Source organism: Arcticibacter sp. (assembly GCF_045629565.1).
In the GTDB taxonomy this organism is placed as follows: Bacteria; Bacteroidota; Bacteroidia; order Sphingobacteriales; family Sphingobacteriaceae; genus Arcticibacter.
This window is the reverse complement of the sequence record NZ_JAZQRL010000068.1, coordinates 1-91,260: the sequence shown is the minus strand read 5'-3', so window position 1 is coordinate 91,260 and position 91,260 is coordinate 1. Positions and strand designations below refer to the sequence as shown.

Sequence of the window (91,260 nt, the reverse complement as noted above, 5' to 3'; positions counted from 1 at the left end):
AAGAGCTGTAAGTGATATTGTGGAGGCAATCGATGGCGACCGGCTTTTCTATGGCTGTGCATTAGGATTGAAGGAGTGTTCTGCAGATAACCCATGCCCGTTACACCATCAATTTCTATCGATCAGGACCGAGATTCATGCATTGCTGAAAAATACCACAATAGGTGCATTCAATGAGGAGTTGTTTAGGGGGATAGTGTCTTTAAAAACATAAGATAAGCTGATTACAGGCACTTTGTTTTCCATATCTATACCTGCGTATTGATAATATCGGTTTTCAAGAGATGTAATATAACTACTGTCTGGCAGGTGCTGAAACTAAAGGCAGTACACTCTTAAACGAATGGATACATCTACCATGGCTTCATTATTGATACCCAATCTGGTTTAAGTCTTCAATTTTTGCATTTTTAAACCGAATTTGTTAAGACAATGATTATATTGCATTAACAATGAAAGGCGTATCGGGGATAGCGGCATATTCAGACCAGGAAATTATTAACGGCATCAGGGAAGCTAATCACCGTATTTTCACTCTCCTATATTCCAGTTACTTCCCCATGTTGCTGCTGACTTCTGAAAAATATGTTAAGGATGCCTTTCTTGCAGAGGAAATTGTGCAAGACGTGTTTATCAAGATTTGGGAAAACCCTTCATGCCTTGACTCTGTGTCGACCTTAAGGCCATACCTATATCGGAGCGTGATTAATCACTCGCTGAATCATCTGAACCGGCAAAAAAATATAGAAAGACATCATTTTATAATAGCCGGGCAGCTTACAGACGAAAAAATTGAGAATCTTTACGAAGAGCAGGAGTTGCAGGCGATAATATTCAAAGAAATTGAACGTCTGCCAGCACAATGTCGCAAGGTGTTTAAGATGAGCCGCTTCGACGGTCTAAAGTATAAAGAAATTGCATGCGCTCTACATATCTCGGAGAAAACGGTAGAGAATCATATCGTTCATGCGCTGAAGATCCTCCGTTCACGCCTGATAAATCATGAAAATGGATTGGTATTCCAACATCCCCGTTCAGGAATGTATTTAGCCATGCTTGGCATCCTGGAATTTTCAGATAATATCACCTAGCTCGTTTTTTGTTGTTTTATTTTCTTGTCGTTTCGCAGCAATCAGGACTTAAGCCAAATTTTCGGGGGTCTTTTGTGTACCTCTTTAAGGAAATTTAAAAAAAAGACAATTTAACTAGTGGGGTATGGGGTGTTTAATTGTCTATGTTTTGAAATGAGGGCATAATGGCAAAAAAAAACGGCTTCTTAGAAAAGATTGTTGCCTATTTGGGCGATCAAAATAATGAAAAGTTTCAGGAGGAAGTAGAATCTGAACGAAAGGTTTCCGAAGAAAACAATAGGTTTTATAACGAGATCTTGCAAATCTGGGATCTTTCATCGCGAGTCGGTCCACTGGACACCCTAAATCATGATAAAGCCGTAGCCAGGCTTTACAGACGAATGAACAGGCAGAACAAATCTCCTCATGCCTGGCTCAGAGCGGCAGCTGCAATCGTGGTTTTGTCTGCCGCTGCCTATTGGGTCTATACCGCGTCAACCGGCGTAACTTATCTAGTAAAGACAGCCACTATGGAAATTGATTCAATTACCTTGGCCGACAGCTCGAAGATCTACCTCTCTCAGGGTAGTACTGTTAAGTATCCCGACAAATTTAGCGGTGCAATACGTAAGATCTACATGGTCAAAGGGGAAGCATTTTTTAAGGTGAAGCGCGATACCCTGCACCCGTTTGTTGTTGGGGTCAAATCATCTACTGTAACCGTTCTGGGCACATCCTTTAATCTTAAAATTGATAAGAGCCAGGTTGGCCTGAACGTCAGCACAGGCAAAGTGAAGTTTGCATTGAATAATGGCTCTGATAGTGCTGTGCTCAGGGCCGGAGAAGCATTGATATATGACTTCAATACACGTGGACTCAAGCGATATGCAGACCGTACGGGAAGTTCTTTTGCCTGGTTGACACGTGAACTCAACTTTGTTGATGCTCCGCTATCTGAGGTCTTCCGTGCTTTAGAAGAATACTATGGTGTTCAAATAAATATAGAAGACTCGCTCTCATCCTACAGTAAGTTCAACGCCCGCTTTAAGAGCAGTGACCTAGACGAGGTGCTTAATATTTTGAAAGAGACGTATCCATTGTCGATCAGTCGTAAACAGCAAGTAATTACTATTCACAATAAAATTAACATTACAAATTAGAGCAGCGGATTATGAACGAAAAATTCTACAAGAGAACAAGACCCAGCTGGAAAGCCTTGATCTTGATGATTGCTCTCACGTGCGCAGGAATATCGGTACGCGCGGAGTCAGCCAAATCAGGAGAGAGAGCGCTTATTACGCGACTGGAAGACTTCATTAAAAGCATTGAGAAGCAATACAAAGTGAGCTTTGTTTACGATGCAACACAACTGAACAAAGAAAGGGAGATCACTGCGGATCAAAACGTATCACCTCTGGAAAAAGCTTTAAGTCAGTTACCAGCAAATGGTATCAGCTACAAAGTGGTTGCAGACAAGATCATACTCAAGGCACAGCCATTGAGAAAAGCTTCTAAGAATATTAACGTACGGGGGGTGGTCCGGACAAAAACTTCGGCAGGTTCGGAAATCACACCTGGGGTCATCGTGAAGGAAAAAGGCACCAATAATGGAACCGTTACAAGTTTGGACGGTGAATACTCGATCACTGTAAAAGACGGTGCTAGCCTCATTTTTTCCATGATCGGATATAAGACACAAGAAGTTCTGGTAGGCGGCCGGGCGAGGATTGACGTCGTACTCGAAGAAGATATTAACGCATTGAACGAGGTTGTGGTAACTGGCTACCAGAACATCGACAGAAGAAGATTTACAGGTGCAGCTACAACAATCAAAGCCTCGGAATCCAAGAGGGAGGGTATTAACGATGTCAGTCGTATGCTGGAAGGCCGCGTTTCCGGGGTGTCTGTACAAAACGTTTCCGGAACATTCGGTGCCGCACCAAAGATCCGGATCAGAGGTGCTACCTCGATTACCGGTGATAATAAACCTTTGTGGGTTGTAGATAACGTGATCATTGAGGATGTTGTGAATATTTCCAACGAGCAGCTTTCTACAGGTGACCCCAACACGCTGGTCGGATCATCGGTAGCCGGACTGAATCCGGATGACATTGAGAGCTTCCAGATCCTAAAGGACGCCGCCGCCACCGCATTGTATGGTGCCAGAGCGATGAATGGCGTAATTGTTATTACGACTAAAAGGGGTAAAATAGGTAAGCCACTGGTATCGTATACTGCCAACTTTTCGAGCTACCTGAAGCCAAGCTATAATTCGTTTGATATTATGAACTCGGCAGACCAGATGTCCGTTTACGCGGAGCTGGGCCGTAAAGGATGGTTGAATTATGCTGACGTTTCCAGGAGTGAGAACGGGGGCGTGTTTACCAAGATGTCAGACCTGATCACTCAGTACAACGAATCCAACGGAGCATTCGGTCTTCAGAATACGACTGCCGCTAAGGAAGGTTTTCTGCAACGCTACGCCACTGCCAATACTGACTGGTTTGACGTGTTGTTCAAAAATTCCTTTATGCAGGAACACTCACTGAGTGTTTCGTCAGGTACGGAGAAGTCGCAATTATATGTTTCGACGAGTTACCTTCAGGACAATGGCTGGACAATTGGTGACCGCGTTAAGCGCTTTACAGGGAATGTACGGGCAGATTTCAACCTGTCCGATAAGATATCCTTTGGTCTGATCACGCAGGGTTCGATAAGGGACCAAAGAGCACCTGGATCTGTAGGGAGGGTGAGTAATGCGGTCACAGGCCGGTATGACAGGGATTTCGATATCAATCCTTTCAGTTATGCCATCAATACCAGCCGTACACTGACTCCTTACGATGAAAACGGGAACCTGGAGTATTTCAGACGGAACTATGCGCCTTTTAATATCATCAATGAGCTCGATAATAACACGATCGATCTTTCCATGCTCGATTTGAAATTACAGGGTGATTTTACCTATAAGATCTTTAAGGGACTGAAGTACAATTTGCTTGGTGCAGTAAGGTATGCAAAGACCGAACAGGATCATCGGGTAAGGGAGAATTCGAATATGCCTATGGCTTATCGTGCTGCAGGTGATGCAACCATAAGGGAAAGAAACCGGTTTTTATACAGAAATCCCGATAATCCGGAAGATGAGCCCGTTGTGGTATTACCTTATGGCGGTTTTTATAATACCAACGAGGATAACCTCGTCAATTATCTGCTTCGCAATACTCTCGAGTGGGGCACTACCCTTAATACCCGGCATTCGCTTAAGTTTCTCGGTGTGCAGGAGCTACGTTACGCCGACAGGCAAAATAAGATGTTCCAGGGGAACGGATATCAGTTTGATAAGGGAGGAATTCCGTTCATAGACCCCAATATCATAAAAAAGGGTGTAGAGAATAGTCTATCTTATTATGGTGCGCAGCAATACTATGACCGTTTTCTAGCTTACATGGTAAACGGTTCATACTCCTATGATTCGAAGTATAACTTTAGCACAACGCTGCGGTATGACGGATCTAACCTGATGGGAGAAGACAGAGCCGCCAGGTGGCTTCCTACATGGAATGTCAGCGGATCATGGAATGTAGATACTGAGGAGTTTATGAAAAACCAGAGCACTATTGACAGGTTGACGATCCGATCGTCCTATGGTCTGACCGCGAACCTGGGCAATGCTAAAAATTCCAGCATATTGCTCAAAAACAGCATATCGCTAAGGCCTTATCTGAACGATCAGGAATCTATCATTTCCATTGATCAGCTTCAGAACTCAGAGCTGACCTGGGAGAAACAATATAAATTCAACGCAGGCTTCGATATCGGGATGTTTGACGAGAGGCTTACGCTGACAGTTGACTACTATAACCACCAGAGCTTCGACCTGATTAGCCCGATGCGGACATCCGGTATTGGCGGTCAGTATGAGAAGAGTGCCAACTATGCAGATATGGAATCTAACGGAGTCGAAATCACTTTGGGAGGAGGAATCGTCAAAAGAAAGGACTTCGACTTGCGTACCCAACTTACTTTCGGTTACAATAAGGGGACGATTACCAATCTGAAGAGCAACCCTCAGATATGGGATATGATCACCGCAGATGGTGGACCTAAGGAGGGATACCCTTACAGGGGACTTTTTTCAATCCCTTTTGCCGGCTTAAATCCTCAGGACGGATCACCGCAGTTTATCAATGAGCGTGGAGAAACAAGCAATAATGTATACCTGCAGAGCGATCAAACCCAGCATCTTATATATGAAGGAGCGATAGATCCGACAGTAAACGGGGGCTGGTTTAATTCCATACGTTTTAAAGGAGTTTCGCTCTCTGCCCTGGTAACATTTAGTGCAGGAAATAAAATCAGGTTAGCACCTGCTTTCAAAAGCAGTCTATACAACGATCTTCCGAGCTACAATGACCTGGATGCGATGCCTAAGGCGTTTTTGGACAGATGGATTATGCCAGGTGATGAAACAAGAACCAATGTTCCGTCTATTCTGGATGTAACCAACCAATACAGACTGGAGAGCGCCTACCCATATAATAATTACAATTACTCTACTGAGAGGGTGGCCGACGGAGGGTTCGTACGTATGAAACAGGTTTCGCTTTCTTATCTGTTGCCTCAAAAGCAGGTCAGCAAAATAGGCTTTACAAATGCATCACTAAGTGTAGTGGGAAATAACCTGTTCCTGATCTATTCTGACTCAAAACTAAACGGTCAGGATCCTGAGTTTTACAGTTCCGGAGGAGTCGCTTTACCGATGCCGCGTCAGTTCACACTTTCATTAAAAGTTGGGATTTAAATATTACACCATGAACAATACATTTCGATATATCGCTTTATGTATGCTGATCGTATTCTCCGGTTGTGAGAAATACCTGGAGCAGACTCCGGATCAGCGAGCGACCCTGAATACAACAGAAAAAATAGCTGAACTATTGGCTACGGCTTACCCAAAGGGGGATTATATAACCTTTGCTGAATCCATATCGGATAATGCCGCTGATAAAGGCGGAGGTACCGTAGACCCTTTGAATCAAGGGCCTTACCAATTCGCTGATGTGCAAAGTAAGGAAGAAGGCTCCCCGGATTTTTATTGGAATTCGTGCTATAGCGCTATTGCGGCCGCGAATGAGGCGCTGCATGCACTATCCAGGTTACCTGAACAGGAAGCTTCTGCTAACCTGAGAGGGGAAGCACTGGTAGCCAGAGCCTATGCTCACTTTATGTTGGTCACCTTCTTTTCTAAAGTTTACGATCCGGCGACGGCATCCACTGATCCGGGTATCCCGTATGTGACTGAGCCGGAAACGGTGGTTACTGCCCGTTATCAGCGTAAAACCGTACAGTATGTATATGATATGATTGAGAAAGACTTATTGGAAGGCTTGCCTCTGATCAAGGATTCATTCTATAAGATACCCAAGTTTCATTTTAATACCCTTGCTGCGAATGCATTTGCCTGCAGGTTCTACCTCTTCAAACATGACTATGCGAGGGCTGTAACGCACGCAAATGTTGCATTTCCGGACCAGACAATCAAATCCTATCTGAGACCCTGGAACACCACCTATGCTGCTTACACCTATTACGAGCTACAGGCGGCTTATACGCGTTCATCTGAGAACGCTAACCTCCTGCTTGTGGAAACGCCTTCAACATGGGGAAGAAGTTTTGCCGGTTATCGTTACGGGTTGAATACCGCAACCCTTTCTCAGGTGCTCGGCATAAACAATCCTGTTGGAACTGCCCTGGCTTATCAGGTGTATGGTGGAACAGAGCTGGTTTACAATATCCCCAAATTCTACGAACACTTTGTACGGGAAGATGCTAACGCTCAGATAGGCGACCCTTACAATATGGTTCCGGTGCTAACTTCGGAAGAAGTGCTTTTTAACAAAGCAGAAGCTAGTGTAGAACTTGGCAACTACGCAGATGCGGTAGATCTGATCAACATCTTTTTGAGCACGAGGATTGAGGACTACGATCCGGGAAGCGATGCGTTGACTGCGGCAAAAGCACTCAGCTTTTATAAAACTGCTGATATCAAAACAGCGCTGATCCAAACGATACTCAACTTTAAAAGAGGGGAGTTTATGCACGAAGGGTTGCGGTGGTTCGATATGCTTAGGCATGATATCCCGGTTTCGCATAATGTTCTCGGAACGACTACTCCCATCATCCTGGGTCCTAATGACCCGCGCCGGGTATTCCAGATCCCGCAGGAAGCTACACAGGCAGGAATTGAACGTAATCCAAGATAACGAACCCGATAAAACTAAAGACAATGAAAATAAAATCACTATATATCTTGCTGCTGACGCTTGTAGCCGGCTTTTCATCCTGTTCCAAAGATGAAGACCTGTCTGGCACAATTGTCGACCTTGGCGGAGAAACATGGGTAAAAGGTCCTCTTGATGACTGGTTATTTGATAACTATGTTTCGCCCTATAATATCGACGTGAAATATCGCTTCGACCGATTTGAGCTTGACCAGAATAAGAATCTGGTTCCTGTTAAAGAATCGCAGGTCATACCGTTGATGGATGCCGTGAAACAAGTATGGATCACACCTTATAATCAATTGGCAGGGGAGGCATTTATCAAGAAGTATGCTCCTAAACAGTTCGTGCTGGTTGGAAGCCCTGCTTTTAACGCCAACGGAACGATTACCCTGGGAACTGCGGAAGGAGGGCGTAAGATTGTGCTTTATACAGTGAATTCCTTCCAGACCAGTGATGTGTCGGAGGTGAAACAACAACTCCATACTATCCACCATGAATTCGCACACATCCTTCACCAAACCATTTTGTACCCTACGGAGTATAAGAGCATAACAGTAGGCAAATATACTTCTACCTGGTTCAATTACACAGATGCTGAGGCCAATCAACTGGGCTTTGTGACGAGCTATTCCAGGGCTTCGCCAGACGAGGACTTCGTGGAAATGATTTCGACCATGCTTATCGAAGGCCGGCAGGGCTTTGATGCCATTGTCGCCAGCTGTCCTCCGGCGGTGCAACCACTGCTGCGTCAAAAAGAACAGATTGTAGTAAAGTACTTTAAAGATTCATGGAAGATAGATTTCTATGCGCTGCAGACTGCGGTGCAAACAGAGCTTAATAAAGTGATCAGCAATAAATAATGAATATGAAAAAGATATATCTCTATATACTGTTTGTTCTTCTGGCGTTTGCCTCTTGCAAGAAGGACGATAGCGGGTCGGTATTCGGGGAAAAGCCCGATGAACGTTTGGACAAAGCCATGCAGACCTACAGCACACAATTGATTGGGGCGGAAAATGGTTGGAAGGCCTTCCTTTATACCAATGGCGAGGAAGCCTATAGCTTTCTGTTCAACTTCACAGCAAGCAATCGCGTAACGATGTTCGCTGATATTGACGAGGAAAGTGCTGCAGCGCCGTTCGAAAGCTCTTATAGGCTGAAGGCAGTGCAGAAACCCTCCATCCTGTTTGACACCTATTCTTACATGCACCTGCTGGCAGATCCGGATCCTACAGTAATCGGTGGCGTGGTAGGCTCGGGAAGATTCTCTGACTTTGAATTCGCGATAGATTCAGCTGGCTCGGACACGATACGGCTAACGGGGAACAACCTGGGGAGTAAGTTGATCCTGGTAAGAGCTACTAAAGCGGAAGCCGACGCATACAAGGCTGGTGCTTTGCAGCAGATGAAGGAAAATGCCGATGCATATGCTTCTGCAACGCCTTTTAGCTTTATGCAGGTGAACGATGTTAAGTATGAAACGATTATCTCACCTGGAAGTAAAATGGTTGCCCTGGCTTTTTCAGAAAACGGGGAAGACAAGATTTTGACCTCGGCCTATAGTTATACTACTTATGGAATTCATCTATCACAGCCGTTTCAGTTAGGGGTTCTTACGTTTGATGAACTTTTTTGGGATGCTGAGTCCGGTGAGTATTATACGATCTCTGGGACAAACCGAATTTCCGTTCAACCTTCTACTACCCCTTCTGCTCCGTTAAGTGCGCTTCTGGGAGTGGTTTATTCGTCAATTGATGTCCCTCAGGGAACGGGTACTAATCCTTTACCGGGTACATCTCCCTTATTTGTGGACGAGTATAATAATGCGCGTATAGGTATTTTGAATGGACCTTACAGGCTTACGATGAGGACGATGTCCTTCCAGTTTGATGCAAACACCAATTCGATGCGCATCAACCTCATCATCTCTCAGGGTACAGCTAATTTCGCCGCCACTTACGACTATTCGTATAATAAGTCTGCTGATGGAGTGTTCCGTTTCACTCGTTTGTCTTCTAACGGAAATGCGTCTCTGATTACCGCAAACATGAATTCCTTGTTAAAGTATATAGAGGGAGATGGCTTCAAGGTTGATTATTTCGACACTGGCTCAGGTTTGCTCGGCCGTTTGACGAGTCAGCAACACACTGCATTTTATTTTACGGGAACGCTTAATTAAGGTTTAGAATTGAGAAAATGAATAAGAAGATCATTGTATATATGGGTTTGCTGAGCATATTATTGGGCTCATGCAAAAAATCCGAAGATCTCGGCTTCGAAGTAGAGAAGTCGTTTGCCGACCCCGCGGAGCAGCTGACAGCATTCAAGAGCAGCCTTGCGGCTGGATCAGACGGCTGGACCACCATGCTTAAGCTGCGGGACGGTCGCCTTATCAGTGGCTATCTGAAGCTCGATACGGTGGCTAAAGACGCCGTTATGTACCTGGATCTGGATAGTAGTACACTTGCTGCGCCATCCACCAGTAAGATAAGTATCCAGACTACACAGACGACAAATCCGACGTTGGTTTTCGAAGAAGGCTCGCAGCTGGATAGCCTGGAGAAGGCAGGGGTGGATAGGGAGTATGCTTACAAATCGACAGCCGGTGACACCATCAACCTTCTGGGGAACCGGTACGGCAATGAGCTGAAGCTTGTTAAAGCCAACGCCGCTAATGCTCTGCTTTACGCTTCAGGAAAGGTATCCCAGATACGGAAGCAGGTTTCAGATTATCTTTTTTCCACTGTCTATTTGGTACTTAAGGCCGACGCCTCAACTACGGCGCAGATCTCGGTCAACCCTGTGAGTAAGGCTTTTAGCTCCAGTGCGATTAATAGCGCTTCGGGTTTGAAATATTCGGCATCCGGTTATAGCTACACAAGCAAGGGAATCTACTTTCAGAACCCTGTTCTTGTGGGCGATAAGAAGGTCTATGAATTGCTTTGGGACGAAAATGGGGAAACGCTATATGCAGAGATCGGTGGTTCAAGGATAGATCTGGAGTCCTCCGATATCCCGGTGATCGCCCCGCAATACTTACTTGGAACCTTCAATTATAATCTGTTCTCATTAGGTTCACCTTATTACATGAACATTCCCGGTTGGTCAGTATCTTTTCGAAATATATGGCTTTCAGCGGATGATGCCTTATACGCAAGGAGATATAACCTGTACGTGATGGAGTTTGATATGAATGATAAAGATAAGAGCATGAACTTGAACGTCTATTTCTGGAACCTTACTGAGACAACTCTTTACAAGGCTACCTATTCGTACACCTATACAAAATCTGCGGATGGCGTGTTTAAGTTTACACAATTGCCAACCAATACGAGTACGGTGGCGGGAGGTAATGCTGAGTTTGTTGCGCCGCAGATGAAGCCGCTAACCGATATCATTCAAACCGGCTCCTATACGCTTGACTACTACCATACAGCGAGCGCTGGTTCGCTGGGTCAGTTTAAGAGTGTAGAAACGCCATCGGTTTTCTTCGCTGGTTTCTTTGAAAGCCTGATACAGTAAAACGTCGTTTACAGACTTGAAATCTTCACTATATTCTAAAAAGCCGTTCAATGATCATTGAACGGCTTTTTAGTGGCAATTAAAGCGGAACTGTAATCCCTGCTATTCCCCGAGGATTGCCCAGCTCGTAAGGGCAAGGAAAATGGCTATGATAATAACCGAATACGTTTCTAGCTTTCGTTTTGATACAGCATGATAGATCGCGTAGATAAACAGCGCAAATTGTAATAGAATTGCCGGAATTGTAAATAGCTCCCTTACGGCTCCCACCCAAGCATATGAGTCAAAGCGTGCTAGGACCTCACTTACTATCAGAGTGAGATAGAGCCCAGAAAAGATGCTCAGGAGCAACAATCTTTTCCCCGCAATCCTTGCTGAATCTATATGCATTGTTTTTATGGTTTCTCAGTTCGAAACGTCGTCAGTCATCCAGTCAGCGCAGTAGCATTCTGTTTATGTCCCCTTCCGGATCACTAGATCTAAGATAAATATTTTGAAACAGAATCAAAACGGTATAAGTTAAGTCCAAATGCCTAATTTTGGTGGTGATTGATTACCGTAATGGTTCTCATAAATCAATATCCCGAAGGCGCAACGAATAGCTTATATTTAACCATTTCTACGCAAACTTGAAAACCATTGTATTAACTGTCTTTCTTGCACTAGCAGGGCAATTTGCTTTTTCCATTACCCATGTGGATTCTTTATATAAGCGTCTTGACAAGGTTATGGATAACAGGCAGCTTTATATGGCCAATAAGGAAGAGAAGATTCAGGCTATCAAGCAATTGCTAAGTATCGGAAATCTGTCACCTCAGCAGACCTATGATATTAATCTGAAGCTCTGCTATGAATACAAAAAGTATAAATCAGATTCGGCGGTATTCTACATACTCAAAAATGTTCAGATAGCGAAAGATCTTGGGAGCCAGTATATGCGCCATAAAGCTGAAATTGAGCTTGCATGGTTGTATTCAACGGAGGGTCTTTATATTGAATCGAAGAACTTGCTGGACAATATTAACAGGATCGCCCTGGACCCGAAGCTTCTTCCGGATTATTATGAATGCTATAACGAGTTTTGCAGTCATTACGGTCAGAGTAATAATAATAATTTGTACTATACAAAGAGTGAGCTATATCGAGATTCTTTGTTAATGGTACTTGATCCTGGTTCTCTGAAATATCAGATAACGCACGCTGAAAATATGTTCTTCAAAGGGAAGCGCAAAGATGCTGAGGTCGCCCTGTTATCTCTATTAGACAAAACAACGGACAAAGATCCTGAACGTGCTGTGATAGCCTACTTGTTGGGCCGCATGTATATGAACGATGAGAATAGTGATCTGCAAAAACAGTATTTTGCCATTTCAGCTATTACGGATGTGGAAAACTCCATTAAAGATAACGCTTCCCTGCAAAGCCTGGCACTGACTTTTTATAAGGCAGGTGATATTGACCAGGCCTTTCGGTTTATTGAGGCAGCCGTAAGCGACGCACTTTTTTGCAATGTCAGATATCGGACCGTAGAAGGCTCTTCTTTCTATCCCATTATAAATGCATCGTTCCAGGAAAAGGAGAAGAAACAGAAGATGGAATTCCGTTTGTATCTGATTTTGATAAGTATCCTGTCCCTGTTCCTTATCGCAGGGATAATTTACACCTACAAACAAATGAAGCGGGTTTCGAAAATCCGCGGAGAGCTTTTCAGAACGAATGAACAGCTGAGTAAGCTGAATAATGAGTTGCAGCAGGCTAATGACAATCTCTCCGAATCAAATCACATCAAGGAAGAGTATATCGCTCATTTCTTTGACCTGTGTTCTACCTATATCGATAAGCTGGAAAACTACCGTAAAAGCTTACATAAGAAAGCGGCGAATAATCAGCTTGATGAATTGTTTAAGACACTAAAATCAACCAGTATCGTAGAAACGGAATTGGAAGAGCTGTACAAGAATTTTGATACCATCTTTCTGAATCTTTACCCCACATTCGTACGCGATTTCAATGTGCTGCTGGTGACCGAAGAAAGGATTCATCCCCGTCACGGGGAACTGCTTAACACGGAATTGAGAATCTTTGCCCTGATTCGCCTCGGCATTACCGATAGTGTTAAGATTGCAAGTTTCCTGAGATACTCACTCCGGACGGTCTACAATTACCGGACTAAGGTTCGCAATAAGGCGGTGTCCCGTGATAGCTTCGAAGAAATGGTGAAGGAAATAGGTACTCTTAAGCGCGATTAACCCGTTTATTTCCCCCCAAATCAGTACTTTTTTTGCCTTGTTTAATTAGGTAACTAATTGTTTATTAGTTTATAGTGGTTTTTTGTAGGTACTTTTTTAGTGCAACGAAATTCAAGGGGATTTTATGTCTTTACCTTTGAGCTAACCAATAAGCCAAGCCCAGATATCTACCATCGCTTTGCGAAGAATCAATTATTTAACTAACCACTAAATCACGAATTTATGAGGCTTTTATTTACCAAAAGACTTTTGCAGCTTTTTATTTTTTTCGGCTGCGCGGTGCTGTCACCTGCTCTTGCCCAAAATTTTCGGGTAGAAGGTGTGGTGACGGATGCCGCCACCAGCGAAACGCTGATCGGAGTTTCCGTCATCATAAAGGGGACAAAAACCGGAACATCCTCAGGTGTCGATGGGCGCTATTCTTTGGCAAGTGTAGCCCCTGGTACCATACTAGTTGTCACTTATATTGGCTATGAGCCTCTTGAAATACCGGTAAACGCTGCCAGGGTCGACATCCGGCTAAAGGCGTCTGCGAACCAGCTGGAAGACGTCGTTGTGATTGGCTACGGCTCCGTGAAAAGAAAGGATGTAACTACAGCAATCTCCACTATCTCAACGAAGGATCTGGATCAGAGACCGATCGTGTCTGCTGCACAGGCCATTCAGGGGCGTGCAGCAGGAGTTTCAGTTATTCAGCCAAACGGGACGCCGGGTGCGGAAATGTCTATTCGCGTTCGGGGCACAACTTCTTTCAACGGCAGTAACGATCCGCTGTATGTGGTTGATGGTGTGCCTGTCGATAACATCAGGTTTCTTTCACCAAATGACATCGAGAGCATGCAGATCCTGAAGGATGCTTCTTCTGCTGCAATTTACGGCTCGCGTGCGGCAAATGGGGTAATACTGATCTCAACCAAGGCGGGAAAGAACGGAGATGCGAAGATTTCTTTTAACGGCCAGTTTACCCAAAACAAGGTTACCAACGAAATTGATGTTCTTAACTTTTCGCAGTATCGGGATTTGCAGAATGAAATAGGCCTTGTAACGCTTCCTGAAGGTCTGACTGATCAAACGGACTGGTTTGACGAAACGTACAAGACGGGGGAACTGCAGAACTATCAGCTCTCTATATCAGATGGTACTGAAAAGTTGAAGTATTATTTGTCTGCGGGATATCTGAATGAAACCGGGGTATTAAATACCTCCTTCTTTAAGCGCTATAACTTTAGAGCAAACATCGATAACAAAGTCCGCAATTGGTTGACTGTAGGTGCTAATATTAACTATGCAGATTATGCCAGCAACGGCGTTACGACCGGTTTGGGAGCTAATCGTGGCGGCGTAATCCTTTCAGTGGTCAATACGCCAACCTACGCGCCTGTCTGGAACCCCGACAATCCTAACCAGTATTACAACAATTTTTACGGGGTTGGCAATATTACAAGTCCCCTAGAGAATATGGCCCGCAGCAAAAACAACAAAGACAGGGAAAACAGGCTCATCGCTTCCGGTAATGCGTTAATTACGTTTGCGCCAGAGGTCACCTTCAAGTCATCGTTCACCGTTGACAGACGAAATGCCCTGATCACTACCTTTTTGGATCCCATCTCCACTACCTGGGGCCGAAATCAATACGGAGAAGCGTCTGACAACCGCAATATGAATACGGTTTTAACATTCGATAATGTATTAAATTACAATAAGACGTTTGGAAAGCACGGAATAGAAGCCATGGCCGGTTCCTCGTATACCGAATCCGACTACACCAACAGCTATATCAACGGTTCCCATTTTCGTAACGATCTGATACAAACCCTGAATGCGGCAAACAGAATTGGCTGGAGCAATACAGGGTCTGGAGCTTCAGACTGGGCGATCATGTCGTACTTCGGACGCGTGGCTTACAACTATGATAGTAAATATCTTATAACAGCCAACATACGCTCTGATGGATCGTCGAAGCTTCACCCTGATCATCGCTGGGGCTATTTTCCGTCCTTTTCTGCGGCATGGAGGCTGTCATCCGAAGAGTTTATGAGCGGAATAGAATGGCTGAATGACCTGAAAATCAGGGGAGGCTGGGGGCAAACCGGAAATCAGTCGGGTATTGGTGATTATGCGTATTTGCAACGCTACAATATTGGTCGTATCGAGTGGTTCAAGGAAGGGCAGGAAAACGCGGTTCCTACGATCAGCCAGGCAAATCTACGCACCTCTGATCTGACCTGGGAAACAACCACCCAGACCAATGTCGGCTTAGATTTTACCGCATTCAAAAATCGTGTGACAGTTAATTTGGATTATTATTTCAAGAGAACTACTGACATGTTGATGAATGTGTCCTTGCCTGCCGGAGCGGCAGCTGCAAATACCATCGCCAGAAATGAGGGAGAGATGACGAACAAAGGTTTTGAAGTTATGGTAAATACTCAAAACCTGAACGGGCCATTTACCTGGAGTACTGATTTCAATATTTCTTTCAACCGGAATAAGCTGGAAAGTCTGGAGTTGCAAAAGATTTACAGTGATGCTGTAACGAGCAATACGGTCAATGAGGCGGTTGTCCGTAATGAACCGGGACGATCATTAGGTGGATTCTTCGGATATATCAGTGATGGTGTTGATCCGGAAACCGGACAATTGATGTACAGGGATTTGAATGGAGATTCCAAAATCTCCTCAACCGACAGAACGTATATAGGAGACCCGAACGCTGACTTTATCTTCGGATTGACCAATTCATTCTCTTATAAAAATTTCAGTTTAAGTGTATTTCTTCAAGGTTCTTACGGTAATGATATCTTCAATGCCTCCAGGATGGAGACAGAAGGGATGTACGACGGAAAGAATCAATCCACCAGAGTGTTGGACAGATGGCGGGTGCCGGGTCAGATTAAAGATGTGCCCAAGGCTGGTTTTGATATAAGAAATTCCAGCTATTTCATAGAAGACGGCAGTTATCTGAGGGTAAAAAATGTATCACTCTCTTATAATATTCAGGGTGAGCTTCTTAAGCGATTAAAGATCAGTCGCTTGCAGTCATATGTCTCTGCAAGTAACCTGTTAACCTGGACCAACTACTCCGGGATGGATCCGGAGGTTAACCAATGGGGAAATAACGGAGCCGTACAAGGAATAGACTGGGGTACCTACCCGCAGAGTAAATCATTTGTCCTCGGTGTTAATGTTGAATTTTAAGATATAACCACATGAAACTTAAATATATATATCACGGCTTAGCTTGCAGTATCCTTTTAATAGCTGCTTCATGTTCCTTAGTAAAAGATCCTTTGGATACGTACTCGGACGTAACAGAAGGGGTTAATGAAGAGGGGGTTCAGGTTGTTTTCAAAGACAAAGCGGCTGTTCTGAGTCATCTTACCACGTTGTATAACCAAATGAGGGACCGCCAGGAGCATTGGTACCTCGATCTATTGCTGATTGCGGAGTCGCATGCAGATAACGCCTATGCCGGGACAACGGGAGCAGAGGTGGTTCCGTTTGAAACAAATTCCATTGAAGGGTCAAATTCAGTTATTAACAGGGATTGGAACAGGTATATGGAGGATGTTGCCCGGGCAAACCGTTTGATTAATAACGTAGACTCAGTGGTCGACAATACGTTTAGTCCTGCCGAAAGGGAACAAATTAAATCGGAGGGGAAGATTTTCAGGGCAATGGTACTGTTTGATATGGTTCGCCTCTGGGGAGACATTCCGGTAATCACCAAAGAGGCGGGGGATATAACCTCCGAAACTATTGGGGAAGTTTATGATGATTATTTTCCTGCACAAAATACAGAAGAAGAGGCTTACAAGCAGATTGAGAAAGATCTGACGGAGGCATTGGTTTCTGCCCCAGAGAATAATCCCGCAAATAAAACCCTTTTTACCAAGTCGGTTGCACGTGCCCTGCTGGCTAAGATTTATGCTGAGAAACCATTGAGAGATTACGCAAAAGTTGTACGGTACGCGGATGAGCTTGACGCAGATGGCTTTGACCTGGTGGCAGACTTTAGCGACTTGTTCGGTATGAATGCAGCCAACACAGACGCCAAGGCAAGAAATACCAAGGAGTCTATCCTCGAAGCTCAGTTTGTTTCCGGAAACGGTAACTGGGTAACCTGGATGCTGGGCCGAGATTTGACGAACTATAATAATAATTTCACATGGGCGAAATGGATCACTCCTTCACGCAATCTGATTAAGGCATTTCAGGATGAGGGTGACCAGGAACGTTTCGCGGAATCGGTGGTGTATTATCAAACATCCTGGAGTAATTATTATCCTGCAAGTAATTATCCTTTTATGTTTAAAACCCGGTCGGCATACAACAATATCATTAAGTTCAGATATGCAGATGTGCTGCTGTTGAAAGCGGAGGCTTTGATCATGGGGGGGAGCCCTAATCTTTCTGCTGCGGCCGACATCATCGACAGGATTAGGGAGCGAGCCGGGCTTGCAAAGTTGACAAACGCCGTGCGCAGCAATAAGGATGCAATGTTAACCGCCCTGTTGAAAGAGCGCCGCTTGGAATTGGCTTTTGAAGGTCAGCGCTGGTTCGATTTGGTCCGTCTTGATCAGGTTGAGGATGTAATGAATACGGTGTATGCTAAAGATTCGGGTAGAAAGGGCCTGGTCTATCCTTTTAACCAAACATCTTATCGCCTTCCGATTCCTCAGGCAGTGATCGACCAAAACCCTAAACTGATCCAAAACCCAGGTTATTAAAATAACGATAATGAAAAAATATATAAGAAATTCAAAGGGCATAGCCCTTGCCTTTTGTCTTTTAGGCTCTATTGTCACAGCCTGCGGCACTGATAAAACGGAACCGGAAAAGCCCGTTGAGCCGGAAGTTCCTGCCAGTGGTGATGTTACGGTGTATGTAACTACCAATACCCGTTCACAGGACTTTGCTAAGAAGTTTGTTGATTTCAGCAAGAAGTCTAATATGTCTCCCAATACGATAACATTGAATCCTTCTCAGAGCTATCAGTCAATGGACGGCTTTGGTGCGGCAATAACAGGCTCAACCTGTTATAATTTGCTGAAAATGGCCCAGGCTGACAGGACCAGATTTTTGAAGGAGACATTTTCGGAAACGGAAGGAATGGGACAAAGCTACGTCCGGATAGCCATCGGGTGTTCTGACTTTTCATTAAGTGAATACACCTGCTGGGACACGCCGGGCATCGAGAATTTCGGATTGCAAAATGAGGAGATCAACTATATTATTCCTGTCTTGAAAGAGATCCTGGCTATCAATCCAAACCTCAGGATTTTGGGTTCCCCGTGGACAAGTCCGCGTTGGATGAAGGTGAATAACCTGACCGACCTGCAGCCTTTCAACTCCTGGACGAGCGGTCAGCTGAACCCTGCACATTACCAGGATTACGGAACGTATTTCGTCAAATGGATTCAGGCTATGGGTGCAAACGGGATCAAAATCTATGCGATAACTCCGCAGAACGAACCTTTGAACAGAAAAAACTCCGCCTCACTTTATATGGGGTGGGAAGAACAGTTGACTTTCATCAAAACAGCTTTGGGTCCGAAACTCAAAGCAGCAGGTCTTGATACGAAGATTTATGTCTTTGACCATAATTACAATTACGATGATATCGCTTCGCAGAATGACTATCCTGCGAAAGTCTACGAAGATGCTGCAGCTGCAGCTTATATTACGGGAGCCGCTTACCATAACTATGGCGGAGACAAAGCTGAGCTTTTGGATATTCAGACAAAACGTCCTGACAAGGAGCTGATCTTCACTGAAACGTCTATCGGAACCTGGAATGATGGCCAGAACCTGGCTACCCGCTTAATGGAAGATATGAGAGAGGTGGGGCTCGGAACAGTTAATAACTGGAGCAGGGCAGTGATTGTATGGAACCTGATGCTGGACACAGAGCGGGGGCCGAACAGAGCGGGTGGATGCCAGACTTGTTATGGTGCTGTAGATCTTAATAAAGCAGATTATAAGACGATTAAGAAGAATTCACATTACTATGTGATTGGTCATTTGTCATCTGTTGTGAAGCCTGGCGCAGTCCGTATCGGTGCAAGCGGGTATTCTGTCACAGGCGTAACCTATTCCGCATTTAAGAACACTGACGGTACTTATGCGGTAGTCTTGCTCAATGACACAAATGAGATCAGGAAAATAACCTTAAGCGAAGGGGCAAAACATTTCAGTTATGACGTGCCAGCGAAATCTGTAGTTTCTTATCGTTGGCAATAACAAAGAATATGATTATGAAGACATATATAGGTATCCTATTTATTGCACTGGGGATAATGCTTTCCAGCTCCTGCAAAAAAGATGAAGCCGTTAAACAGGGCAATCCTGTTATTACTCCTACATCTGAGTTTAGCGCAGCCCATTTTGGTGATAGCTTGCAATTCCAGGTTGATGTTTCTGACACGGAGGTTCCGCTTTCAACTTTGAAAGCACAGTTATTTTACAGCGACGAGATGGTGTCGGAGACTGTTATCCGGACTAAGACCAATGGCGAGTACACAGGCAAGATCTATGTTCCGTTCTACGCGAATGTACCCGATGGTACGGCTACATTGAAGCTGGTACTGCAAAATACCAGTCTCACCATTTCAGAGAAAGAACTTGAGATACCATTGACCAGGCCCGATTTTCCTTTCCTGACTTTGGTAACCGCAACTGGCGAACACCGTATGGATCGCGTTGGTTTGCATGAATATGCCGCTACCAAGGTGTTTCCGTTCTCGGTTAAGGGTTATATCAAAGCACCTAAAGTTGGGACTTCAGGAAATGAAATGACTTTTGGCTGGGAAGACAATGCCGTTGCTATCGGTTCAACGACGGAGATCCCTTTCTCCAATTCCTCATCGGGCACGTATGCTATCACATTCAATACGTTCAGCTACCAGGCGTCTCCTTTTATCATCGCGTATGCTGTGAACGGTACGGTAATGGACAGGATTGATGATAACAGATTTAAGGTCGATGTGACAGTAAGCCAGGGGCAGGACATTACGATAGATGGTATCGAAGACCTCAGCAACTGGTTTATCGATCCCGACTATTTTAGTAAAGATGCGAACGGTATACTTACATTCCTTCCGATAAGCGGAAAGTACCGTATCACGGCAAACTTCACGCTGAAGTATTTTATAGTGGAAGCGATGAGTGGATCGGGCCTGGCAACTTTACAACCCGACGGAACCGGTGCAATCTGGATTATCGGAGAAGGTATTGGCAAGCCAGGTATCGCCACTAACCAGGTAGGCTGGAATACAGACAATGCATTGTGCATGGCGCCTATCGGTAATAAAAAATATCAGGTCACAGGTGTTGCTGGTACTACGTTTAAAGCCGATAATATCAACTTTAAATTCTTCCATCAAAAAGGATGGGGTGGTGAATACAAGCACGATAACATAAAGACCACAAGCGATGTGATTTTTATTGGTAATGGTACTAATGGCAGAGATTCGGGGAACCTGGGGATAACTGCCGGCATGAGTTTGGAGATAGGAGCGACTTATGTTCTGACAGTCGACGTTGGTGCCGGAAATGACAAAGCGGTATTGACTGTAACAAAGAAATAGAATAAGGTGTTTATCTTGCTAATGTGAGTCGGCAACGAGAACCCGGCTCACCTAGTAGATAACCTTTTAACTAAACGTATTTTGAAAAAGATCCAAATTATCCTTCTCCTGTTGTTGCTCGCAGTTACAGTCTTTGGTCAAACTGCCGGTGAGCTCCGGTATGCTACAAAGAAAGACGTGTCTTACATTGGAAATAATGAAGCAGATGCTTACAGGAAAGAGCGATGTAATCTGGACATCTACTCCATGGAAGTGTCCTGACACCAGCCTGCAGTCTTCTGTTAGAATGGATAAAACACATTAAATAATTAAAGACAAGTCATGTTCAAACCAATTAAACCGTTTTTTACTCTTTTGCTAATGGTGAGCCTCGCTGCTAATGTTTCAGCGCAGGGGAGTTTACCCGTTTACTTAAATGAAGCTAAACCTATTGAGCAGCGTATCGAAGATGCCTTGTCGCGTATGACACTGGAAGAAAAGGTGGCGATGGTTCACGCTCAATCCAAGTTCAGCTCAGCAGGCGTACCCCGGCTGGGAATTCCGGAAAACTGGATGACCGACGGGCCTCATGGGATTCGAGCTGAAGTTTTTTGGGATGAGTGGGACCAGGCAGGGTGGACCAATGATTCATGTATCGCGTTTCCGGCCCTGACCTGCCTTGCCGCTTCATGGAATAAAGATATGTCGGCCCTTTACGGAAAGGTGATTGGCGAGGAAGCCCGTTATCGTAATAAAAATGTCTTGTTGGGTCCGGGCGTGAATATCTATCGTACCCCTCTTAATGGACGTAACTTCGAATACATGGGGGAGGATCCTTTTCTTGCTTCGAAAATGGTGGTTCCTTACATTCAGGGAGTCCAGTCAAATGGAGTAGCGGCCTGTGTAAAGCATTTTGCTTTAAATAACCAGGAAATAGATCGCCACACGGTGAATGTTACGGTCGATGATCGCACTCTTTACGAAATTTACCTTCCTGCATTCAAGGCTGCCGTGCAAGAAGGTCATGCCTGGGCAATCATGGGCGCGTATAACAAATATAAGGGACAATGGGCCTGCCAGAATCAGTTTCTGCTGAATGATATCCTTCGTGGTGAATGGAATTTCGATGGTGTAGTGGTATCTGACTGGGGCGGTGTTAATGATACTAAACAGGCTATTTATCATGGGCTGGATATGGAATTCGGATCCTGGACCGACGGGCTTTCTAAAGGTGCATCCAATGCTTACGATAACTATTATCTGGCTAATCCTTTTCTCCAACTATTGAAGTCAGGAGAGGTTAAAGAGGAAGAAGTGAACAAGAAGGTACGTAATATCCTCAGATTGGTGTTCCGTACGAACATGAATACAAAGCGTCCTTACGGATCTTTTGGCACCGAAGAGCATGCTCTTGCCGGACGAAAGATTGCCCAGGAAGGTATTGTATTGTTGAAGAACAATGACAATACGCTGCCGATTAATCTGTCAAGGGCTAAGAAAATTGCCGTGATCGGTGAGAATGCTATTAAGGTAATGACTGTAGGAGGGGGAAGTTCTTCTTTGAAAGCGAAGTACGAAATTTCACCGTTGGATGGTATAAAGAACCGTATCGGCAAGGAGGCTGAAGTTGTTTTTGCGCGCGGCTATGTTGGTGAGAAACCGAAAGCTCAGGATGGACTGAAAACCGGTGATGTAGAAGAAAAACGTTCACCTGAGGAGCTAACCAGGGAGGCGCTTGAAGTAGCAAGAACCGCAGATTTTGTTGTGTTCGTAGGTGGCTTGAATAAAAATAACGGACAGGATAGTGAAGGTAACGACCGCAAGTCATTGGGTTTGCCATACAATCAGGATAAATTGATTAGCGCGCTGACTAAGGTGAACAAGAATCTGGCGGTGGTAATGATCTCTGGAAATGCAGTGGCGATGCCATGGGTTAATGAAGTTCCGTCTATTGTGCAGGGCTGGTACCTGGGAACAGAAGCTGGAAGCGCTTTGGCCTCTGTACTGGTTGGTGATGTTAACCCATCGGGAAAACTACCATTTACGTTTCCCGTTAAACTTGATGACAACGGAGCTCATAAGTTGGGCGTTTATCCCGGCAAAGGCGAGCAGACTTACAATGAAGGGATCTTTGTGGGATATCGCTGGGCGGACAAGGAAAATATTAAACCGTTGTTTAGTTTTGGTCATGGCTTAAGTTATACCAGTTTTGAATATGGCAAAGTGACTGCTGATCAGAAGGACATGACAGCAGATGATAACATCACTTTTTCTGTTACTGTGAAAAATACAGGGAAGCGTGAAGGACAGGAAGTGGTGCAGTTATACATTAATGATGTGAAGTCATCTGTTCCGCGGCCTGTTAAGGAATTGAAAGCTTTTGAAAAAGTAAGCTTGAAAGCTGGCGAAACCAAGACCGTGAAGTTTACTATAGATAAAACTGCTTTGAGTTTCTTTGATGCAGCTAAACATGATTGGGTAGCTGAGGCAGGAGATTTTAAGGCTTTAATTGGGGCGTCTTCAACGGATATCAGACAGTCTGTGGGCTTTAGGTTGAAGTAGAGGATATTGAGGAAAAGCGATATTTTCGCATGCTTCAAAAAGTTTGCTTAGATAAAGAAGAAAGGTAAAATTTAATAGGCATCGGTGCTAATGATGACGTTAATCTTAATGGACTGCCCCATAAAGTTTCTAACTTTATGGGGCAGTCCATAATCGGCCTTTTACTTTTAAAGATGTTTCTTCATGTATTTTATAAAGACCTCCCAATCTGAAGGAAGTACGGTGTGTCCGCCTTTATGCATAAAATATCCTAGCGTGTTCAATAGGCTTGAATCGCCGGCTACTGGCATAACTGATGTTCCCGGGCCATCCTTTCCAAACAACTTATAGACAGGCTCAGCAGCTAGAGCAGCAAGGAACTCTCCTTTGGGATCTGACCAGAAATCAGTGTCGCCGGTTTGAAGCAGCAGTGGCCTTGGCGCGATAAGTGAGATCAGCATGTGACCGTCGATTGGCAGATCGGACACACGGTTGCCATAGTTGTGGTAATTGTGTGCGAATTGGTAGTAGTATCGTGATGTGTCGGTGATATGTTTTACCGTCTCGCCGAAATTGCGTCTGCTTAGTGCAGCACCTCCTTCACCGGAGATACTGGCGATGATCATGGCGAATCGCGTATCTCTGGCACCGGTCCAGAGCACCGTTTTTCCTAAGCGGGAGGCGCCGGTAAGTGCAACTTTTTTAGGGTCTATTTTCTTGTCGGTTTCCAGATAGTCCATCACTTTGCTTAACCCCCATGACCAGGCTGATATGGCTCCCCAGTTGTTTGGTGCAGGTTTGCTATTGGACGATTTCTCGTAATAGGCGCGGATGCCAAACTCTGTCCCTTCTTTTGAATCGGGTTCAATGTCTGTGTAACAGACTGTTGCTACTCCGATTCCTGCAGTAATAAACTGCTCGATGTTGAGTTTGCCAAATTCTCTTGCCGGGGCCGGTATTCTCTTTCCTTCTTTTGACCATGCTAATCCGGGGCGAACTCCGGGGTCGTTGACTACATTGGAGTTGGCAGAAAAGGAAACGTTGAGCAGCAAGGGCGAAGGCTTTGCTGCATCGGCTGGCAGGTAGATCAGAAGATCCATTTTGTGGATAGAAGTATCTTCAGCAAGATAAATCCGGACTTGTTTACGAATGGCCTTACCATTGAAGGCCGGGGTACCTTTATCAAATACCTCTGCCCTTAGTTTTTGTGGTAGTGCGGGGACTCTGCCAAACTGGTACTGTTCATACAACGCGATGATCTCAGGTCTGCGTTTATTTGTCCAGGTACGACTGTCTTTTACCTTCATACCGTTCGCAAGCCTGAGCGGATCAGGCAGGCTATATGTACCCACCTTGCCTTCGTCGTAGTTCACGGGTATACCAGCTACCGTATCGGGAGGGGCTTTTTGGGCAAAGGTGGTACATACACACAGCAGCATGACGCTTAGAATCGTAGTTTTCTTGAATGGTTTCATTCGCTATAAGTTTTTGGATGGTTCAATGGCTATGAGTTTTACCGGTCCTATCAGTCCGGATTCGGTTAACGTATATGGAGCTCCAAAGGGAGCGGTATAGGCATCCAATACTTTGGTGTGGGGATTTTCTTTGTCACCAATGAGCCTGTTGGTCCACTGATTGGTGACTTTAATAATCAACTGGTTTTTGCCGGCTTTCAACTGTTTGCTTACATCGACAGTGAAAGGCGACTTCCATAAGAGTTCTACCTGTTTATCGTTAATATAAACCTCCGCAAGGTCTCTGACTGTCCCAAGATCAAGGAATAGTCTCTGACCGGGCCGCAGCCAGTTCTTTTTCACTTCGATATTTTTCGCGTATGTTGCGGTACCGGAAAAGTATTTGACGCCACTATCTGCCTGATGGGTTAAGGACCTTAGTTCATCGATTTGCAGTTTTTCGGGGGCCCCGCTATTCGGAGGGAAGCTGACCTCCCATCCGGCGCCTAGAATAGCTAATGTGACTTTGCTTTCTTGTGGTGTTTTAAACGCTGTAATATCAGTACGTTCGTTGAATACAACGAACACTGATTGACCTCCGGCAAGGTTTAGTGGTACATCCGTCAGCGAATCGTTTATCTGATATGCAGCAGGCTGCACAGATCCCGAGTCTGGATACCATAATTCTGGCTTCTTTCCACCTATTCTGAACCTGGTGCTTAAATTCAATGGAGAATCAGTTCGGTTGACGACAAAATAGATATCTGTTTCACCGTCCTTGCGATGTATCCATGATGCCTCGTCTGTTGTGCAGTTCAGGCTGAGGTCGGGATTAACGTTCAGGTCTTTCAGGACCTGCTTCAATGGCTGACCCCAAACTATCTTACCTTTTCCATAGGTGCGGATTGTTCGGCTGATTCCATCAAGATCTCCCCATATATTTGATGCCAGCTCATGGAGATCGGCATCAACTTGCGGGTATCCTGATAATCCCGATGCCACTATAGGTTTCGGTCCGATCACAGTTGCTCCACCGCTGATCAGTTGTTCTATCTTTTTTAATGTGTGAAGCGTCATTTCGCTCGTTTGGGGTAATACGAGTATGGAATAGGTCATGCCATCAGGAAGAACTAACTTTCCGGAGGGGCTTACCTGCATGCGATTCAGTAGTACATCGGTATTGATGTAATCGAAGTCGTATCCGTCAGGCATGACCGGCTGTAATCCGCTTTGCCAGAAAGGCATGGTTGAAGGTGCGCCTTCGGTTAGCAGATAGGCAACATCTGCAACAAACAAGCCTCTTTGTAACATGTAGGAGTTACGGGCGAAATGCGTCATTAAAGGCTTTGCCAGTTCGGCCCAGGTGATATTCCGGTGCAAATGGGTTCCTACCATTGTGTTACCTGGCTTGGTGTCGAGAGGCTGATGTGCAGAGGTGTGGAACACCAGCCGGTTGATACCTTGGGTGAACCAATAGTCGCCTATCTTTTTTAATGTGTTGGGTGATTCATAGTTTCCTCCCGTGAAGGCTTCAGCAGCTACCAGCTTTTTACCATAGACATGTGATGATGAAGCGGCCCCACGGACATCCTCATAATACATGGATGAAGGGTGCAGGTCCTTTACCCAGAATTCGCCCATGGGTATGTCCATGTATTTCTTGTTTAGCAGAGCATCTTCTATGGATTCGAGGGAGACTCCACCTGCTTCGCCATAGGTTTTAATGCCTTGTTTATGAAAGAATTCTGAAACTACACCATAATGGTTTTCTGCAAACATGTCCACAAGCGTCCGGCGGAAGTCCCAGAGAAAACGGTCGCTGATTTGGGAATTACCCACAACTTTACCGGCAAGTACAGGAAGATAGATGGTGGGATCGTAGCCCCGACGCTGCTCGAATTCGGTGATCATTTCCTCAGTCCAGTTCTGTATTCCTGCTTCCCAGCTGTCGAGCATGACGTAAAGGAGGCGCTTACCGTAAAGTTGTCCCAGGGCTTTCGCTATTGGCTCCGTGTATCCCTTGAGATACGATTCCGTATGCTTTCGACTGAGCTTGTCTACCTCATAACCCAGTCCGGACGGCACCGCAGGACGGTTCTTTGCTCCGGTGAGTGCGTATCCGAAGCGCATGATTGTCCACTTGCCCTGGGGTGCATTCCAGCTTAGTTTACCGTCGGTACTCATCTTTTCTGTAAGGTCAATAATATCTGACCGCTTGATTACAGCGGTAGATGGAAGCTCAGGAGTGGAGACTCCACTGTATTCAAACAGGAGGTTAAATCCGGCTTTGTCTTCCCAACGGTTGACCCTTCCTCCTGAGTGGATCTTTATATCTGCGATGGTATAGGCCGTGTCTTTCAGGGTTGTAGCCTCTGAAATTATATCCGCAGGGCGTGGAGGTGCATTGGTGAATTCAATGCGGATATATTTTGCATTCGTTTGAGGGAATGTATAAGTCCGGGTATTACCGCCCCTGTATCCTGACTTGCCCGGAAGGGACGTCAGTGTTTTGAAGTTTTTACCATCCGCACTGCCAAGCACCGTTCCGAAGGGAATGCCGCGACGGCCGGCATTGATGGTGATAGCCCGGGCGGTGATAATGACGGGATAACTGAGTTGAATCCAGGCTTTTTCACCGTTCTTCTCTGGCTTGATATTGAATACTGTGCCGATGTTATCGTCAAGCAAGAGGTCGGCTCCTGCTGTCGAACCACTGCTTGTAATTGTTGGTCTTGCTTCCTCAGCATTTATTTCGTCTTCGGGAGTGCGAAAGGCGATCACAGAGAAGTCGCGGTAAAAGTTATCCTCCATATTGGAGGCCACATTGTTCGGACCGGGCCCGAGAGGAGCGTGTGGCTTGGGTAGTTGCGTTTGGATGAGCTTGCCACCATTTGCAGATATCTCAGACCATACCAGCTTCTTCATAGCCTCTTCAGGCTTCACCCACGGACCGCCGGTTAAGCTCCAGCCGGCAGAGCTGAAGACGGCCATTTCCAGATCCAGTCTCTCCGCTTCAGTAGCGGTATGGCCGACAGCCTCCAGCCACTCTTTTGAACCAAAGACTATCTTGCTTTCTACCTCTTGTCCGCTTCCAGCCGCTACATCAGCGAGCTGGAACCCAGCGATTCCTGCTCGCTTCATCCATTCAAGATCTTTTGTAATGCCTTCTTTCGTGACGTTGCTCTTTGTCCAGTGCCACCAGGTTCTGGGCCATGCAGACTCCGGCGGATTTTTGAAGTTTTTGAGATGGTCATCGTGACCTTGGGCTTGGAGAGACATCTGTAAACCCAGGAATATAAAAACGAGTGGAGTATGAAGCCATCTTATATACATATTCTTATTGTTGCTTTGTAAGTGAAGATAAGTTGTGCAATTTGAGGTTTAGTAGCCAGTGTTTTGCTGGATTTTATCTGGATTTAAATTTACCTGATATCTCGGTACCGGAAAGACAAGTTCAAAGTCCTCCACTGAATTACCGCTTCCGATTTCGTCGTTCGAGAGACCGCTGGCGAAATGAGCGTTCATTACGGGGATCAGTCGATCTGTACGTTTTAGGTCAAACCATCTATGCCCTTCATTAAACAACTCAAGACGACGTTCATTCTCTATTGCCAATTTCATTGCCGTCTGGTTATTCCTTAAGCTTTGATCTGTTGTAAGGCCTGCCCTTTGGCGGACTGCTTCTAAATAGTTAAAAGCAATCGTAGTGTTGCTTAATTGGTTCTGAGTTTCAGCATACATTAAGACTACATCTGCATAGCGTAGGACGATCCAGTCATTTCCGGCATCTATGGTTGAAGTCATCTGGTTGTCATAGTATTTTTTTGTGAAGACATATCTTCGTCTTGAACCTGTGAGTTCCGAGATCATTGATCTTCTTGCGTCATCAGAATCAAATTGTGCATGAAGGGCTTCAGTCATAAGAAAGGTTCCGGTTCCCCGTTTCAAGATTCCGGTTCCGATATCTTCATTTGCCATAGCATAATTGACGAATGGATTTCCTTGCAAGGGATCAAATCCTCTGGCGTACTGGACGGCGAAAATTACTTCACTATTATTCGGTTTTGCTGCGTCAAAGATATCGGCATAATTAGCTAACAGGTGAAATGCATTAGCTCCCGAAGCAGGCGGGCCAGCAAGTACTTCAGCAAGTTTCAGGTCAGCTTCATTATATTGCTTCCGTGTAAGATAGACCTTAGCAAGCAGGGATTTGGCAGCCCATTTTGTGGCCCGGCCGATGTCTGCATTAGCGGTGTATGAGGCTGGAAGCTGTTCTGCATTTTTAAGATCCTCGATGATCTGTTCGTAGACTTTTTCGGTGCTTTCCCTCGTATAAGACAGCGCCTCTGCCGGAGTTTTTACGTCTTTAAGAACTAAAGGGACATCACCATATATTCTGACCATGTTGAAATACATCAAAGCTCTTAAGAACTTGGCCTCATTAATATACTGCGCTTTCCGAGCTGGATCGATAGTGATGTTTTCGATGTTTTCCAATACCAAATTTGCTCTTGCTATTGTAGCATAGGAACGGGTCCACATTTCATTGATAATTCCGTTATCAGCGACAACGTTCGATTCATTAATCGTTATATGGTCTGATGAATTGTTGAATTTGCTATTATATACATCATCAGCTGCAAGATCCCCGAATGCAAAACAGTACCTGTAGGATTCTCGGAGCGAGAAGTATGCATCGTTGAGCATTTGCTTTACACTCACCTCATCCGAATAAAATGTATTCTCTGTCGGCTGATCTGTAGGGTACTTATCGAAGTATTCCTTGCTGCATGATGTGCTGAGAAATACAAGCACAACGTAAATCAGAGATTTAGCGGGTGAAACTATGTTATGTGTCATAATTGTATCTTTAGAAGGTTAAATTGAGTCCGAGGGATATGTTGCGTGCAAGTGGGTAGGTTCCTGTTTCTACGCCATTGTTTGTCGCGTTGTCTCCCGATCCGTTACCTTGGGGATTTCCAAAGCCTTCGACTTTTGAAAACATGAGCAGGTTTTGGCCTGCGATATACATCCTAAGACGTTGAATACCTAGCTTGTTCAAGCCTTTGGTGGGAAGTGAATAACCCAAAGTTACATTACGGATCCTTAAAAAGCTGCCGTCATACAAGTAGCGGGTGCTGGAGCTGATATTAGATGATAGATTGGTGGACCCAGCTCTGTGATATCTTCCGTTACCGGGCTCTGCCTCGGATCTCCATCTGCCAAGCGACTCTTTGGAGCCATTTTCCAGCCATCGGCTTAAACCGAGCGGTAATTCCTGACTTCTGAAGATCTCAGATCCGTGCGTTCCGTCTATAAGGACGTTTAAATCAAAGTTTTTAAAAGAGAATGTATTGCCTAGTCCGTAAACGAAATCAGGCTGATAGTTGCCGACATGCGTTTGATCGTTTGCATTGATGACACCATCAGGCACCCCATCCGGACCCGATACATCTCTGTATCTGAGATCTCCTATTCCCTGAGAGCCCAATTTAGGGTATTTGGCGACATCATCGGCGTTATTGAATGTTCCCTCCACAATATACATGTACAGGTCACCCATTGGCCGGCCGACATAATTTCTTACAACACCCTGATTGTTCAATTGCGTCTGTCCACTAGCCAGTCGGACAAGCTTATTTCTGTTGAAGGAGATATTGAAGTTTGTACTCCATCTGAAGTTAGAATTGAAGTTCAGCGTGTTGAGGGAGAACTCGATTCCGCGATTTCTCACGTTACCAACGTTCTGTATGACGGATGAGGCTTTGCCGTTCAGGCTTGGAAGGTCCGCATTGAGGATTATATTGCTGTTTCGATTGTAGAAGTCTGCGGACAGTTCTATTCTGTTCTTCAGCAATCCGATATCTAGACCGACATCTACTTGTTTATTTTTCTCCCATCCCAGGTCAGCATTGGAGAAGCCACCCGGTCTGTATGCTACGACTTGAGCATCTGTGGTGCCGAATACGTAATACTCTCGTTGCATTGTAGTTATCCAGGGATAATATCCGGCCAATTGATCGTTGCCGGTTTCTCCGTAGCTAGCCCGGAGTTTTAACATGCTGATGGTCGAATTGTCTTTGATGAAAGGCTCCTCACTTATATTCCATCCGGCTGATACAGAGGGGAATATTCCCGCGCGGTTGTTCGGGCCAAACCGGCTGGAGCGGTCGCGTCTAATTGACGCTGACAATAGATATTTACTATTGTAGTTATAGTTTAACCTGGCAAATACGGCATCAAAAACGTATTCCCTTCTTTCTGAAGTTCCTTGTGTTAATACGGCACCCTGTACATTTTTCACATTGGCATTAACAAAGGCTACAGGGTTATCCCTGTCTGTCCGCGGTTGGAGTGTGACGTAGAAATCATTTTGTTTGGCGGCATCATAACCAAGGAGTGCAGTGAAGTTATGGTTCCCTTTCATGGAGAAGTCGTAGGTTGCTGTATTCGACCAATACCAGTTGAGATTAGTAGTGTTATTTCTCCGGGCTCTTATTTGAGCCAGATTGGGAGTTGAAATGTTGCCGGTATTGCCATTGCCCCTTGCTAGAAAAGGCTCGACAAACCATTCTTCTTTTTCAGACACCAGACCAATGTTCAGAGTCGAGTTTAAACGTAAACCCTTGATCGGGCTATATTCGATATAGGTATTCCCCGTTTGCCTGAACGTATAAAAAATATCTTTATTGGCATCGAGTTTAATAAGCGGATTGGATAGCTCATCGTTGAATATCGTTTTCATTTCAGGATCCTGCACAATAACGAAGTAGTCACCATTGTCTCTCCAGACCGGAAGGATAGGAGGCATTGTCAGTGCTTCTGCCAGTATCCCATCTACGCCTGTTGACGTGTTTCCACCCGTGGTCTGCTGAACCCGTCTCTCGGTGAAGGATGGCTGAACATTTAGCCCAACCTTCACCTTGTCAGTAAGTTTCGCATCTACGCTTCCGCGGATGTTATACCTTTTCATATATGTATTCTCAAGGATGCCCTGCTGGTCTACCAGGCCGCCGGAAATGGCAAATTGCACCTTATCTGTGCCTCCATTGGCACTTATCTGATAATTCTGGAAAGGAGCTGTTCTGAAGATAACATCTTGCCAGTCTGTATTAGCCCAGCGTTCCGGTTGGTTGAGAAAATCGGGGATTGCTCTGTTTTGATTAGTTAACCCTTCCTTCGCCATTTCAACGAATTCGGCGCTGTTTAGCAATCCATATTTTTGCATGATGTTTTCGAAGCCTGTAATTGCATCAAACGAAAATTTGGTCTTTCCTGTCTTACCTCTTTTTGTCGTTACGATGATTACTCCGTTTCCCGCTCGAGAGCCATAGATAGCGGCGGAGGCTGCATCCTTTAGGATATCCATGCTTTCAATGTCCTGCGGAGAGATAGCATTGATTAGGGAAGCATCATTGGTGGGGTATCCGTCGATGACGTATAACGGTCCGTTTCCGCTTGTGATAGAACCATTGCCTCTTATCCGGACCACCGGTGCTTCTCCAGGAGCTCCGCTTGTTTGTTGTAGCAGTACTCCGGAAACTTGCCCAACCAGTGCTTGAGTTGGATTAGATACCGGGAGGTCGGCCAGCGCCTCGCCTTTAACTGTTGCGATAGCCGTAGATACATTGCGTTTGCTTTGTGTTCCATAACCTACGACAACGACCTCGTTTAACAGTTTAACATCAGGCAAGAGCTTTATTGTAAAGGTTCGTTGATTTCCAATTGGCACTTCTTGTCTCCGGAAGCTGATGAAGGTGAACACCAATGTGCCAGTTTCAGCCAAGTTGGGCGGAACATTTAGACTGAATACACCGTTTTCATTTGTCGATGTTATCACTTTACTGTCCTCTTTCAGCATCACACTTACTCCTGGCAAGGGGGCGCCGCTTTCGTCGGTAACCTTCCCGCTTAGTCCGGTCTGTTTGTTGGGCAGTCTTACCGGATTCTCTGGCTTCACAGGGTTGGTTTTTTCCAGTATGAGGATCTTTTTATTCTCATCTTCGTAGTACAGGTTGGTGTTTTTCAACGCCTCATCAAGGATCTTTGCTATCGTTTGACTTTTTTCATTTAGCGTGACGTTCAAATAGTTATTAACGACCATATCGTTGTAGACAAATCGGAAGTCACTCTTCTTTTGAATACTTGTCAGTACTTGTTTTAACGGAGCATTTCTAAGACTTAACGTAATTCTGACATCCTGTATAGATTGCGATTCATTAATCGGAGATTTAGCGGACAATGAACATAGTAGGGATGCGAGTGCGGCTAACAGGCAGAGTGTCTTTTTTAGGGCAATAGGTGCACGGGTGGTATAATTTTTCATACCTTTAAGTTTGTTTTAGTTTACAATTGGTTTACTAAGATCAGGGTCGGCTCTGTATGCCAGTACAGAGCCAACGGGGCCGGTCTGATTCTGAATCAGACCAGTCTTTTTTATTTTTATTTTTCTTCGGTTTTAAATATTACCTCCTTGTTTTTCATTGTATATGTTAGCTGATTAATACGGCTGATATCGTTTAGAATGGATACCAGGCTGTCTGTTTTATCGAAGGTTGCCGTAAACCTTATCCTATGTATTTCGGGGGCAGCAAACCTTATTTTAATATTATATTTCTTTTCCAGTAGTTTAGCTGCATGCAGCATGGTATGATTATTCAACTGTAATCTTCCTTCAATCCATCCAATAGTTTCGCTAGCGTCCACCATATTCTTTTTAAAGGATCCCGAGGTTTTGTTGATCACGACTTGTTGGTTTGGATTCAGTAATACCTTATTTCCATCGGAGCTACTTACGGAGACCTTTCCCCTTACTACTGTGACGCACATTTCCCGTTGATTCTCATAAAACGAAATATTAAAGGCAGTCCCGAGGACTTTCGTAGAGACGTTGTTCGTCGTGACAATAAATGGCCTTTCAGGGTCCTTCGCTATATCAAAAAAAGCCTCGCCGTCATAAAGGAATATTTGCCGGTCCTCAGCGCTAAATTTCTTCGGGAATTTGAGCCGGCTCTTTGCTTGAAGGATAATTGTAGATCCGTCGCTCAATAAGACTTCCGTCGTCTTTCCTGAAGCAGCATTTATCTCAGTATATGGAGAGTTGCTATTTATATAGTTTAAGCCAAAATATAGTCCAGGAGAGACAATCAATAAAACCGTGGCAGCGATTTTAATATACATGTTGAACATACTTTCTCTCGCTTGCCGGTTCAGCCTCAAGCTTATATTTTTTCTTATCTCTGATTTTATTTCCGCTTTGCGGGCATCTGACCATTCCCAATTGCCAGCATGGGAAGTGTTGTCAAACCAATTTTCAAGTTGACTAAGCTCTTCTTGAGAGCACCTGCCTTCTTTGCGGCGTTGAAGTAGTCTTTTTAATTCATCGGATTCCATAACAGGTTAATATATAGATGTCTGAAAATAGGGGCTTTGGGGGTATTGAAAGAAAATAAAAGTTCATAACTTATTGATTCACAGTAAAAAAAATGTCATGCCAGAATTAGCATCCCAAGCTTTTAAGTCTGGACCGGAATTCTTTTATCGCCTTATGGATATGCTTTTTTACGGTTTGGTCGGATATACCAAGCTTAGTGGCGATCTCCTTGTGAGTTAAGAATTCAAATCTGCTGAGTTCGAATACTTCTTTCATTTTTGGAGGAAGATTGTCGAGACAGATCTCCATTTTCTCTCGGAGGTCGTTTGCATCCTGGGCTTCAACCAGCGAATTGTCTGTGGAGTTGACAAACAAGAGATGTTGGAGGTTATATTTGTGGCGGGATGCGGCCTCCTGAAGGAAGTCAAGGCTTTTGTACCTTGCTGAAGTAAACAGGTACGCTTTCAGGGATTTATGAATGATTAATTCAGAGTGCTTTGCCCAAAACGAGACAAAAATCTCCTGAACAATATCCTGTGCCATGTCTTCATCTTTTATAACCCTGATCACATATATAAATATCTCTTCCCAATACATATTGTACACCACATTGAAAGCATGCTCGTTGCCTTGCCTGATCATTTCAATCAGCTCTTCTTCTGAGCAGTTTGCCAGATTTTTATTAAACATAATTTTGTGGTCCCGGCTAGATGGGGGGCTAGAGATAATTGGTTCTTACTAATTTATAGTATAATGAGGATAAATCCATCATGTTCCATCCTGTGATTTGCGGAGTTCCAAAAAGTTTCGATCTTCGGCAAAACACTAATTAAGGGAATCATGCGTTTCCTTTTATATTTATCAGAATGAAAAAATCATTATTTACAGCATTGGCTTTATCGCCGTTGATGCTATTTGCGCAGGACACGCCATACAAAATTAACGGGAAAGTCGGTTCTTTTAACTCGCCAGCTAAAGTGTACCTGATATATCAGAACGGCGAGACTTCCGTCACAGACTCTGCTTTGATTAGCAATGGGAGCTTTAGTTTTCAAGGAGCTATCTCAGAACCAAGTTCAGGAGTTATGATCATGGACCCGAAAGGGGTGGGACTGGATTCATTGAAATCAACTTTGCAACCTGATGTTTTGATGATCTATGTGGATAAGGGAGAGTATTCTATTGAAAGCAATGATTCTTTGTCTACTGCCTCAATCAAAGGGAGTAAGGCGAATACAGAAAATAAGATTCTAAACGGAAGACTTAAAGATCTGTCGGCTCAGTTCAGGGCACTTGATGCCGAATATCAGGCTGCATCGGCAGAGCAAAAGGGTTCACAGGAGTTTGTTGGTGGTTTACAGAGCAGACTTGAGAAGTTACAAGTGAGGCAGAAGGAGATACTGACGCAATTTGTGAAGGAAAATCCAGGAAGTTACGTCAGTGTAAATTCAATCCTGTCTATCGCCGGTCGTGATCCTCAGTTCGGAGAGATCGATCCACTGGTTAAGTCGCTTAGTCCTGCTCTTCAGAAGGCCGCGGCTTTGCAGCCGCTATTAATGAGCATGGAGGCTTCGAAGAAGACCTCTGTTGGGGCTATGGCCATGGATTTTACCCAGAATGACCCTGATGGAAAGCCGGTGAAATTATCCGATTTCAAAGGTAAATATGTATTGCTTGATTTTTGGGCTTCGTGGTGTGGTCCGTGCAGAGAAGAAAACCCTAATGTGGTGCAGGCATATAATAAGTTCAAAGACAAGAATTTTACGGTACTAGGCGTTTCATTAGACCGTCAGAATCAGCGTGATGCGTGGTTGAAGGCGGTAAAGGATGACGGTTTAACCTGGACACAGGTTTCTGACTTAAAGTTCTGGAATAATGAGGTGGCCAGGATGTATAATATCCGTTCGATTCCTCAGAATTATTTGATTGATCCAAGCGGAAAGATAGTAGCGGTGAATCTTAGAGGAGCTGCCCTTGAAAAGACGCTTGCTGAGCTTTTGTAAATGATAAAAAAGAAGAGGTGGCTAATCTGGATATTAGCCACCTCTTCTTTTCAAAGGTTTTGATATCAGATCAGATCAAATCCGATATCGGCACGGAAGTAACGACCGTCAAAGTATATCCTGCCTGCATCTGCGACGGCTTGCTGTACTGCATCAAAAAGGTTGTCCTGTAGGGATGTGATAGCCAGAACGCGTCCACCGGAGGTTTTTACCAGGTTGTCTTCCAGGACAGTACCTGCATGGAATGCAAGAGAATCTCTCAGGTTCTCGATTCCGGATATCGTCTTGCCTTTCATGTATTCTCCTGGGTAACCCCCAGAGACAAGCATAACCGTTGCGGCAGTCTTCTCAGAAATCTTCAGTTCTTTCTCAGCGAGGTTTTCGTTTGCAACGCCGAGTAACAGATCAAGAAAATCACTTTCAATCCTGGGGATAACGCTCTCCGTTTCAGGGTCGCCCATGCGTACGTTATATTCAATTACGTATGGTTCACCATCTGTATTCATTAATCCGATAAAGATAAAGCCCTTATAGGGTATCTGATCGATTTTTAATCCGTTGATCGTTGGACGGATAATGTCATTTTCAACCTTCTTCATAAAGGCCTCATCAGCGAAAGGAACTGGAGAGATGGATCCCATACCACCTGTATTCAGGCCGGTATCGCCTTCGCCGATGCGTTTGTAGTCTTTTGCTTCGGGCAGGATTTTATAAGTGTGTCCGTCTGTTAAAACGAAAACGGAAAGTTCGATTCCTGTTAAAAATTCTTCAATGACCACTTTGCTGCTTGCTTCACCGAATTTAGCATCCTGAAGCATAGCGACTAATTCGGTTTGTGCTTCTTCAGTTGTCTGGCAGATTAACACACCTTTTCCGGCAGCTAGGCCGTCTGCTTTCAAGACAACAGGGAGTTTATGTGTCTCCAGATATGAAAGTCCTTCGTTAAGTGTATTGATCGTAAAGGATGCGGAGGCCGCAGTTGGAATAAAGTGACGGCGCATGAAGGCCTTTGAATACTCTTTGCTGCCTTCAAGCTTTGCTCCTTCTTCACGCGGGCCAATCACAGGGATGTTCTTCAGGTCTTGATCCGCAAGGAAGAAGTCATGAATGCCTTTTACAAGCGGCTCTTCGGGTCCGACCACAACCAGGTTTATGTCATTCTCCAGAACAAAACGGCGTACGCTTTTGAAATCAGTTGGGTTCAAATCAACATTCTGACCGAATGCAGCAGTTCCGGCGTTTCCGGGAGCTATGAATAATTCGTTGCAGAGCGGGCTCTGAGTTATCTTCCAGGCAAAAGCACTTTCCCTTCCGCCTGAACCAAGTAAAAGAATGTTCATGTAGCAAAGATATAGGAAATGAGCAAAGTATGAAGTGGTTTATTCAGGATGCGGATGTAAATGATATTCAAGGCAGCATACAGGATGTTATAGGAAGTTCTGCTTTTTTCCACCATTATGACAAAAGTGAACATGCATATTACCGCCTACACCGCATTTGTCAACACCTGAAACCTTTTCCAGATAAAGTACTGGCTGGGAATTCGCCGTTATATGTTCACGTGCAAACTTTGAGGAGGTTACTCTCTTTGAAGCATGTGCTCTTTTTTTACGTTTAATTAGGGAGCTTTTAAAAGTTTGGAGAACGTGCCTATTTTTAATGGTGATAACCCTCTTCTAAATCAATCGAAATCATTAATTTCGCTCATTATTATGTCAAATTGGCTGATGCGCTTTACGATGGCGCAATTGTTGGTCAATGGAGACCATTATCAAATTACACATGTTAGGATTCTTAAATAAATTATTCGGAAGTAAATCTGATCGCGATATAAAACAGATTCAACCCATTGTTGAAAAGATCAAAGCGGTTTATCCAACTCTGGCGATCTTATCGGACGATGAGCTGCGGGGAAAAACATTCACGTTCAAAAATATTATCAAGGAAGCTCTTGCTGAGATCGACAAAGAAATTGCGGACCTCAAAGAACAAGCAGAGGCTTCAGATATTTCCATGGACGCCAAAACTGATCTGTATGAGTCAATCGACAGGCTCACTAAGGATCGCGATAAGGAGTTGGAGCGGGTATTGATGGATATTCTTCCTGAAGGCTTTGCTGTCGTTAAGGAAACCGCCCGCCGGTTTACAGAGAACAAAAAGATTGTAGTAACGGCTACTGAATTTGACAGGGAGCTGGCTGCGCGCAAGCCCAATGTTGTTATTGAAGGGGATAAGGCTATTCACCATAACAAGTGGATAGCAGCAGGAACAGAGGTTACCTGGAATATGATCCATTACGATGTTCAGCTCATAGGTGGTGTTGTATTGCATCAGGGTAAGATAGCAGAGATGGCCACAGGTGAAGGTAAGACCCTGGTTGGTACATTGCCTGCATATCTGAATGCGCTTGCAGGAAATGGCGTACATATCGTGACGGTGAACGATTACTTAGCGCGACGTGACTCTGAATGGAATGGCCCATTGTTTGAATTCCATGGGTTGTCTGTAGATTGTATTGACAGGCATCAACCCAATTCCCCGGAGCGCCGCAAAGCGTATCTGGCAGATATAACTTTTGGTACCAATAACGAATTCGGATTTGACTACCTGAGGGATAATATGACTCAGAACAGGGAGAGCCAGGTACAGCGCAAACTGCATTTTGCCATGGTGGATGAGGTTGACTCGGTATTGATCGATGACGCCCGTACACCTTTGATCATTTCAGGACCTATTCCTAAAGGTGATGAGCATGAGTTTTACGACCTTAAGCCAAGGATCGAGAGATTAGTGAACGTTCAGAAGAACTATGTAACAGGAGTTTTGAATGAGGCTAAGAAACTTATCGCTGAAGGTAAGACGGGCCCGACAGAGGGTGGTTTGGCGTTATTGCGTGCTCACCGTGGTTTGCCTAAGAACAAGGCGCTGATCAAATTCCTGAGCGAGTCTGGTATCAAGCAGATCCTGATGAAGAGTGAGAACTATCACATGCAGGATCAGAGTAAGGAAATGCCTAAGGCGGATGCTGAGTTGTTTTTTGTTATTGACGAAAAACATAATCAGGTTGAGTTAACGGAAAAGGGAATCGAGTTGATCACTACTTCTGGTGAAGACGCTAATTTCTTCGTGATGCCGGATGTAGGGACTGAGATTGCTGATATTGAGAAATCAAATTTGAGCAATGAGGAGAAGATCGCTAAGAAAGATGAGCTTATGCGTGATTTCTCTATCAAATCGGAGCGTATACACTCTGTTAACCAGTTGCTTAAGGCTTATACTTTGTTTGAGCGTGATGTTGAATATATCATTGACGAAGGTAAGATCAAGATTGTAGACGAGCAGACAGGCCGTATTATGGATGGTCGTCGTTACTCTGACGGTTTACACCAGGCCATTGAAGCGAAAGAGAATGTGAAAGTTGAGGATGCTACGCAAACTTACGCGACGATCACCTTGCAGAACTACTTCAGGATGTACCACAAGCTTTGTGGTATGACTGGTACAGCGGTTACTGAGGCGGGTGAGCTTTGGCAGATCTATAAGCTGGATGTGGTTGAAATTCCAACGAATGTTGTGAATCAGCGTAAAGACATGGAGGATAAGGTTTATCGTACCATGCGTGAAAAATATAATGCGGTTGTTGACGAGATCACTGCGTTGACCCAGGCTGGCAGACCGGTTCTCGTTGGTACTACATCAGTGGAGATTTCTGAGTTATTAAGCCGAATGCTTAAGCTTAGAGGGATCAAGCACAACGTACTGAATGCGAAGCTTCACCAAAGAGAAGCAGATATCGTTGCCGAAGCAGGTACTGCAGGAACCGTTACGATCGCTACCAATATGGCTGGTCGTGGTACGGATATCAAGCTGGGAGAAGGTGTGAAAGCCGCTGGAGGTTTGGCTATTGTGGGTACCGAGCGTCATGAGTCGAGACGTGTTGACCGTCAGTTGCGTGGTCGTGCGGGACGTCAGGGTGACCCGGGATCATCTCAGTTCTTCGTGTCATTGGAAGATAACCTGATGCGTTTGTTCGGTTCTGAAAGGATTGCGAATATTATGCTTCGGATGGGAATTGAAGAAGGTGAAGTGATTCAGCATTCGATGATTACCCGTTCGATTGAAAGAGCGCAGAGAAAAGTTGAAGAGAATAACTACGGTATACGTAAGCGTTTGCTGGAGTATGATGATGTAATGAACTCTCAACGTACGGTAGTTTATACAAAACGTCGGAATGCCTTGTATGGTGAGCGTCTGGAGGTGGATCTGAGCAATACATTCTATGATACGGTAGAAGATATCGTATCTGAGTATAAAGAGACAGCAAACTACGAAGGTTTCCAGATGGAGATCATCCGTGTGTTTTCTTTGGATGCTGAAATCGACCATAAAGAGTTTACCGAAACATCTGTTGCTAAACTGACTGATCGAGTGTTTGCGAAGGTTTCTGAGTATTATGCCAGAAAGAAAGAAGCGATAGCTGCGCAGGCATTGCCGGTATTGAAGCAGGTATATCAGGAGCGTGGCGATATGATTGAGAATATCATTGTTCCATTTACCGATGGTGTCCGCGGACTACAGGTTACTGCTAACCTGAAAAAAGCGGTAGAAACCGATGGTCGCGAGGTATTCAGGGTATTTGAAAAGACAGTTGTTCTGGCTCTGATTGACGATGCGTGGAAAGAGCATTTGCGTGAGATGGACGAACTGAAGCAGTCTGTACAGAATGCTGTTTACGAGCAAAAGGATCCATTGGTCATCTATAAGATGGAAGCCTTCAATCTTTTTAAGCAGATGTTGATTTCTGTGAATAAAGATGTTGTAAGCTTCTTGTATAAAGGCGGTATTCCAATGCAGGAATCTGAGGATGTTCGTGAAGCAAGGCCTCAGCCAAAGCAAGATTTGTCCAATCTGAAAGTTTCGAAACCGGAACTCGCAGCAGTGGCAAATGATCCAAGCGGTATGCCGGGTATGGAAGATACCCGTGAGCCTCAAAAACAGATGCCTGTACGTGCAGAGCAAAAGATCGGTAGAAATGATCCATGTCCTTGCGGAAGTGGCAAAAAATACAAAAACTGTCATGGTGCGGGCTTAGAATAAATAAGATGCTAAAAGACAAGATCCGGCTATTGGCGGAGAATATTCACGGCGATGTAATCATACATCGCCGTTTTCTGCATTCTAACCCTGAACTGTCGTTTCAGGAATACCATACTTCTGCATTTGTAAAGTCATGCCTCGATGAGCTGGGCATTAGCTGGCATCCTCTTGCAGGTACCGGGGTGGTTGGTATCATCAAGGGGGACAAGCCTTCTGATGCGGTAATTGCACTTCGTGGTGATATGGATGCTTTGCCGATAACAGAGGCGAACGATGTGCCATATAAATCACAGAATGAGGGTGTGATGCATGCTTGCGGGCATGATGTCCATACCTCTTCGCTCCTGGGAACGGCGCGCATTCTTCAAAGTTTAAAAGCAGAGTTCGGCGGAACTGTTAAGCTGATATTTCAACCGGGTGAGGAAAAGCTTCCAGGGGGTGCCAATATGATGATCCAGGAAGGTGTACTGGAAAACCCCAAACCTCAGGCTATTTTAGGTCAGCATGTCATGCCGCTGATTAAGGCTGGTAAGATAGGTATGCGAGCCGGGAAGTATATGGCATCTACGGATGAGATCTATGTCACCGTAAAAGGGAAAGGTGGGCATGGTGCGCAGCCACAACAAAACATCGATCCAGTGGTTATTGCCGCGAATATTATTGTTTCGCTACAGCAGATTGTCAGTCGCGCAGCCGACCCGCGTTTACCGACTGTTTTGTCATTTGGAAAGGTGATTGCCAATGGTGCGACCAATGTGATACCAAATGAGGTATACCTGGAGGGGACATTCAGGACGCTGGATGAAAAGTGGCGTGCCGAAGCTCATCTACGGATGAAGAAGATGGCTGAGTCTATCGCAGAAGGGATGGGCGGAAGCTGTGAGTTTAATATCGTAAACGGTTACCCGTTTTTGATCAATGAGGAAAAGCTGACTGCGGAGGTTCGTGGTTATGCTGAAGACTATCTCGGGAAAGAAAACGTTGAAGATCTGGATATTTGGATGGCTGCAGAAGACTTTGCTTATTACTCTCAGGTCACGGATGCATGTTTCTATCGTCTCGGTATTCGAAATGAAGAAAGAGGTATCACCTCCTCTGTGCATACCCCTACTTTTGATATTGACGAGACTGCTTTAGTATGCAGCACAGGCTTGATGGCCTATCTGGCGGTGAAGCGTTTAGGAAATTAGAATGATGAAGAGACTGATCCTGTTTTTTTTATTTGTTGTTGGTGCAGTACAGGCGCAGGAATTTAAGCGCTTTAATCCGGACACGGTACTCACCGTGCAGCTGGACTCTGCGGTGAGCATAGTGGGCGAACGGATCAATGTGCAGATGTTTATTAACAAGGTTACTTCTGACACCAGCTTCTATGAAGCTTTCCGAAATATGAAGCGTTACAGCTTTACCGCGGAAAATCGTGTGTTTACATTTGACAAGAAGAACCGAACAGAAGGCAAGATTTATCGTAAGATCTTTCATAACAATTCTGGAAAGTATAGGCAAGAGATCCTGGCTAAGCAAGATAGTGGCAAGTTGTTGAAGAAAAACGGTAAATATCAGTTGTACACCGTGGAGATGTTTGATTATATTTTCATGAATGCATACAATTCGGACTTTGTAAAAGCGGAGTCTTCTGGTGATGATAAAAAAAAGGGCAACGAATCTTATAAGGATAAGCTTAAGACGCTTCTCTTTACTCCCGGAAAACCCGTAAAGGGCGTTCCGATTATCGGTGATAAGACGCAGATCTTCAGTGCCAACATGAGGCAATATTACGATTATACCTTTTTCAACGGAACCTATCTGGACTCCATCCCCATTTACACTTTCAGGGTCAAGGTTAAGGATGATCTTTCGGGATGGACCAAACGCGGTCTGATGATTAAGGAACTGAATACAATTTTCGACAAAAGGAACATGCAGATCCTCGGTCGTTCAGTAGACATGAACTATGGAAATCTGGCGTTTGATTTTGACGTGAAGATGAACATTGAAATGGGATACTTTGACAACGGTGAATCGATCCTCCCTACCAAGATATCTTATCAGGGTAACTGGGATATTCCATTAAAAAAAGAAGAAAGAGCAAGCTTTCTGATCCTCCATAAGGGCTATAAGAAAGAGAAATAGTAAGTTTTTCTATGATTCCAAAAGAGACAGTCGATAAGATCCTAGAGGCAGCGCGGATTGAGGAGGTGGTGGGTGACTTTGTGCATCTCAAAAAAAGAGGTACGAGTCTCATCGGCTTGTGTCCGTTTCATAATGAAGCTACCCCATCTTTTCACGTTTCTGTGAGCAAGGGAATATACAAATGTTTTGGCTGTGGAAAGGGCGGTGATTCGACAAGATTCATTATGGACCATGAGAAGGCTTCCTATCCGGAAGCCTTAAGATATATAGCCAATAAGTATAATATTGAAGTAGAGGAGGTTGTTCAATCTCCCGAGCGGCAAGAAGCCGACCAGCGTCGGGAAAGTCTTTATGTGATTACGGCGCGCGCCGGGAAGTTCTTCCAGGACACGATGTGGAACAGTGACGAGGGGAAGACCATTGGACTGGGTTATTTCCGGGAACGAGGTTTTCGTGACGAGGTTCTGAAGAAATTTGAGCTTGGCTATTCTCCCGATTCATGGGATGCATTCATTGAGACGGCTCTCAAAGAGGGTTACAAAGAGAATTTTATTGAAGAAGCCGGACTTGCGATAAGGAACGACAAGGGGAGACTGTATGACAGGTTCAGGGCCCGGGTGCTGTTTCCGATACATAGTTTTACGGGGCGAATCATAGGCTTTGGTGGAAGAACCCTGAAGACTGACAAAAAGGTTCCGAAGTATGTGAACTCGCCTGAGAGTGAGATATATCATAAGTCAGATGTTCTATACGGTCTTTATTTTGCAAAAAAGGCTATACGCGATGCAGATAACTGTTATCTCGTTGAGGGTTATGCCGATGTGCTTTCTGTACATCAGGCGGGGATCGAAAATGTTGTTGCTTCATCAGGGACCTCACTGACGTCCGGGCAGGTCCGGTTAATAGGACGATTTACTAAAAATATCACTATCCTTTATGATGGCGACGCAGCGGGTATAAAAGCGTCTTTGCGGGGGCTTGACATGATTCTGGAAGAAGGGCTTAATGTGCGGGTGGTGTTATTTCCCGATGGACATGATCCCGACTCCTATGTGCATAAACTGGGGAACGCCGCTTTCAAAAGTCACATTGAAAAAAATCAGAAAGACTTTATTTTATTTAAGACTTCGGTTTTATTAAAAGATGCAGGAAACGATCCTATAAAAAGGGCGGGAGTGATCAGGGAAGTGGTAGAGAGTATTGCCAAGATTCCGGATAGTATCAAAGCATCTGTATTTGTCAGGGAATGCAGCTCGCTCATGCAGATTGATGAGCGCTCGCTGATTACAGAACTGAACAAGCTTAGACAGGGCAAGCTGAAGACTCCGCGTCATGAAGAGCCCGTTCCACTACCACCACCCGATGAGATGGACTTCGGTAGCGAGGTACGTGCCGTTGAGCAGCTTCAAGAAAGAGAAATTGTCCGTCTCCTGCTTAATTATGGACATGAACTGGTGCATTGGGATGGGATAACAGATACATATATAGCCCCCTATGTCATCTCCAATATGGCGGATGTATCCTTTGAGGATCCGGTATGTAAAGCCATCATCGATGAATATGCTTCGCGTATTGAGCAGGGTGAGTTGCCTACGGTTCAGGATTTTATCCAAAGTCAGGATCAACGGGTTGCAGACCTTGCGGTTTCGCTAATATCCTCCCCATATGTCCTCAGCGATAACTGGTATGAAAAGCGGAAGATCTATGTCAAGAACGAGACAGAAAATATGAGGGCGACTATACTGGGGGGGATATTTCACCTGAAAAAGAGGAAAGTCGACGACATTCTAAAGAGTATTCGCGACGAGATACAAAACGAAAAAGATGAAGATAATCAGATGATTTTAATGCAGCGATATCTGAGGGTTAAGGAGGTAGAGAAAGGAATTAATAATTTTTTGGGCTCTGTAGTTGTAAAGTAATGGCACTTCATAATCAGCTTGGGAAATATGGAGAAGAGCTTGCTGCTGATTATCTGAGAGATGCCGGGTTCCGGATTATAGCGATGAACTGGACATTCGGGAAGGCGGAGGTAGACATAATCGCTTCTTTCGGTCGTTATATAGTGTTTGTGGAGGTTAAGACACGGTCGGGGACAGACTTTGGATTGCCGGAGGACTTTGTGTCGTCTTCCAAACAGAAGCGCTTGCAATGGGCCGCCGAGGGTTACATTCATCAGCACGATTACAAGGGTGAAGTGCGTTTTGATATTGTATCGGTTCTTTTTGACGAGAAGGGTAAATATAAAATTAATCATATTGAGGACGCCTTTTGGGGCTAAATCCTTTTTTAACTTAGTACTCGATGAGAAAAGCTGTTATTCTATTTGTTTTGTTTGTTTCGGTATTCGCTTCATGTAAAAGAGAGTTGACCAGTTCAGCTTATTTTTTGCTTCCGGAAGAGGGGAGCAGGGTGAAGAGAGGCAGTGAAATTACGTTGAAATTATCAGGAGAAGCGGGATCCTTTGATTCCGTGCAGTACTTGCTGGATACCGCGTATGTTGGAAGTAAGCAGGATACCACTTCCTTGAAGGTTTCATCACAAGCCCTGGGCCTGGGGATTCGGACGTTGACAGCTAAGGTTTATACCGGTGAAAAAGTGAAGGAGACAACAACTAATATTGTTGTGGTGCCAGAGAAGGATCCGATACGATATACTTATGAGGTTGTGAACACCTTTCCACATGACTCATCTGCCTATACACAGGGATTAGAATACCAAGACGGGATTTTCTATGAAAGTGATGGCGGATATGCCTCTCAAGGTGACATAGGAGGCTCAAGCCTGAGAAAGGTCGAGCCGACAAGCGGTAAAGTATTGAAGAAGCTGGATATGCCCGATAATGTTTTTGCTGAGGGGCTTACATTAGTAGGTGATAAGCTTATTCAGCTGACCTGGGAGAACCGAATTGGCTTTGTTTATAATAAAGACAGCTTTGAGAAGCTCGCTGAATTTCCTTATCAGGAGAGTCAACAAGGATGGGGGCTGTGTTTCGATGGTAGTAAGATTTACAAATCAGACGGGACAAACCGGATTTATACGCTTAACAAGGATAGCTACGTAGAGGAAGGATATATACAGGTATACGACCAGAATGGACCGGTGGATAGCTTGAATGAGCTGGAGTGGATTGATGGGCAGATCTACGCCAATGTTTATCAGGAGGACAGGATCGTCAGGATCGACCCTTCCACAGGTGCTGTTACTGCTGATATTAATATGGTAGGGTTGCTTCCCTCTAAAGATCGCTCGGAAAACACGGATGTGCTGAACGGCATAGCCTGGGATGTCAAAGGCCAACGCTTATTTGTTACAGGGAAGAAGTGGAATACGATGTTTGAAATAAAGCTTAAGGAAGTGCAATAAGTAAAAAGGCCGGATTTGCAGTCCAAATCTGGCCTTTTTTGTAACACTACTGGGATCTCCAGTTCTTGTACCTGTTAATGAGGCCGTTTGTAGATGAATCATGCGATTCTACCGGCTGGTTGTCTTTCAATTCCGGGAGGATCTTGTTTGCCAGCTGTTTTCCTAGTTCAACACCCCACTGGTCGAAACTAAAGACGTTCCAGATGATTCCCTGAACAAAGATTTTGTGTTCATACATCGCGATCAATGATCCAAGTGTCTCAGGGGTAATTTTCTTAACAAGTAATGAATTTGTAGGTCTGTTTCCGAGGAATACTTTAAAAGGTGCCAATCTGGCTATTTCCTCATCCGGTTTCCCTGCGGCTTTAAATTCGGCGGTGACTTCTTCTTCGGATTTGCCGTTCATCAAGGCTTCGGTTTGAGCGAAGAAGTTGGAAAGCAGTAGATTGTGATGCTCGCCAAGTGGGTTGTGTGATTGTGCGGGAGCGATGAAATCACAAGGAATCAGTTTAGTGCCCTGATGGATGAGCTGATAGAAAGCATGCTGGCCGTTTGTTCCAGGTTCTCCCCAAATAATCGGGCCTGTTTCGTAGCTTACTGCTTTCCCGTTGCGGTCGACGTATTTGCCGTTGCTCTCCATATCTCCTTGCTGAAAGTATGCTGCAAAGCGGTGCATGTACTGGTCGTAAGGAAGAATGGCATGACTTTCCGCATCAAAAAAGTTGTTGTACCAAACTCCTAAAAGTGCCAGGATTACAGGTATATTCTGTTCAAACTCGGTTTCACGGAAATGCTTATCCATTGCATGTGCGCCAGATAGGAGGGCCTTGAAGTTTTGAAAACCTATTCCAAGGGCTATAGAGGTTCCTATTGCGCTCCAAAGTGAATATCTGCCACCTACCCAATCCCAAAACCCAAACATATTGTCGGTATCTATCCCAAAAGCGGCAACTGCCTTTGCATTAGTGGAGAGGGCAGCGAAGTGTTTGGCGACGTCAGCCTCAGAAGCGCCGGATTTTAAAAACCAATCACGCGCGGAGTGAGCGTTGGCCATCGTTTCCTGTGTAGTAAAGGTCTTAGAAGCAATAAGAAACAGAGTTGTTTCGGGGTTCAGCGATTTTAGCGTTTCGGCGATATGCGTACCATCCACATTAGACACGAAGTGGAGATTCAGGTGATTTTTGTATGCTTTTAGCGCTTCGGTGACCATGACAGGACCGAGATCAGAACCTCCGATACCGACGTTTACCACATCTGTTATAGGTTTTCCTGTATAACCCAGCCATGAGCCGGATATTACTGAATCGGTGAACTGCTCCATTTTGTTAAGGACATCGTTGATGTCGGGCATTATATCGTGTCCGTCGACTATTATGGAGGAGTTACTTTGATTACGAAGGGCGGTGTGCAGAACGGCACGCCCTTCTGTTTCGTTAATCGCTTCGCCGTTAAACATCGAGTTGATAGCCTCTTCTAATCGGCATTCGTTAGCCAACTGGATGAGCAAAGCCATTGTCTTGTCTGTAATACGGTTTTTGGAGTAATCAAGCAGGATGTCGTTAAACTCTATGGAGAACTTTTCAAAACGCGAGGGATCTTCGTGGAACAGCTCTTTTAAATGTTTTTCGCTGATATCGATCAGGTGATCAGACAAGTATTGGTAAGATTTTGTATCTGTGAAGTTTACTTTAGGAAGCATAGGCTTTTATTTTAAGCGAATATAAAACTCCTTTTTTAATTTCTACCTTTGCTTCATGACTAAAGAACAATTGCAGGATTTGAGGGATAGAGCAGCTTCCCTGAGGAGGCATCTTTGACATTGACCGGAAGCTTGATGAATTGCACCAGGAACAGGAACTGTCATTAACACCTGATTTCTGGGACAATCCCAAGAATGCAGAAAAGGTTTTGCATTCTATACAATCTAAAAAAGTTTGGACAGACGGTATTATAAAAGTCGAAACTGCTATTGAAGATACTGCTGTGATGCTTGAGTTTTTTCAGGCCGGAGAAGCTGATGAGGCTGAATTGAAGGAGCAGTACACGAAAACGCTTGAGCTTTTAGGTGAGCTGGAGTTTAAAAATATGCTCAGCTCCGAAGAGGATCAGCTTAATGCGGTCCTGCAGATTACTGCAGGTGCAGGTGGAACAGAAAGCTGTGACTGGGCATATATGCTTATGCGGATGTATATCATGTGGGCAGAGAAAAACGGCTACAAGGTTTCAGAGCAGGATTTGCAGGAGGGTGAGGTAGCGGGTATTAAGTCTGTTACGCTTCAGATTGACGGCGAGTTTGCCTATGGGTATCTGAAGGGTGAGACAGGTGTGCACCGGTTGGTTCGGATTTCTCCCTTTGACTCTAATGCCAAAAGACACACTTCTTTTGCCTCCGTGTATGTTTATCCACTGGTTGACGATACGATCCAAATAGACGTCAACCCGGCTGACATTGAGTTTGAAACTTTTCGTTCGGGTGGGGCAGGAGGACAGAATGTGAATAAGGTAGAGACTGCGGTTCGTCTATATCACAAACCATCTGGTATAATCATTAAAAACCAGGAGTCCCGGTCGCAGTTGCAGAATAAGGAAAACGCGATACGTTTGCTTAAATCTCAATTATATGAAGCAGAGCTGCGTAAACGTATGGAGACAACCGCTGCTATTGAAGGTTCCAAGAAAAAGATTGAGTGGGGATCGCAGATTCGAAATTATGTGCTGCATCCTTATAAACTGGTTAAGGATCTTCGCACCAATCATGAGACGTCTAACGCTCAGGCCGTTTTAGATGGCGACCTGAACGAATTTCTTAAAGCGTATTTAATGGAATTTTAAGTGTCAACCCTCGATTAGAGGGTTGGGGCTTGCCCTTCGACAGCCTCGATGAGTTCAGCAATTTCCTGAACTTTGGTTTCATTACCCGATTTCACATAGGAAGATGTAAGGTTTCTCAGTACCCTCCTGATGATATCTATATTTGAACAAGGCTCATAATAGTGCTTTTCTGGCTTTAGATTCAGTTGTTTCAGGAAAGAATCGACGTCTCTTTTACCAAAAATGAAGCCTTTATTAAAAGCGTTGATATAAAAAATGATTTGTTCGTGTGCAGGTATCTCTTCAGATTCATCTACAAAGGCGAGGATGAAATGCTGAGGCAGGTTTACCCCATAAATAGGAATATCCAGCTTCTGAGCAATGATCGAATAGATTACTGCGAGTGATATCTGGTTGCCTTTCTTACTTTCCAGGACCTGACTAATATAGGAATTGTTCGGATCCTGATGGTTGCTTGTGTTGCCGGAGAAGCCAAAGACCTGATAAAATACGTGGTTGATGAGCTTTACTTTTTCTGCAGGGCTCATTTCATAGATCATCTGCACCCAAATTTCCCTCTTAATTTCCTCAATCTGGTTAATGATTTTCTGGGGATCCATATCCGGGTATTGATACCGGTTAATGATGATCATTCCCTCCAGGATATCGAAGGCTCCACTCTGATACCAAAGTTTGAGCTCGTTTTTTACGTCGGAAAACTGTATTTTATGTACAAGATTTTCTATTCTCTGCTGCACAAGCACGTCGAATGAATTCTCCCAGGAGGATTCAAGGAACCCTATTATTTCACTGCCGTAAGATAATAACCGTTCTTCCACATGCCTGGATATATCCTCATCCGGGTCATCCAGCAACTTAACCAGTGCTTCTAATTCCTTATTCATGGACTATATCTGTGTTTTAAATCGAATTTAGCTAATTTTGTGCCCTCATGATCAATACTCAGCTACTCAAATCTTATATTAAGCATCGTCTGACAGCCAAGACCCGTCATGGTGTACATTCACCTTTTGTATACCGGCTAATTGACGAGGTTATCTATAACTTCAAACCGCGGGAAGAATACCGGGATATCGAGCTTTTACGAGAGAAACTGCAGAAAGATGAACGCTATATAACCATAACTGACCTAGGTGCAGGTTCTCATATTAACAATAATAAGCAGAAGCAGGTAAAACAGCTCGCCAAAAACGCATTGAAGACGCCTAAATTAGCACAGCTAATATACAGACTAGTTAACGAGCATAAGCCTTCAAATATTATTGAACTAGGAACATGTTTGGGGTTGACTACTGCTTATATGGCGAAAGCCGGGGCGGGAGCAGACCTGATTAGTATAGAAGGTTGCCCGGAGACGGCCTCCATTGCAAAAGAGAATCTTGAAGCGTTGGGAGTGCAGAATGCAGAAGTGCGCACGGGTGATTTTGATAAGCGTTTTCCTGAATTACTAGGCGAAGTTGACAAGCTGGACTTTGTTTTCATTGATGGTAACCATAGAAAAGACGCGACGCTGAACTATTTTGAGTGGTGCCTTGCAAAAGTGCATGAAGGAAGCGTGCTGATCTTCGACGATATTTACTGGAGCAAGGGGATGGAGGAAGCCTGGAAAAAAATCAAGGCGCATCCTCAGGTTACTGTCAGCGTCGATCTTTTCTGGATTGGAATTATTTACTTCAAACAAGGTCAGGTGAAGGAGGATTTTAAGGTTAAGTTTTAGAAAATCAAGTTTTAGAAAGCCTCTGCGAGTGCAAGATAAAAGCCAGTCTGACGCGGTTCGCCCGGACGTTTTTCACCCACGGCATAGTCCATCCGCAAAGTCAGTCCGCGTCCAGGATCCGCGAAGTACCTGATTCCAGCTCCGTAATTGGGCTTTAGATCGGAAAAACGAAAATCATTATTTTTGAATACTGTACCGGTCCCGCCGAAAGCTGCGGCCGCGAACCTTTTTACCAGCCTGTATCTCAGTTCAGCATGAGCTGTCAGGAGATTTTGATCCCGGTATCTACCGGTATAATACCCCCTCATAATCTGATCATTTCCTAATTGTGGAAGCAGGTAGAACGGAAGGGTCTTACCGTATAGACCCTGGAAGGTAGATTGAAATCCGAGGACCATTTTTTCGTTCAGGCTCCTAAAGTTCCTGTAATCTGCCTTTATTAAGCTGCCTGTAAAGTTTTTGGATCCAAACAGGTTGGGCGCATACGAATAATTTATCCTCAAATAGTTCCCTTTGGTGGTGTAATTAACTGTATTGCGGGTATCCAAAATGATTGAAGTGCCGACGTAAATAACCTTTCCATGACTTCGTGAATCAAAGCCGCCCGTTTCGAAGATACCGCCCGATTGCTTGTCGCGATATTCGTAGTTTTCAAAGCCGGTATTGAAACCTGCGTATATCCCGCTGGTGATTTTTCTTTCAGCTTCTGCACTTACTACGATTAGGCGCTGTTCGATAGGATCCTTCTGCGACTGAAGGGTTCCATTGCCCACTCCGTAAAAGTCGAACGGGAATTTTTTATAGCGCAAGGTTCCGGCGAAATGATATTTGTTGCCTGAGGTCCAGACATCCGGTTTTAAAACGAAATTGCTTTGCTTTTTTGTTGTAAAGGTAATGATGCCGTTGATCGTTGAACTGCGGGTTGTTGTGTCCAGCTTATCCGTATAAAAAGATATGATGGAGAGAGCTCCGAATTCCAGTCCTGTTTCCTGAGAGTAGGCCGCAGCCGGCAATGCAATGACACTTGTTCTTCGGCTTGTATCACTATCGTTAGCAAGAATCTTTTTGATAAGCCGCATTTGAGCAGAACAAATTGAAATCTTCAACAATAAAAAACAAAATACAAATGCGGCGCTTTTCTTCATGTGCTGCGAATATAGTTTTCATAGGTTAAAAATGCTACTTTTGCATCTTTAAATAGAAAAAATGGAAAGAGGACCTATTTCAAAGTTTATTGAGAAAAATTATCTGCATTTTAATTCTGCAGCACTAGTAGATGCAGCCAAAGGATACGAAGACTATCTGGAAGAAGGAGGAAAAATGATGATCACCCTAGCCGGTGCGATGAGTACAGCAGAGCTAGGAATTTCTTTGGCTGAGATGATTCGTCAGGACAAAGTAGCTATTATCAGCTGTACAGGTGCTAACCTGGAGGAGGATATTATGAATCTGGTCGCTCATTCCCATTACAAAAGGGTGCCTAACTACCGTGATCTTAGTCCACAAGACGAGTGGGATCTCTTAGAGAATCATTACAACAGAGTAACCGATACATGTATTCCCGAAGAAGAGGCTTTCAGAAGGATTCAACAGCATATACATAAGATTTGGGCAGATGCAGAACAAGCAGGAGAACGTTACTTTCCGCATGAGTACATGTACAAGCTGTTGAACAGCGGTGTGCTGGAGCAGTACTACGAGATCGATCCAAAAAATTCATGGATGCTGGCTGCTGCTGAAAAGAACCTGCCTATCGTAGTACCCGGCTGGGAGGATTCTACTATGGGTAATATTTTTGCGTCATATGTCATTAAGCAGGAGTTAAAAGCCTCTACGATGAAAAGCGGGATTGAGTATATGGGTTATTTAGCGGATTGGTATATCAAAAACTCGGGCGGTAAAGGTGTTGGATTTTTCCAGATTGGCGGAGGCATCGCCGGAGACTTCCCGATTTGCGTTGTTCCTATGCTCTACCAAGATCTCGAAATGGAAAATATACCGTTCTGGGGGTATTTCTGTCAGATTTCGGACTCGACCACATCCTACGGATCTTATTCAGGAGCAGTGCCAAATGAAAAGATCACATGGGGCAAATTAGACATCAATACGCCGAAGTTTATTGTTGAGTCTGATGCTACAATAGTGGCTCCACTTATTTTCGCCTGGATACTGAAGCAATAGTTATGTTCTGACACGGGATCTACCTGCAGATTTTCGCTGCGAAAAGTTTCGTTAGAAATACTCTAAGACGCGTTTTATGCCGTTGTTTAGAACGAATATAAATTAATTTTCAAGGTCATAAAAGTGTCACAGATCATTTAATTAATTATACTTTTGTCATCCGAATTCGTGATTTGAAGCATGAATTTCAATTTTACATATAAATTAAAGCGTAAAATAGTAATATGAGAAGCATCTCATTGATTTTTAGAAGTGTTGTAAAACCATTCATTTTTATTTCTGCTCTAAGTTTAGGTGTTCAGGGATTTGCACAAGAAGTTCCAGCGTTGCAGGCTGAAGAATCTGCAACTGCGGATGCGGCTCCTGCTGAGGCTGCAGCGGCTCCATCAAAGGGCGATCCGAGTGCAGGTGCTGCGATCTTTAAACAAAAGTGTACTTCCTGTCACGCGATCGGCCGCGCTGTGGTTGGTCCTGCGTTGAAAGGGATGAGTGAGAGACATGATGAAGCATGGTTGATCAAATGGATCAGAAATTCTCAGGCTTTAGTGGCTTCGGGTGATCCAATGGCGGTAAAAGTATTCGAAGAATACAATAAAGTGGTGATGACACCATTTCCGGAATTGACAGACGACGATATTATCAATGTCATCGCGTATGTTCAAGCTGAAGGCGATAAGCCTGCGGCTCCGGCAGGAGGTGCAGCGACAGGAGCTGAAGGTGCTGCGGGCGGAGACTCTGGTGAGGTGAGCAATTTTATGCTGGGAGGATTAATTCTGGTTGTGTTAATCACTTTACTGGTTATCCTGGTTTTAAATCGCGTTATCAAAACTCTCGACAGAGTAATCCTACAGAAGAAGGGACTGGCTGTTGAAGAAGATGGGGTTGTTTCGGATAGAGAAACTGCTTACGAGAAGATCAGAAGATTGTCTAAAAATAAGAAGCTTGTGTTCTTTACAATTCTTCTTGTGATGATCTTATTGGGATCGTGGGGATGGAAAGCCATGTGGAATACAGGGGTGCATCAGGGATATCAGCCTGAGCAACCAATTAAGTACTCCCACCAATTGCATGCGGGTACGCTGAAGATTGATTGTCAGTATTGTCACACGGGCGCATATAAATCAAAAAATGCGACTATACCTTCCTTGAACGTGTGTATGAACTGTCATAATTATGTTCAGGCAACTGATAAATATAATGGCGAAATATCTCCTGAAATTATGAAGATATATAAGGCATTGGATTACAATCCTGATACCAAAGAATACGGTCCAAATCAGAAGCCTATTCAATGGGTGCGTATCCATAACCTTCCAGACTTTGCTTATTTCAATCACTCGCAGCACGTTTCTGTAGCAGGTATTGAGTGTCAGCAGTGTCACGGTCCAATCCAGACTATGGAGGAAGTTTATCAGTACTCACCTCTTACAATGAAGTGGTGTATTAACTGTCACCGTGAGCACGATGTCAACACTGAAGGTAATGGGTATTACGATAAGGTGGTAGAGGTTCATGACTTACTAAAACAAGGGAAGAAAGTTACTCCTGCAGTGTTGGGCGGTCTTGAGTGCGGTAAATGTCATTATTAATATAAAACTTACAGATACAGTTACATATAGCTTAAATGAAGAGCAATAAAAAATACTGGAAAGGTTTAGAAGAACTGAAGAGCTCTCCTGAATTTGTAGAGAAAAATAAAAATGAATTCGCTGAGCAGATTCCGTTGGAAGATGTTTTAAGTGAAGGAGGTTTGAACACGGTTGCGCCGAGACGTGATTTCTTAAAAGCGTTGGGATTTGGTTTAGGTGCTGTTTCTCTGGCTGCATGTCAGACAGCTCCTGTGCATAAGTCTATTCCTTATCTGGTTAAACCTGAAGACGTAACACCTGGTGTTGCAAATTATTATGTTTCCAGTTATAACGGTCAAAGTATTTTAGTGAAGACCAGAGAAGGTCGTCCGATTAAAATCGAGCCAAATGAGCGTAGCGTATTTGGTAATACCGGAACAGATGCGGCTACTCAGGCAGCGATTCTGGATCTATATGATGTTTCTAAGCTAAAAGGACCAAAACTTGACGGTGCAGAGGCGAGCTGGGATAAAGTCGATTCTTTCGTTAAAGGGGAATTAAATAAGCTTCAAGCCTCAGGTAAGAAGATCCGCATAGTATCTTCCAGCATTTCAAGCCCTTCGGCGAAAAGTGTTATTGCTGAATTTATTACACAATATCCGAATACGGTTCATGTACAGGTTGATGCCGTTTCTTATAGTGGAATTCTTCAGGCAAATGCAAACAGTTTTGGAAAGGCAGTAATCCCAAGTTACCGATTTGACAGGGCAGACGTTATAGTGAGTGTGTCAGCTGATTTCTTGGGTACATGGATCTCTGGTGAGGAGTTTACCAAACAATATGTTGGTAATCGTAATTCCGCCTCCCTCAAGAAAGGTAAGATGTCGAGACATATCCAGTTTGAGACTGGTATGAGTCTGACAGGTACAAATGCGGATTCCCGTATTCCGGTTAAGCCATCTGAAGAAGGACCTGCAATCATCGCGTTGTATAACGAAGTGACGGGTGGGCAACTTCCAGGTGCTCAGGCGTTGGCGTCAAATACATTTGCCAACACTGCCATTAAGCTTGCAGCGAAAGAATTACTGCAGGCTAGAGGTCGTGCGTTGGTTGTTTCAGGATCAAATGATGTTTCTATACAAACGGTTGTTAACGCCATCAACTCTGCACTGGGCAGCTACGGTACGACAATAGATCTGGATAACCAGATTAACAGCTACGCCGGTAATGACGTTGCGTTTTCTTCTTTCGTTAAGGAGATGAACAACGGCGAGGTTGGTGCGGTATTCTTTATGGGTAGCAATCCGGCATATGATTTTTCGGATCCTAAGCTTTTCGCTGATGCGCTTGCAAAAGTGCCTTTGCGCGTATCTTTCTCTGACAGAGAGGATGAAACAGCAAGTTTGTGTACTGTTCTAGCACCGACATCGTGCTTCCTGGAATCATGGGGTGACGAAAGTGCAGTAGAAGGCTACTATACAATCATTCAGCCAACTATCAACCCTGTTTTCAACACGAGACAAGCAGAGCAGAGCTTGCTAGCCTGGTCTGAAAACCCGCAAAAGAATTACTACCAGTATGTGAAGTCATATTGGGAGAAAAATATTCTGCCAACTGCGGGGAAATCCTGGAAAGATCTGTTGCAAACTGGTTTCGTTTATACGGGACAGAAACCTGCAGGCAGCTACTCTTTCGCAGGTGATCTGACGGGTGTTGCTCAAACTATCGTTTCACAAAGTAAATCTCTTGCTAAGGATATAGAAGTACACTTATACCAAAACGGTGCGATGAAGGATGGTCGTTATGCCAATAACGCGTTTCTTCAGGAGTTACCTGACGCTGTTTCGAAAGTAACCTGGGATAATTATGCAGCTGTTGCTCCAAAGTTTGCTGAAGAGCAAGGATGGAGTGAATTTGACCTGGTTGAGATTAAAGGCGAAAATGGTTATACCATTGTGTTGCCATTGCTTCTTCAGCCTGGACAAGCGCGAGGTACTATTTCCATCGCTGTTGGGTACGGTCGCACAAAGGCTGGACAAATTGGCAAAGTAGGAGAGAACGCATATCCTTTAGCTAGGGTGGCTAATGGTTCTGTACAGTTCCACACTACCGCTACTATCAGCAAGACTGGTGGAAAGTATGAGCTGGCTCAGACTCAAACCCATCACTCTTACGAAGGAAGAAATATCGTTCGTGAGACGACTTTTGCAGATTATAAAAAGGATCCTCATGCAGGAACGACGGCGCACGGCGCTGCGCACCACAACTATGATTTGTGGCCTGAGCACAAAAAGATTGGTCATAACTGGGTTATGGCGATTGATTTGAACGCTTGTACTGGTTGTGGTTCATGTATTGTTGCTTGTAATGTAGAAAATAATATTCCGGTGGTGGGTCGTGACGAGGTTAGAAACCGTCGTGACATGCATTGGATCAGAATTGACCGTTATTACAGCTTTAACGACGGTGGGAAATCGGTTACAAAGGAAGATGAGATAAGCGAGCTAGAGAATATGGATGATATATCCGTTGTTCACCAGCCGATGCTTTGTCAGCATTGTGATCATGCTCCATGCGAAACAGTATGCCCGGTTATTGCCACCATGCATTCATCTGACGGATTAAACCATATGGCTTACAACCGTTGCGTGGGTACTCGTTACTGTGCAAACAACTGTCCTTATAAAGTTCGTCGTTTCAACTGGTTTAACTACTGGAATGATTCACGTTTTGATAACTATCTGAACAATGAATTCACTCAACTTCTATTGAACCCTGACGTAACTACTCGTTCAAGGGGTGTTATGGAGAAATGTTCTATGTGTATTCAGCGCATTCAGGGCGGCAGATTAGCGGCTAAGTTAGAAAAGCGTGCTCTTGTGGATGGCGAAATACAGATGGCTTGTCAGCAAGCTTGTTCAGCAAACGCGATTATCTTCGGAGATATGAACGATCCTGAATCAGCAGTAAGTAAAGCTCTGCGTAATGAGCGTACATACTATGTGCTGGAGGAGATCAATACTATGCCAGGTATAGGCTACCAGACAAAGGTTAGAAACATAGTAGAAGCGTAATTGATTTCAGAATAGAATTTTAAAAAGATTATGTCAGCACATAACGAATCAATATTAAGAGAACCATTAATCACCGGAAAGAATATAACCTATTCTAAGATTACTGAGGATGTTCTGGTTCCTGTTGAGAACAAGCCCAATAAGGCATGGTGGATCGGCTTTGGTATTGCCGTAGCTTTAGCACTTACCTGGGTTGTAACCATAAGTTATACTTTCTGGGTTGGATTAGGTACCTGGGGACTGAATAAGACTGTTGGATGGGCGTGGGATATCACCGGCTTCGTTTGGTGGGTAGGTATCGGTCACGCGGGAACACTTATTTCCGCGGTACTCCTTCTCTTCCGACAGAACTGGAGAAACTCCATTAACCGGTCTGCAGAAGCTATGACCATTTTTGCGGTTATTTGTGCCGCCACTTATATTATCGCCCACATGGGTAGGCCGTGGTTAGCTTACTGGGTGTTTCCATTGCCGAATCAGTTCGGGTCACTATGGGTTAACTTTAACTCGCCGCTGATCTGGGACGTATTCGCGATTTCTACGTATTTTTCTGTGTCCCTGGTTTTCTGGTACACTGGTTTGCTTCCTGATATTGCGACTATCCGTGACAGAGCTACCGGTTTTAGACGCAGAATCTATTCCATCCTTTCTTTTGGATGGGCGGGATCGGTAAAGAACTGGCAGCGTTTTGAGTCAGTATCGCTAATCCTGGCGGGTATTTCTACTCCACTTGTATTGTCGGTACACACTATCGTATCTTTTGACTTTGCGACTTCACTGGAGCCGGGATGGCACACTACTATTTTCCCGCCATACTTCGTTGCCGGAGCAATTTTCTCGGGTTTTGCGATGGTGCAAACGCTGTTGCTGATTGCCCGCAAGGTGATGAAATGGGAAAACTACATTACCATGTTTCATATTGAATCGATGAACGTTATTATTATCGTTACTGGTTCGATTGTGGGTGTAGCTTATCTGACTGAGTTATTCATTGCCTGGTATTCAGGAGTGGAGTACGAACAATATGCATTTTTGAATCGTATCAGTGGTCCATACTGGTGGGCTTACTGGTGTATGATGACTTGTAACGTTATTTCTCCTCAGCTTTTCTGGTTCAAGAAAATCCGTACCAGTATCTGGGCATCATGGGTTCTTTCCATTGTTGTGAACATCGGTATGTGGTTTGAACGCTTCGTTATCATCGTTACTTCTCTTCACCGCGATTATCTTCCATCCAGCTGGGCTATGTTCTACCCGACAACGATCGACATCTTGTTATTCGTAGGATCTATCGGTGTGTTCTTTACTCTGTTTCTTCTGTTCCTTCGTGTGCTTCCTGGAATTGCAATGGCAGAGGTGAAACTCATTCTGAAGAGCTCAAGCGATCAGGTGAAGCAAAAGCTGATCAGAGATGGCAAGGTTGAAAAGTCTCATGGTGAGTACTACCAGGAGTCTTTGGAAAAATATGATAGTGTTTCAAAAAGTGATTACGCTAAAAGCTAGACAATGAGCAACGTAAAATATATATTAGGTCATTTCGAAGATCCTGATGAGATGATGCACGGGATCGACAAACTACAGGAGAATAATATCGGAATTTATGATGTGTATACTCCGATGCCGATTCACGGGATAGAAGATAAGTTAGGCTATAAGCGTTCCAGGCTTCCGATTGCTGCATTTTGCTTTGGAATCACCGGTACAGTTCTAGGTTTTTCAATGATATATTATATGTTGGTTTACGACTGGCCTATGAATATCGGAGGAAAGCCGGCATTTGCCATGCCAGACTTTATTCCTATCATGTTTGAGCTTACGATTTTATTTGCTGCATATGGCATGATGTTTACCTTCTTTTACGCAAATCACTTCTTCCCAGGCCGTGCGCCCCGGGTGATGGACTTGCGGGCTACGGATGATCGCTTTGTCATTGCTATTGATGCAAAGACCAACCCGTATCCGGATAAAATTGAAAACTTGTTAAAAGATGCAGGCGCTGTTGAAGTTATGCACAACGAAAGGAAGTATGTTAGTTATGAATAAGCTCAGGATATTTAGCGCTGCATTGATAGCCGTGGCAGGATCGGCTGTGGTGTCTTCATGTGGTGGTGATAAGCAGAATCCGGGACTCGAATTCGCCCGTAATATGTACGATCCGATTGCATATAATCCGGATCAGCCTAATAAGAATTTTCCAAACGGTCAGACAGCACAGTTGCCGCCATCAGGCACTACGCCGGTCGGTTATGATAAGGTTGATGAGTATCCGAATACAAATGAGGGATATCTGGCTGCCAGTAACAATCTTATTAACCCGCTGACAAGAAATAAGCAAAACTTGACTGAGGGTAAGAATTTATATCTTCATATGTGTTCTCAGTGCCACGGTCCTCAAGGAAATGGCGACGGAACGATTGTTGCGTTGGAGAAGTTTCCTCCTCCACCGTCTTACTCGAAAGGTAATTCTTCCAGGGGCGGTGCTATGAAAGACTTAACTGACGGAAAGATTTTTCACACGATCACATACGGTTTAAACCTTATGGGACCTCACCGTGCACAGCTTAATCCTACCGAGAGGTGGAAAATTGTTATGTACGTAAAAGAATTGCAAAAACTTCAATAAGTTAATGTTTTAAGCGAAATGGGAACTCACAATCATCACACACATAATTTTACACAGCAATACGAATTCTCGGGTAAAGCAAAAACCTGGAGTTTGGTTGCGATTCTGATAGGCGTTGTAGCATTGGCATATGGCTTTTTGCTAGATCCTTCCGAGCATCATACCGAGCGTACATTTGCCAATCTCCTTTTAATGGGATATTACTTTACATGTGTATGTGCAGCAGGGGCGTTCTTCGTCGCATTGCAGCTAGTTACACAGTCGGGCTGGTCAGCGGGTTTAATCCGCATACCTCAGGCTTTTGCAAACGTTCTGCCTGTGGCGTCAATTATATTGATCATCATCTGTGCAGCAGGATTATTCTCTCACAATCTGTATCATCATTGGCATCATGAAGGTATTGCCGAAGTGGGGCATGCAAACTACGATCCGATCATTGCTAAGAAGGCAGTATATCTCAATGCCCCCTTCTTTTTAATCCGACTTGTTATTTTTCTGGCTATTTATTCTGCTTTTGCTGTAATGCTTACTAAGTATTCCAATAATGAAGATACCGTCGGCGGTCTTGGGAATTATAAAAAAAGCTTTAAAACGTCAGCTATATTTCTGGTGATTTTTGGCTTCACAACGCCTATATGGTCTTTTGATACGATTATGTCATTAGAGGCTCACTGGTTTTCCACCATGTTTGGTTGGTATAACTTTGCGGCCATGTGGGTCAGCGGCCTGTGCGCAATCACCATCACTATTATCCTGATGAAAAAGGGCGGTTATCTGAGCTGGGTGAATCATAATCACTTGCACGATTTGGGTAAGTTTATTTTTGCTTTCTCTATTTTCTGGACGTACGTATGGTTTGCACAATTCTTATTGATATGGTATGCTAACATGCCCGAAGAAACCGTTTACTTCTTTAAGAGGTGGGAGCCCGAGTATAAGCCATGGTTTTGGTTAAATATTGTAATCAACTTCCTTGCTCCTGTGTTGATTTTAATGACTCGCGATTCAAAGAGACGTACGAACACGCTACTAGTTGTATGTATTGTCTTACTTTGCGGACATTGGTTGGATTATTATTTGATGATAATGCCTGGAACGGTTGAAAGCCACAGGGACTTCGGAATTACTGAAATTGGAACAGCGATCGGTTTCGCGGGCTTATTCAGCTTTTTAATGCTGTCTCAGCTAGCTAAGAAACCGTTGGTTGCAAAAAATCATCCATTCCTTGAAGAGAGTTTACATCATTCTATATAAGTAGACAAGAACAAGGATTCACATTAGAATTGTATAAGAAATGCGTTTTAATAAATTATTTAAGATCAGAAACTTAATTGCTGTACTTGCCATTGGCTTTATGGCTGCTGGTGCTTCGGTTTCCGCACAGGATTCTACCGCTGCTGCGAGCGCAACGGAAACGTCGGCAGCATCTCCGGTAACGGCACCGGTAACAGATGCAGCCGATATGGATGCATTTGCTAGTGAGCTAGTGAAAGTGAGTGAGTCGGCTACGTCTGATGACGCTAGTACTTTGGCTGCTGCTGACGAGGTAGTTGATAACAGTACGCTGTATAAAACAGCTGCGTATTATACAATCCTATTTTTACTGGTATGCATTTTCCTCGCTATTATCGGAAAGATTTTACGAGTTTATGAGCTGACACGGGAAATTCAGGGAAAAGAAGGCGCTCTTAACTGGAACACTATCCAGGGAGGTATCTTCATAGCATTTCTGGTTTTAGGGTTGTACGGAACGTATTGGACGTATGATGTATGGGGCTATGTTGTAACTGGCGAATCAGCATCAGTTCATGGAGACAGAATTGATAGTATGATGCTTACTACCGTAGCGATCACGACACTGGTGTTTGTTATTACACAAATTCTGTTATTCTGGTTCATTTTCAAATATCGCGGAAGCACGGTCAGAAAAGCATACTATTATCCACACAACAATGCCATCGAACGCCTTTGGACTATCGTTCCGGCGTTTGTACTTACGATTCTTGTTGTGTTCGGATTTTTCACCTGGAGAAGTATCACTAATCCACCGGAGGCCGATCAGAAGGCTGCATTATCCGTCGAAGTAACTGGAGAACAGTTTAAATGGAATGTTCGTTATGCTGGAGCCGATAATGAGCTGGGTGTTCGTAATTACAAGTTAACCACTCCGACCAACACACTGGGTATTGACTATGCCGATAAGAAGAGTTGGGATGATCGTTTAGGTCCTGAGATTGTATTGCCAGTCAATAAGCCTGTGCGTGTCACTATAAACTCCAAAGACGTTCTTCATAGCTTTTACATGCCTGAGTTCAGGGTTCAAATGAATGCTGTTCCCGGGATGCCCACCTACTTCCAGTTCACTCCAAAGTTGACTACTGAAGAAATGCGTGAGAAGAAAGGTAACCCGGCATTCGATTACGTTTTATTGTGCGCTAAGATCTGTGGATCCGGACACTATAACATGCAGTATAAGGTTAAGGTTGTTAGCGAGCAAGAATATAATGAGTGGATTACCAAGCAGCCTCTTTTCTTCAACGATGATGTGAAGAAAGAAATGCAACAAAAAGTAGCATCTTCGGTAAAAGAGGTTGCGGTAGATAACAAATTAGCATTAAATAATTAGTAAATCAGATAGATCGATAATATGTCAAGCACAGCGATTAATCATACATTAGAACATTCAGGGCATTCACATGATGACCATGGTCACCATGAGCAATCTTTCCTGACTAAGTATGTTTTCAGCCAGGATCATAAGATGATCGCAAAACAGTTCCTTATTACGGGTATCATTATGGCCGTTATAGGAATGCTTCTTTCTATTCTGTTCCGTATTCAGCTAGGCTGGCCGGATCAGAGTTTTCCATTAATGGAAACGTTCCTGGGGAAATGGGCAGAAGGAGGAAGGATTAAACCCGACTTTTACCTTTCACTTGTCACGATTCACGGTACCATCATGGTATTTTTTGTATTGACTGCAGGATTAAGTGGAACATTTAGTAACCTGCTGATCCCTCTTCAAATTGGGGCGAGAGATATGGCATCACCAATAGCGAATATGATTTCCTTTTGGTTCTTCTTTATTGCTTGCGTTATTATGATGGCGTCATTCTTTGTCGAGAGCGGACCTGCCAGTGCGGGCTGGACTATATATCCTCCTTTATCGGCATTACCGACAGCGATTTCAGGTTCCGGAACGGGGATGACCTTGTGGTTGATCAGTATGGTGTTTTTCATTGCTTCGTCCTTGATTGGTGCACTTAACTATATCACTACGATTTTAAATATGCGTACCAAAGGTATGGATCTGTGGAAGATGCCTCTTACAATCTGGGCGTTATTTCTGACAGCGGTTCTGGGAACTTTATCATTCCCCGTGCTTGTTGCAGGCGTTGTGTTATTGATATTTGACCGTAGCGTCGGTACTAGCTTTTATCTTTCTGATCTTGTTGTTCAGGGGCAGGTTTTGCCTCAGCAAGGTGGTAGTCCGATCTTGTTCCAGCATTTATTCTGGTTCCTTGGACACCCAGAGGTTTATATTGTTATTATGCCTGCGCTGGGGATCACATCTGAGGTAATCGCGACGAACGCACGTAAACCTATCTTTGGTTACCACGCCATGGTTTACTCGTTGATTGGTATCACTGTATTGTCTTTCATCGTTTGGGGACACCATATGTTTGTGACTGGTATGAGTCCCTTTTTAGGGGGGGTATTTATGATCACCACATTGATCATTGCGGTTCCATCAGCGGTAAAAACATTTAATTACCTCGCGACTTTGTGGAGGGGGAATATTCGTTTCACACCGGCTATGCTATTTGCCATTGGTTTGGTGTCCTTTTTCATCTCTGGTGGTCTTACAGGTATCTTCCTTGGAAATGCAGCTTTAGATATCAACTTGCACGATACATATTTTGTTGTTGCTCACTTCCACCTTGTAATGGGGTCTGCAGCGATCTGCGGTATGCTTTGTGGCGTTTATCATTGGTATCCGAAGATGTTTGGACGTATGATGGATGACAAATTGGGATATTTGCACTTTTGGTTCACGTTTATAGGAGCTTATCTTGTGTTTTTCCCCATGCACTTTATGGGTCTTGACGGAGTTCCAAGAAGGTACTATGCGTTTACAGAGTTCGAATTCATGAAAGAATGGTTAACTGTCAATACTTTTGTGTCGTGGGCCGCTATTATTGCCGCTCTTGGTCAAGTCGCCTTCTTATGGAATTTCTTTTATTCTATCTGGTATGGAAAGAAGGCTACTCAAAATCCATGGCAGTCCAACACGCTTGAGTGGACAACTCCGGTAGAACATTTACATGGCAACTGGCCAGGTGAAATTCCTACTGTTTACCGTTGGCCATACGATTATAGTAAACCTGGGCATGATGAAGACTTTATTCTTCAGACTGTGCCATTCTCTGAAACAATGAGCTCAAATTTCCCTCATGACTTCGAAGGAAATCCAGAGGCTGAACGTATTCAGCTGGAGTGGCAGAAAAATCAGGAAGCAGAACGACTAGCTGCTAATAAAGCTTAGTCATCTCAATAGAAAGAGGGGGTATCTGCACTAAGTATTACTTACAGATACCCCTTTTCATATTGATTCATCATCAGGGTGTGAGCCCTGATCTTTTGGAATATTTGAGTGAGTGAGGAATCTTTTATATCAGACTTTAAAAAGTTAATCAAGCTCAGGCTTACCCTTCTTGTTGTTTTCTCTGCATCTGTGTCTTTTTTGATAGGCAGCAAAGAGCAAGAATCAATTAATTGGATAAACTGGGCGATTTTAACATTAGGTGGATTTTTGGTTGCGGGTGCAGCAAACGGTTTCAACGAGATTATCGAAAAGGACTTGGACAAGCTGATGTTGCGGACGAGCGACAGGCCAATCCCTTCCGGAAGGATGACAACCGGACAGGCTTTGGTACTCAGTTTGTTTATGGCAATCGCGGGGACACTAATTCTTCTTCGATTGAACATGATTACCGGAGTGCTTTCTGTTTTTTCGATTTTTTTATACGCCATGGTATATACACCATCGAAAAGAAAATCACCGATTGCTGTCTTCATTGGGGCGTTTCCCGGTGCACTACCTCCGCTGATCGGTTATTTCGCCGCTTTTGACAAGCCTGCAATATCATGGATTCCTATTATATTATTTCTAGTTCAGTTTGTGTGGCAGTTCCCCCATTTTTGGTCCATTGCCTGGGTGTTGGATGATGATTATAAGAAGGCAGGTTTTAGACTGTTACCAACAAAGAAGCGTGACAGGGTAAGTGCCGGGTTTATCGTAGTGTCAGCGCTCGTGTTAATTCCGGTAAGTCTTATACCAACATTTATGGGCTTTGGCGGTTATGTTATTGGAGCGGTTTCATTACTTGCAGGGCTATATTTTTTATATTTAAGTATTCAGTTGTTCAAGACTTTAGATATCGCGATGGCCAGGAAGGTAATGTTCTGTTCTTTCTTTTATCTACCCTTGGTACAGTTGATCATGTTGTTTGACTTTATTGCATAATATGTTATATATGGCACAGGTCCCCTTAAGACAGGACACAGAAAATTATAAGCCTAAGAAATTTCTTATGTGGCTTTTTATTATCACATCCTGTATGTTATTTGCTGCGCTCACAAGTGCATATATCGTGTATACAGGAGGAGATCCATCCAGGGGCATCAAGGTAAAGCTCCCTGTAGAATTTATATACAGTACGGTTCTGATCGTAATAAGCAGTGTTACTATGCATTTGGCCTTTAAAGCGGCGCAGCGCATGGACGGTTCAAAGCAACGGATATTTTTGGGTGTTACTGCCGCTCTGGGCTTTGCATTCTTTTACTCTCAATATAGTGCGTGGAACGCATTGTTTGAAGCAGGTGCTCCGTTCGTCAATTCTAACGCGTCTGAATCCTTTATTTACGTATTTTCGGCCTTTCATGTGATCCACATACTTGCCGGAATATGTATGATAGTTTATACTATGATCAGACAAGGTGGAAAGATTACGCAGGCCAGAAATATGTTCCATATGGAAGTTACATCCCTGTTCTGGCATTTTCTGGATATCCTATGGATTTATTTATATGTTTTCTTACTTTTGAATCAATAAGCTAAAAATGAGTACTACTGTTTCACAATTAGACAAAATTAAAACCGGTCCATGGAGCGGAGGAAGATCCCCTTTCGAGGCGGAGTACGGGAAAATAATGATGTGGTTTTTCCTTCTTTCAGATGCGTTTACATTTTCGGCCTTACTCATCTATTACGGGGCTCAGCGGTTTACTCAACTTACCTGGCCTGATCCGGATATTGTTTTTCAATCAATTCCCGGGTTTGCAGATCACGGTTATCCTCTGGTCTTTGTAGGTATAATGACGTTTATTCTGATTGTAAGTTCTGTCACTATGGTCCTTGCTGTTGAAGCGGGTCACCGCGGATCAAAGAAGGAAGTTGTAACGTGGATGATCTGGACCATCATTGGAGGTGCTACTTTCCTTGGCTGTCAAGCTCTTGAATGGACTCACCTTTTTCACGAAGGCTATGGCTGGGGACACATCCCCGATTCGTATACCGGTAAAGACACAGTAGGTGCTTTGCAGTTTTCAAATCTGTTCTTCACGATCACTGGGTTTCATGGATTCCACGTATTTAGCGGGGTTATGTTGAATGTTATCATACTCTTCATGACCATGGCAAATGTTTTCGAGAAAAGGGGTACATATATCATGGTGGAGAAAGTCGGACTGTACTGGCACTTTGTTGATCTGGTTTGGGTTTTCGTATTTACATTCTTCTACCTGGTTTAAATTATAAAAGTATAAAAATGGCAACTGAACATACACAAGAACACGGGCATGCTGATCACGCAGGCATGACGAAGAAGAAAATTTGGCAGGTGTTTTTCTATTTGCTTGGAATCACAGCTTTAGAATTTTTTATCGCATTAGTGCTCATGCCTATGGGCATGAATCATGGCCTTGGCAACTTTATATATATCGTCCTGACGTTACTTAAGGCCTACTATATCATAGCATATTTTATGCACCTTAAGTTTGAAAAGATGGCGTTTGTTACATCACTTACTGTAGGGTTTATCTTTATCGTGTACTTTATCGTATTACTTCTTACAGAAGGTTCTTATTTACACGTTCATATGAACTAATGGGGAACACATCTTCGTTGAAAAAAATAATAATCCTGGTCATCATTTTAATGGTACCAGGATTTTTGTATTATTTGCTTCAGGATAAGGGCAAGAACCGCTATAGACCTCTAAGTATTTATGGACCAAAGGAACTTAGTGGTACCTTTCATACTAAGCGTGGAAAGCAGATTCCTGATACTCTTTATCATCAGATACGGGATTTTAAGCTTATTGATCAGACAGGTCAGGATTTCGTATTTCCGTTGGACAGTAATAAAATCGTTGTCTTTAATTTCTTTTTCACCCGATGCCCTAATTCTTGTTCTGAGATGAATGCCAGAGTGCAGTTTCTTGCAGAGGAATACGCAGGGAACAGGATGATTAAGTTTGCCTCGATATCTGTGGATCCAGAGTATGATAGCGTAAAAGTTTTACAAACTTATGCGTCCCAGTTCAATGCGGTTCCCGGGAAGTGGTTCTTCCTTACAGGCGATAAAAATCTGATACATGACATCGCCAGAGAAGACTTCCTTCTCGATGCCTACTCATCTAAGCCAATGCCAGAGGGAATTGTCCACAGTCCACTCCTCGTCTTGGTTGATCCTCAAAAGCGGATCAGAGGCTTCTATGATTCTGGAAATAAAGACCAGATGAATAAGCTGAACGATGAAATAAAGGTGCTTATTGCAGAAGAGCTTCGCATGGTTACCGATCGTTAATAACATACATAATGAATGATAAATTTGCTTTCCGCTTAATCACCGTTGTTTCCATTGTTGTCTTCCTGGTAGTTTGTGTATTGCAGGCTAAAGTCTTTACACTCTTTTCAGACGGTACCGTTATTCCGTCCTGGGTGTTTTTTCTCCCCAGACTTAACGCTATCATCAATGGTACCTGCACAGTCCTTCTAATTATATCATTCTACCAGATTAAAAAAGGAAATGTTAAAGCACATAAAAGCTTGAATATAACGGCTTTCGTTCTGTCTTCCCTTTTTCTCGTGAGTTATATCATCTTCCATGCTACAGGTATACAGACATCTTATGGAGGGCAGGGGACAATCAGGTACATCTACTATTTCATACTAATTACTCATATTATACTTGCAGCCGTAGTTTTACCGTTAGTATTGTTTAGCTTTTACAGCGGCCTGAGTATGAAGATAGCACGACATCGCAGATTAGTAAGATGGAGCTACCCAATATGGCTTTATGTGACGATAACGGGGGTGGTTGTTTATATTATGATTTCCCCTTATTATACTTTTAATTAATAAAAGATGAGGTTTCTTAAGTATTTTTCCCTTATGCTTTCCGTGGTCGCACTATTGCTTTTGAGTGATGCTGCGTTCTCTCAATGTTCAATGTGTTCTGCGACTGCTGAGAATTCTGTCGCCAATGGGAACACAGAAGGAGATGGTTTGAATGATGGTATACTTTACCTTCTCGCTGCGCCCTATTTGGCGGTTGCAGGCATCGGCTATCTTTGGTATAAGAATTATCGAAAGAAAGCGGACAATCGGGATCTTGAGAGTGAAGCAGTAAACCACTAAGATGTGTTTTCCTAGTCCACAATGAAAATTGAACAGTCTACATTTGCGTTTCTTAATTCCCTATCAGAGAACAACAACCGTGAATGGTTTCAGCAGCACAAGGACGATTATGAAGCCGCACGGGAAAACGTACTTGCGTTTACACAAGAGCTTATAAAAGGAATCGGATCATTCGATCCTACTATACCCTCAGCCTTAGATGCAAAAGCGTGTGTTATGCGGATTTATAGAGACGTCAGATTCAGCCTCAATAAACTACCATACAAAACCAACTTTGGAATAGGGATTTCTGCAGCAGGTAAAAACTTCCCGGGTCCAGGTTATTATATTCATATAGAGCCGAATGTTTCATTTGTTGGCGGTGGTACCTGGCATCCTGCAGCGGATGAACTCAGAAACATCCGTCAGGAGATCGATTATAACTTCTCCCAGTGGTTGTCTATCCTTGAAAACAAAGATTTTAAAACTGAGTTTGGTGGTTTAGATACCGAAGATAGGCTCAAAACGTCTCCCAAAGGCTATTCTTCAGATCATCCCGGTATAGAATACTTAAAACTTAAAAGCTTCGTGGTAAGTAAGCAACTCAGTAACAAACAGCTGAGCTCTGAAGCATCGATAGCTTCACTTACGGAAACCGCTAGAACTTTGTATCCATTTATGGACTTTTTGCGGAGTGCTCATTCTTAACATTTCATTATGAACAAATTTCTTTATTTTTCGCTATTACTACTCTTTCTTAGCTCTTGTATGGTTTTATCTCCAAAGAAATACAAGGCGTTGGTCGCTGAAAGAGACTCACTGGCTACTACATTAAACGGCGCTCAGGTCAGGATTGAGAATCTTGACGATGAAGTTTCGAAACTGAACCGGGAGATTTCAAATCTTCGTAGCCAAATCAGTGATCTTACATCGAAGATTGGAGGATTAAATGAGAACAACGCAAGTCTTAGGGCGTCCTCCAGTAAACTGTCAGATGATTTAAAAAAACGTGAGGCACGTTTACAGGAAGTAGAGTCTATTCTTCGTAAGCGGGATGAGGCAACTAACGCACTTAAGGACAAACTGCAAAAAGCTCTCCTGGGATTTCAGCAAAGCGGGCTATCTGTGGAGATCCGGAATGGAAAAGTGTATGTATCTCTCACCGACAAGCTTCTTTTCAACTCCGGAAGCATTGTTATCGACGAAAAAGGAAAGCAAGCTTTGGCTGGATTAGCAACGGTGTTAAAGACGCAGCCAGAAATCAATATATCAGTAGAGGGTCATACAGACAACCAACGGGTATATAACCTTGGACAAATAAAAGATAATTGGGATTTAAGTGTATTAAGGGCAACCTCTGTGGTTCGTTTCCTCACCGAAGTGCAGGGAATAGAAAATACCCGTATTACAGCTACCGGAAAAGGACAATACCAGCCGATCGAAGATCTGAACACAACAGAAGCGCGCAGTAAAAATCGCCGTATCGAAATTGTTCTATCGCCGAAGCTTGATGAATTATACGAGCTTATAAAGTAGATGAATAAAAAAGCCGCTACAGCGGCTTTTTTATTCAATTGATAACCTTTTGCTATTATATCGTGTTTTCTAGTAATACGATATAATGAAACTAGCACTTATATACATGTCGAGACACGGCAGCACCGAGAAGCTTGCCCGGCAATTAGCAACATCTTTTGACGGTGATGTTGGTGTCTTCAACCTGGCAGAGGACACTCATCCCGATATCAAAGACTTTGACGGCGTCATCATAGGAGGTTCCATTCATTACGGTAGCATCCAGAAAGAAATTCAGTTATTCTGCAAAAGGAATCTGTCTGAGCTGCTTAAGAAGAGATTAGGGCTATTTGTTTGTTGCCTGCTTAGCACAAGGGATTCTGACCAGTTTGAACGTTCTTATCCATTAATTTTAAGAGCTCACTGCAGCGCAGCAGCAATAAAGGAGATCTGATTTATAGTAAGCTAAATGCCTTCGAAAGAATAATCTTCAATCCCGAGAAAGATGAACGCGATGTAGTTTCCATCAATGAGATCTCACTCAAGACCTTCGTGGAAGCCTTTACAACGGAGGGCCGAAACACCGTCACTCCATGTATTCCATTAAAGAACTGAAGGATACACATTGATTACCGAATTTTTGGGCATGTAATTCCATTATCGCTGGTGCATGATCAGAAGCGAATGTCTCATATTTAACTGCATTCTCAGCCACAAACTGAAGGCAGTAAGTTACTCCTTCGTTAGGAGAATTAAGAACCTTCAACAGGCGGTGGGAAATAAATAAATTCGTTTCAGATATTTTCGGAATAAATGCAGTCTTTACCCAGCTCTGCCACTCCGCATTTATCGTCTCGTCTACTATGATCGTCAAGTTATATAAAACCATTCCGCGAAGTTACATCCAAGTAGCGAGCTATCCAAGCGAGTCTCCCCGTAACTTCCGAAATCGTATTCTCGCCTCAGATATATACAGGCTTCCCGGATAGTTTTTGATGATTTTTTCATAACAATCTCTGGCTTGGGAAGGTTTTTTGAGTTTCTCATAAGTATCCCCCAACAAAAATAACGCATCGTCTGCCCATATGCCAGGGGTGTTGCTCTCAACGATTTGCTCCAAGACCTCCGATGCCCTCGGATAAGCAGCCATGCCGAGATGTATCCTGGCGCGCAGCATGAGCATGTCATCGGCTAAAGATCCGGCTATGCCCGCAGACTCAACGCTATCAAGAATTGCAAACGCTCTTTCATAACGTTTGGAAAATAACATCATATCCGCTCTGGCATATGCCCGGAGTGAGAGCGTATCCGGTTTGTTTTGCGTATGACCCGAGATTAAAAGGCTCAAGTTAAGTGCGTCATTCGCCAACATCTGGTCAGTTGCGGCTTTAAGGTCACTTAATTGTGCCTGTGCCCAGACGAAGTCACCTCTGAAATAAGAAAGTCTTGCATTCCGAAATCGTGCTTCTTGTTTGACCGCAACCTGTTCCGCATCCCTTTCTACCTGCGAATAAATAAGCGTAGCCTCCCAGACATCGTCAATCAGAATAGAAACGTCCGCCAGCTCGAGCTTTATATTGTTTTTCATCTCCGGACCAATGCCCGGTAAGGTGAGGGCTTCCTGGAGCAATTCAGCGGCCTCCGCATGACGTCCCAGATCGTAAGCATGGAAGGCAGCAAGCTTACTTAGCAAAAACGCCTTAATTCCGACGTCATGAGTGGTATTCAGAAACGCTCGATACTCCTGCGTCAGCTTGTCGATATCCGCAACATCTGATTTATCAAGGCTTAATATTTCGGTTTTGCAATACAAGATGTGAGCTTTGGCAGCTATATACAGGGGATCAGAGGTTCCCTTTGTCGCAATATATTCAAAAGCAGGAAGCGCCTCTTTCAATGCCTGTTTCTCCAGTATGGCAGCTCCTGTACTAAAAATAAGATCAGTTCCGGAGCCCGTCTTCTTATCCAGGTTAATCAGTAAGTTCAGTGCTTCAACATATTTTTCCTGCTGCAAGTAGGCCCATGACAGCAGCTTCGTCAGCTCAGGTTGTGGAGCGCGCTTCTTAATGCCTTTTTGCAGCGCCTCCTCAAGCAATGCGTAGTGCTCATCTGATTCGAACAACGTAGCAAAGCTGTTCTTCGCCTGGTGCAGTATCGTCTCATCCGGATTGAAAGAAAGAACATGGATGTACTCTGAGATCAACATCCTCCTATCTTTTTTATAGCGGTACAGCGCTAAAAGATCAAAAGCGAAGGCCTGTTCATTGCCTAATAGCTTGCGGCCATGCGTAAAGGTCGTCACCGCGTAATCATAAGCGTTTGCCCTGTAGAAGGCCGCAGCAAGCTCCCGTATTCTAAATTCATCTGCAGGCAGCTTGCGAAACAACGATTTATAGAGCGAATCTGTTTTTTCCATAAAACCCTCCTGCTGATATATCCTTCCCAGATCAACAGGATAAACAGGGGATGTTGGGTCGCCTGCCATCAGTTCAGCAGTCAGTTCTTTCGCCTCGGCGAATCTTTTTGTCTGCAGCAGAAGAGATATATACTGGTCATAGTACTCAGGATTCGCTCCCTCGTTGTAAAGCTTTTGATATAGTTCAAGTGCTTTATCGAAGTCGCCACCTGCAGAGTAGTCCCTTGCCCTCCGTTCATCCGCTTCTTGCTGAGAAAGGGCAGATAAGCTCAAAATAAGCATCGTAAGGCATAAGCATAATCTTCTCATCCGTTTATATCACTCCTTTTAGCTAAGATAAAGCTATTAAAAACGATGTTTATCCTTTTCCTGCTGAATTTTCAACGCCAGCTGTATTCTATTTGTTACCAAATTGGGTCTTTTAAAGTCATAATTTAGTACTGAAAACCGATATTCAGGATGTAATAATTGATATGCGAATAAAATTTAAGATAGTTTATGGATTAGTGTGGTTGGTTCTATTTGCATCATGTGCCCAAAAAGAACGGGCAGACAGGATTCCCCTGGAGAATTTCTTCAAGAACCCTAAAAAAACTGCCTTCCAGCTTTCTCCCGACGGAAGGTACGTTTCCTTTCTGCAGCCTTATAAAAATCACATGAACGTCTATGTGCAACATGTAGAGGGAGGCAAAGTAACACGTATCAGTTCAGAAACAAGTTATAATATATCCTATCATTGCTGGGGAAACAACGACGAAATTGTATATATGAAGAACGACCCTGAGAAGGGCCCATTCCTGTATGTCGTCAACAAAGAAGGAGGGAACTTCCGACAAGTCCTTTCCGAAGGTCAGCTCCGCTTGAAATTTATTAATCCATCCCGGATCGTAAACAATCAGATACTCCTGGCTTTGAATAAAAGAGATTCGACCTTTTTCGATGCTTACAAGCTGGACATAGCGTCGGGTACCCTGAAACTTGCGGAGAAGAACCCCGGAAATATCAGTCAGTGGATTGCTGATGAGGATGGGAAGTTAAAGCTTGCGATTGCCAGCGACGGCGATACCGAAACACTCTTATACCGAGAAAGCGAATCTTTGGCCTTTAAGCCCGTCGTTACCTACAGTTTTAAGTCTAAGATCGCGCCTGTAGGATTTTCTAATCGTAGAGATCATACCATTTATGCCCTGTCGAACTATAAAAGAGACAAGATGGCACTTGTCGAAATAGACTGCATTTCAGGAAAAGAGAAGCAGGTAATATTCACGCACGATTCAGTAGACGTCTCAGAGGCCGGATATTCTCCACTAAGTCACCAGCTCCTGTTTGCGGGATACGAAACTTCACGCAAGGAAAAGTTCTTTCTGAACGACTCCACGCGCAGGGTGTTCGAACATTTAGAAAGGCTTCTTCCTCAGACACAAATACAGATCACGAGTACTGATCTTGCAGAACGGAAATGCATTGTCAAGACCTTTACAGACGTTTCTTCCGGCACCTATTACCTTTACGATCTGCATGCAAAAAAGCTAACAGAACTAAGCAAGGTCAACCCTTCGCTGCCCGAGGATCAGATGTCCGCGATGAGACACATTTCCTACAAAACTTTCGATAATCTCACCATCAACGGCTATCTCACGGTACCAAAGGGTTTCGAAGCCAGGAATCTGCCCGTAATAGTACTTCCACATGGAGGGCCGTCTTCCCGCGCATCATGGGGATTCAATTCAGAAGTACAGTTCTTCGCAAACCGCGGATACGCTGTCTTTCAGCCCAACTTCCGAGGTTCCAAAGGGTATGGTAAGGAGTTCTGGATTGCCGGATTTCAGAAGTGGGGCACTGATATTCAGCAAGATATAACGGCTGGTGTGCAATGGCTCATTCAGCAGGGTATCGCAGACAAGAATAGAATCGCCATTTACGGGACGGGGTTTGGCGGCTATTGTGCCATGACCGGGCTTTGTTTCGAACCTGAGCTTTACCGCTGCGGCGCATCACAATCGGGTTTCGTCAATCTGTTCACCTACATCAAGGCAGTACCCCCCTATTACAAGCCGGTGTTGAGAATGTACTATGAGATGGTCGGTAATCCGGAGGAGCAGATTGATTACCTCAGAGCCGTATCACCTGTTTTTCATACCGACAAAATTTCCGACCCTGTATTCATATCTCAGGACATAAAGAACCCACGTGCCAATCTCAGTGAAACAAATCAATTCGTAAAAGAGTTGAAGAATAGGAAGGTCCCAATCACTTACGTAGTCAGGCAGCATGACCAACGCACGCAAGATGAGCAGATGGAATTTTACAGCCAGCTTGAAACGTTCTTCTCCGATAACTTAAAAAAATAGCCACTCATGCGTAAGGCAAGATTTCAGTATCGCCATAACAGCGCATTGAATGTTATTTTTCTTCTATTAATAGGAGTCTCATTTGTCGTAGCCATGTTTCTTGCCCATCGTCTAACCGAAAAATATGTCGAAAACGAGTTTGAAACCAGAAAGATTGATGTACTTGAAGAAACCCTTAAACCTTATACCGAGTTCTTTCAAAACCGTGTTCCGGAGATATCCTTTTACCAGGGATACTTAGACAGTTCCTCTGCCATTAAGTACGTAGACACCGTATTTCGTAAATATCCGTTTGTAAAGAAGATAGAGTTCTATGACACAGAGGTAAGCAACCACCGCGTCCCCGGTGCGTTTCGTATCAATCATTTTTCGATGGCCCCCCAAGCTATATACGACTATACAAGGAGCCCGAAAGCGGATACCATAGTATACAAGAAACGAAATCCGAATAGTTCCGGTTCATTCGGAAATATGGAAGAGTTCAATAACATGGCTGCTAAGTTCGGCCTTTACGTTCAGTCTTTAGAAGAAGGGAAACCTCTTCAATCGGCCGACTTCATCAGCATCTTCTACCATGTTACCCATAACCGTATCACGTTCATGAACATCCCGAGGGAGGAAGACATGCTTACCTATAAAGATCTGATGCTGAAAGATCAAGAAAAGTCGCCTGTGTTCCAGCAAGATATTGTTTCCTTCATCCTGGACCCCGAGAAGCTGAATATCCGCAACACCCACAGAGAACTTTACCAGTATATTCACATCACACCTATTGTCTACGAATCTCTCAATACAGATCCGGATCTCCTCAATACCGAACTACCGCTGACAGGCGCCTTTGCAGATTATAAACTGCATTTCAGCTCCTCCAGAAATCACATCATCCGCGAAATATACCACAGGCTTGTTCCTGTTGCCCTTTCCATTGTTATAATTTATACTGTCCTGCTATTTATCGCGTACCTCATCTACCGAAACCTGAACATTAATAAAAAGATGTACAGCCTGCAGTACGATTTCATCAACAACTTAACTCACGAGTTTAAAACGCCTGTCAGTGTGATTAAGATCGCAGGCAACAATATCAAAAGTGCCAAAGAGCTCTCAGACAGAGAACGCTTTCACTACGGTAAAATCCTGGATGAAGAAGCCGACAAGCTTAACGATCTGATGAACAAGCTTCTTTCATTTACCCAGATCGAGAACCAGTCTATCCACATCAAGAAAGAAAGGATCGATATTCCGCAGTTTATTCAGAATCTGGTAGACTCCTACCAGATCAAATTGCCCGATTTTAAGGTCGAGTATATAACAAAAGAGGTAACCACGTTTCGCACCGACCCGGTGCTGCTCTCGAGCATTTTTCAGAACCTGATGGATAACGCCTATAAATATTCATTACCCGGTCAAAAGACGCTGAATATTCTCGTTTATACTGAAAAGGGAAATATTGTGTTTAAATTTAGGGATCAGGGTATTGGCATTCCGGGCAATGAAACGGAGAATGTGTTTAAAAAATTTTACAGGATACAGAGCCAGTACAATCAGCAAGGCAGCGTAGGCCTCGGTCTTGCCTTCTGCAAAGAACTGATCAATTTAATGAACGGAACAATCTCGGTCAAAAGTAAAGTAGGGGAGGGTTCCGAATTTACAGTTGTATTACCATTTGAATTATAGATATGAGTAAAGAAATAAAGATTGCTATCATTGAAGACGATGAAAACTTAAGGTTCTTAGTTGCTCACCGTTTAAGTGGTGAGGGTTACCAGGTAATTGAATGTGGTAACGGTGAAGAGGCAGAAGCCTTAATTCTCGGAGAACAACCAGATATCGTCTTACTTGACTGGATGCTCCCAGGCAAGCAAGGATCCGAAATTTGCACCAGCCTCCGTGAGAAAGGTTTTGAGAAAATCATCATTATGATGACTGCCAAGGCCCAGGACATTGACAAGATCGACGCATATCAGTTTGGCGTATCTGATTATGTCACCAAGCCCTTTAACATGGATGTTTTAGTAGCACTGCTCGAGAACAAAGTAAACTTCATTGTCAGCAGCAATAAAACAGATGTAAATAAGTTTGGCGACATGGAGCATATTCCCAACATCCACTCACTTGTGAAAGACGGAAAGAAAATCGAGCTCACGATCCTCGAGAACCGTATTCTTCTTTATTTCCTGCAGAACGTCAACAAAGTCATCAAAAGAGAAGAACTGATGATGGTCGTCTGGGGATACAATTCAGATGTGAATACGCGCACGCTTGACATGCATATCGTCCGCCTGCGTAAGAAAATTGAAGACAACCCGGATACACCTCATTACCTTCAAACCGTTCGCGGAATAGGGTATCGTTTCGTAGCCGATTAAGGTCCGCTAAAACAGGTTGAACAACAAAATCATCAGATACTGTAACAGCATAGTACCATCCAGAAATCCGAAATAATAGAACTCATCCTTCTTTATTTCGGATTTTAGTATCAGCCACCCAGACACTGCTGCGGTAAGAGTCAACGCCCAAAAATCTGCGTTAAAATCGCGAGTGAATATCAGCAAGAGCAATACATAGATGACCAGCAGAAGTTGGCAAAACAGATAGGCTTTGTGCTCTCCAAGCATCACCGGTATCGTTTTTAGATTAAAATACTTATCCTGAAACAGATCCCTGATATCGAAGGGAACCGTAATGGCGGCAATAAACAAGAAGCGTTTTCCCACCAGTAGCACCGTATCTTCTACCTTAATATCCACCAGGTGCCTTGCCGATCCTTCTACAATTGGAAGCAGGACACAGCTGAAGGACCATATGATAGCAATAAGAAAAAGCTTCAGTCCCGGAATATTCCTCAATCCGAACCTCCGCTCATTCAAAGTGAACAAAGGAAGATTATAGGCGATGGAGATTAATGCGAGAAAAGTCAGCAGAATGATGGAAGGAATCTTGAGGAAGAACACCAGTACGCTTACCGAAACAATCGCGATGATCGTCAGAGTGATGGTCAGTCGGTAGTGACTGAAGATCCAGCGCACCCTTCTGAAAGGCGACCGCCTTGCATCCGCGGGCTTAGACATCAGCATACTGAAGTTGTACAAAGCCAGCGTAGAGCAGAATAGCAAAGCCAGTACATGCTTATCTGGTTTTATCTCGAGCAAATGATAAGTAACCAATCCCTGAGCAACGGCGCAGATGGCGATAAACACATTGCTGAAGAGCAGAAAGTCAGCAATATGCCTGATGCTTTTCTTTATCGACGGAGGCTTGGAGTCAGACGGCATACAATCAGTTCAACGTTAGGTTGTTAAGATTTCTTTAACTCAAATATCGTAATTTCAGGTAAAATACCAACACGACCAGGATAGCCCAGGAAACCGTAACCTACATTCACATAAAGTTGTTGTCCTTGTTCCTGGTATAATCCCGCCCACTCTTTGTAAATATACTCTACCGGGCTCCACTGAAACTCCTTGGTTCTCACTCCAAATTGCATCCCATGCGTATGTCCGCTAAACATGGCATCAATGTCGGTCTGGCCAAGAACCTGCGCCCGCCAGTGAGAAGGATCGTGAGAAAGGAGCAGCTTAACCGGGGCATCTTCCGCACCCTGCATCGTAAGATCGAGTCTGCCATGGCGTACAAACCTGCCCGCTCCCCAGTTCTCAATGCCCAAAATTGCTATTTCCTCTCCGTTTACCTTCAGACGGCGATTCTCATTCAGCAACAGGTCCCAGCCCATTAACTTATGCACCTTTTTTATATCCGCCAGGTTCTTCCTTTTAAGCGGCGAATCCTCTTTGCCGTAATAATAATCGCCATAATCATGATTGCCGAGCACCGAGAACACCCCCAAAGGTGCCTTTAGTTTACTAAATATGTCCTGATAATCTTTCATCTCCGTAGCCACGTTATTCACCAGGTCACCAGTAAAAAATGCGAAATCCGGCTTCTCTGCCATCAGCATCTCTACACCACCCAGTACAGCCCGCTGGTTATAGAAACTACCCGAATGCACATCAGAAATCTGCGCGAATGTTATTCCGTCAAACGCCTTGGGTAAATGAGGAAGATACAATGTTTGCCTCCGCAGCTGGTAATCATAGCCGCCTTTTATGATGCCCCAGGAAAGCGAGGCCAGCGGAACCGCAGCTACTGCCATACCCGCTTTTACTATAAATTCTGAACGTGTAATTGGCTCCGCATTGCTGATAGGCTGTTCGGTCCGTCTATTCTTCACTATCCGGCGCTTCAGCCAGATAAATCCCCGCCGTACATCGTCCGCAAGCAGGAAGAGAATAAAGCAGAACTTCGTAACAAAGGTCAGAAAGAACGCCACCAATATAATCGCCCTCAGCGACAGGAAAATATTGAAGAACAGGGCTGTGAAAACACCGGCAATCAGCAAGCCGGTATATCCCCACCACAGATAACTGAATATTTTAAACCTGCGTGCAGAGGCGTTATGACTGACAGACTTTATCGCTCTGAAAATATAAAGATCTAAGACAAGAAGTAGGAAACAAAGAAAAAATAAAGGAAAAATACGGTTGGACATTATTAAAATAATAAGAATTAATAGCGGTTATCTTCGTTGTAGTCATCCTCTTCATCATCAAATTCGTTATTGAAAAGGCTGCCCAGCATATCCTTAAACGTATAACCGTTGTCCAGGGTCGACTTACTTACCTGCGAAAATTCAGAGAGACCATGCAACAAGAATTCCATCAGAAGTAACTGCTGGTTCTTGCTAAGCGTCGGATGAAACTTCTTAATCACCGCTGCAAGTTCAGGAACCTCTTCCAGCGTGCGCCGGTAGTCTTCCAGGAGGTATTCATCCAGAATGTTGATCGTATTGCCGCCATCAAACCAGTTGATGATAGGGGCATAGGGGTTCGTTCCTTTTCCTCGTTTCAGTTTTTCAGGATCAGGGAAGTAAGTTGCCATCAGTGATTTAATCGCCTTGCCCAACAGAATGTTCGCCACCTTCGCAGAACCTTCCTGTTCACCCTCGTATACCAGTTCAATCTTCCCTGTGATCGCCTGGATGACACCCGCGAAATCCGACATTCGCACAAAAGTGCTTTCTTCACCATTAATCAACATCCGTCTTTCCGCCGTGCTGATCAGGTTTTCATAAGCAGAGATAGTCAAACGGGCCGATACCCCCGATTTCTTATCTACATATTCAGAATTCCGGGCCTCGAAAGCAATTTGTTCTATAAGATCTTTCACCAGTCCGTCCGCTTCAATCTTGAGCCTCTGCTCCGGAGTGATCAAGGCCTCCTGCTGTGTAATTTTTCTGGAAATCTCAATGCTGCGCGGGTAGTGGGTAAGAATCTGGCTTTCTATCCTGTCCTTAAGCGGAGTCACAATTGAACCTCTGTTCGTGTAATCTTCAGGATTAGCAGTAAAGACAAACTGCACATCCAGAGGAAGCCTCAGCTTGAAGCCCCGAATCTGAATATCTCTCTCCTGCAAGATGTTAAAAAGTGCCACTTGTATACGTGCCTGCAGATCCGGTAATTCGTTAATGACAAATATACCCCGGTGCGCCCGTGGGATTAATCCGAAATGAATTACCCTTTCATCTGAATAAGTAAGCTTTAACGTAGCCGCCTTGATAGGATCTACATCGCCAATCAAATCCGATACGGTAACATCCGGGGTGGCCAGCTTTTCCGTATAGCGCTCTGAGCGGTGTAACCATGCGATAGGTGTCTTATCTCCCAGTTGTTCAATTTTTTGATGCCCAACCCATGATATCGGATTAAACGGATCATCAAATAGTTCAGATCCTTCTATATAAGGCACATACTCATCCAACAGGTTAACCATCAGTCGTGCAATTCTTGTTTTTGCCTGGCCGCGCAGTCCGAGTAACAGGATATTATGCTGAGAAAGAATTGCAGTCTGAAGATCCGGAATTACCGTGTCTTCATATCCAATAATGCCCTCAAAGCCCTCTGCTTTATTTCTTAGCTGGACGATCAGATTCTCTCTCAGCTCTTGCTTGAGAGAGCGTGACGTATAACCGGAGGCCTTCAGCTCTCCGAAAGTTGTTATGTTTAACAAATCGCTCATGTTTTTCATTCAGACAGCCCCTTTTAGCGAACCGTCTTTCTCCTGTTTTTAATGTAGTCTTCAAAGATATACTCGCCCAAACCCTTAAGCGAGCTGTAAAAAGCCTTTCCGCCGTTTACTTCTGTAAACTGTCTGACAAATTGCTGCAGGTAAGGATCCCTGGCAATCATGAAAGTCGTTATCGGAATATGCAGCCGTTTGCACTGCGCCGCCATATTCAACGTTTTATTAATTACCTTACGGTCCAGACCGATACTGTTTTTATAATAGCGGTTACCCTCTTTCAAGCAAGTCGGCTTTCCATCGGTGATCATAAAGATCTGTTTGTTTGATGTTTTCCTTCTTCTTAAAATGTCTGTAGCCAGCTCCAGCCCGGCATAGGTATTGGTATGATAAGGTCCTACCTGAAGATAAGGGAGGTCCTTCACCGTTATGGGCCATGCGTCGTTACCAAAAACAACAATATCCAGCGTGTCTTTCGGATACTTAGTTCTGATCAGCTCCGCTAAGGCCATGGCTACCTTTTTTGCAGGTGTAATACGGTCTTCGCCATAAAGAATCATAGAATGGGAGATGTCAATCATCAGTACGGTAGAGGTAAGCGTTTTAAAATCTTTTTCCTCCACTTCGAGATCCCTTTCCGTCATATGGAAGTCGTTGATTCCGTGATTCAGCTGGGCATTATGAATCGAGGCCGTCATGTCAATCTGATCGAGGCTGTCGCCGAACTCATACTCCCGCCTGTCGGCATTCTTCTCTTCTCCCAGTCCGGATGTGTTCGTGTTGTGGCTTCCCTTTCCCGACTTCTTTAACTTGCCAAAAATTTCCTCCAGCGCCGATTTACGGATCGTCTGTTCTGTTTTGGCAGTAATAGAGAAGTTTCCCTGAGGATCCTCCTGGCTGATATAGCCTCTATCCTTAAGATCATCGATAAAGTCGCCCATGCCATACTCATTGGACGTAAAATGATGTTGCTTATCCAGCTCGTTCATCCAGGCCAGCGCTTCATTAGCATCGCCGGCTGTGTAATTCAGGAGCTGAGTAAAAATATTCAGCAAACCATCAAAGCCACCGTTCTGAAGTTTTTCCGGAATGAACTTAGAAAAATTATATCCCCGCATAATCGCCTTTGCTTAAATGGTAAACGTAAAATCTAAGTTAAAATTTTCATCCTGCTAAGATGTTTAACTAGTGTAAAAATCCGTTCCCTCAATTTCTTCGAGCGTATAATCAGGATTTGCTCCGCGCCTTGACGCTACAAACGCGCCTACAGCACAAGCGTTCTGCAAGATCTTGTCGATCGGTGATTTGTTTAAGAGGCCACTGACAAAAGTCGCCAGGAAAGAATCACCAGCACCAACGGTGTCGGCTACTTCAACCGCAAATCCCGAATGCCGGTATATAACACCCTCATACAAGACCATAGCACCCTTATCTCCAAGGGTTACGCAAATCACAGATGTATCGCTCCGAGTGCTCAAATTATAAACCATCCCGTCAATATCCCGAACCGTAAGCTGATATAAGTCCGCCAGATAAGCGAGTTCATCTTCATTAATCTTTAAGATATCTGCGGATTCAATGAGCTTCTGCACGACAGCAGCGGAATAATGAGGAGCTCTCAAATTAAGATCCAGCACACGCTTTTTTGCCAACGGGAGCAAAATTGAAAGTGCAGACCGGCTTGTGGCGCTTCTACAGGCAAGACTTCCGTAAATAAACACTTCAGCCTCAGCTACTGCTTTCTTTCCCTCTTCTGTGGCGATAATCGCATCCCAGGCTACCGGCTCTACAATCGTATAGGTAGCCTGATGCTTTTCATCGAGAACCACCTCTACCATTCCTGTTGGCAGGGCAGGATGCTTCTGGATAAGGTCTGTCGGGAAATTCTGATGAGCTATAACCTCCAGCAATTCACGGCCAGCGACATCATCGCCCACGCTGCTGATCAGTCCGCATCTAACATTCTGCTTGTGCAGGTGCAGTGCAACATTCAAGGGCGCACCACCTGCACGCTTTTCATCTTTAAATTTATCCCAAAGGATCTCACCAAAACAAACTGCTTTTAGCATATAGATAGAATAAGTTTATAAAACTAAATGTTTGCAGATAAATAAGAAAGGGCACCCCCAGCGGAGATGCCCTTCCAGTCAAAATACGATGCCGTCTTAAAATAACGTAAACTCTACGCGGCGGTTTTGCTGTCTTCCGGCTTCCGTCTTATTAGAAGCAATCGGCTGATCTTCACCGTAGCCGGTAGCTTCAATACGTGACGGATTGGCTCCCCGGCTTATCAGGAATTGTTTAACAGATTCTGCTCTGGCCTTTGAAAGTTTCATATTGCTCGCTGCGCTACCTACATCATCGGTATGACCGGCAAGCTTCAAGCTAAAGTTCTTGCTTTTTAGTAGGTCGGCTACCCGGGTTAAGCTCGCAAATGAGCTCTCTCGGATAGTTGCCTTTCCAAAGTCGAATTCCAGATTCTTGATGGCCTCTGCAACAACTCTCTTGTCTTCTTCCGTGATGTAAACCTTCACCTCAGGCTTGCGCTCTGGCAGCGGACAGCCTGAGCCATCTACCGCAGTTCCTGCCGGTGTACCCGGACATTTATCGAACAGGTCCACTACACCATCTTTGTCAGTATCGACAAGGGTTTGGTTAAACTTATCTTCCATTTGCTGATTTTTTTGCTTCTGCTCATCAAGCTCACTTTTCAGCTGATCATAGCGGCCCGAGTAGTCCCTCTCGATATCCGATACGATATTATGAGAGGCCAGTTGAGGTCTGCTTTTATCACCCAGGGCAAATTCCAAACCGGCATGTGCGTACGAATATTTGTCGTTCACGCCCCTGGTATACCCATCAATGTTGTCTGAATTAACAAACGTTACCTTATAGCCCAGGTCCAGGTTTACTCCATCGGTAACCCTGAATTTTACCCCTGCACCAACCGGTATGATTAGTTCGGGGATGTTATGCGACACTGTGGTTGCACCGGCAGTGGTGGTATAGGTAGGCCGGTATTCTGCCATACCTGCACCAACCGTAGCATAAGGCTGAATTACGCTCTCTCGCTGTCTGAAGTTGATATTGGCAAAGGTGAAGTTACCACTGATACTGGCCGCCCAGTGGAGGTCAGTCGAAAAGGATGCATTAGGACCTGCCTGATCCTGTCCGTTCAGGTGGCTCGTATTGGCAGAAAGTTTTCCCCTGAAGTAGTCTGCCTGCAATCCAAAAGAAGGCAGGATCTGCTTCTTTACATAAGCACCGTACCCCAGCTCTGTTTTTCGTCCCTTATAATCGTCTTGTCCGAAAAAGGACCCTAAATACATGGCTCCGCCATTCACCCCTATGGACCAGGTCCGGAAGGCCTCAGGCTGGAACGGTTTTACATAGTCAGTTCCTGTCTGTGGCTCTTGGGCCATCAGTCTTGCAGAGACCAGGAGAGCTGCTACAATCACTCCGGATTTAAAAATGTTTGCGTTTCTCATCACATTTAATTCGTTATGTGCATTTTTCTGCACAGTTTATCAACACGATGCGAAGAACATGGTTTTGATTTATCCGCCTTGCGGCGAATTATTCTACTTTTGACCGAACACTAAATGGCAGAAATGGAACGAATAGTACACGAAGATAAAACGTTTGAAAAGGTAGTCTATGCAGAAAAGGTGGTCAAGGGGCGTGAGTTTCAAAACTGCTCTTTTATCAGCTGCGATTTCTCAAACAGCGAGTTCTACTACAGTAAGTTCATGGACTGCACCTTCGATGGCTGTAACCTGTCCATGATGAAATTAAGTGAGTCCACTGTCAATAATGTCAAATTCAGTAACTCCAAGATTCTCGGAGTGAATTTCAGTGAATGCCAGGATTTTCTGTTCAGTGTCATGTTTGATTCCTGTATCCTCGACTACAGTTCTTTCCAGGGAAAGAAGATGTTGAAAACCAAGTTTATCCGGACCAGTATGAAGGAGGTGAATTTCAACAAGACCAACCTTTCAAACTCCTTTTTTGATCAGACGGATCTGTCGGGAGCCCTTTTCGAAGCAACCAATCTGAGTTCCGCAAATTTGGTTTCGGCTTATGGCTTCGTTATCGATCCTGAACTGAATATCATTAAGAAGGCGAGCTTCTCCCATCACGGTCTGGCCGGATTACTCGCCAGGTACCAGATCAATATCGTAACTTAATGTCTTCTTCATCCTCGTTTAACACAGGCGTCCTAACCTTGTGCATAAATAGAGTTTATGAAGATCTTTTTACGTTTCTCACTTTTCTTAACTTTTTCGCTTTGTCTGCCACATCTTTCAATAGCGCAATCAGGTTTGATTACCGGCAAGGTCACAGATGCAGATCAGAACCTTTCCCTCCCCGGTGCAACCCTCAGGCTGAGCGGTGGAAACCGCTATACCATCTCCGATGATCAGGGTAATTTCGAATTTCTTAACGTTCCGGCAGGCACTTACACCGTCAGCGTTTCGTACCTCGGATATAAAACAGGTTCAGTTGAGGTGACCGTTACAGGCGGCAGGGCTGTGAACACCGTTATTAAGATGGAAGACGGAGCTGTTGTGGCGTCAGAAGTAGTCATTATGGGCGATCGGTTGAGGGGACAAGCAAAGGCACTTAACCAGCAGAAAAACAACGCCAATATAACAAACATCGTATCCGCCGATCAAATGGGCCGGTTTCCGGATGCTAATATCGGCGATGCGATCAAACGCGTGCCTGGTGTAACGATGCAAAACGATCAGGGGGAGGCAAGGGACATCATCATCCGCGGGTTAGCGCCTGAGCTAAACTCAGTGTCATTAAATGGCGACCGTATACCTTCCGCAGAAGGCGACAACCGCCGCATCCAGATGGATCTTATTCCTTCTGATATGATCCAGACCATCGAAGTTAACAAAACGCTGACCCCCGACATGGACGCCGATGCCATCGGAGGATCCGTAAACCTCATCACCAGAGCCGCGCCAAATGGTCTGCGTCTGTCCGGTACTTTATCTTCAGGCTACAACCCTATTCGGGAGAAAGCCCTTTATACCGGTTCATTTGTCGCCGGAAGCCGCTTCGCCGGTGGTCGGTTGGGTGTGGTGTTAAGCGGCTCCTATAATAACAATGACTATGGATCTGACGATGTTGAGGCCAAATGGAAAGAAGAAGACGGGAAAATTTTCCTTGAAGAACAGGAGATTCGTCACTATTTTGTGCAACGTATCCGACGAAGTGTAGCACTTGCATCAGATTTTAAGATTGACGACAGGAACAGATTGAGCTTTAACGGAATGTATAACTGGAGAGATGACCGGGAAAATCGCTACCGGTTGAGCTTTACCGACATTGAGCCAGACGGAGACGGCTATAAAGGTACTGTTGAGCGCGAAACAAAGGGAGGTATTGACAACAGCCGGAACAAGAGCGGTCGCCTCGAAGATCAGCGCGTAAAGAACCTCTCCTTCAAAGGCGAGCATCTGATAAGCGCTGCATTAGATCTCGACTGGACACTTTCCTATTCTGATGCCCGTGAACTGCGTCCAAACGAGCGGTATATCAGCTTCGCCGCAGAAGATCAAGCCATCGGCCTCGACCTGGCTAATCCTAAGCGCCCACTGGCATCGAGCGCTGCTACCCTGTCAGACTTCAGCCTCAACGAAATTAGTGAAAATAGAAATTATACGAAGGAGCGCGAATCGGGTGCTAAGATCAATCTGAGGGTCCCCCTAAGTGTGGTGAACGGTCAAAAGGGTAGACTTCGTTTTGGAGGAAGGCTCCGTCTGAAAAATAAAGAGCGTCAAAATAACTTCTTTAACTATTCACCTCTGGGATCCAATGAGGATATTTTCAATAATTTCGGTCAGATTCCCTCCCGCACCTTCAGCGGAAGCAACTTTCAACCTGGCGAGCAGTATGTCGCCGGCTCATTTGTTAGTGCCGGTTACCTGGGCGGTCTCCATCTGGGCAACGGCTCCCTGTTTGAGCAAGAAGATAAACCCGACGAATATGCAGCCGGGAACTACGATGCCCGTGAGGTTATTACCGCAGGATATTTACGCTGGGACCAGGACTTTAATACCCGCCTATCCATGATTCTCGGAGCGAGGCTGGAGCATACATCCCTTCGCTATACGGGCTACGTGGTAGAAGATGAAGAAGATATCGTAGGAGAAGTGACCAATAAGAATGACTACCTCAACGTCATGCCCTCGGCAACTTTAAAATATAGCGCATCTGACAACCTGATCTTTCGCTTAGCTGCCACAACCTCCATAGCGCGCCCTAACTATTTCGATCTTGTGCCTTACTTTGATAACCGCATAGGGGATGAAGAATTGCTTATTGGAAATGAAAGCCTAAAGGCGGCTTATGCGTGGAACTTCGATTTCATGGTCGAAAATTATTTCCGCTCTGTAGGACTTGTATCCGGAGGCGCCTTCTATAAGAACATCCAGGATTTTATATATCGTTATAGAGACGGATCCTATACTACCGAAAAATTTGCATCAGACTTTCCCGATCAGGGAAATCCAATCCCAGCCGGAAAAGAGTTTACGCTGATACAACCACGAAACGGCGGATCAGTGAATGTCTATGGCTTCGAGGTAGCTATTCAACGCCAGCTTGATTTCCTGCCAGGATTTTTGAAAGGCTTTGGTGTTTACGCGAATTATACCTTTACCCGTTCCGATACAGACGGTATCTTTAACGAAGAGGGAGAGGAACGTACTGATGTCAAGTTTCCCGGTACTTCGCCTAACCTGTTTAACTTTTCCCTTTCATACGAAACGAAGCGGCTCAGTTCAAGGCTATCTGCAAACTACGCAGACTCCTACGTTTTCGAACTCGGCGGCAATAACTTCGAAGACAGCTATTATGACAGCCAGTTCTTCCTTGATGCAAACGCATCCTACAAGATAACGGGCGCGCTGAGACTGTTTGGAGAAGCGAATAACCTGACTAATCAGCCACTACGCTTTTATCAGGGCATAAAGAGCCGCACCATGCAGGCGGAGTTTTACCGGCCACGGTATAACTTAGGGATTAAGTTTGATCTATAAAAAACGTCCATCAATTCTATAACTAACGGGGCTCAGTTCTCATCAATAATTATGACATACAGATTTTCTATTATCATAGCCGTTTCAATTTTCAGCTCGTGCAGCCTCACCCGGTCTATAGCTCCCGATGCGGTCAAGCCTACAGTGACTACCCAACAGGTAGAATTTGATACAGACGACCCTGCCATCTGGATCCATCCGACAGATCCTTCACAAAGTTTGATCGTAGGAACCGACAAAGAAACGAATGGCGGTATCTATGTTTTTGATCTGGACGGGAAAATCGTCAATAAAGTAACAGGCCTGCAGCGTCCTAATAATATTGATATCGCCTACCGCCTCATGGTAGCAGGAAATCCAACTGATGTTGCTGTGTTTACAGAGCGTGAAACAAATAAGATTCGCATTTTCTCCATGCCTGACCTTAAGCCGATTGACAACGGTGGGATAGATGTATTTGTAGGGGAAACGCAGCGCGATCCGATGGGAATCGCCCTCTATACACGACCGGATGATAATGCTATATTCGCTATCGTAGGTCGTAAAACCGGGCCCTCAGGCAGTTATTTATGGCAATATCACCTCCAAGACCGGGGAAACGGCGTAGTAGGAGGTGCTGTTGTCAGGAAGTTCGGGGCATTCAGTGGTAAAAAGGAAATAGAAAGCATAGCTGTAGATAACGAAAACGGATATGTCTATTATTCCGATGAAGGCGCCGGGGTGCATAAATATTACGCCGATGTGAGCAAAGGAAATCAGGAGCTTGCCTTTTTCGGTAACAAAGATTTCAAATCAGACGTTGAAGGCATATCCATTTATAAAAGCAACGAGAAAGACGGATATATACTGGTATCCGACCAACAGGCCAACCGCTTCTCCATTTACAGCCGTAGCGGAAGTGCCGGCAATCCGCATCAGCATATTCGCCTAGCCTCCATTCCTTTCTCTACGCTTGAAAGTGATGGATCTGATGTCACATCGGTCAACCTGGGAGCTCGCTTTCCGAAAGGATTGTTCGTAGCGATGAGCAACGGTAAAGTATTTCATTATTACGACTGGCGCCTGATTGAAGATCGGATTAAGCCATCTAAATAGTCCTTAAGGCATTCCAATGACGACGACAAGCTTACCCCGGGTCTTATGCGACTCCATGTCAGTGTGGGCCCGGGCAATGTCATTTAAAGAATACGCTTTGTCTACATGAACGCGCAGCTTCTCGTCCCGGATCAGCTGCGCGAAGAGCTCCAGCTGATCCCTGTCAGGGTGCATCATCGGCCATATTAACCTTACATCCTTTTCCAGCGCAAGAGCAACCGCTTTCGGGTCATTTTTTGTGGAGGAGGGCAGGCAAACCACTGTACCGCCAGGCTTCACACAAGATATCGAGCGGTATAAGACATCGCCACCCATAGCATCTATCACGGCATCTAAATCAGAAGCCCGTTCTTCAAACTGTTCATTTTTGTAATCAATTGTTTCGTCTATGCCAAGCCGTTTAAGAAAAGTAGCATTGGCTTCAGACGCTGTACCATAAACATAGGCTCCCGTTAGTTTAGCAAACTGAACGGCCAGGTGTCCTACTCCGCCTGCTGCTGCATGAATCAGGATACGCTGATCGGGTTTTATATTTAAATGCTCATGTACAGCCTGATACGCCGTTAACGCTACGAGGGGAACAGCTGCGGCTTCCTCGAAAGACGCGTTTGCAGGCTTCTTAACAAAGTAAGAACTTTCGATTGCCAGATACTCGGCGTATGTCCCGGCTCCGAAGCTGCAACCGAAAACCGCATCGCCAACCTGAAATCCTGTTACGTTTTCTCCCAGAAGTTCAATGGTTCCGCTAAAATCTTTCCCCAGTATCGAGGGGAGTTTCAAGTCTTTGCAGCTGATGTGCTTCCCCGATCTGATTTTGGTGTCCACCGGATTAATGCTGGCAGCTTTGATGCCAATGACCACCTGATCAGGACCCGGTTCCGGTCTTTCTACTTCTGCGATTTTCAGCTCGTCTGCAGAGCCAAACTGATTGATTATAGCCGCTTTCATACGTTAAAGATAACCGATAATTTTCGAACATCCTGGCTGGTGTGTGTCTAATATGCCTCATGCCCTTTAAGTGTAAGCTTAAAGAAAAAGCAGGTTTAGGAAAGTGAAACTCCTTGACCTTCATAAAGACAACGTTTATATGCAGGCGATAACAAGCGCAGATTCTCCCGGGATCAGTCCGACCTGGGGTATGAAAAGTCGGACTTTTGACTGGCTTTCCCCTGGTTGTATACGCTTTCATACCGACGATGTATACTCCTGCATATAAAGACGTTCTATCCTGGTCCCCTTGTCTTTTTAGTGCAAAATCGGCTCAATTCCGGAAGATTTTGGAAAAAATCGCAAAAAAATCGTCACCAGCCTTTCCGCTGCTCTACCTTGTTCTGAAAAAAGAAACAGCATTATGGCAAAAGTAGACAACAAAGGCAGGGTACGGGGCACGGCAGGTCCCGTCGTTTATCG

67 protein-coding genes and 1 pseudogene are annotated in these 91,260 nt (G+C 44.3%); 49 read left to right on the top strand and 19 right to left on the bottom strand.

Features of this window, described 5'->3' with window-relative positions; all coding sequences use genetic code 11:
• The 15 genes and pseudogenes from ACKI5J_RS08945 to ACKI5J_RS08875 form a co-directional block, all read left to right on the top strand.
• Positions 1-214: pseudogene (locus ACKI5J_RS08945) on the top strand (transcriptional regulator); the annotation flags it as partial.
• Between the two features lie 238 nt (positions 215-452).
• Positions 453-1,091 (top strand): RNA polymerase sigma-70 factor, encoded by a 639-nt coding sequence (locus ACKI5J_RS08940; RefSeq protein ID WP_407428656.1) that lies wholly within the window; start codon positions 453-455, stop codon positions 1,089-1,091.
• Between the two features lie 164 nt (positions 1,092-1,255).
• Positions 1,256-2,230: a FecR family protein gene (locus ACKI5J_RS08935; RefSeq protein WP_407428654.1), complete on the top strand. Its 975-nt coding sequence runs from the start codon at positions 1,256-1,258 to the stop codon at positions 2,228-2,230.
• Between the two features lie 11 nt (positions 2,231-2,241).
• Positions 2,242-5,874 carry a SusC/RagA family TonB-linked outer membrane protein gene (locus ACKI5J_RS08930; RefSeq protein WP_407428652.1) on the top strand — a complete coding sequence of 1,211 codons (3,633 nt, stop codon included), beginning with the start codon at positions 2,242-2,244 and terminating at the stop codon, positions 5,872-5,874.
• A gap of 10 nt (positions 5,875-5,884) precedes the next feature.
• Complete coding sequence (locus ACKI5J_RS08925) at positions 5,885-7,336, top strand: RagB/SusD family nutrient uptake outer membrane protein (protein WP_407428650.1); 1,452 nt, start codon at positions 5,885-5,887, stop codon at positions 7,334-7,336.
• Between the two features lie 23 nt (positions 7,337-7,359).
• The gene (locus ACKI5J_RS08920) at positions 7,360-8,217 is read left to right on the top strand and encodes a putative zinc-binding metallopeptidase (protein WP_407428648.1); all 858 of its coding nucleotides are present in this window, start codon (positions 7,360-7,362) and stop codon (positions 8,215-8,217) included.
• Positions 8,218-8,222: 5 nt separating this feature from the next.
• The gene (locus tag ACKI5J_RS08915) at positions 8,223-9,536 is read left to right on the top strand and encodes a DUF4302 domain-containing protein (RefSeq protein ID WP_407428646.1); all 1,314 of its coding nucleotides are present in this window, start codon (positions 8,223-8,225) and stop codon (positions 9,534-9,536) included.
• 17 nt (positions 9,537-9,553) lie between these two features.
• Positions 9,554-10,879, top strand: a complete 1,326-nt coding sequence (locus tag ACKI5J_RS08910) for a DUF4302 domain-containing protein (RefSeq protein WP_407428644.1) — start codon at positions 9,554-9,556, stop codon at positions 10,877-10,879.
• 629 nt (positions 10,880-11,508) lie between these two features.
• Positions 11,509-13,128 carry a DUF6377 domain-containing protein gene (locus tag ACKI5J_RS08905; protein WP_407428642.1) on the top strand — a complete coding sequence of 540 codons (1,620 nt, stop codon included), beginning with the start codon at positions 11,509-11,511 and terminating at the stop codon, positions 13,126-13,128.
• A 222-nt stretch (positions 13,129-13,350) separates the two neighbouring features.
• Positions 13,351-16,326: a SusC/RagA family TonB-linked outer membrane protein gene (locus ACKI5J_RS08900; protein WP_407428640.1), complete on the top strand. Its 2,976-nt coding sequence runs from the start codon at positions 13,351-13,353 to the stop codon at positions 16,324-16,326.
• 11 nt (positions 16,327-16,337) lie between these two features.
• Positions 16,338-17,858 carry a RagB/SusD family nutrient uptake outer membrane protein gene (locus tag ACKI5J_RS08895; protein WP_407428638.1) on the top strand — a complete coding sequence of 507 codons (1,521 nt, stop codon included), beginning with the start codon at positions 16,338-16,340 and terminating at the stop codon, positions 17,856-17,858.
• A gap of 10 nt (positions 17,859-17,868) precedes the next feature.
• Positions 17,869-19,371, top strand: a complete 1,503-nt coding sequence (locus ACKI5J_RS08890; protein WP_407428636.1) for a glycoside hydrolase family 30 protein — start codon at positions 17,869-17,871, stop codon at positions 19,369-19,371.
• Between the two features lie 14 nt (positions 19,372-19,385).
• Positions 19,386-20,717: a DUF5125 domain-containing protein gene (locus ACKI5J_RS08885; protein ID WP_407428634.1), complete on the top strand. Its 1,332-nt coding sequence runs from the start codon at positions 19,386-19,388 to the stop codon at positions 20,715-20,717.
• Positions 20,718-20,798: 81 nt separating this feature from the next.
• Positions 20,799-20,978 carry a hypothetical protein gene (locus ACKI5J_RS08880; RefSeq protein ID WP_407428632.1) on the top strand — a complete coding sequence of 60 codons (180 nt, stop codon included), beginning with the start codon at positions 20,799-20,801 and terminating at the stop codon, positions 20,976-20,978.
• A 60-nt stretch (positions 20,979-21,038) separates the two neighbouring features.
• The gene (locus ACKI5J_RS08875) at positions 21,039-23,258 is read left to right on the top strand and encodes a glycoside hydrolase family 3 C-terminal domain-containing protein (RefSeq protein ID WP_407428630.1); all 2,220 of its coding nucleotides are present in this window, start codon (positions 21,039-21,041) and stop codon (positions 23,256-23,258) included.
• Between the two features lie 167 nt (positions 23,259-23,425).
• Here ACKI5J_RS08875 and ACKI5J_RS08870 read toward each other — a convergent pair whose 3' ends face one another.
• From ACKI5J_RS08870 to ACKI5J_RS08845, 6 genes are all read right to left on the bottom strand, one after another.
• Positions 23,426-24,712 (bottom strand): hypothetical protein, encoded by a 1,287-nt coding sequence (locus tag ACKI5J_RS08870; RefSeq protein WP_407428628.1) that lies wholly within the window; start codon positions 24,710-24,712, stop codon positions 23,426-23,428.
• Positions 24,713-24,715: 3 nt separating this feature from the next.
• Positions 24,716-27,970, bottom strand: a complete 3,255-nt coding sequence (locus ACKI5J_RS08865) for a glycosyl hydrolase (protein ID WP_407428626.1) — start codon at positions 27,968-27,970, stop codon at positions 24,716-24,718.
• Between the two features lie 102 nt (positions 27,971-28,072).
• The gene (locus ACKI5J_RS08860) at positions 28,073-29,551 is read right to left on the bottom strand and encodes a RagB/SusD family nutrient uptake outer membrane protein (RefSeq protein ID WP_407428624.1); all 1,479 of its coding nucleotides are present in this window, start codon (positions 29,549-29,551) and stop codon (positions 28,073-28,075) included.
• 10 nt (positions 29,552-29,561) lie between these two features.
• Positions 29,562-33,017, bottom strand: a complete 3,456-nt coding sequence (locus ACKI5J_RS08855; RefSeq protein WP_407428622.1) for a TonB-dependent receptor — start codon at positions 33,015-33,017, stop codon at positions 29,562-29,564.
• 116 nt (positions 33,018-33,133) lie between these two features.
• Positions 33,134-34,084, bottom strand: a complete 951-nt coding sequence (locus tag ACKI5J_RS08850; RefSeq protein ID WP_407428620.1) for a FecR family protein — start codon at positions 34,082-34,084, stop codon at positions 33,134-33,136.
• 106 nt (positions 34,085-34,190) lie between these two features.
• On the bottom strand, positions 34,191-34,754 hold the full coding sequence (locus tag ACKI5J_RS08845) for an RNA polymerase sigma factor (protein ID WP_407428618.1): 564 nt from the start codon (positions 34,752-34,754) through the stop codon (positions 34,191-34,193).
• 176 nt (positions 34,755-34,930) lie between these two features.
• Between ACKI5J_RS08845 and ACKI5J_RS08840 the strand changes: the two genes are divergently transcribed.
• On the top strand, positions 34,931-36,067 hold the full coding sequence (locus tag ACKI5J_RS08840; RefSeq protein ID WP_407428616.1) for a redoxin domain-containing protein: 1,137 nt from the start codon (positions 34,931-34,933) through the stop codon (positions 36,065-36,067).
• A 65-nt stretch (positions 36,068-36,132) separates the two neighbouring features.
• On the opposite strand, the gene purD is transcribed toward ACKI5J_RS08840, so the two are convergent.
• Positions 36,133-37,407, bottom strand: a complete 1,275-nt coding sequence (purD, locus tag ACKI5J_RS08835) for a phosphoribosylamine--glycine ligase (RefSeq protein WP_407428614.1) — start codon at positions 37,405-37,407, stop codon at positions 36,133-36,135.
• A 442-nt stretch (positions 37,408-37,849) separates the two neighbouring features.
• Between purD and secA the strand changes: the two genes are divergently transcribed.
• Genes secA through ACKI5J_RS08805 form a run of 6 tightly spaced genes read left to right on the top strand, consistent with a single transcriptional unit; the run spans position 37,850 to position 46,663 of the window.
• Positions 37,850-41,164, top strand: a complete 3,315-nt coding sequence (secA, locus tag ACKI5J_RS08830) for a preprotein translocase subunit SecA (protein WP_407428612.1) — start codon at positions 37,850-37,852, stop codon at positions 41,162-41,164.
• Between the two features lie 5 nt (positions 41,165-41,169).
• Positions 41,170-42,354 (top strand): M20 family metallopeptidase, encoded by a 1,185-nt coding sequence (locus ACKI5J_RS08825; protein ID WP_407428610.1) that lies wholly within the window; start codon positions 41,170-41,172, stop codon positions 42,352-42,354.
• 4 nt (positions 42,355-42,358) lie between these two features.
• Positions 42,359-43,297, top strand: coding sequence for a hypothetical protein (locus ACKI5J_RS08820; RefSeq protein WP_407428658.1), 939 nt, complete (start codon positions 42,359-42,361; stop codon positions 43,295-43,297).
• A gap of 11 nt (positions 43,298-43,308) precedes the next feature.
• Positions 43,309-45,219 (top strand): DNA primase, encoded by a 1,911-nt coding sequence (gene dnaG, locus ACKI5J_RS08815; protein WP_407428608.1) that lies wholly within the window; start codon positions 43,309-43,311, stop codon positions 45,217-45,219.
• A complete protein-coding gene (locus ACKI5J_RS08810) occupies positions 45,219-45,578 on the top strand; it encodes a YraN family protein (RefSeq protein ID WP_407428606.1) in 360 nt (119 codons plus the stop codon). Before dnaG ends, ACKI5J_RS08810 begins: the two co-directional genes overlap by 1 nt.
• 23 nt (positions 45,579-45,601) lie before the next feature.
• Positions 45,602-46,663, top strand: a complete 1,062-nt coding sequence (locus ACKI5J_RS08805) for a glutaminyl-peptide cyclotransferase (RefSeq protein ID WP_407428604.1) — start codon at positions 45,602-45,604, stop codon at positions 46,661-46,663.
• Positions 46,664-46,709: 46 nt separating this feature from the next.
• Here ACKI5J_RS08805 and pgi read toward each other — a convergent pair whose 3' ends face one another.
• Positions 46,710-48,362 (bottom strand): glucose-6-phosphate isomerase, encoded by a 1,653-nt coding sequence (pgi, locus tag ACKI5J_RS08800; RefSeq protein ID WP_407428602.1) that lies wholly within the window; start codon positions 48,360-48,362, stop codon positions 46,710-46,712.
• Between the two features lie 55 nt (positions 48,363-48,417).
• Here pgi and prfB point away from each other — a divergent pair.
• Positions 48,418-49,495 (top strand): peptide chain release factor 2 gene (gene prfB / locus ACKI5J_RS08795; RefSeq protein WP_407428600.1). Its coding sequence is split into 2 segments (ribosomal slippage): positions 48,418-48,477 and positions 48,479-49,495, totalling 1,077 coding nucleotides; the frame shifts between segments, so codons are not numbered across the junction.
• Positions 49,496-49,509: 14 nt separating this feature from the next.
• On the opposite strand, the gene ACKI5J_RS08790 is transcribed toward prfB, so the two are convergent.
• Positions 49,510-50,379 (bottom strand): transglutaminase-like domain-containing protein, encoded by an 870-nt coding sequence (locus ACKI5J_RS08790; protein WP_407428598.1) that lies wholly within the window; start codon positions 50,377-50,379, stop codon positions 49,510-49,512.
• Positions 50,380-50,426: 47 nt separating this feature from the next.
• On the opposite strand from ACKI5J_RS08790, the gene ACKI5J_RS08785 reads away from it, so the two are divergent.
• The gene (locus ACKI5J_RS08785; protein WP_407428596.1) at positions 50,427-51,212 is read left to right on the top strand and encodes an O-methyltransferase; all 786 of its coding nucleotides are present in this window, start codon (positions 50,427-50,429) and stop codon (positions 51,210-51,212) included.
• An 11-nt stretch (positions 51,213-51,223) separates the two neighbouring features.
• On the opposite strand, the gene ACKI5J_RS08780 is transcribed toward ACKI5J_RS08785, so the two are convergent.
• Positions 51,224-52,291, bottom strand: coding sequence for a polymerase (locus tag ACKI5J_RS08780; RefSeq protein ID WP_407428594.1), 1,068 nt, complete (start codon positions 52,289-52,291; stop codon positions 51,224-51,226).
• Between the two features lie 127 nt (positions 52,292-52,418).
• Between ACKI5J_RS08780 and ACKI5J_RS08775 the strand changes: the two genes are divergently transcribed.
• The 19 genes from ACKI5J_RS08775 to ACKI5J_RS08685 all read left to right on the top strand — a co-directional run bounded on the left by ACKI5J_RS08775 (position 52,419) and on the right by ACKI5J_RS08685 (position 71,309).
• The gene (locus ACKI5J_RS08775) at positions 52,419-53,393 is read left to right on the top strand and encodes a deoxyhypusine synthase family protein (RefSeq protein ID WP_407428592.1); all 975 of its coding nucleotides are present in this window, start codon (positions 52,419-52,421) and stop codon (positions 53,391-53,393) included.
• A 224-nt stretch (positions 53,394-53,617) separates the two neighbouring features.
• Entirely contained in the window at positions 53,618-54,982 is a 1,365-nt protein-coding gene (locus tag ACKI5J_RS08770; RefSeq protein ID WP_407428590.1) for a cytochrome c3 family protein, read from the top strand.
• 35 nt (positions 54,983-55,017) lie between these two features.
• A complete protein-coding gene (locus ACKI5J_RS08765) occupies positions 55,018-58,035 on the top strand; it encodes a TAT-variant-translocated molybdopterin oxidoreductase (protein ID WP_407428587.1) in 3,018 nt (1,005 codons plus the stop codon).
• A 30-nt stretch (positions 58,036-58,065) separates the two neighbouring features.
• Positions 58,066-59,538, top strand: coding sequence for an NrfD/PsrC family molybdoenzyme membrane anchor subunit (gene nrfD, locus ACKI5J_RS08760; protein WP_407428585.1), 1,473 nt, complete (start codon positions 58,066-58,068; stop codon positions 59,536-59,538).
• Positions 59,539-59,541: 3 nt separating this feature from the next.
• A complete protein-coding gene (locus ACKI5J_RS08755; RefSeq protein ID WP_106291423.1) occupies positions 59,542-60,078 on the top strand; it encodes a DUF3341 domain-containing protein in 537 nt (178 codons plus the stop codon).
• Complete coding sequence (locus tag ACKI5J_RS08750) at positions 60,062-60,658, top strand: c-type cytochrome (protein ID WP_407428583.1); 597 nt, start codon at positions 60,062-60,064, stop codon at positions 60,656-60,658. The genes ACKI5J_RS08755 and ACKI5J_RS08750 overlap by 17 nt, the downstream gene beginning before the upstream one ends.
• 18 nt (positions 60,659-60,676) lie before the next feature.
• Positions 60,677-61,912 carry a quinol:cytochrome C oxidoreductase gene (locus ACKI5J_RS08745; protein WP_407428581.1) on the top strand — a complete coding sequence of 412 codons (1,236 nt, stop codon included), beginning with the start codon at positions 60,677-60,679 and terminating at the stop codon, positions 61,910-61,912.
• A gap of 40 nt (positions 61,913-61,952) precedes the next feature.
• The gene (locus ACKI5J_RS08740; protein WP_407428579.1) at positions 61,953-63,284 is read left to right on the top strand and encodes a cytochrome c oxidase subunit II; all 1,332 of its coding nucleotides are present in this window, start codon (positions 61,953-61,955) and stop codon (positions 63,282-63,284) included.
• Positions 63,285-63,305: 21 nt separating this feature from the next.
• Positions 63,306-65,204, top strand: a complete 1,899-nt coding sequence (locus tag ACKI5J_RS08735; protein ID WP_407428577.1) for a cbb3-type cytochrome c oxidase subunit I — start codon at positions 63,306-63,308, stop codon at positions 65,202-65,204.
• 108 nt (positions 65,205-65,312) lie between these two features.
• Positions 65,313-66,185 carry a heme o synthase gene (cyoE, locus tag ACKI5J_RS08730; RefSeq protein WP_407428575.1) on the top strand — a complete coding sequence of 291 codons (873 nt, stop codon included), beginning with the start codon at positions 65,313-65,315 and terminating at the stop codon, positions 66,183-66,185.
• A 67-nt stretch (positions 66,186-66,252) separates the two neighbouring features.
• Positions 66,253-66,774: a heme-copper oxidase subunit III gene (locus tag ACKI5J_RS08725; protein ID WP_407428573.1), complete on the top strand. Its 522-nt coding sequence runs from the start codon at positions 66,253-66,255 to the stop codon at positions 66,772-66,774.
• Positions 66,775-66,781: 7 nt separating this feature from the next.
• Positions 66,782-67,471: a cytochrome c oxidase subunit 3 gene (locus ACKI5J_RS08720; RefSeq protein ID WP_407428571.1), complete on the top strand. Its 690-nt coding sequence runs from the start codon at positions 66,782-66,784 to the stop codon at positions 67,469-67,471.
• Positions 67,472-67,488: 17 nt separating this feature from the next.
• The gene (locus ACKI5J_RS08715) at positions 67,489-67,827 is read left to right on the top strand and encodes a cytochrome C oxidase subunit IV family protein (RefSeq protein WP_407428569.1); all 339 of its coding nucleotides are present in this window, start codon (positions 67,489-67,491) and stop codon (positions 67,825-67,827) included.
• A gap of 17 nt (positions 67,828-67,844) precedes the next feature.
• Complete coding sequence (locus ACKI5J_RS08710; protein ID WP_407428567.1) at positions 67,845-68,528, top strand: SCO family protein; 684 nt, start codon at positions 67,845-67,847, stop codon at positions 68,526-68,528.
• A gap of 11 nt (positions 68,529-68,539) precedes the next feature.
• A complete protein-coding gene (locus ACKI5J_RS08705) occupies positions 68,540-69,082 on the top strand; it encodes a DUF420 domain-containing protein (RefSeq protein WP_407428565.1) in 543 nt (180 codons plus the stop codon).
• 6 nt (positions 69,083-69,088) lie between these two features.
• Positions 69,089-69,361 (top strand): hypothetical protein, encoded by a 273-nt coding sequence (locus ACKI5J_RS08700; RefSeq protein WP_407428563.1) that lies wholly within the window; start codon positions 69,089-69,091, stop codon positions 69,359-69,361.
• A 21-nt stretch (positions 69,362-69,382) separates the two neighbouring features.
• Positions 69,383-70,048, top strand: coding sequence for a DUF2461 domain-containing protein (locus ACKI5J_RS08695; RefSeq protein ID WP_407428561.1), 666 nt, complete (start codon positions 69,383-69,385; stop codon positions 70,046-70,048).
• A 9-nt stretch (positions 70,049-70,057) separates the two neighbouring features.
• A complete protein-coding gene (locus ACKI5J_RS08690; protein ID WP_407428559.1) occupies positions 70,058-70,876 on the top strand; it encodes an OmpA family protein in 819 nt (272 codons plus the stop codon).
• An 85-nt stretch (positions 70,877-70,961) separates the two neighbouring features.
• The gene (locus ACKI5J_RS08685; RefSeq protein ID WP_407428557.1) at positions 70,962-71,309 is read left to right on the top strand and encodes a flavodoxin domain-containing protein; all 348 of its coding nucleotides are present in this window, start codon (positions 70,962-70,964) and stop codon (positions 71,307-71,309) included.
• A 132-nt stretch (positions 71,310-71,441) separates the two neighbouring features.
• Here the strand turns inward: ACKI5J_RS08685 and ACKI5J_RS08680 are convergent, their stop codons facing one another.
• Together ACKI5J_RS08680 and ACKI5J_RS08675 are read right to left on the bottom strand one after the other, a co-directional pair.
• The gene (locus ACKI5J_RS08680; RefSeq protein ID WP_407428555.1) at positions 71,442-71,744 is read right to left on the bottom strand and encodes a DUF4286 family protein; all 303 of its coding nucleotides are present in this window, start codon (positions 71,742-71,744) and stop codon (positions 71,442-71,444) included.
• Between the two features lie 27 nt (positions 71,745-71,771).
• Positions 71,772-73,580: a tetratricopeptide repeat protein gene (locus ACKI5J_RS08675; RefSeq protein ID WP_407428553.1), complete on the bottom strand. Its 1,809-nt coding sequence runs from the start codon at positions 73,578-73,580 to the stop codon at positions 71,772-71,774.
• 164 nt (positions 73,581-73,744) lie between these two features.
• Between ACKI5J_RS08675 and ACKI5J_RS08670 the strand changes: the two genes are divergently transcribed.
• From ACKI5J_RS08670 to ACKI5J_RS08660, 3 genes are read left to right on the top strand one after another with little or no spacing between them, the layout of a single operon-like run.
• Complete coding sequence (locus ACKI5J_RS08670) at positions 73,745-75,622, top strand: S9 family peptidase (RefSeq protein WP_407428551.1); 1,878 nt, start codon at positions 73,745-73,747, stop codon at positions 75,620-75,622.
• A gap of 6 nt (positions 75,623-75,628) precedes the next feature.
• A complete protein-coding gene (locus ACKI5J_RS08665) occupies positions 75,629-77,299 on the top strand; it encodes a sensor histidine kinase (RefSeq protein WP_407428549.1) in 1,671 nt (556 codons plus the stop codon).
• A gap of 2 nt (positions 77,300-77,301) precedes the next feature.
• On the top strand, positions 77,302-77,991 hold the full coding sequence (locus tag ACKI5J_RS08660) for a response regulator transcription factor (protein WP_407428547.1): 690 nt from the start codon (positions 77,302-77,304) through the stop codon (positions 77,989-77,991).
• Between the two features lie 6 nt (positions 77,992-77,997).
• Here the strand turns inward: ACKI5J_RS08660 and ACKI5J_RS08655 are convergent, their stop codons facing one another.
• The 6 genes from ACKI5J_RS08655 to ACKI5J_RS08630 form a co-directional block, all read right to left on the bottom strand.
• Complete coding sequence (locus tag ACKI5J_RS08655; protein ID WP_407428545.1) at positions 77,998-78,897, bottom strand: hypothetical protein; 900 nt, start codon at positions 78,895-78,897, stop codon at positions 77,998-78,000.
• A 23-nt stretch (positions 78,898-78,920) separates the two neighbouring features.
• On the bottom strand, positions 78,921-80,171 hold the full coding sequence (locus tag ACKI5J_RS08650) for a metallophosphoesterase (RefSeq protein WP_407428543.1): 1,251 nt from the start codon (positions 80,169-80,171) through the stop codon (positions 78,921-78,923).
• A gap of 17 nt (positions 80,172-80,188) precedes the next feature.
• Positions 80,189-81,697 (bottom strand): sigma 54-interacting transcriptional regulator, encoded by a 1,509-nt coding sequence (locus tag ACKI5J_RS08645; RefSeq protein WP_407428541.1) that lies wholly within the window; start codon positions 81,695-81,697, stop codon positions 80,189-80,191.
• Positions 81,698-81,720: 23 nt separating this feature from the next.
• A complete protein-coding gene (locus tag ACKI5J_RS08640) occupies positions 81,721-82,818 on the bottom strand; it encodes a vWA domain-containing protein (RefSeq protein WP_407428539.1) in 1,098 nt (365 codons plus the stop codon).
• Positions 82,819-82,881: 63 nt separating this feature from the next.
• Positions 82,882-83,769 (bottom strand): carbohydrate kinase family protein, encoded by an 888-nt coding sequence (locus ACKI5J_RS08635; RefSeq protein WP_407428537.1) that lies wholly within the window; start codon positions 83,767-83,769, stop codon positions 82,882-82,884.
• Positions 83,770-83,865: 96 nt separating this feature from the next.
• Positions 83,866-85,188 (bottom strand): DUF6089 family protein, encoded by a 1,323-nt coding sequence (locus tag ACKI5J_RS08630; RefSeq protein WP_407428535.1) that lies wholly within the window; start codon positions 85,186-85,188, stop codon positions 83,866-83,868.
• 123 nt (positions 85,189-85,311) lie between these two features.
• On the opposite strand from ACKI5J_RS08630, the gene ACKI5J_RS08625 reads away from it, so the two are divergent.
• From ACKI5J_RS08625 to ACKI5J_RS08615, 3 genes are read left to right on the top strand one after another with little or no spacing between them, the layout of a single operon-like run.
• Positions 85,312-85,887, top strand: coding sequence for a pentapeptide repeat-containing protein (locus tag ACKI5J_RS08625; RefSeq protein WP_407428533.1), 576 nt, complete (start codon positions 85,312-85,314; stop codon positions 85,885-85,887).
• A gap of 57 nt (positions 85,888-85,944) precedes the next feature.
• On the top strand, positions 85,945-88,755 hold the full coding sequence (locus ACKI5J_RS08620) for a TonB-dependent receptor (protein ID WP_407428531.1): 2,811 nt from the start codon (positions 85,945-85,947) through the stop codon (positions 88,753-88,755).
• A 51-nt stretch (positions 88,756-88,806) separates the two neighbouring features.
• Positions 88,807-89,850: a phytase gene (locus tag ACKI5J_RS08615; RefSeq protein ID WP_407428529.1), complete on the top strand. Its 1,044-nt coding sequence runs from the start codon at positions 88,807-88,809 to the stop codon at positions 89,848-89,850.
• A gap of 3 nt (positions 89,851-89,853) precedes the next feature.
• On the opposite strand, the gene ACKI5J_RS08610 is transcribed toward ACKI5J_RS08615, so the two are convergent.
• A complete protein-coding gene (locus ACKI5J_RS08610) occupies positions 89,854-90,798 on the bottom strand; it encodes an NADP-dependent oxidoreductase (protein ID WP_407428527.1) in 945 nt (314 codons plus the stop codon).
• Positions 90,799-91,260: the final 462 nt, after the last annotated feature.

Excerpts from the sequence above, each read along its gene's own strand:
- secA (WP_407428612.1), top strand. The coding sequence starts at position 37,850 with ATGTTAGGATTCTTAAATAAATTATTCGGAAGTAAATCTGATCGCGAT.
- ACKI5J_RS08785 (WP_407428596.1), top strand. The coding sequence starts at position 50,427 with ATGATCAATACTCAGCTACTCAAATCTTATATTAAGCATCGTCTGACA.
- ACKI5J_RS08740 (WP_407428579.1), top strand. The coding sequence starts at position 61,953 with ATGCGTTTTAATAAATTATTTAAGATCAGAAACTTAATTGCTGTACTT.
- ACKI5J_RS08875 (WP_407428630.1), top strand. The coding sequence starts at position 21,039 with ATGTTCAAACCAATTAAACCGTTTTTTACTCTTTTGCTAATGGTGAGC.
- dnaG (WP_407428608.1), top strand. The coding sequence starts at position 43,309 with ATGATTCCAAAAGAGACAGTCGATAAGATCCTAGAGGCAGCGCGGATT.
- ACKI5J_RS08685 (WP_407428557.1), top strand. The coding sequence starts at position 70,962 with ATGAAACTAGCACTTATATACATGTCGAGACACGGCAGCACCGAGAAG.
- ACKI5J_RS08700 (WP_407428563.1), top strand. The coding sequence starts at position 69,089 with ATGAGGTTTCTTAAGTATTTTTCCCTTATGCTTTCCGTGGTCGCACTA.
- ACKI5J_RS08745 (WP_407428581.1), top strand. The coding sequence starts at position 60,677 with ATGGGAACTCACAATCATCACACACATAATTTTACACAGCAATACGAA.
- ACKI5J_RS08900 (WP_407428640.1), top strand. The coding sequence starts at position 13,351 with ATGAGGCTTTTATTTACCAAAAGACTTTTGCAGCTTTTTATTTTTTTC.
- ACKI5J_RS08735 (WP_407428577.1), top strand. The coding sequence starts at position 63,306 with ATGTCAAGCACAGCGATTAATCATACATTAGAACATTCAGGGCATTCA.
- purD (WP_407428614.1), bottom strand. The coding sequence starts at position 37,407 with ATGAACATTCTTTTACTTGGTTCAGGCGGAAGGGAAAGTGCTTTTGCC.
- ACKI5J_RS08805 (WP_407428604.1), top strand. The coding sequence starts at position 45,602 with ATGAGAAAAGCTGTTATTCTATTTGTTTTGTTTGTTTCGGTATTCGCT.
- ACKI5J_RS08755 (WP_106291423.1), top strand. The coding sequence starts at position 59,542 with ATGAGCAACGTAAAATATATATTAGGTCATTTCGAAGATCCTGATGAG.
- ACKI5J_RS08625 (WP_407428533.1), top strand. The coding sequence starts at position 85,312 with ATGGAACGAATAGTACACGAAGATAAAACGTTTGAAAAGGTAGTCTAT.
- ACKI5J_RS08660 (WP_407428547.1), top strand. The coding sequence starts at position 77,302 with ATGAGTAAAGAAATAAAGATTGCTATCATTGAAGACGATGAAAACTTA.
- ACKI5J_RS08725 (WP_407428573.1), top strand. The coding sequence starts at position 66,253 with ATGTGGCTTTTTATTATCACATCCTGTATGTTATTTGCTGCGCTCACA.
- ACKI5J_RS08850 (WP_407428620.1), bottom strand. The coding sequence starts at position 34,084 with ATGGAATCCGATGAATTAAAAAGACTACTTCAACGCCGCAAAGAAGGC.
- nrfD (WP_407428585.1), top strand. The coding sequence starts at position 58,066 with ATGTCAGCACATAACGAATCAATATTAAGAGAACCATTAATCACCGGA.
- ACKI5J_RS08825 (WP_407428610.1), top strand. The coding sequence starts at position 41,170 with ATGCTAAAAGACAAGATCCGGCTATTGGCGGAGAATATTCACGGCGAT.
- ACKI5J_RS08655 (WP_407428545.1), bottom strand. The coding sequence starts at position 78,897 with ATGCCGTCTGACTCCAAGCCTCCGTCGATAAAGAAAAGCATCAGGCAT.
- ACKI5J_RS08670 (WP_407428551.1), top strand. The coding sequence starts at position 73,745 with ATGCGAATAAAATTTAAGATAGTTTATGGATTAGTGTGGTTGGTTCTA.
- ACKI5J_RS08790 (WP_407428598.1), bottom strand. The coding sequence starts at position 50,379 with ATGAATAAGGAATTAGAAGCACTGGTTAAGTTGCTGGATGACCCGGAT.
- ACKI5J_RS08890 (WP_407428636.1), top strand. The coding sequence starts at position 17,869 with ATGAAAAAATATATAAGAAATTCAAAGGGCATAGCCCTTGCCTTTTGT.
- ACKI5J_RS08920 (WP_407428648.1), top strand. The coding sequence starts at position 7,360 with ATGAAAATAAAATCACTATATATCTTGCTGCTGACGCTTGTAGCCGGC.
- ACKI5J_RS08860 (WP_407428624.1), bottom strand. The coding sequence starts at position 29,551 with ATGACACATAACATAGTTTCACCCGCTAAATCTCTGATTTACGTTGTG.
- ACKI5J_RS08895 (WP_407428638.1), top strand. The coding sequence starts at position 16,338 with ATGAAACTTAAATATATATATCACGGCTTAGCTTGCAGTATCCTTTTA.
- ACKI5J_RS08925 (WP_407428650.1), top strand. The coding sequence starts at position 5,885 with ATGAACAATACATTTCGATATATCGCTTTATGTATGCTGATCGTATTC.
- ACKI5J_RS08750 (WP_407428583.1), top strand. The coding sequence starts at position 60,062 with ATGTTAGTTATGAATAAGCTCAGGATATTTAGCGCTGCATTGATAGCC.
- ACKI5J_RS08780 (WP_407428594.1), bottom strand. The coding sequence starts at position 52,291 with ATGCGGCTTATCAAAAAGATTCTTGCTAACGATAGTGATACAAGCCGA.
- ACKI5J_RS08870 (WP_407428628.1), bottom strand. The coding sequence starts at position 24,712 with ATGAAACCATTCAAGAAAACTACGATTCTAAGCGTCATGCTGCTGTGT.
- ACKI5J_RS08640 (WP_407428539.1), bottom strand. The coding sequence starts at position 82,818 with ATGCGGGGATATAATTTTTCTAAGTTCATTCCGGAAAAACTTCAGAAC.
- ACKI5J_RS08615 (WP_407428529.1), top strand. The coding sequence starts at position 88,807 with ATGACATACAGATTTTCTATTATCATAGCCGTTTCAATTTTCAGCTCG.
- ACKI5J_RS08810 (WP_407428606.1), top strand. The coding sequence starts at position 45,219 with ATGGCACTTCATAATCAGCTTGGGAAATATGGAGAAGAGCTTGCTGCT.
- ACKI5J_RS08885 (WP_407428634.1), top strand. The coding sequence starts at position 19,386 with ATGAAGACATATATAGGTATCCTATTTATTGCACTGGGGATAATGCTT.
- ACKI5J_RS08675 (WP_407428553.1), bottom strand. The coding sequence starts at position 73,580 with ATGAGAAGATTATGCTTATGCCTTACGATGCTTATTTTGAGCTTATCT.
- ACKI5J_RS08620 (WP_407428531.1), top strand. The coding sequence starts at position 85,945 with ATGAAGATCTTTTTACGTTTCTCACTTTTCTTAACTTTTTCGCTTTGT.
- ACKI5J_RS08845 (WP_407428618.1), bottom strand. The coding sequence starts at position 34,754 with ATGTTTAATAAAAATCTGGCAAACTGCTCAGAAGAAGAGCTGATTGAA.
- ACKI5J_RS08775 (WP_407428592.1), top strand. The coding sequence starts at position 52,419 with ATGGAAAGAGGACCTATTTCAAAGTTTATTGAGAAAAATTATCTGCAT.
- ACKI5J_RS08690 (WP_407428559.1), top strand. The coding sequence starts at position 70,058 with ATGAACAAATTTCTTTATTTTTCGCTATTACTACTCTTTCTTAGCTCT.
- ACKI5J_RS08645 (WP_407428541.1), bottom strand. The coding sequence starts at position 81,697 with ATGAGCGATTTGTTAAACATAACAACTTTCGGAGAGCTGAAGGCCTCC.
- ACKI5J_RS08910 (WP_407428644.1), top strand. The coding sequence starts at position 9,554 with ATGAATAAGAAGATCATTGTATATATGGGTTTGCTGAGCATATTATTG.
- ACKI5J_RS08705 (WP_407428565.1), top strand. The coding sequence starts at position 68,540 with ATGAATGATAAATTTGCTTTCCGCTTAATCACCGTTGTTTCCATTGTT.
- ACKI5J_RS08680 (WP_407428555.1), bottom strand. The coding sequence starts at position 71,744 with ATGGTTTTATATAACTTGACGATCATAGTAGACGAGACGATAAATGCG.
- ACKI5J_RS08715 (WP_407428569.1), top strand. The coding sequence starts at position 67,489 with ATGGCAACTGAACATACACAAGAACACGGGCATGCTGATCACGCAGGC.
- ACKI5J_RS08915 (WP_407428646.1), top strand. The coding sequence starts at position 8,223 with ATGAAAAAGATATATCTCTATATACTGTTTGTTCTTCTGGCGTTTGCC.
- pgi (WP_407428602.1), bottom strand. The coding sequence starts at position 48,362 with ATGCTTCCTAAAGTAAACTTCACAGATACAAAATCTTACCAATACTTG.
- ACKI5J_RS08935 (WP_407428654.1), top strand. The coding sequence starts at position 1,256 with ATGGCAAAAAAAAACGGCTTCTTAGAAAAGATTGTTGCCTATTTGGGC.
- ACKI5J_RS08855 (WP_407428622.1), bottom strand. The coding sequence starts at position 33,017 with ATGAAAAATTATACCACCCGTGCACCTATTGCCCTAAAAAAGACACTC.
- ACKI5J_RS08765 (WP_407428587.1), top strand. The coding sequence starts at position 55,018 with ATGAAGAGCAATAAAAAATACTGGAAAGGTTTAGAAGAACTGAAGAGC.
- ACKI5J_RS08940 (WP_407428656.1), top strand. The coding sequence starts at position 453 with ATGAAAGGCGTATCGGGGATAGCGGCATATTCAGACCAGGAAATTATT.
- ACKI5J_RS08720 (WP_407428571.1), top strand. The coding sequence starts at position 66,782 with ATGAGTACTACTGTTTCACAATTAGACAAAATTAAAACCGGTCCATGG.
- ACKI5J_RS08865 (WP_407428626.1), bottom strand. The coding sequence starts at position 27,970 with ATGTCTCTCCAAGCCCAAGGTCACGATGACCATCTCAAAAACTTCAAA.
- ACKI5J_RS08840 (WP_407428616.1), top strand. The coding sequence starts at position 34,931 with ATGAAAAAATCATTATTTACAGCATTGGCTTTATCGCCGTTGATGCTA.
- ACKI5J_RS08930 (WP_407428652.1), top strand. The coding sequence starts at position 2,242 with ATGAACGAAAAATTCTACAAGAGAACAAGACCCAGCTGGAAAGCCTTG.
- ACKI5J_RS08630 (WP_407428535.1), bottom strand. The coding sequence starts at position 85,188 with ATGAGAAACGCAAACATTTTTAAATCCGGAGTGATTGTAGCAGCTCTC.
- ACKI5J_RS08610 (WP_407428527.1), bottom strand. The coding sequence starts at position 90,798 with ATGAAAGCGGCTATAATCAATCAGTTTGGCTCTGCAGACGAGCTGAAA.
- ACKI5J_RS08695 (WP_407428561.1), top strand. The coding sequence starts at position 69,383 with ATGAAAATTGAACAGTCTACATTTGCGTTTCTTAATTCCCTATCAGAG.
- ACKI5J_RS08665 (WP_407428549.1), top strand. The coding sequence starts at position 75,629 with ATGCGTAAGGCAAGATTTCAGTATCGCCATAACAGCGCATTGAATGTT.
- ACKI5J_RS08635 (WP_407428537.1), bottom strand. The coding sequence starts at position 83,769 with ATGCTAAAAGCAGTTTGTTTTGGTGAGATCCTTTGGGATAAATTTAAA.
- ACKI5J_RS08770 (WP_407428590.1), top strand. The coding sequence starts at position 53,618 with ATGAGAAGCATCTCATTGATTTTTAGAAGTGTTGTAAAACCATTCATT.
- ACKI5J_RS08820 (WP_407428658.1), top strand. The coding sequence starts at position 42,359 with ATGAAGAGACTGATCCTGTTTTTTTTATTTGTTGTTGGTGCAGTACAG.
- ACKI5J_RS08650 (WP_407428543.1), bottom strand. The coding sequence starts at position 80,171 with ATGTCCAACCGTATTTTTCCTTTATTTTTTCTTTGTTTCCTACTTCTT.